The sequence below is a fragment of the Acinetobacter sp. ANC 4805 genome (genome assembly GCF_022549495.1).
In the GTDB taxonomy this organism is placed as follows: Bacteria; Pseudomonadota; Gammaproteobacteria; order Pseudomonadales; family Moraxellaceae; genus Acinetobacter.
In genome coordinates, this window is sequence record NZ_JAKZGD010000006.1 from 115,344 (window position 1) to 230,686 (window position 115,343).

A 115,343-nucleotide genomic window follows, 5' to 3' on the forward strand; every position below is an offset into this window, starting at 1 on the left:
GTGCGATGTTCAATCACACATGTATTCGCTTTCATTTGCACCAAAAACAGATTGGTCTAAACGCTACGCTGAAGCAGATGAAATTTTCGAATATATTCAAGATATTACTGAACAGTATAAATTAAAAGATTATTGCAAATTCAATCATGAAGTTAGCCATGCTGAATTTGATGAAAATCGTAATGTTTGGACTTTAGAATTTAAAGATCAACCAACGATTGAAGCACAATTCGTGATCTTTGCCTCGGGCCCTTTACACGTTCCACAAATTCCTCATTTAAAAGGCATTGAGAAATTTAAAGGCAAAGTTTTCCATTCTTCACAATGGGATCACAAATACAGCTTAGAAGGCAAAGCCGTTGCTTCTATTGGTACGGGTGGTAGTGCGATTCAATATATTCCAGAAATCGCACAAGAAGTGAAACAGCTTTATGTATTCCAACGTACTGCTGCATGGGTAATTCCACGTGATGAGCGTAAATATTCTCAATTAAGCAAGTCTTTGTTTAAAGCATCTAATATTTATCGTCAAATCCATCGTACTCGTTTGTACTGGACCAATGAATCACGTGTTGTGCCAATCGTACAACCACAGATCATGAAATATGGTCAAAAACTTGCTGAAGCTTTCATTCGTTTCCAAGTCAAAGACAAAGCATTAGCTAAAAAGCTGACTCCTGATTTTGTCATGGGTTGTAAGCGTATTTTGATTTCAAATAAGTACTTCCCTACATTCAACCGTAAAAATGTTGAATTAATTACCGATGGTGTTCAAGAAATCACAGCAAACGGCATTATTACCAAAGATGGTAAAGAGCGTCAGATTGACTGTTTGATTTATGGTACAGGTTTTATTACCGATCCACGCATTTACTTAAAACATTTCGATTGTGTTGGACGTAATGGAATTGAGCTTAAACAAGCTTGGAAAGATGGTGCAGAAAGCTACTATGGCATGAGCACTAAAAACTTTCCTAACCTGTTCCAACTCTTAGGCCCAAATACAATTTTAGGTCATAACTCTGTTATTTTCATGATTGAATCTCAAGTAAACTATATCTTGCAGTTGATTCAAACAGTGGACAAAACAGGATCTCAAGCTGTTGAAATTAAGCAGGAAGTTCAAGATCAGTTCAATGAACGTGTACAAGAACAGCTTAAAGGCACAGTTTGGCAAGCAGGCGGATGTAGCAGTTGGTATCAAGCTGCTGACGGTAAAAACTTCTCATTATGGCCAACGTATACTTGGAAATATTGGTTAGAAACTCGCAAAGTAAATGTCGCTGATTATAATTTTATCAATACGACAGCAAATGCAAAAAACAATGCAGCCTAATCAATAATTATTCATAATAAGCAGGTTATTCGTAGCCTGCTTTTTTTATGCAATCTTTTGTACTTATTTTCCAAATTTTTCTCGCAATAAGCTTAGGCTATTTTGTAGCACCTCAACTATCTCAGCAGATTAAACAATTTGTATTTAAAATTCTTCCCTACTTTTCTTATCTATTATTGATCAGTGTTGCATTTGAACTCACCCAAGCCTTAAATCATATTTCAAATCCAATTGCAATTTTACCCCCTGCATTGCTAATTGCATTTACAACCTCAATCGGCTCATTCTTTATCTGTTTAATTACCTACACACTTATAGACCGCCAAAGCGTACAAGGAAAAATTTCATTACATCTATTTATGAATGCATTAAAGAATATTGCTAAAGCATTCTTCGCTTTAGGTATTGGAATTTTGCTTGGAATACTAATAAATACATCAAATATACAAATTGTATTTAACAGTTGGTATTTATTACTCGTGTTTATCTTTCTAATCGGTGTTGAACTTGCTTTTACACAATTTGATCGTAGTTGGTTAGGTTGGAGAGTACTACTTGTTCCTGCCGCAGCCTTTGTCGGTTCTTGTCTGGCTGCAATCATCAATTATCTCATTCTATCTCATGATTATACCCTGAATGAAATGATGGCTTTAGCTCAAGGTTATGGTTGGTATTCCATGTCTGGAATTTTGTTTACTGAATTACATTCAGCCAAGCTCGGTGGCATTGCATTATTAACAGATTTATTTAGAGAAATTTTCGCCATTTTACTTATGTATTGTTTAGGTTGGCGATTTCCACGGTCGGCAATTTCAAGCGCAGGTGCGACTTCAATGGATGTTACGCTTGCAATGGTCAAACAGTCATGTGGCACACATTACATACCACATGCAATGATGAGCGGATTAATTCTGTCATTACTTGCACCACTCTTAATCAGCTTATTTTTAAATTTGAAATTCTAGTGATACATCTCATCACTTAGAAATGGACTCATTATCTCTATTATCTTGGCGGCACACACGTCGCCCATCGCTATTTTGCACTGATTCAAAAACAATACTTTGGAATAGCTCAGATATATCATCAGCTAAATAAAAGACTTTTATTACTTTTCATCCATGAAAAGTAAAGCATTGTCTATACAAAAAGTACTCGACAATTCTAGCTGATGAGATTGTATTCAGATTGATAAAAATCTGTGGCTTAGATCGAGGCGAGAATCGACTTCAGCATTTCAGTTGGATTTTCCGCCTTGGTAATTGGACGACCAATCACCAAATGCGTAGAACCATCGAGCATTGCTTGTTTAGGTGTCACAATACGTTTTTGATCATCTGCATTTGAGCCTTCAGGGCGAATACCTGGCGTCACCAATCCAAAATCAGCGTTCAATATCTCACGAAGAATTTTTGCTTCTTGTGCAGAACAAACCACGCCATCTAAGCCGCTTTCTTGCGTCAGTTTAGCTAAGCGTTTTACATGTTCTACAGGTTCAATATCCAAACCGATATCACGTAAATCTTCACGCCCCATTGACGTCAACACAGTAACAGCAATCAGCTGAGTCTGATAGTTCCCTGCTTTGAGTCTTTCAACACAAGTTTCCATCATTTTACGACCGCCTGAAGCATGAACATTCACCATCCATACACCAAGATCTGCCGCAGCACAGACAGCTTGCGCTGTTGTATTCGGAATATCATGAAATTTTAAATCAAGAAAAACTTCAAAACCTTTATCTTGTAAGGTTTTAACAACACTTGGACCTTCATGAGTAAAAAGCTCTTTGCCCACTTTGACACGACATAAAGCAGGATCAAGCTGATCCACAATCGTTAAAGCGTCGTACTCGCTTTTTGCATCTAGCGCAACAATGATACTCAAGAGCTTGCCTTCCTGATAAAAATAAAGCCCATATTATAATGGGCTTTTATTTTCATTGGTAATATCCAATACAGTTTTTTCGTGTCTTACACTTGCAGCAGCTTCTGCGGCTGCTTGCTGAGCAAGCTGAATTTGCTCTTTTCTAAGGTGATCTATATCTTTGCGTAATCGCTTAATTTCCCAATTTGTTTGGAAAACTCGAAAAACCTGTACACCTAGTAGCAAACCAACCAAAATACCCAATGCTAAAGTAAGTAAAAGTAATAAACCTAAGCGCATTGCTGGAACTTGGGTAAATAATAAATTTACAGCTAACTCTGTTGGGTTTTGAAGCACTAGAGCAAGTGAATAACCAAAAATGGCGATGAGTAATGCTATAAGGATATAACGCATGAACACCTCAGTTTTTAGTCAGAAAACTCATTTACTGCATCACGAAGTGCTTTACCAGGTTTAAAATGCGGTACAGCTTTTGCTGCTACATCTACAGATTTACCTGTCTTAGGATTTCGTCCTAAACGTGGTTCACGATGGTGTAAAGCAAAACTGCCAAAACCACGAATCTCAATACGATCGCCGTTCGAAAGCGCTTCGATCATTTGATCAATCATAATTTTGACCGCATCTTCAACCAATGGTTCTGCTAGATGTGGGTTTTTAAGAGCAATCCGTTCAATCAAATCAGATTTGTTAAGTGCTTCAGTAGTCATCGATGACCTCTTTAATTATTGCGACTTTTCAATATTTTAATAATAACCTGTTTAAATACAAAACGGTAGCGCAGTACATCGATACTACGCTACCGTTTGCAGTATTTTTGTATAAAAAAGTACATCTCTGTTACAAGAAATGTACCATTTAACAAATTACTTCATTTGAGCTTTGATCAAATCACCAATAGTCTTAGGACCATTTGCTTCAGAAACTTGTGCCGCTGCTGCTTGACGCGCATTGTTCACAGCTTCTTTCTCTTCAGCTTCGTCTTTCGCTTTGATAGACAAGTTGATAGAGCGAGATTTACGATCAACATTGATGATCTTCGCTTCAACTTCTTGACCAACTTCTAAGAATTTAGTCGCATCTTCAACGCGGTCACGATTGATTTCAGAAGCTTTAAGCGTTGCTTCGATATCATCAGCTAATTTAACTGTAGCACCTTTAGCATCAACAGCAGTTACAGTACCTTTAACTAAAGCACCACGTTCATTCGCTGCTAAGAAGTCATTGAATGGATCGCTGTTTAATTGCTTGATACCAAGGCTGATACGGTTGCCTTCAGCGTCAACAGATAAGATAACTGCTTCAACTGTGTCGCCTTTCTTGTAACGACGAATCGCTTCTTCGCCTTGTTCGTTCCAAGAAATATCAGACAAGTGTACTAAACCGTCGATACCACCAGATAAACCGATGAAGATACCGAAGTCAGTGATTGACTTGATTGTACCAGCAACTTTTTCGCCTTTTTCATTCGCTTTAGCAAACTCTTCCCATGGGTTAGCACGAGTTTGTTTGATACCCAATGAAATACGACGACGTTCTTCATCAACTTCAAGAACCATAACATCAACTTCATCACCAATCTGAACAACTTTAGATGGGTGGATGTTTTTGTTTGTGTGATCCATTTCTGAAACGTGTACTAAGCCTTCAACGCCTTCAGCGATCTCAGCAAAACAACCGTAGTCAGTTAAGTTAGTTACACGTGCTTTAACGATAGAACCTTTAGGGTAACGGCTCATGATCGCTAACCATGGATCTTCGCCTAATTGCTTAAGACCTAAAGATACACGATTACGCTCGCGGTCAAACTTAAGTACTTTAACTGTAACTTCTTGACCAACTTCAACAACTTCTGAAGGGTGCTTGATGCGCTTCCAAGCCATATCTGTGATATGTAGAAGACCATCAATACCGCCAAGATCAACGAACGCGCCGTAATCAGTAAGGTTCTTGATTGTACCTGTAACTGTTTGACCTTCTTCAAGTTGAGCAAGTAATGCTTCACGGTCAGCTGAAGATTCAGCTTCCATAACTGCACGACGAGATACAACAACGTTGTTACGTTTAGCATCAAGTTTGATTACTTTGAACTCTAACTCTTTACCTTCAAGGTGAGTTGTGTCACGAATAGGACGAGTATCAACTAAAGAACCTGGTAAGAATGCACGTACAGGACCGATGTCAACAGTGAAACCGCCTTTAACCTTACCAGAGATAACACCAGTAACGATTTCGCCGTCTTCAAAGATTTTCTCAAGTTTAGTCCAAGTTTCAGCACGTTTTGCTTTTTCACGTGATAAAACTGTTTGACCCATACCGTTGTCAAGCGCTTCAACAACTACGTCAACAGTATCGCCAACTTGAACTTCAAGTTCACGTTGTTCATTTAAAAATTCAGCACGGTCAACAACACCTTCAGATTTAAGGCCAGTGTCAACAGTAACCCAGTCAGAATCGATACTAACAACAGTACCTTGGATGACTGCACCCTTTTCAACGTTGAGGTTTAATTCACTTTCTTCAAAGAGGGCTGCAAAAGATTCGGTCATGATATACCTGATAAAGTCCGCGGTCTTGGATCAGACAAGGCCGGTTTAGTTAAGTTGTTACATTGTCCAAAAGATCTGATCAAGCAATGCTTCAACTGATAAAAAAATTGTGTATCTAGTTTATACGGCTATTAGTATAGTCAACCATCAACTGAAACACTTCATTGATGCCTATTGTAGAACTATCAATGATATACGCATCTTCAGCGGGCTTGAGCGGAGCAACTGTTCGCTCCATATCTCTTTTATCTCTAGCCTGTATGTTAGATAAAATGTCGCTTATTTTAGCATCAAGACCTATGCCCTGCAACTGTTTTACACGTCGCTCTGCACGAGATTCAGCCGATGCTGTTAAGTAGATTTTCGCTTGAGCCTCTGGAAAAATCGCTGTCGCCATGTCACGGCCATCTGCAACCAATCCAGGTGCTTGAATAAATGCACGCTGACGCTCAAATAATGCTTGTCTTAATTCAGGAACAGTCGCAACTTTAGAGGCATACTCACCAACTTGCTCAGTACGAATAGTGTTGGTCACGTCCTCGCCCTCAAGAAAAATAAGCGTGCCTGCATCTGTTGATTTAAACTCAATATCTAAATGAGTTGCAAAATCAACACATTGCACTAACTGTTCTTGAATTTTATTCAGTAGATCTCGCTGAAATAGCGACAGTCCAAGTAAACGATATAAAGCACCTGAGTCTAATAAATTAAAACCATAATGCGCAGCAATTTTAGCTGCCAATGTCCCTTTACCAGAGCCACTTGGACCATCAATCGTAATAATATGAACTGTCATTCCCATCTCTTATGAAGCAACTGACTTCGCTAATTTTGAAAAACCTAGTGTAATCGCTGCTTTGAGTTGTGCAAGAACTAATTTACTTACAAAAGGTGCTTTTGCCGTAAATTCAATCTTATAAGTCACTAAAGTAATAAACGGTGTGATTTCTTTAAAATCAATTTGTCCGAGATGGTTTTTTACCAAAGGATTATTAATCAATTTATATTCAATACGTTTATTCTCTTCTAGTAATGTGATTTCTTCTTGAAGAGGCTTGATTGGTCCAAAGCCCATACGGCGAATTGAACCGATTCCATCTGGACGCTGAGGATCAGCAGAATCTTTTACACGTACAACTTGTAAAGGAGCAAATGCTTTATTATAAGTTGCATGTTTTGACAATAAGTCAAAAACTTCAGAAATTGGTGCATTAAACTCTTTTTTTATGGTGATTGCATTACGCATAGCTTTGCCTTTTTGATCTAGCCAAAATCATTGGAGGCTTAGTTTGCCACAACTACAGTGACATTTTTAATCATTTAAGGACGTTTTTGATAAACGAATTTTCTTTTTTTCATCTCGTCTTTGTTTGAAAAACGCACTGAGTTGCAATGAACACTGAGTTTGCATACAACCTTGATCAAAAACAAATTTGTGATTGTAATAACCATTTTCCAATAACTGCCGAGCACTGACCAATGAACCAGCTTTAGGTTCGGTGGTTGCAAATACCACTTTTTTAATGCGTGCATGAATCAATGCACCGACACACATCGTACAAGGCTCTAGTGTCACATACAGTACAGCATCGTCTGGTAAGCGATAGTTATTCAATGATTGACATGCTGCACGTAAAGCTTGAATCTCAGCATGGGCAGTCGGATCGGATTGTTTAATTGGTGCATTATAACCTGAACCAATCACTTTACCCTGACTCACGATCACCGCACCCACAGGGATCTCCCCCTGCGCAGCAGCGAATGCAGCTTGTTCGTAAGCAAGCTGCATCCAACATTCATCATCCAAATTCTCTGAATCCACAACACCAAGACTCATATAGTTTAAACAACAACACCATATTGTCTTAACAGGGCATTCCAGCTATCAATTGTTGTCACTGGAGGGCAATCAGATAAAATATCTTTTAATGTGATCTTCTCAGCTGATTTCCATTCTGGTGATAAATCTTTGTCAACTAAACGCGCACGTACACCCTCAACAAAGTCTGGGTGACGAATTTTCCAGTCAGAAATCTGCGACTCAAGCGCAAAAACTTCATCCCAAGCATGCCCTTGTTTACCCCATTGCCACAACAACCATGTAATCGCAGCCGTACTTGGAGAGCCTTTTTGTAAGTTTTCACTCGCTTGACGCAGCCAATCGCTGCTTGCATCACTCAAACCAATAATCGCTTGATAATCATATTCAAAATTTTGACCACGACAAACACTGTGAATAACGTCAATCGAGTTTTGTAACGGACCTGATGCGACAGGACGATGTAAACTATTCAACGTATCATCAATCGCACGGAAAGCACCTGCTGGATAATGATTCCAGTCAACACTTAAAACTTTTTGCAGAACATTATCTCGCTGAGCCTCACAGATATGGGTTGCCCAACCAATACTAAATGCACCAGCAGACGTCATAATTGACCCTGTCAAACCAGTAAACAGCCCGATTTGACCACGATCTGCAAGGAAGCGGCTGCCACCCACATCAGGATACAAGCCTATATTAATTTCAGGCATTGCGAGACGCGAGTAAGGTGTTACCAAACGGAATGGCGCAGCCATGAATAAGCCCAAACCACCACCCATCACATAGCCTTCACCCCAAACCACGATCGGCTTAGCGTAATTATGGAGTAGTAAATCAAGTGCATATTCTTGTTCAAAGAATTTATTTGCTGTATCAACTTCGTTATTGATCACAAGTTGGCGAAGTTTACGTACATCACCGCCTGCACAGAATGCTTTCGGTGTGGTTGAATCAAACCAAATCGCTTTGACACTATCATCTTCATGAAAATGTTCAAACACTTTCAACAAAGCACTCACAATTGATTCATCCAATGCGTGCAAAGATTTTGGTCGGTTCAAGCGAACAATGCGCCAGCCATTTTTAGCTTGTTCAATAATTAAATCTGGGTGATAACTATTTAAATCGGGAGAAGTCATTATGCGTCCAGTTGCCAGTCTATTGGCTCAATGCCATGTTGTTTCAAATAATGATTTGTTTTAGAAAATACTTTACAGCCGAAAAAACCACCTCGGTTTGCAGCAAGTGGGGATGGATGAGCTGCGGTTAGCACAAGATGTTTATTACGATCAATTCGCTGCCCCTTACGTTGTGCATATGCACCCCATAAAATAAACACAACATGCTCTCGCTGCTCATTCAGTACATCAATCACGGCATCAGTGAATTCTTCCCATCCTTGTTTTTGATGAGAAGTTGGTTGTCCTGCTTCAACAGTCAATACACTATTTAACAGCAAAACCCCTTGTGCAGCCCATTTACTCAAATCCCCATGACGAGAAATAGGTACCGTGAGATCGGTATGTAATTCATGAAAAATATTACGCAAAGATGGTGGTAATGCAACCCCTCTTTGTACAGAAAAACTTAGACCATTGGCTTGATTTGGGCCATGATATGGGTCTTGCCCTAAGATCACGACCTTCACACCATTTAATGGCGTTGTATTCAATGCATTAAAAATTTGCTTACTCGGTGGATAAATCGTTTTCTGTGCAAGAATTTGTTGTTGCAAAAACTCACGTAAACCATCCATCTTTTGGCTGAGCAGAAAATCTGACAAAGAGATTTTCCATGACTCATCCAACTGAACTTTATTGAGTTTTTCCTGCTGTTGTTCAGTAAATTGCATCAACATTCCTTGAAATAACGATTCCAACATTTAAATCCGTATGACTTAAATATTGACTTGTAACTCTACATTTGGGTTTTGGAATTTAATTCCATTTTTCAGATTTTCATACATTTGAGGATCACTCCACTCAGCTTGCACTTGCTCTGAGAAAATAATTTGTTCTAAGCTGAGTAATCCCATCTGCTCATTTTCAATATCTTCTAAGAAACTTTGTGCATAACCAGTATCGGTTTCATGCACGATAACGGAATAAACCTCAACATCACCTTCACCATTTTGTGTCATGGTTGAAGCAAGTACCTGTTGTGCCAAATAAAAGAAGATTCTTGAAAACTGTTCAGCCGATGGCGAAACAGGCAAAGCCACCCACCGCGCACTAAACGTTTCACATGCTTGAATATATTCGGGATCATCTTTTTGCCAATAACAAATTGCATGATCAAAACTATCAAAGAGCTCCTTGATGACACCTTTCAACAAGCCAAAATCATAAACCATTTGCCCATGATCTAACCTTGACGCTTTTAATAGTAATTCAACTTTATAACTATGCCCATGAATCGAACGCTTACAGCGATCCGATGTACAATTCCGTACGATATGAGCATTTTCAAACTTAAATAATTTACGAATTAACATGCACCAAGCTGATCTATATCTGCAAACAAATTTTATTATAAAGCAAAAAATTCATCGATGGGATTGATTTTAAACCTTGTGACGATTCAATAATCCAATCTGTAAGTCGTTAGAATAGTGCAAGACTTCTTGAATAAACAATCACTTGTTTATCTTTCCGCATCATTAGGCTAGTAAACTGGCGCTTTCGTTCGCTTAAAACAACTTCAATTTGGGCAGTAAAATAATTCGACTTGCTATCTAACAATGATGCGGCATCAGTTTTACTTTGTTCATCAATCCCAGAAAAAGCGCTTAATTTCCATAAATCATCAACATTATTAAAATGAGTTAACTCTGTTTCCTTGACTTTCAATTGTTGTTCAACAGCCTTTATATCAACTTTAGGATCAATACTTGCTAACAGCAATGCAGGTGCTGTATTCATATTGACCTTCGTTTGCTCAGGTAATGCCGTGACATACTGCTTGATTAAATCGTAGTTTTTGCCTTCAAAACCGCGTACCAGCTTTAACTCTTCAACACTATGAAACTTGGTATTCGGTGTTAAATATGCGGGATCTAATCCTTGATAATAATTACTTTCTGCACCCATAGCACCAATCGTTTCATCATCAGCATCTTGCCAATCAATCACCGCTTGACTGAGTTCAGCTGGTAGACCTACACGTTGCAACAACTTTTCAAACCAACGTCGTGCAGAATCATCGACCTTACCATCTGCTTTAACCAAGTTATTCAGATTAAACTTACCAGACTCATCTAATAATTTTCCCGACACAGAACCATCCTCAACAGGAAATGGTGGCATCGGTTTCGCCCAATTTTCCTGTAAGTGATCTATACTGCTGCTATTATCATTATCTTGAATGAGTAACTCAGAAAAAAAAGCTTCCGCACTTTTTGCGTACAATAACGATTGATCCTGACGCATCAAATAACCTGTATTTTCAGCAGTATTCGTTTGTCGTTTAGCGATCGTTGCAGCCAAAATCGTTGCCAAAGCAACCATGACTAAAATCGTTAATAAAGCTACGCCACGCTGAGATGAATAATTTTTCATGGTGGTGACTGATTACCCAACAATTGATTTGCATTCAATAGACTATAAATCCACTCATAATCCGTACCCGCAACCGTAAGCTGTATTTTTAAGCCTAGTGGTAATTTTTTTAACTCAGCAGCATTATTAGGATCACCAACATTTTCAGGCCATTGCGTCAGTTCCTGTGGGTTTAGAACCAGTACTTTAAACTGATCAACATTTTCCAGCAAAGTACTTGAAATAGGCTGCACACGATTTGGAATATTTAAGTTCGAATACTTGAGACGATATACTTTCTTTTGCGCTGAGTCATAACGATATTCAATACGTTCATATGGCGATAAACCTTGTTTCAGCGGATCAGACACCCCTGCTTTACTAAACATGAAACCACGGTCATTTAACACCAAAGCTGCTTGTAATTGTCGACCATCATTTGCCGTTAATGGAATGATTTGCAAACTATCTCTTAAAATCTGCTGATAAGCATCTTGTAGTGCAAATAAATGTGTTTCGTGTTCCGCATTACGATCTTTTACTTTTAATAAATAATCAAAGACTTTCCATCCAAGCATTGAAAGTACTGCAAAAATAGCAATCGCAACCAATAATTCAACGAGGGTAAAGCCATTTTTAATTTTCATCATGTCTTAGCTTTTGCAGGATAATTAAAGAATACGAGATTGGTAATACCTGCTTCAACCTTACCTTGCTCAGTATTAAATAAACTCACTTGTAATTCGATACGTTGTATTTTTGGACTAATCGTTGATTGTGCTTTTTTATCAATCTGCCAAGTCTCACCTTGTGAAGTCACTTGTTTCGACTGCGTTCCATCTAACCATTCTTGATTCATCTCCATCATTGCAACCTCATTCATTGCAACAAATTGTGCTTTCGTCCGCAGAATTGCACTCGATGTAGATTGGGTATATTGCATCGCAATTTTCGTTAATGCAATTGCTGTAACAGCAAATATTGCTAATGCAACCATCACTTCAAGCAAGGTAAAGCCTTTAGTCTTCTTCATTTACTTTACCCAAGTGATCCATTTTCAACTCATGTCCAATAGGTTGCTGTTCATAATAAAATTGGATGCGAACAGGCTTCACCTCACCATTGCCGAACCATATGAGTTGTGGTGCCTTGCCCCCCAATAGGTCTTCATTTCTCGCCTTTCGATGCTCTTCAGCGTCTAAAGCTTGAATACTAAAAGAAACATTATTGGGCAGTTCACGGACTTTAAACTCTTTATAAAGTTGCCAAGTACGATCAGCTTGCTGGATTTGTTCATGACTCTGATCATGATATTCAAATAAATTATAGCGAAATGGTGCAACATCACTGGCATTTTGAGTATTTAAAGCAAAGACTTTGGCTTGATCTGTGGATTCTTTATTAATCTTCTTAAGATCAAGAATAAACATTTCTCTCGCTTGCATTGCGCGACGCTGGTCCACACCACCAATATTCAAAACCACCAAGGATGTCATAATCGTCATGATTACAATCACCACCATGATCTCAATGAGGGTAAAACCTTGTTGTAATCTATGTGGTGATTTCATTTTATTTATCAGCCATTCGCTAAATATTCAATTTGTTTTGGCAAACCTAAAGCTTGTTCAATGTAAGCAACACGTAAAGTGTCTCTAGAACCTAGATAACGCTGATAGAAACTCGAATTTAGAATGACTGCCGCACCATAGGTCAACGACCAAATCGAAGCTAAATAATCACGTGTTGTCATCGTACTATGAATATCCAGTAAATAACTTTCTGTCATTCTAATAATAATACGCAGACGTTGACGGCGAACTTTGTAAAGTTCGCTGAATAATAATTGAATTCCTTGACCTGTCGTTGATAAACGCTCTTCAATCTGATGAAACAAAGCGGTGCGCTCAGGATGATGTAAATGATGCAGCATGAAAAAAGCTAAATGCTCAGGAAAAGCTTTCTCTGTATCCTGAATCATTTCGAGCAGCATTCGTTCATTACGAATAATCAGCAACATATACAATTCATCTTTACTTTGAAAGTGTTTATATAATGTGCCTTTTGCAAGATCCAATTCCGCCGCTAAAGCGTCTAAGGTCATGCCTGCTTCACCATTTTCTAATAGGAGTTGCTCAGCGATCTGAAAAATTAAGGCTTCTCGTGCTCTAAACTGAGCTTGGCGATCCATTTTCACGTGATAACTCTCTTTCCTAATACAACAAAACCGTTTACTTCAAATGAAGAAGATTCTCAAAATTCTGCGTGGTAATCATACCAATTTCTTCAACTGACTTTTGATATACATCACCCAATGCTTTTGCGACATAAGGTACATATTTAGGCTCATTGGTTTTACCACGATATGGCATAGGGGCTAAATATGGACTATCTGTTTCAATCAATACACGATCAAGCGGAACTTGCTTCGCAACATCACGTAAAGCTTGTGCATTTTTAAATGAGACAATCCCAGAAAAAGAAATATAGTAACCACAATCTAAAACTGCCTTTGCTGTTTCCCAATCTTCAGTGAAACAATGCAAAATACCATGTGTCGACTGCTCTGCTCTTATAATATCGACTGTATCGTGTTTGGCTGATCGTGTATGTACAACAACTGGTTTTTTTACAATTTTTGATGCTTGAATATGACGCGCAAAACATTGTTTTTGCTCTGCAATAAAATCTGTGCTGTGATAATAATCTAAGCCTGTTTCACCTAATGCCCAAACTTTTTCAGATTGGGCCAGTTCCACCAAATAGTCTGTTGTCGCCCGCGCCATAATATGATCATCTTCACATGGATGAACACCTACAGAATATCCCACGTCATCATGTCGAGAAGCAATTTCAGCCAATTTAATATGATCATCCAAATCAACTGAGATGCCCATAAATCTTGAAACACCTGCAAGGCGAGCTTGGGCAAGCGCTTGATCTAAACTCCCATCGTAAGGACTTAGATCTAACATGGTTAAATGGCAATGGGTATCAACAAACACGCTTATTTCCTATCAACTTACATCGTAAAACTTGGACGATCCATCGCTTTTGAACCAGCCAACAATCTCTCAGCCTCATTTTTGTAATACACACCTTTCTCACCAGCCAACTGAATCGCAAAACCTTGTGGTTTAAAATGTGTTTGCTTATGTGAAATCCAAATCACCTTACCCGTCAATGGAATCTTTTGCGCTTGCTCAGGCAAAGTCGCCAACACAAAAACCTCTTGCCCCATTTTGACAACTTGTTTGGTCGAAACAAATAAACCGCCACCCTGAACAAAAGGCATATAACTCGATTGCAAAGTTGCTTTATCAGGGATATTGACCTGTATAATTCCGCCCATCATTTGTGGTTGCATAACATTCCCCTGTCAAATACGAATAATTTGAAACACCAATATTTTTACACCGTTGATAAATCTATAAACATATCAATCACATTTATATGTTTCTCAAACCAATCATTGGCTACCGTCAACTTTTAAAAATTTATAACAACTACTCTTTTGATTATAGGAAACAATCCGACAAACAACAAATAATGTTTAAGGAAAACTGTTCGAAAACAAACAAAAATGGCTTTTATTTATACAAATATAGCGCTCTACGAGTCACTATTTGAGAAGTGATCATAATAACGAAAACCTTAGGCTTTGCGTTAATGCACAATGACCGAGAATCCACTTTGCACTAAAGTTTTTGATTTATTTACTAAACCACATGCATCAATTGAATAAACAACTGATCGAGTACCAATTGTGTTTGTACATTTTGCTCAACCATCAATTTCTTCTGTTGCAAGTCAGAATAAATTTGAAATAACGATTCTAAATCATAACACTGCGCAAGCTGTGTCAAATCTAAATCATCATTTCTCAAAGACTGATTTAATTTTAGAGCAACCAAATCAGCTAATAAATATTCAAACATGGTCATGAATTCTGAAAAATTCAATTCTTTAGACCACTTACTTGAATAGTTTAAAGGCATATTCTTTTCAGTAACCAGTTTAAACCAATCACTCAAAAATACAGCTCGCTTTTGCAACCAATCACTCTGATGAAGCTCGATTGCAGTCAATGGCATGCCATTCGCTAGGTTAAGCAATAAAGTCGTTTGTTCAGCCGAAATATTTGGAATTTGCTGTTGAATAAAATTCTGCGCATCCTCAACATCTAAACGGTCTAAAGCAAAATGCTGCAATCGACTACGAATGGTTGCGGGTAATTTCAAATAATGATCAGCCAACAAAATTAAAATCACCCGTTCCCCAGGTTCTTCTAAAGTCTTTAACAATGCATTTGCGGACGCTGTATTTAAAGCCTCTGCTGGCTCAATAACAATAACTCGCCACCCATCACCTGTTTGCTGAACAAATGGCAATAAATCACGGATTTTCTCGATCTTTATTTTGGCATTCTGCTTTTTATTTTCATCATCTGTAGTGATATGTACATAACGTGGATGAGTATTAGATTTCAACCAAAGGCAACTACTACACTCACCGCAAGCTTGTTCAACTTGTTTATTTAAACATAAGACCCAAGCCACAAACCGTTCAGTGAATTGATGCTTCGCACAGCCCTGCTTACCATAAAAAAGCAAACCATGTCCTAGATCAGGAAATCGCGTTGTCAATAACGCCCATGTTTGCTTATGCCAAGAATAAACGGTTGTTGACTGCATACTCACCATAATTATTCAAACAAACTTACAGGTAATGCATTTAAACGCTCTAAATCAGCTTGGGTATCCACGCCTGGCGGCAGATTGGCTTCGGCAATATCAATTGCGATACGATGACCATTTTCTAATACACGTAACTGTTCAAGGCTTTCTAATTTTTCAAGATTACCTTGTTCCCATGTTACATATTCTTGCAATAATTTCACACGATATGCGTACAAGCCTAGATGACGAAAGGCTTGATTATGCAGCTTTGGCTCTAGTAATTTTGCCCCATCACGATCATAAGGAATGGTTGCTCGACTGAAATACAGCGCTTCTTTACGATTGCTCATCACGACTTTGACAATACTATCGCGTTGAAATTCATCTACAGCATGTATAGGTTCACATAAAGTAGACATCGAGCAATGTGGATAATCAACTAATAACTGTGTGACTTGTTGAACCAATTGAGCAGGAAGTAAGGGTTCATCACCTTGCACATTTACAATAATATCGTCTTGTGCCCAACCTTTGAGACGAGCGACTTCACTTAAACGATCTGTGCCTGATGGGTGATCAGCACTGGTTAAAACAACATCAATGCCTTCAGCACGACAAACCTCAGCAATACGCTGATCATCTGTTGCAACACACAAATCATCAAATCCTTCGACTTTTTTCGCTTGATCTACCACACGCAAAATCATTGGACGACCATGAATAAGTAATAATGGTTTTGCAGGTAAACGCGAACTCGCAAAACGAGCAGGAATGACAATATGTTTCATGGTAGATCTCTAAGAAAATTGAATACCAACGTGTTGCAATTGCTGTTTCAACAAAGCATAACAATCAGAAGACAAAACCGCTTCAACAGGCACAACCCAAATTGGAATACTAAATTCAGGATGCTGTTTCAACAATACTTTAAACTTTACCGCATCTTTTTCGGTGGTAATAATCGCATTTTGATTATTAAAAGTAAGATCACTGATTTGATAATCATGATGATCGGGGAACTCATGTGCCTGATACTGATTCACTTTTAACTGATTCAACGTTTGATAAAACCGCTGTGGAAAGCCAATACCAACAACTGCATTAAAACACTGACTTGAATCAAATCTATTTAGGTCTAGACTCGCATTTAACAGATACGGCTGCCCAATCTCTAAATGCATATTTCTTTGTGTTTGTGCAACTTTGGTATGCTCAATCACGGTGCTGCCATTTAATCTTGACTTTGGCTCACGTAGATACCCTTCAGGTAGCAGTTTTTCATTCCCTAAACCACGATTTTGATCCAATACAATCCACTCGATTTGACGTGCTAACGCCCAGTGCTGCAAACCATCATCACTGATAATCAAATCAAGCTTTTCAGATTGCAATAATAATTCAACGGATGCTTGACGGTTCGGTCCAACAGCCATCGGCACATGAGTCGATTGAACAATCAGACAAGGTTCATCGCCTGCAACATCTGGCTCAGAAAGAGCATTGACCAACAGTGGAAAAGGACCTTTCCCGCCATAGCCACGACTGATCACACCAACATGAATACCTTGTTGCTGTAAATACTTGACCAGTTCAATTAACAGAGGCGTCTTTCCACTACCACCCACTGTAATATTCCCAATGATCATGACTGGAATCGGTGCTGTATAGCTTTTCTTAAAACCAACAGCATACAAGGTCTTATTTAACGAAAAAATTAAACGATACAATAATGACAAAGGGCGCAATACGATCAGCCAAGGCGCTTTTTTATTCCAAGCATCTTGCACATATTGTGCGATTGACATCGTTAATTTTCCTCAAAATTACGTTGGTGCAGTTGATAATACATTCCATGTTTTGCAAGTAATTCAGTATGCGTACCCTGCTCGATAATTAGCCCTTTATCCATCACCACAATCAGATCAGCATTTTCCACCGTAGATAAACGGTGTGCAATCACAATCGTCGTACGACCTTGCATCGCGTCATCAAAAGCTTGCTGGATAAAGTATTCAGATTCATTATCTAGCGCACTGGTTGCTTCATCTAAGATTAAGATTGGAGAATCTTTTAAAATCGCTCTCGCAATTGCAATACGTTGACGTTGACCACCTGAAAGGTTTAAACCTTGCGCACCAAGTATTGTGTCGTAGCCTTGTGGTAAATTCATAATAAAGTCATGGGCAAAAGCAGCTTTGGCTGCTGCAATCACTTTGTCATCACTCGAATCTTGTAACTGACCATAAGCAATATTATCGCGTACTGAACGATTAAAGAGCACAACCTGTTGATTGACTGTCGCAATTTGTGAACGCAGATAAGAAAGTTCTATTTCTTTTACCGCAATATCATCAAAATAAATTTGACCTTCACTCAACTCTTGGAAACGTGGCAGCATATTAACCAATGAGGTTTTTCCTGCGCCAGATCGCCCCACCAATGCAACAGTTTGACCAGCCTTAATATCTAAAGAAAAATCTTTGATCGCATGTGTACCATCGGTATAACGCAGATTGGCATGATCAAAGCGAATATTTCCTTTTAGCACTGGTTTGAGTTGCCCATTATTTTCTTCTTCAGGTAAATCCAGCAATTCAAATACTGAATGTGCTGCTGCCAAACCACGTTGAAGCTTTTCATTAATATCAGTCAAGTTCTTCACTGGTTTTGAAATCAAACCTGCAGCCGTGATGAATGAGATAAACTCACCTGCTGAGGTATCACCTAAAACTTGTGGGCGCAATGCCAACCAAAGAATAGTCGCCATCGCAATGGATAATAACAGTTGAATAATTGGGCTGTTAATATTCTGCACTACAACCATTTTCAGTCCACGACGAAGATTTTCCTCAGAGGACTTATAAAACCGTTGTTGCTCAAAGACTTCTCCCGTAAAGCTCTTAACAACAGAATTTCCATTAATCGTCTCTTGCACAACATGGTTCACATCACCCATGGTATTTTGCACTTGAATCGATAATTTGCGCATTTTCTTAGACGCGATACGGACTAACAAGCCAATAAATGGCATAAAAACCACGATACATAAGGTTAAGCGCCAATTGGTATAGAGCAAATAACTCAGTAAACCAATAACAATCAAACCGTCTTTAATCAAAGTCTGTAAAGATTCTGATGATGCCGCCGTTAACTGCTCAACGTTATACATCAACTTTGCGCTGATATGACCCGCACTATTATCCAGATAATATTGCGCAGGTAATCGTAGTAATTTAGCGTAGACTTCCTGACGGATACTAAAAACTAAACTACGTGAAATAACCGCTGAAAAATATCCACCCAAGAACAAACCAAGACCACGGAAGAACATTAGCAAGACAATTAAGGCAGGAAACCAATCAAGATTTTCACGGCTACCATTTTGAATCGCATCAATAATATACTTGAGCAACTTGGCAACAGAGACTTCTGTCGCCGCATTGATTCCGAAACCAAGTAATACAAATAAGGCAACACCCCAATAAGATTTTAAATAACCTAATAGACGTACATAAACCTTAAAATCCTGACTCACTCAGTAAAACCTCTAGTTGGAACTTTGGTGCTAATATTTACGTTAACAAAGCCAAGTTGACCTGCCACATCCATTACACGAATCACATCTTCATGTTTTGCTTTTGCATCAGCAGCAATAATAAACATAAAATCACGACGATCTTGCGCAGCTTGCTTAATTGCTGTACTCAAATCTGCACTATCTTTTGTTGATAATGCTTGACCATTCACAGAATAATGCCCTGTCGAGTCTACCATGATTTCAATTTTATGATCGAATTGTTTAGGCGGAACACCTTGGGCATCAGGTAAAGTTAGATTTATACGGCTTTGCTGACTAAAAGTCGTAGAAAGTAATAAAAACACCAAAATAAATAACATACAGTCAATCATTGGTGTCAAATTGATATGAATATCTTCGACTTGAGAACGTTTAAATTTCATGATGTCACCTATGCTCAGCTTGCACGGCGATGTTCTTGCACATGAGGTGCTTTTTTGTAGAAAAGTGCAGCATGAAATAATGTTGATTGCTGTTCTAATTCAGCAATATATTCATGCACAACACGTTGAAAATAACGATAAGCAATCATGGCAGGAATCGCAATCAGCATCCCAACAGCCGTGGTAATCAAAGCTTTAGAAATACCCGGCATCATCATGCTCGCATTTCCTGCCGAGCCGATATCAATGACCAAAAATGATTCAATAATACCCAATACCGTTCCTAACAAACCAAGCAATGGTGCAATTGCACTCAACGTACCTAAAAAGTTAATGTTTTTCTCTAGATAGCTGATTTCTTGCGAAGCAGTTGCTTCCATTTGCGCACGCGCAAACTGCTCACCTTGATCTTGGTGGTCATAACCTGCTTTTAGAATACGTCCTAACGGGCTTTTTCTCACTTCATCTTGTTCTAGAGATGAAATTACAGATTCAACATTTGAACCATGAACAAGTAACGCTTGAGGTAAAACTTGTGACCGTTTTAAACGAATATATCGTTCAATTGTAATAGCAACCGTAAAAATTGATGAGAGAATAAGGGGTAGCATTAACCAACCACCCGCTTTCACAAGTTCCCACATATTATTCCCCAATAATATTTAAAATATAAAAGGACGCACCTTAAATATTAGCTAGGTAAACAAATATTTAAGATTCCATCCAATTCATCCAATGAGTGGTAGTGAATGACCATTTTCCCTTTACCTTTTTGGTTATGGTCAATTTTTACATTTGCTCCAAAACGTTCCGATAGTTTCTGAGTCAATTGTTCAATATCAGGAGAAACCTGTACCTTTTCCTTTTCAGGTTTTGGCTCACTCCACTCACGCACCAATTGCTCAGTCTGACGCACTGACAAGGCTTTTTCAATTACGATTTTAGCAACATCGATTTGGTCTTTTGCTTTTAAGGTCAAAATGGCGCGAGCATGCCCCATATCCAATTGACCTTGTTGCATTAAGTCTTTAATCGGATCAGCCAAACTCAACAAGCGTAGTAAATTACTGACTGTAGTACGTGCTTTACCTACAGTATCCGCAATTTCTTGATGGCTCAAACCGAACTCATCATGAAACCGTTGCAAAGCAACTGCTTGATCAATTGGATTGAGATCTTGACGCTGAATGTTTTCAATTAATGCCAATGCAATCGCAACTTGATCATTTAAATCTCGCACGATTGCAGGAATTTCCGTTAATCCTGCTAATTGTGCAGCACGCCAACGGCGTTCACCTGCAATAATTTCATAAGAATATTGTTCATCTTCGATAGGACGAATCACAATTGGTTGCATCACCCCGTGTTTCTCAATCGACGATGCAAGCTCTTGTAAGTCTTGTTCTTGGATAAAGCGACGTGGTTGATATTCACCACGTTTTAATAAATTGACATCAATTTGCTTGAGTTGACCATGATCTAAGGCTTGTGCTTCAAGTTGCAATTTTTCTTTTTGAATTGAACCCAATAGCGCATCTAAACCACGACCTTTAGCCAATCCGCGTTTTTTGATGCTCATACAGAACTTCCTTTTTTCACTTTACTTTTCTTCAACATTTCTGCGGCTAAATTCAAATATGCAACCGCACCTTTTGAACTTTTCTCAAAATAGATCACAGGCAAACCATGGGCTGGCGCTTCTGCTAAACGAATATTTCGAGGAATCACCGTTTCATATAACTTTTTACCAAAATACTGCTCTAACTCAGCCGACACATCACGCGTCAACGCATTTCGAGCATCATACATGGTACGTAATACCCCGACAATTTCCAAGCTTGGATTGAGCGCTTTTTGTATACGATCAATCGTCTGAGTCAAATCAGCCAAACCTTCCAAAGCATAATATTCACACTGCATTGGGATAATTACACCATTGACTGCAGCCAAAGCATTCACTGTAATCAAACTCAAACTTGGTGCGCAGTCCACAATAATATAATCAAAAGCTGAATCAACTTCTTGCAAGGCATTTTTAAGAATAAACTCACGCCCTTCTTGTTCAGCAATTGCAAGTTCCACACCCGCGAGCTCTCGGTTTGCACCTAGAACTTTATAACCAACTTCAGCTTTTTGAATCGCAGTTTCAATTGGTACTTCACCCAACAACACATCGGTAATCGAGTAAAGTAAGTCATTCTTTTGAACGCCAGACCCCATAGTGGCATTACCTTGAGAATCCATATCAACCAATAAGACACGTTTCTTCAAAATCGCCAAAGAAGCAGCAAGATTAACGGCTGTTGTGGTTTTTCCCACGCCACCTTTTTGGTTTGCAATCGCAATAATTTGAGCCATGATTACCCTTAATATTTTTTATTGAATTCGTTGAAGTAAAAGTAAATGACGTTGTTCATCTAATCGTGGCACACGCAGCTCTATTACTTTGCATGAATACTGGTCTTTCATCTGTTCCATTTCATCAACTGGAATCAAGCCCTTCATTGCAGCAATAATACTTTGCTCATGCATATAAGGTTGCGCCGCATCAACAAAATCAGTTAATGAAGCAAATGCTCGACTTGTAATGACATCAAACTGACCAAGTTCACCAATCGTGTCTTCATTTTCTACACGTGTTTGAACTGCAACAACATTATTCAATTTTAAATCGGCAATAAATTGCTTAAGAAAACGAATTTTTTTTCCATTTGAATCTAACAATACACACGAACGTTCTGGTTGGCATAATGCAATGATCATGCCGGGCATTCCACCGCCCGTACCAACATCCAATAATCGCCCTTGTGGTAAATCATTTAAGATACTTAAACTATCTAACAAATGTTTAACCAACATTTCTTTTGGATCGCGAATTGCGGTCAAGTTGTATGCTTTGTTCCACAGCACTAGAGCATCTTGATATTTCAATAGTAGTGTTAGTGCTTCTTCATTCAGGTTTAAACCTAAAGCCTGACTACCTTGCTTTAATTCTTGAAAAAAAGGATGCATAACAGTGCAACATCTCGATAAACTTGCCGTGCAGTATACCGATTTCTGATACAAGGCACAGTAGGACTTGTTGAACGATTATGCAGTTAAACATTTACAAACATGATAAACTGCATAATCCATTAGGTTTTTCGTCTTTTCTTATACAAATCAAAGATAGACAAAACATTTTTATAAAAACAGACCTTGCATAATTTGTTGATCAAGCTGCTCCAAACGCTCTGGAGTGCCGACATCCACCCAGACCCCTTGTAATTTTTCAGCAGAAACTTGCTGTTGTTGCATCGCTTGTTTAAGCAAAGGCGCTAAAGGTCGCTTACCATTTTCTAAACCAGAAAACATTTTGGGTGCTAAAACTGCAACCCCACTATAGGTCAAAGCTTCACCTAACTGTGCTTGCTCAAAAGTATAAGCCAGATCATTCGCAAGGATAAAGTCACCTTTCAAATGTTGTGGTGGGTTATCAACCAACACCAAATGTGCTTGCTTGTCACCCAACTCGACATTCAACAAGGGAGCGAAATCCATTGTGCTCCAAACATCACCATTCACCAAAATAAAGGGCTCATCACCCAATAATGGTAGTGCATTGATAATACCACCTGCGGTTTCAAGTCCTTCACCTTCATGCGACCATAAAATCGTCACACCAAATTGAGAACCATCACCCAAAGCAGTTGCCAGTTTCTCACCCAACCAAGCGGTATTGATGACAATCTCGGTAACACCTATCTTTTGCAGCTTTTCAATATGCCAAACAATCAGAGGCTTTCCACCCACTTCAAGTAAAGGCTTAGGCGTATGCAACGTTAAAGGTCGCATACGATTTCCTAGACCTGCTGCAAGAATCATGGCTTTCATTATGCAACGACCTCATATTCACCATATTTAGCGATGAACTTTGGCATCACAACATCACGCACAAATTGCATAAAATCATTAAGCTCATCATACGCTTGACTTTCTTCAAGTAAGTACCACATCACACGTGGTAAATCTTTTAAATAACCCGATTTACCATCACGCTCAAACAGACGCACAAAAATACCGAGAATCTTGAGGTGACGTTGAATTGCCATAAAATCAGCATCACGTTTGAATTGCTCAAAGCTACGGTTTTCTTTTGCAGTCGCAGGTAATAAGTTATAAAACACCTCAAACCACCCATAGACTTGTACAGCATTCCATTGCACATAGGCATCACGTGTAATCGAAATCAGATCATAAGTATCAGCACCAATCACTGCATCTTGAAAATCAATCACGCCAAGAACCTGTTCATTCTCGATTTTCATCAAATTACGACTATGATAATCACGATGCACAATGACTTGTGGCTGATTGATTGCCTCAATCGCAAGGAAATCAAAAGCCTGTTCAATCGTTTCCAACTGCTGCTCTGTTGGCTGAATCTCTAATGATGGCAACATCCATTCGGTTAGCAGACGCATTTCTGTCATCAACTTTTCATAGGAATATGCTGGCAACTGTTGATGTGCATCAATCTGCTGTAAGTCAATCAATTGTTTAAAGCTTTGTGCATAATATTGATCAACCGTGTCATCATTTAATAAGGTTGATAATACGACATCACCAAAGTCTTCTAACAACAACAAACCAAGTGATAGATCTTTGGCAACAATATGCGGTACACGCACACCATTTTTATCAAAGAACTCATCAATCTCTACAAATGGGACGCAATCTTCTTTTTCAGGTGGCGCATCCATGAGCATATATGTTTTGTTTTGTAACTTAATTCGGGCATAGCGACGAAAGCTTGCATCTCCAGCCAAAAAATTGATCTCAAATTGATCGGTTTGGAGAGTAGCTTGAAGCCAAGTTTGTATCAATTGTTCGCGTTGTGTATTCATTTGCAATAAAATCTAAAACTAGCTGAGATTTTGAAAGCTTAAGTGTAGCCACTTATCAACTTTTTCTCTATGATGCGACAATAATTAATTGTGAATTAGCGTACTGGTTAATGAGACAATGAAACATCAGTTTAAATTTAATCCTTTAGCAACAGCTATTTTAACACTCTTGTGTGGCGGCTCGATTCAATCTAGTTTCGCAGCGCAGGCTGATGTTGTCTCTACGCTTGACAATCAACAGCTCAAAGCAGCCATTCAAAAAGATCAAGTGCAAGAAAACTATCCTGGTGAGAAGTTTTTTCAGCAATATTATGTTGATAAATCTGCACCAGAAGCACAATTACGCGACAATCGCTATTTGAGCTCCTCTTTTTGTCAGGGAACATGGGTCACACCGATCAATCCGGAAACGAAGGCAAATCCATCAAATACAGCGACTTCTGTGATTACTGCTGATTATGGGCATTACAACCCTACTGGTGATTCTGTTCTACAAGGTAATGTTATCATTGACCAAGAAGGTCGAACGATTCGTGCAGATCAAGTCACGATTGATCCAACACAAACACATGCCAAAGCTCAAGGACGTGTGCAACTCGCTCAATCAGGATTACTTACCCAAAGTGATCATATTGACTACAATTTAAAAACCCAAACGGGCGATTTAAATAATAGCTTTTATATTTCTGAACAAGAACACGCGCATGGACATGCAAGTCAGATTAAACGTCAGAATGAAAATCTTATTGTACTAAAAGATGCAAGTTATACCGCTTGCCCGCCTGATCAAAAACCTGCTTGGAAGATTCAAGCAAAGCAAATTGAACTGGATCAAGCTTCTGGGCGTGGCGTAACTCGTGGCACTAAGCTTTATGTCAAAGATGTTCCCGTATTAGCAGTACCTTATTTCAACTTTCCAATTGATGACCGTCGTACAACGGGTTTATTAAGCCCCAATTTTGGCTATAGCAACGATGGTGGTGTCCAGCTTACAACACCCGTTTATCTCAATCTTGCACCAAATTATGACCTTATACTCACGCCAAGCTATATGAGCAAACGTGGCGCAAAATTAGATGGCGAATTTCGCTATATGACTGAGGATTTTGGTTCTGGTCGTATTTGGGGTGGCTATTTACCAAATGATGATTACTATGACGATAAAAATCGAAGCGATCTACACTTTATTCACAATTGGAAAATCAACAATCAATGGTCAACCAATTTAGAATATAACTACGCATCGGATAAAGATTACTTTACAGACTTTAATAACAATCCAAATACGCGAACAGATCTCAACTTACGTCGTGCTTGGGAACTCAATTACCGCAATGGTATTCCTGGGCTTAAGGCTCAATTAAAAGTTGAAGACTTCCAAACCTTGGATAAAACCATTGACGACAAAGACAAACCTTATGCTCGTCTTCCACAATTTTTATTAAACTATGTTGGTGGCGATCCTCAAGGTCTACAATATGAATTTAATAATGATACTGCTTACTTTAAAAAATCAATTAGCGATCAATCTGCTTTAGAGTCTAGTGGTACACGTATTTACAACCAATTCGCTGTCCGCTACAACTACCTAACACCGTCTTGGTTCTATGCCGTTCCTGAAATATCGATCAGAAGCATTAACACCTTTTATGACCAAGATTCGAAAGAAGGACGTGGACTCTCTGCATCTGATGATTTAGAGAAATCTGTTGCTGTCCCTCAATTCACCTTTGCAACAGGTGTAACTTTCGAAAAAGAAGGTAAATACCTACAAAGTATTTCACCACGTGCTTTTTATGCTTATTCTCCCTACAAAAAACAAGATGATCATCCAAACTTTGATTCAACAACCGCATCAATCAATTATGATCAACTCTTTAACCCATATCGCTTCTACGGACATGACCGTCTAGATGATAATAATTTCTTATCACTCGGTGTAACCTACAGTCTATTAGATACCGAAGGTTTAGAACGGATAAAAGCGAGTATCGGGCAAAGTTATTATTTTAGCGATCGACGTGTAACACTCAATCAACAACCTGACGAATTTGACACCCAAAATCGTACAGGACCGATTGTGAACATATCTAGTCAGCTCAATCAAAACTTCACCATTGCAGCCAACTCAGCATGGATGTCAAATGGTGACAATGCTCAACGAGACTTCCAAGCTTACTATGTCGGCAATAAGGGAAATCTCTACAATGTTGGTTACTTCTATCGTAACAATATCCCAGATCGACAAAGTTCTTACGATCAAGCGGTTGCATCCTTTATACAACCAGTAAAAGATAATTGGCGTATTATGGGCCATGCGCAATATGACCTAGACAATAGCTTGATGCGTGAATATTTACTTGGCGTAAATTATGAATCTTGCTGTTGGGCTGTCTCAGTATATGGTCGTTCTTACTATAACGATTTGGATGACCCAAATGCACCAGATGTTCATAGAAAACGTGCTGTCATGGCTGAACTTACACTTAAAGGTCTAGGTGCGTTCAATAACAAGCTCGCCTCTCTTCTTGAAAATAGAGTTTTAGGTTTCAACAAAATTAATCAATCTTGGACACAACGTTAATGAAGATAAAACCTTTTCAACATATCTTTAGAGCGACTGTTCTCGCTACCCTAATTTCTTCATCAATGCAAAGCTTTGCTCAACCTACGGATGAGGTTGTTGCAATTGTAGATAGTAGTGTCATTCTTAAAAGTGATTTAGAACAAGGGATTGCTGAAACAGAACACCAGTTAAAAGCACAAAATAAAACGGTTCCGCCACAGCAATATTTACAAATGCAAGTGCTCGATCAACTGATTGTTCGCCAAGCTCAGTTAGAACAAGTCAAACGTTTTGGTATCAAAGCTGATGAGAAAAGCTTAAATGCGGCTGTATTAAAAATTGCAAATCAATCAGGTGCAAATACATTAGAAGCATTTCAACAAAAATTAGATGCGATTGCGCCAAGTACTTATGAAAATCTACGCAACCGTATTGCTGAAGATCTCGCGATTGGACGCTTACGTCAACAGCAAGTGATGTCTCGTATTAAAATCAGCGATCATGATGTTGAAAACTTCCTAAATTCTCCTGAAGGTCAAGCTGCACTTGGAACACAAGTCCATGTGATTCACATGCGTATCTCTGGTGAAAATAGTGATGAAGTTAAAAAAGTTGCACAGGAAGTTAAACAATCTCTTGCAACAAGCGATGACCCTAAGGGGATCAGCTCTAAACTCGCAACAGCGACCATTAAAGTCGATGGCGCAGATATGGGATTCCGAGCATTATCTGACATTCCAACCGAACTTGCAGCACGTATTACCCCATTACAAGTTGGACAAACAACTGAGTTAATTAATGTTCGTGATGGTGTTCATGTATTAAAATTACTTGAACGTAAGCAGAATGATCAAAAGGCCTTAGTTTCTCAATACCAAACTCGTCATATCTTGATTCAACCATCTGAAGTTGTTAGCCTCGATCGCGCAAAACAAATGATTGATAGCCTGTATAATCGTGCTAAGGCAGGCGATGATTTTGCAACTTTAGCTGCAACCTATTCAAATGACACAGGTTCAGCACGTGATGGTGGTAGTCTCGGTTGGGTTAGTCCAGGCGTAATGGTGCCTGAATTTGAACAAGTCATGAAAGAAACACCAGTTGGGCAAATCAGCAAACCTTTCCAGAGCCAATTTGGTTGGCACATCTTACAAGTGACTGATACTCGCCAACAAGATATGACCAAAGAAGTTCAAGAGCGTATGGCTCGCCAAATTTTAGGTGAACGTTTGTTCGATACCGAAGTAGACAGTTGGATGCGTGAGCTGCGTGCTAATGCTTATGTTGAAATTAAAGATACAAGCTTAGATTCAAAAGCACAGCAAAAATAAGCCCAGTACATTAAAATGCCAGCGAAATCGCTGGCATTTTTTATTCAAAAAATAAAAATTGGAAATATTTATCGTAAATTTTTAACATCCGCAACCACACAAATTACAAAAGCAGCGCGCCCTACTGTATCACCATCACCATCCTCAAAAGCAGCATGAATTTCTTTTAGTTTTCTATCCACAAACTCCATTGCTTCGATATCTTCTTTAATCTCCTTTCTAATGACACTCCATAACTCTTCTACTTCACCAATATCAGATAAGCTAAAAGCATCTAAAGATGGTTTAGTTGTTTTTGTACCAACTGATGATATTAATCGCTCTACTTTTACAAAAAATATTTCTAAGTTTCTTTTTAACGACATAAAATCCTCTTCAACGGTTCTCACACATCTAAAAAATACAATCCACATAAGTAATTCGAGTTATTTCAAAATCTTAACATCCATCAGATAAATATCTAAAGCAATATCCCGCCCCTTTTCATTTTCCCCATTACTAAATGCAGTAAACATTTCATTTAATTTTTGATTAATTAACTCAGATTTTTCTATATCAATTTTAATTTTAATTTTCTCCCATAACTCTTTTATTTCAAGAGAATCTTGATCAAAAATTTCCTCTTGACTTTTACCATATTCCAACATCCAGCTAGGGTATTTATCTGGAGAATTAATACCAACTGCTATTATGCACTCAGCAAATAATTGTAAATCTTGTTTAAAAGGCATGTGAGAATTCCTCAAGCACTTTAATTCAAATTATAATTTGTCAGAGGATTCGCCCAACATCAAAGCCTCCATATATATTTCAATAAGAACTATCTCATTTTCTCTATATCTAAATCAAAAATCTCATAAGCAATATCACAACCTTCTTCATTATCACCCTGTTTAAATGCAATAAACATTGCATTTATTTTTTGATCAACCAATTCAGCATCCTCTAAATTCTTTTTAATTTTTGGTTTAATTTTCTTCCATAAATCTACAACCTCACTCATATCCTCATCAAAAATTTCTTTGGCATTATTATAATATTCCAATCTCCAACTTGGATATTGATCAGGACTATATGTATGTATTGCAAGCAACCTATCAGCTAAAAACTATAAATTTTCTTTGAAAGACATTAAGAACTCCTAAAGCACTTTAATTTATCCGAAAACCTAAGAAATAAAAAACAGCACCAAAAGATGCTGTTTTTTTATTCATCACAAATTAATTATTTGTAACGATCAACCATTTTCTCTAACGAAATTGGGCGAAGTTTATCCGCATTACCTGATGTACCAAATGAATTATAACGATCTACACAAATTTGCTTCATTGCTTCAACTGTTTCACCAAAGAATTTACGTGGATCAAATTCACTTGGTTTTTCAGCCATCATACGGCGCATTGCACCCGTAGATGCCAAACGTAAATCAGTATCAATATTAATCTTACGCACACCATGCTTGATTGCTTCTACAAGCTGCTCAACAGGCACACCGTAAGTTTCCTTAATATCGCCACCATATTGGTTAATCACTGCCAACCACTCTTGTGGTACAGAGCTTGAACCATGCATAACCAGATGGGTATTTGGCAATGCAGCATGAATTTCTTTAATACGATCAATCGCCAAGATATCGCCTGTAGGTGGACGAGTAAACTTGTACGCACCGTGTGAAGTACCTACAGCAATCGCCAAAGCATCTACATTAGTATCTGCAACGAATTGAGTCGCTTCTTCAACAGAAGTAAGCAGTTGAGAATGATCGAGTACGCCTTCTGCACCCACACCATCTTCTTCACCAGCCATACCAGTTTCAAGGCTACCCAAGCAACCAATCTCACCTTCAACCGAAACACCACACGCATGTGCCATAGCTACAACGCGACGAGTTACATCAACGTTGTAATCGTATGTCGTTGGTGTCTTACCATCCGCACCCAATGAACCATCCATCATCACTGAGCTAAAGCCCAATTGAATCGAACGCTGGCAAACATCAGGACTCGTCCCATGATCTTGGTGCATTACCACTGGAATATGTGGCCACTCTTCGATCGCAGCTAAAATAAGGTGACGCAAGAAAGGTGCACCTGCATATTTACGCGCACCCGCCGAAGCTTGTACGATAACAGGTGAATTTGTTGCATCTGCTGCAAGCATAATTGCGCGCATTTGTTCTAAGTTGTTTACGTTAAACGCTGGTACGCCGTAGTTATGTTCAGCGGCGTGATCCAAGAGCTGGCGCATTGAGATTAGAGCCATAATATCCTCCCAGGTAATGCGCCATATTCTACATGTTGATTTATTTCAATTCAGCAACTAATCACCGGATTTCCCAAAAAATTATGAATCTTTTGTGTAATTTAACCAGCAGATTGCTCTTAAAATAAGAAAAGACCAAATCAAAAAGTGATTTAGTCTTTTCAAATGAAATTTAGTCATATCAAATACGATACACCAAATTTAACTTAAACTTAGCAATAACCTTCTAAACGCGTTAAAGGAAGCTTTTTACCAATTGCTTTTTCAATTTCTGGCAAATAGAAAGCATCGTCCTCAGATAAGAAACTAATGCTCACACCTTGACTCCCTGCACGCCCCGTACGACCAATACGGTGAACATAGTCATCCGACTGCTCTGGCAAGGTAAAGTTAATCACATGAGAAACACCGTCTACATGAATACCACGACCCGCAACATCCGTTGCAATCATAATATTATTTTTACCCTGCTTAAACTGATCTAGCATTTTCAAACGTTTATCTTGTGCGATCTCACCAGACAACATTCCAACTCGATAACCATCACGTTTTAAATGATCATACAAACGACGTACTTGATCTCGACGATTCGCAAAAATCATGACTTTATCGATAGGCTCATCACGAAGAATGTCTTGTAGAAGCTTATATTTATCTTCTTTGGCAACCATGTAAACACGTTGTTCAACATCATTATTGGTTTTCTGTTCCGGTTCAATTTCAACAGTTACAGGCTCAAACAACCATTGACGCGCAAGATTAAGCACATCATAACTAAAGGTTGCAGAAAACATGAGCGTTTGACGTTGTTCTTTATATGGGGAAAAACGAACAATTCTTTTTACTGATGGAATAAAGCCCATATCAAGTAAACGATCAGCTTCATCAATCACCAAAAATTCGATTTTATCCAACCAAACTTCTTTTTGCTCAACAAAATCAATCAATCGACCAGGTGTTGCAACAATAATATCGACAAAATTACTATCCAACATTTTCTTTTGTTTATCAAAATCCACACCACCCAACAACGTCACAAGGTGTAAATTTGAAAACTTAGTTAATGCTTGCGCATCACTTTCAATTTGTAAAGCCAACTCGCGCGTAGGTGCTAAAATCAAAGCACGCGGTTCACCACGAAATCGCTGCTCTTGAATTGGATTATTCAACAAATCATTGATTACACTAACCAAAAATGCTGCTGTTTTTCCTGTACCTGTCTGAGCCCGACCAATGGCATCGTGACCTACTAGTGTATATTTCAAAACCTTTTGTTGAATTGGGGTCATTTGTGTGAAGCCCAAAGCATCAATTGCTTTTTTCAACTGCGGATGTAAATTTAAGGTATCAAAACCAGATGTCATATAGGTATGCACTCGGACCAGCAATGATCAAAAAAAGAAGTATTATAAACAAAAACGCCCCAAATTACATTGGAGCGTTTTTATATTGCGTTAAAGCAACAAATTAGTCTAAAGGCTGAACGTTTTCAGCTTGGAAACCTTTTTGTCCTTGAACTACGCTGAATTCAACACGTTGGCCGTCACGTAAAGAACGGTGACCGTCACCCATAATTGCACGGAAATGAACAAATACGTCATCACCGCCATTACGTTGAATAAAACCAAAGCCTTTAGTGTCATTAAACCACTTTACTACGCCTTGTTCACGAGCTGTCATAAGTCAATCCTCAGATATTGAAAGATAAGGACCTTCCGGTGTTGCAAACAGCAGAGCCAACAAGGTTTTAAAATTTTTTATAATCTTAAAGCTTGTAATCATTCTGTAAAACTATCAACAATTTCCGGTTACATCCATTTGTTATAGGTTTTTAACGATAATATCGTATAACATATATCCTAAAACGCATCGAGCTTAACATGGGTTTATGATAATTAATAGGTTTATTTTCAGTTATTTCAAATAACTTCATCCGTTTTTTTCAATAATTTAGCCGTTTTTTAATGATTTTTTTTACTATAAAAATAAGAGATTCTGCAGCTAAAAAATAAACAGAAATTTTAATAAAAACCAGCCAAAACGTGCGCAAAAAACAAACAATATTAGCAACTACCTTCCCCTCGAATGCCACCTAAAACCATTTCAACAACGAACTGGATAGTAATGATTATCGGTTATAATGCTCTACCTAAAACGCTCTTGAACAACCAGAATTAACAAATACTTAGATTACTTACATTTAACTCACTGATCCCTCAAAGCAAACCATCTCTAATAACGCTCAAGCTAAAATAATTCATAATAGTCAGCCTTCCTTCTACAGAATTTGTTAAAATAATTCTGAATTTAGCAGCTTAAATCACTATGACTCAGATACCGAATTCTCCTGAAATTATTAATGCGCTAGGCCAGCCTTGTCCTATGCCACTGCTCATGCTAAAGCGTGCTTTAAAGAAAGCCGAAAGTTCAAAACAATATTTATTAAAATCATCAGATCCTCATAGTGAAATTGATGTAACACGATATTGCCAAATTCAGCAACTTCAATGCCAGACTCAAAAAATTTCAGACAATGAATTTCACTATTTAATTGAATCTATATGATTCTTTGCTAAACTCTTGGTAAAGATAAAATCGTTAAATTTACATTTTTATACTCAAATTTCCTTAGTGATGAAGCACATTCGCATTAAGATGAAATTGTTGACTCAAATATCATCCTATAAGGAGACTCCATGACTACTGACAGCAGCAATCAATTGATGCCCCTGTCATTGTCTGCACCAGGCGTAAACCTTGGTGCATATATCAGTACTGTCAATCAAATTCCAATTTTAACGGCAGAGCAAGAAAAAGAACTTGCTGAACGTTATTATTATGACCAAGACCTTGATGCTGCCAAATTATTGGTGATGTCACATCTACGCTTTGTCGTACATATTGCACGTAGCTATGCAGGTTACGGATTGCCACAAGGTGATCTCATTCAAGAAGGTAACCTCGGATTAATGAAAGCGGTAAAACGCTTCGATCCGAATATGGGTGTTCGCTTAGTTTCTTTTGCTGTGCACTGGATCAAAGCTGAAATTCATGAATATGTAATTCGCAACTGGCGTATTGTCAAAATTGCGACGACCAAGGCACAACGTAAATTATTCTTTAATCTACGTAGTCTGAAAAAATCAAGCAAAAAACTAACGCTTGCTGAGGCACAATCGATTGCAAATGACTTAAATGTCACGCCAGAACAAGTGTTGGAAATGGAAGGTCGTTTAACTGCTTATGATGCAGCATTTGAAGCTCAGGGCGATGATGACGATGATACACCTCACACCGCTCCTGCACTTTATTTAGAGGATAGTCGTTACGACCCTGCTCGATTGGTAGAAGAAGAAGACTACGAAGAACAAAGTACTACTGCTTTGCATGAAGCAATGGATCAATTAGATGATCGTTCACGTAATATTCTACAACGCCGATGGTTAGATGATGACAAATCGACGCTACATGAATTGGCTGCTGAATATAATGTTTCTGCTGAACGTATTCGTCAGCTTGAAAAGAATGCCATGGAAAAAATCAAAACCGCAATGTCTGCGAGTTAAAATTAGATCAAACACAAGGGCTTTATGCCCTTTTGTTTGATCTGGCTTTGATTAGCCTCTCGAATATGTTAACTTTGCTACTATAAGTTTCTAGTTACATTGTAATTATGTGGATTGCAATCTCTGCGCTAAATCTTGCGCTTGCTGTAATATTCGGTGCCTTTGGCGCTCATGGGCTAAAATCTTTTGCGACACCAGAACAACTTGCTTGGTGGAGTACAGCGACCCAATATTTCTTTTACCATGCAATTGGCTTACTTATTTTAGCAGTCTTAAATAAAACTACACCAACATTCCCAATCAAATATCCTTTTATTTTGATTCAAATTGGTATCATCTTTTTCTGTGCTTCGCTATATATTATGGCGCTTGGCTTACCAAGAATATTAGGTGCAATCACGCCAATTGGTGGTGCATTTATGATTGCTGGCTGGCTGTTATTGGCATGGCAAGCAATGAAGCATGCGAAATAAGGGTTTATCATGCACATCTATTTAAATGGCGAGTTAACGGACACGCCTTGTGAAAATCTACAGCAACTCATTCAAATACTCGCCTTAGAAGGCAAACGCTTCGCTGTAGAAAAAAATCAACAGATTATTCCGAAGAGTAAGCTTGAGCAAACGACGATTGCTCCTGAAGATCGTATTGAAATTATTCAAGCTGTTGGTGGCGGCTAATTGGCTAAAAATGGAGTAAGCCCATGCAAGATTCCCCTTTAATTATTGGTTCACGTACGTTTCAATCTCGCTTATTGGTCGGAACTGGCAAATATAAAGATTTAAATGAAACTGATTTAGCCATTCACGCTAGTGGTGCTGAGATTGTCACAGTTGCAATTCGTCGTGTAAATATTGGTCAGCACCCCGACCAACCCAATTTACTTTCAGTGATTCCACCTGAAAAATATACTATTTTGCCAAATACAGCAGGTTGCTTTGATGCTGATAGCGCAATTCGCACCTGTATGTTGGCACGTGAGCTGCTTGATGGTCACAATCTAGTAAAATTAGAAGTTCTAGGTGATGAAAAAACCTTATATCCAAATGTGACCGCAACACTTAAAGCTGCTCAAACCTTGATTGATGATGGTTTTGAAATCATGGTCTATACCTCTGATGATCCTATTGTTGCTCAAGAACTCGAAAGCATGGGTTGTGTTGCGATCATGCCTTTGGGTAGCTTAATTGGTTCTGGTCTCGGTATTCTGAATCCACACACTATTTCCATCATCAAAGAAAATGCCAAAGTTCCTGTATTGGTTGATGCTGGTGTTGGTACTGCCAGTGATGCTGCGATTGCAATGGAATTGGGCTGTGACGGAGTTCTAATGAATACAGCGATTGCCGCTGCTCAAAATCCGATTTTAATGGCTTCTGCGATGAAGAAAGCAGTTGAAGCAGGCCGTGAAGCATTTTTAGCGGGTCGTATGCCTCGTATGCGTATGGCGAATGCGAGTTCACCTGAAACAGGTTATTTCTTTAAGTAAGAAAAGAAAGATTAGAGGGAGCTTTTTGACTCCCTTTCAATCTCCCAAACTCTCACTTATCTCTAACATTTTAATGAAATCGATAATGAATTCTTTATGTCTGCCACAATATATTTTGGTGCAAGAATAAATAGGAGCATTTCCATCCAATAGGGTTCTTTCTTACCATAAACCTCTATTGATAATATTTTCATTAATTGACAATAATCATGATAAGCAATGCAATGTGATTTATAAACCACATTATCATCTACTAAATTAAAAATTGTATTGAGTTCATATTGAATTATATCGGCATTTCTTCCGATCGGCTGAGGATAAAACTCTCTTAACGTTGTATATTTAAATAACAACCAGTTCAAAGAATAAATGACTCTAGAATCATAAATTGCATATGTTTGGTGATCTACGAAAGAAGCTACTTTTGATAGAGATGAGATAACCGAAAAAGTTGATCTAGTTAAAGCACCCTTTTTAAGCTCGCTTTCAAATTTATGTAATAATAGGTCATTTTTATCATTTTGCTTAAAGGAGCGAATACCACCCCACTCTTGAATCAACCAATATCGACCAGCTAAATCATCAGAACTCAACAAATCATAGAAGTTGTGTTTTAAATAAATATTTCGCTCAAATATAGAGACCAGATTCAAAGGGACTGGTAATGGATTACTTTCTGGCAACTCCCATCTAAAATATTTTTCTAACGGATGTTGTTTCGCTAGCTCTTTCAATGTTTGAATTAGCTGATCCATGATTCTCTCAATTCTAACTGTTTAATATTCGCTTTAAATTTTGCTTCGCCCTTTGCTCAAAACTCTGTTGAAAATATTCAGTTTGATAAAGCAGTTCTGTCTGATAAAAATGCGCTAACACTTCTTTTCTTTTAATGGAGTATATCTCAGGATCAACCCAAGCATATTCCCGCTGAATCTGCTGTTCATATTCTGCAAAACGTTCTGGTGAAGCTGCTAAAATAGCCAAATCCATATCTAGCAAAAATTGTAAATCATGATCATCACTGCGTTCATGCTTTTGCGTCGCAATAATCCATCGCTTTATCTTTTCAACGATATCAATTGATAAATCTTGAGCCAAATACTGCTCGAACAGCTCCGCACTCTTCAATTCATTATCTTTTGCTTGCTGCTCATAAACTGCATCATGAAACCAGAGTGCCAACGCAACAGCATTTGCATCATTCAAATCAACTCGAATCGATTCAAGTAGTACCAAACACTCATACAAATGTTGAATCGTATGATAGGCTCGTTGCTTTTCACTATAGGCAGCAATCAATTTATTAAAAACTTTCTGTGGTTCAGAAAAATGATAATGCTGATGCAGCTCAAACCATGATTTTTCTAATATTGATAAATATTGCTGCATCACCAACCATCACTGAATTTCTTTATTAAGCCACTTTGCCAACTTTTCAGCATCTTTACGTTCAAGAAAGAGCTGATACAAGGTACAGGAACCAAACTCATGTTTCAGCTCCTGTTGTCGAACAGGATGATTACCAAAACGAAATCGCTTTGTACCATCTGTATCTAAAGGCAGTGCATATACGCCATAGCTACGAGGTTCGGTCAAATGCCCTTTGATACTTACTTGATCAGATGATATTGCATGTTTTAATAAATGTTCTTTGGTTAACATCACTCTGCCTATTGCAAATTTAAGATGCGTGCTGTTCATCTCGCTTGAATACAAGTTCGTTATTCGATGAACTTTCTGCATCAAAGTAATAGCCTTCACTATTAAATGCTTTTAATTGTTCTACTTGGCTTAATTGGTTTTCAATCAAGTATTTTGCCATTAGACCACGCGCTTTTTTCGCATAGAAACTGATGACTTTATATTTTCCGTTCTTCTGATCCAAGAATACAGGCTTGATAATCTCTGCCTGAATTTTCTTTTCATTTACCGATTTATAATATTCGTCAGAAGCTAAATTTACCAATACTTTTGCATCAATTTCAGCTAAATCTTGATTAATTTGATCTGTAATAATAGTGCCCCAAAATTCATACAGATTATGTCCACGACTATTTTTGAGTTTAGTCCCCATTTCCAAACGATATGGCATCATCAAATCTAAAGGACGTAACAAACCATACAACCCAGATAACATACGTAAATGCTGCTGTGCAAAAGCAATATTTTGATCGTTTAAATGATAAGCATCCAAACCTGTGTACACATCGCCTTTAAATGCAAACATGGCTTGGCGTGCATTGGAAAAATCAAAATCTGCATTCCAGTCACGAAAGCGTTCTACATTTAAGTTGGCGATTTTTTCACTCACGGTCATTAATGATGCAATCTCAGTTGCAGAAAGCTGACGGCAAACCTCAATCAACTGTTGTGATTGTGCTAATAAACGTGGTTGGGTATGGGTATCCGTTGGTAAAGCTGTTGTGTAATCAAGTGTTTTAGCAGGAGAAATTAAAGCAAGCATAATCAATCAAAATAAATTTATCTTAGTGAGACTATAACAGTTGGTAATTTTTAATTCCAATTCGTGTTCTCGTTCAGTTTTATCGGTAAAATAGTGAATTCTCCCATTATCTATTGCGTATCTTATGTCTGAGCAAATCTTCATCCAAGGTCCTGTTGGTCAAATTGAAATGTTTGTCGATCAACCCAAAGGTGAACTCACAGGCTTTGCTGTTGTCTGCCATCCACACCCCTTACAAGGTGGTACACCTCATCATAAAGTCCCTGTTTTACTGGCTCAGATTTTTAATGAAATGGGCTGTATTGTCTATCGTCCAAGCTTCCGTGGTTTAGAGGGTAGTGAAGGTACACATGATCAAGGTCATGGTGAAACGGATGACATTATGGCAGTGATTGAACATGCTCGCGCAAAACATGCAGGTTTAACATTCTACGCAGGCGGTTTCAGTTTCGGTTCGCATGTTTTAGCAAAATGCCAAGCACAACTCAGCAATGAATTACGTCCGAAGCAATTAGTGTTATGTGGCTTGCCAACAGGTTCAGTGGTTGATTTACGCCATTACACAACCCCGGCAATTGATGGCGATATCTTATTTGTGCATGGCGAACAAGATGATATTACTTTGCTCTCAGACATGGTCGCTTGGGCAAAACCACAAAAACACCCGATTACCATTTTGCCAGGCGCAAACCATTTCTTTACAGGTTATCTAAAACAGTTAAGACAAGTGATTACTCGCTTTTTAAAATTGTAGACTTAAACAGCGAAAAAGATTTTTATATCATTAATCTTAAAAAACACTTTATATTGCACATGAATTACATAAACGAACCGTACCGAGTTTATCGGAGAGTGTTTATTTAAGTTAATGCCAAACTCATTTAATTTGCTCAGCATGAAGTTAATTGCATAAGAAGCATTTGAGCACTTTTCAGAATGTTCATCAAGATGCTTTGTTGGTACTATGTTGATGATGCAATCGGTAGAATTGCACCAATCGCTTCAGCACCATAAAGCACTTTATGGGTCAGATAGATCCTAGATTTTATTAAGTTTTGTTGATCTAAATACTTCTGATACCATACTCGAAGTACTTCAGGTGTACAACCAATTTTAGCTGCAATTGCTGTCACTGTCGCCCAAGTCGAGGGGGCTTTTTCGACTTCAAGCAATAAATGTACTAATTGTTTTGCCTTCATCGGGACATTTTTTCAAGAAATTAGATTTCTAACAATCTCGATATGGTTCAGTCTCTACTCGACTTTGTTTCTATCGGTTTTATAATTGCAATTCACTCATTTATTTTAGTTCATTAACTTTGAGATTTGTCGATTATGCCGTTTTGATAACAATACCAAGGCAGCAATCGCCCCGATTAAAGCAAAAAACATATCGGATTGTGTATCCCACTCATATCCTTGAGTACCTAGAAACTCTTCTGCGCCTTGTCCTAGTACGAGAGCTGCTGCCCACTCTATCAATTCATAAGTCGCACTAATTGCCAGTACAATACAAATCACAATAAAACTTAACATTTTACCTTTGGCTAGAATACGATTCCTGATCAAAATTTCACGAGCAGCAATGGCTGGGACGAAGCCTTGCATAAAATGTCCAATTTTGTCATAAGGATTACGATCTAAGCCAAACCATTGCGCCATTTCAAAACCAAAAGGTACACGTGCATAGGTATATGCACCCCCTACCATTAAAACAATTGCATGGAAAAAAATAAGAGTATACAAAAGGTTGGTTAATGGAAATTTTTGATAGGTCACTAATAATATAGGCAAAATAATCAGAACAGGTAAAACTTCCATTAACCATGTTGCTCGATCAAACGGATCAAGACCAGATAAAATTAACAACAGTATTAAAATAATGGCTGCAAACCATAGAATCTGTCTTTGATTCATATAAAATTCTCAAATGATTTTTATTTTCTTCACTATATCAAAACCTATTCTTAGAGAAAAACCTTCTTAAAATAAAGCCAAAGTTCGAGTTTAATGGCTAAACCTGATGCAATTGAATAAGTGAAAAAGCAAGTACATTCATAGATACTCCCTATCTTTCAGCAATCACAATGAAGAAAACTGACTTACTTGATTGGTCACAATAGTAATATCGCAACTTATTCAGAAAGCTTTTCTCCACAATGTGGGCAGAACCGATATCTCCTTTTTTCTTGTTCTTGCTCTTCTAATAATTTTTCTCGAAACAATTGCATAATAATTTCATGGGTCTGTTCTTTCGGCAATCCAACCTTCTTACGTATTCGTTCAATTTCATCTTGATCATGTAATAAATCCAAACCTCTAGCTTGTAAGACTTCCCGAAATTCCTGTTCCAATCTTTGATTACGTTGATTTAATTCATTAGCCAAACCTGAGGCCAAAATACCTGCTGGCAAAGCTGCAATACCAACACCTAAAATAGTAATAAATGCACCTAGCAACCGTCCCAAATTGGTCACAGGTGTAACATCACCATAACCGACTGTGGTTAAAGTCACTACGGCCCACCACATTGCTTGTGGAATTGAACTAAAAGCTTCAGGCTGAGCTTTATTTTCAACCACATAAATTGCTGATGCTGACATTACAATCATAATCACTAAAATGAAAATAACGGCTTGGAATGAACCTTTCTCTCGTTGGATAACACGTAAAAGTATCTGCAATGATACAAAATAACGTGTTAGCTTCAGCAATCTAACTAACCGTAGAACGCGCAAGAAACGTAAATCGATATGAACAAAAAAATTAAGATAAGCAGGTAAAATCGCCATCAAATCAATAATTGCACCACCGCTTTTTATCCAACGTATACGCTGTTTCCATGCAGCTTCTTCTCGATCTTCTTCAATAACACTCCAAAGTCTTAATAAATATTCACCACTAAAAATCACGATAGATATATTTTCAAAAAGATCAAAATAAGGTTTGTAAAGCTTATAAATTTCGTTAATGGACTCTAACAAGACCGCTGCAACATTACCAACAATCAGTGCAATCAATAAATAGTTAACACAAGTACTAACCTTACTTTTATAGTCATCATTGTGAAGGTTATCATAAACAAAACGTCTTAATTGCTGCCATGAAAATCGAGTCATACCGTACATATCATGATGTTAACCACAAACTAAAATGTAGCACGTTGCTTTACCATTTGATAAGTGCTTTTGATCTGTGTGGCTCATTTTATAAGATGATTGGGAATATACTAAATAGCTACCAACATTCGATCACGCAGATGATGGCTTGCTCGCAGTCAACATGCTAAATATCCTCTAAGCAGCACAAAATCTATAGAGTATTTTCAATTTTGTAGATCATTCACTAATATTTTATAGCTTTTATTATTTTTGAATAACACCAGCATGGCTTTTAAGTTCAGAACCTCTAAAACTTTTTACATCTAAGCAAAAAATAGATGAATGACATTCATAATAAAAGAAAAACTAGAAATTTCCATTTAAATAATCTGTGAAGCACTTATAGATATTTTGTTAAAACGATATACAAACACTCCACAACCTAGATGGATGATGTCTAAAAACCCACAAAGAAAAATATTGTAGGTTTCTAACATCAGTACTATTTTTATTGGTATGTTGACTTACACAATAAGCCTAGGAATCACAGATTCATAAATGATTAAATTAACTATTTTAAAAGTCATATTTAAGACCAAGTCGATAAGTAACACCATCCATATCTAAGATATCTGAAGCAGTTGAACTACAAAAATAGCCTGTGCAAACATCTTTAAGATGTTCTACATATAATTTCTTATAGCCTATCCCAACATAGGTAGCTAAATCCTTCTGGAAATAATGACCCACTTCCAACTCAACAGGTAAAGTGATATAGCGCAATCTGACATCATAATCATCTACGTCTATCCAAGCATAGCCCACACCAATACTTGCATTCGCATAGGTATTATCGTAATTATAAAATTTATAACCACCTTTGATATTAATTTCAGTATTCTGAAAACTAGAGTTTTTTTGGAAATTCATTCCTATCGTGGTATTTAAAGCACTTACAGCTGTGAAAGTTATACCAGCACCAATACCATTCAGTTTTTCATCACCAGTAAACTTATCAGATCCAATTTTTGAGCCATAATATTCTGCAAAAATAGAGGTTTGAACCCCACTACTTGTTTCATCACGAAGCTCTTGAATTGTTGGCTGCGATACTGGCTCACCTAGTTCTTGTGGCATACCATAATTGACTTGTAAAGGAGTACTACCCCAGCCATTTATAGCCACCATGCCTAATACCAATCCTATAACCCCAGCAAATGCCTTTTCCATGTAATAGCCTATTTTTATTTAGATTTAGGATGTTAGAGCATAGTTTATTTTCTTGTAAAAAAATATAATACAGTATCTTTCTTTTTATAAAATCACATGTTTGATCCATGCAACAATAAAAACACTAGCATAGATCAAATATAATTATAAGGTTATTAAGGAACCAACAAATATAAATAGCCAAAAATACCATGTACCTATTACTGTTATCGACTAGCGCCTGTACAACCACAAAGGGTAAAGCTTGATCATGTTCAGGTTGCTTTAGCCTTAAATCCCAATAGAGAACCAGAATCAGGTCAAAATAATATTGAACGTAAAATTATCTTAAAAGGTGAATTTACCGAAGATCAGCACAAATGCCTGTTAAAAGTAGCAGAAAGCTGCCCTGTTCATAAATTATTAACGTCAAATATTTCGACTTAGAGTGAATTAAATATTGGATGAGTGATATAAACATGGTTTTTATTTTAAAGACCATGTTTATAAAAAATTAATACTGAACTGGTAAGATAAGTCCTGACATTTAAATTCCTCCAACATATTCTGAGGAATGATCTGTTTTGCTTCTGGGCTTATAATCATATAAATTAAGTCATACCAATTCACTTCACTTTTGTCATCAGGACAGTAGAAAAGCCCCTGTTTTAAGTCCAGTTTAATGTATTTTTCATCAACACTTCTTAACTCATAACCATAGTTATTGGTTAAAAGGATATTAACCAGCTCTATAATTTTAATCTCATACTGTGGGAAAAATTCTGGTTTTTCAAAATTATGAACCATATCTAAGCTTGCCATCTTCAAAAACTGTGTTTCATATTCATCGATACAATTGACTCCAAACACTCTCCAAGTAGATAAATTTTCGACTTCTTTCAAATTCTGAATCAAACAGTCTGTATATTTAAATAACTGATATTTAACTAGATTCTGTTTTGGATCTTCTGTGAAAAGAATTTCTGTATCAAAACCTATATCGAGTTCAGCCATAGCACTTTGCTCAAATAAAGCATTCCTAAGTTTTAAACGCCAGTCATCAAACTCAAAATAATAAGCACGGTTAGCAGCGATTCTACAAATCATTGAGAATAAATGTGGTGGTATATAAGTCATAATCGTTGTTATTTAGCCTATTGAGTAAGAAAATCTTTAATAATTTTTTTAATTATATATCAACATTGATTGGAGATTCTCAGTTTGCATATGTAAAAAAGCACCCTAATTAGGGCGCTTCTTCACAACAACTTAATAATTAAGCAGTCAATTCTTTAACCGCAGCAACAACCGCTTCAGTCGTGATACCAAAGAATTGGTACAAGTCTTTCGCTGGTGCAGACTCACCATAAGTGGTCATACCGATCACTTTGCCATCTAAACCAACAAACTTCCACCAGTAGTCAACATGAGTCGCTTCAACCGCTACACGCGCACGAATTTGTGCAGGTAATACCGCTTCACGATACGCAGCATCTTGCTTCATGAATTCTTCAGCACATGGCATAGACACAACACGCACACCGTCAAGTTGTGCATATGCTTCCATTGCCAATGAAACTTCAGAACCAGTCGCGATGATGATCGCTTTCAATTCACCTTTTTCTTCAGCAAGTACATAACCACCTTTTGCAGCGTTCTGAATCTGAGCTTCTGTACGTGCTTGGAATGGCAAGTTTTGACGTGAGAAGATTAACGCAGTTGGACCTTCTTTACGTTCAAGCGCAGATTTCCAAGAAATCGCAGCTTCAACAGTGTCACATGGACGCCAAGTATTTAAGTTTGGTGTACCACGTAAAGATGCAATTTGCTCAACAGGTTGATGTGTAGGACCATCTTCACCTAAACCAATCGAGTCATGTGTATATACATGAATGACTCGTTGCTTCATCAATGCAGACATACGTACCGCATTACGTGCATATTCCATAAACATCAAGAATGTTGCAACATAAGGAACAAAACCACCGTGTAAAGCCACACCATTCGCAATTGCAGTCATACCGAATTCACGAACGCCGTAATATACATAGTTGCCCGCAGGATTTTCTTGTACGCCTTGGCAACCTTTCCAAAGTGTTAAGTTAGAACCTGCTAAGTCAGCAGAACCACCTAATAATTCAGGAAGTAATGGACCGAATGCCTGTAAGGTATTTTGGCTTGCTTTACGTGTTGCAATCGTTTCAGCTTTAGCATTCGTTTCAGCAATAAATGCATCGGCTTGTGCTGCAAATTCAGCAGGTAAATCACCGTTGATACGACGTAATAATTCAGCCGCTTCAGTTGGATATTTTGCTTGGTATTGAGCAAACAATTCATTCCAAGCTGCTTCAGAGGTTTGGCCTTTTGCTTTTGCATCCCAAGCTGCATAAACATCTTCTGGAATCGCAAATGCGGTTTGATCTGTCCAGCCTAATGCTTCACGTGTTAAAACGATTTCGTCTTTACCCAGTGGCGCACCGTGGCAGTCTTCTTTACCTTGTTTGTTTGGTGAACCTAAACCAATAATCGTTTTGCACATAATGATTGTTGGCTTATTGGTTTCAGCTTTCGCTTCAACTGTTGCTTGGCGAATTGCAGCAGCATCATGACCATCAACACGAATGACTTGCCAACCGTAAGCATTGAAACGTTGTTCAGTATCATCACTAAACCAACCTTCAACTTCACCATCAATTGAAATACCGTTGTCATCGTAATACACAACAAGCTTACCAAGACCTAAAGTACCTGCAAGAGAACATACTTCGTGAGAAATACCTTCCATTAGGCAACCATCACCTAAGAAACAGTAAGTGAAGTGATCAACAACATTTAAGTCATCTTTGTTGAATTGTGCAGCTAAGGTTTTTTCAGCTAAAGCGAAACCAACTGCATTGGCAATACCTTGACCCAATGGACCTGTTGTTGTTTCGATACCAGGTGCATAACCATATTCAGGATGCCCTGGTGTTTTAGAATGTAATTGACGGAATTGTTTTAAATCTTCAATAGATAATTCATAACCTGTTAAATGCAATAATGCATATTGCAACATAGAGCCATGACCATTTGACAATACAAAACGGTCGCGGTTCGCCCATTGTGGGTTGGTCGGGTTATGATTTAAAAATTCACGCCAAACTACGTCAGCGATATCTGCCATCCCCATTGGAGCACCAGGATGCCCTGAGTTTGCTTGTTGCACAGCATCCATAGCCAAGACACGAATTGCATTTGCAATACGACGTTCATTTAAAGGGGTTGTCATAAGTCAGAATCCGATTAAATCAATAAGATGAGAGAAGATGAGGAATCATCTTTCAAAAGATGCGACTATTGTCTTAAAAAAAACACATGGGGTAAAGCCTAATACACGATATTTCTTATTTTTCACTCATTCATCTGTAATTCTGTGAACAAATGTTCACGCGATAAACAGAATATAAAATATGCCAATAAATAATTAGACAGAAAATGACAGATTTACTCATACAATTTAGGATAAATATCAGTTTTTCTAATACATATATCAATAAAAACACAATGAAAATGAAATAAATTCATGTATTTTAGTCAGCTTATGCTAGTCCTATCAGTCAAGTCGATGTAACATACTCTGTCTTTTTGAAAATAACCATGATAGGACGTTCATGCGCGAGTATGCTGTTTTTACTTCAGAATCTGTAAGCGAAGGTCACCCAGACAAAATGGCTGACCAAATTAGTGATGCTATTTTAGATGCGATCCTAAAAGAGGATCCATACGCGCGTGTCGCTTGTGAAACCTTAGTAAAAACAGGTGCGGTTGTTCTTGCTGGTGAAATCACAACAACAGCAAATGTTGACTTTGAAGCGATTGTACGTCAAACCGTCAATGGTATTGGCTATCATCATTCAGACTTAGGTTTCGATGGTTCGACTTGTGCCGTGATCAATATGATCGGTAAACAATCTCCAGAGATTGCTCAAGGTGTTGATCGCCAAAAGCCAGAAGATCAAGGTGCTGGTGACCAAGGTTTAATGTTTGGTTACGCTAGCCGTGAAACCGATGTACTTATGCCTGCGCCAATCTCTTATGCACATCGTTTAATGGAACGTCAAGCAGAGTTACGCCGTTCAGGCGCTTTGCCTTGGTTACGCCCAGATGCAAAAAGCCAAGTAACTTTTGCTTATGAAAATGGCATGCCTGTGCGCTTAGATGCAGTTGTACTTTCAACACAGCATGATCCTGAAATTAGCCAAGCTAATTTAAGAGAAGCGATCATTGAAGAAATTGTGAAACCAATCATTCCTGCCAATATGTTCCATGCAGGTACAAAATTCCATATCAATCCAACAGGTATGTTTGTGATTGGTGGTCCAGTTGGTGACTGTGGTTTAACAGGTCGTAAGATTATTGTAGATACTTACGGCGGTATGGCTCGTCACGGTGGTGGCGCTTTCTCTGGTAAAGATCCATCGAAAGTTGACCGCTCTGCTGCTTATGCTGGTCGTTATGTGGCAAAAAATATTGTTGCTGCTGGTTTAGCAGACAAATGTGAAATCCAAGTGAGTTATGCGATTGGTGTTGCTGAACCAACTTCGATTTCAATCAATACTTTCAATACGGGTAAGGTATCAGACGAGTTGATCATTCAACTTGTTCGTGAACACTTTGACTTACGCCCATACGGCATCACACGTATGTTGAACTTAATCCAACCAATGTATAAACAAACGGCTGCTTATGGTCACTTTGGTCGTGAAGGTTCAGATTCTGCATTTACTTGGGAAAAAACAGATAAAGTCGATGTTCTTAAAGATGCGGCTGGGCTGTAATTTTCTGATTTACTCATTCATAAATAAAAAAGTTCGCAAATTGCGAACTTTTTTATTTGTTGTTATTTATTTGGCTCGGTACTATCTTGCTTAAATATTTCAAATATTGAGCTACTTTGAACAGGCTGCTCCTCTTCATAGTGCTGTGAATATAAATGTACGAATTTGATCACAACGACAACAACGAAACACGCTGCCACACAGAACATCCACAACCCAAAAGGACTTCTGATATGTTGAGAACCACAATAAGGGCACTCTTTATCTGTTGATGCGACCACCTTGTCACAACATGCACAATGATATTGATATAACATCATTCCTCCTTGCATTTACTCTTTTTTATTTTCTTTTTACAACAATTTTTACCGTCATACTTTTATCCTAAGAGAAAAAAAATGAGAATTCAATCTAGTTTTAAGGGCAATTCATTCAAATTAACAATTCTCTTGGATACATTGTAAACAGAGGATGCACTATGAGATGCCACTCGCTCGTAGTATTATTTTGATCTTTCACATCATTTGTTAAAATATAATTTTTAAATCACAGATGACATCATCATGACTCAGTTGATTAATAAAGGTGGCTTTCGTGAACGCGCCAATCGAAGTCGTAAATACAAACAATCAGAAAATGAGATAACCAGCCTCCCTCCCAGCCAATATCAACCTCAACACAAAGATGAACCACCACCAACTAAAGATGAACCAAAACAGGATCATCCACCTAAAAATGAAGCATAAAAAAGCACATCAAGATGATGTGCTTTAACAAGATTTATGAATACTTAATTCACATCTTTAAATTCAATTTTCTTCTGATCAGGTTTTACTTCACGCGCTTCGCCATCAATAATGGTTGAGTCACGATATTGACCACCACCTTGTTGGTTTTGCATATCTTGCATTTGACGCATAAGATCAGCAAATGGATTCTGACCTGTGGCATCACCACCCATACCGCCCATCATTTGATTCATCATCGCTTGCTGACGTTTTGCCATCGCTTTCATCAACATATTTCTAAACGCTGTTTGGACAGCAGGAATCAGAACAAAGATAGCCAATACATCCGAGATTAATCCAGGAATCATCAATAAGAAACCCGACATCGCAATCGCTAATTTCTTGGTAACAGCAGGATCACCACCTAATTGCCCTGTCATTTGCATCTGTTGTAATTGCGGCATAATACTAGATGTACTTGAACGAACAAGGTTGAGACCTATAAAAAACGTGACAACAAACCAAAAGAATACGTACCACATACTCCCTACAAGGTCACCCACGCCGATCCATACCAGAATCTCAGCAATTGCACCAAACACTACGATAAGAAGTAGATTCATGTCAAAATTTCGTCTATCTCAAAAATTAGAAAAATAAATACAGCCATTATTTTACAGGCGAAGCCAAAACAATAAATAAAACTGTAATATCTTAGTTGATGGGTACTAATGAAGATTTATCAAGGTCTTTGTTTCAATAAGATAAGAAAAGCTTGCAAATAAAAGCTCCCCTAATTGAAAGTAAAGACCGGACTTATACGTTAACCGCAGTTTGCACTAATGATCTTTTTAGACTGTGGATCAATCGTCACCGTGATCCGATTTTCACGGTAATCCATTGTGACAGGTTGATTTGGACCAACACGACGTACAATCTCAGATTTGGTTTTTTGCTTGATTTGATCGTCACTCAACTCTGACTGGCCGACTAACTTCTGCGCTTCATCAGCAATACACTTCGCTTGATTCGCATGGAAAAACGCCCATTCCTCAACGACCTGACCGTTTGCTAACTTACAATAGCCAACTTGACCATTTGCCTCATTACGGATCTCAAGCTGCCCTCCCTGCTCAGCACAATATTGGCTGGCAGGGTTTGCCATACCAATCTTGGGTGGTGACATATCCTTATTTGGGGTTGCTGAACACGCTGCTAGGGAAGTGAGAACAGCACTTAGAAGTAAAATATTTTTCATAAATTTGAATTCTAATAAAGTAAAAATAAAGATAACAAATAAATCTAAATATTATGTCTATTATTTGAAACAAGAACATCTGGTAAACACGAGTTATAAATCAAAAATTAGCCTGAACTATCTATTTTTTGTCATCTGATAAGCTTCTTGAGCAATTGCTAATCCAGCTTTTTTAGCAGCATCAGACTCTTGTACAGTATTTGCTTCAACCTGAGTATTTTTCTTTGAAGCATTTGAGTTGTGGTTACCTTTTGGATTATACACTTGAGGAATGTCTAGCTTATTCCCCACACCCTTACAAGGTTTTGCCTGATACACTACAGCACCGTTTATCGTACATTTATAGATATCTCCAGCAAACACCACATTTGTCATAGTAATTAAAAAAATTAAGACTAAGTTTTGTTTCATTTATAAGCTCTCTTAACTTTAAAAATTACTGAATAATGATGTATTCAACCCGAATCGCTTCATCAACCAAATAGTGATCTTTTATGAGATAGAAGTCAGGCTTATGTTCCAGCCATTCATCCATTGCTAAAATTGCTTTCGTATATCCAGCAATTGCAGGAAAATCTTTTATTTCGATAGCATCCATAGGCTTACCCTTTTTTCTTAAGCCTAGCATACAGTGAAGATTTACATACAGCCTAAAATTCAATCTTATGAGTCATTTTACAATTTAAACAATGAAAATTAAAAAAGCACCCGAAGGTGCTTTTTTCACTAGAAGCTTGTTGCGATCAAAACCACAAAACTGAACAACAACGTACCTATAGATCTTTTACAATGTACATGAACTTCTTGCTCAAACCCTTGAGTCAACTGCTCTAAGTTTTCCATAACCTTACGCTCATTTAATGTACGACGACTATTAATTTGCCTAAATAGCTCACTAACTAAAATTAGCAAAAAGTCTAATAACATGCTAGAGCAATTTTTTCAGTAACAGGTTAAATTATGACAAAAATAAGTACATTACAAAAAATAATAATTATAGAATCTGTAGATCTAGTGTCAAAATAAAAAAGCCCACTATCGTGAGCTTTTCTTTTCAGAACAATCAGTTCTGAGCAATTACTGTAATACCAGTTGCTTGTGGTCCTTTTTTACCATCAGCAATTGTAAATGATACACGTTGCCCTTCGTGCAGAACCTTGAAACCACTGCTTTGGATTTCACTAAAATGAGCAAAAACATCTTGCCCAGAATCCGCATGAATAAAACCAAAACCCTTAGTTTCATTGAACCATTTAACCGTACCAGTCACAGTGTTAGACATATACTTAACCTATTAGAAATATTTGGAATGCTGAGTAGCAAGTAACTTGGAATCATAAACTCTGATAAAATGAAAGGTTTGTCTAAACTACGAAATGAAAGATTTACCGAATCAACAGTGTTATTCTTCTAGTTGTTATTAACTATACACCACTTTTATTTTCGCACGCAATCAATTATTCAAAAGCCAAGTTGTAATCCGTCGGGCTCTTGTAACAGTTATTCTTACAATCCCCTCCAAAGCTAGGCTTAGAAAGAGTCAGCTCTATTTAGGATAGGGCAAAAATTTAAAAAAGCCCACATAAGTGAGCTTTTTTTCTACTGGTCTAAAAATTAGATAACAGTGATGAGGGTTGCTTGTGGTCCTTTCTTACCTTGACCAAGTACGAAAGAAACGCGTTGGCCTTCTTGTAATACTTTAAAACCTTTGCTTTGGATTTCGCTGAAATGAGCAAAAACATCTTGACCAGAGTCAGCTTGAATGAAACCAAAACCTTTAGTTTCGTTAAACCACTTAACAGTACCAGTAACTGTATCAGACATACTTTTAAACCTTTTAAAATTTGTTCATTTATAAATTAAATCATAATTTCTCATTATGATTTAACTTAATCTATCTTGATTTGATAGATACTGCAAGCATATCAAATTTTACGTCAAACGATATAGCTGATTGACGGAAGTATAAAAACTTTTACCATCTAAGTTGAAATCAACTTCTTGACCTGACTGTAAAAGCACTTTCTTTCCTACTTCTACCCATTTAAAACCATTCAACGTATTCTGTTGACGCTTTAACGGGATAATTTGTACACAAATCTCGTTACCATTGCTGGCTTTGGCTACATGCCATTCATTAATAATTTTCAACACAAAATCACTCATTACTGAGCTCAAGTGATCGATTTTGATTTACTACAATACTAGATAGATGAAAGAGAACAACTACATTTCTAGAATCTAATAATTTTTAGCTTTATTTAGGGTTCTTTAAGCTAAGTTAATTGCTGCTTACTTTTCCAAACAACAACCTTAAATACATCACAGAGCAAATATTAAACTTTAAATTGGTAGCGGGGGCTGGATTTGAACCAACGACCTTCGGGTTATGAGCCCGACGAGCTACCAGACTGCTCCACCCCGCATCAATGGAGTGACTTTATACGCCTATCTAACCAATAATGCAAACTTTATTTAGAAAAATCACGTAATCTATTAAATAATGCTGAAATTAAGTACAAACCTAGCTTCTCTTACGATTTTAACTTTTCCAATATGACTTATTCGGATCAATCTGAATTCTTTAAATATCTAAGAAATATTATAAAGATTACTCAATAAAACAGATGTTTATTCGATTTAAAAGACTACAAAAAAATTATGCAGCTAACAGGTCATTATGTAACAATAGTAACAATCTCTTATTTTAATCGCATTACATGTCATTGATTATTGGTATTGATCCTGGTTCACGCTTAACTGGTTACGGAATTATCGAAAAAGATGGCAGCAAATTGCGCTTTGTTGATGCAGGAACTATTCGCACTGAAACACAAGAAATGCCTGAACGTTTAAAACGTATTTTTGCAGGTGTAGAACGTATTGTTAAATTTCACGGCCCTACAGAGGCTGCCGTTGAACAAGTCTTCATGGCTCAGAACCCTGACTCTGCCCTGAAACTTGGTCAAGCGCGTGGCGCTGCGATTGCAGCATTAGTAAATTTAGATTTACAAGTTGCAGAATATACAGCTCGTCAGATTAAACAGTCTGTTGTTGGCTATGGTGCTGCTGATAAAGAGCAGGTACAGATGATGGTCATGCGATTACTCAACTTGAGTATCAAACCACAAGCTGATGCTGCTGATGCCCTTGCCGCAGCCATCTGCCATGCGCACGCTTCGGGCAGTATGAGTAAAATGGCTGTACTCAATGCTTTAGGTGGAATGGCACGTGGACGAAGTCGCTTAAGTAGTAGACGACGTTAAAATGATGAATAAACTCAATACCTGTCTTATCGAGTCATAAAATTGGTTTACTCACTAATTTTATGTAGAACAAGTAACACAGGTCTGAATATCAAGACAACTAACTTTTCCAAACAAATTGAGAAAAGCTATGTTCTGCTTTTAAGCTATTTTCAACTGCCTGTGCAAGCTGACGAATGATACTTTGAGTCTCAATCTTTTCAAACCAAGCTTGTTCTTGTTGTGGATTTGCAGAGATTTCACACAAAATATGACCGTCTGTATCTTGTTGAGAACATAAGATTGAAAGAGGCAATTGATGATTATCAATTCTAACTTCAATTTTTTCATGTTCATGACGAATATGTTCAGCATCAAAACCATAGTGTTCTAATTGTTTATACAATAGTGCAGCCACGTATTCTTGCGTGATATAGCATTCATTGGGTGGATGATCAACTACCCCATGCTTAGGGCAATCTGCTATAAATTGCAACGTTCTCATGGTATTCCCTCTATTTTTTATGTTTTTTAGCTTTGGATCACAAAACTAAGTCTACTTATTCGGTAAGAATTATTATATATACAATTGTCTTTAATTGATTAGCTAATTGTCCTACTCTTTATGCTAAATTGATAAATTTAGACCCAATTAGATATGTACATCGAGAAAGGTATTATTTTTATGATGATATGTTTACTAAGATATTGAGCTTATTCTTTTTATGAATTTATTCATAAAAAATGCAGCATTTAGATCGACTAAATACTGCATTTTAGGAATCAAATTATTAATTCACAACCTGTAAATCTAAACCTGCTGTATTTGCAAGCTCAGTAAAGGTTGGAAAACTTGTCGCAACAGTTTCAGTACCATGAATGGTAATCTCACCTGAAGTACGCAAACCTGCGATACTAAAGCTCATTGCAATACGATGGTCATGGTGAGATTCAATTTCGCCGCCTGTGAAAACTGCTGACCAATCACCAGACTTGCCTTTGCCTTCAATGATGATGCCATCTTCTGTTGGTGTGCAATCAATGCCCATGATTTTCAAACCATCTGCCATGACTTGAATACGGTCAGACTCTTTCACACGAAGTTCAGCCGCACCCGTTAGAACAGTTTGACCTTCTGCACAAGCTGCTGCAATGAACAATGCAGGGAATTCATCAATTGCTAAAGGCACTTGGTCTTCAGGCATATGAATACCCCTCAACGTTTTAGAACCTTTGATATGAATATCTGCAATTGGCTCGCCACCTGCAATACGTTCATTCTCAACCGTCAGATCCGCACCCATTTGCTTCAGAATCTCGATTACGCCAGTACGTGTTGGGTTGATACCCACTGCTTCTAGCACAACGTCCGAACCTTCAGTAATTGCCGCACCCACCATAAAGAATGCAGCAGATGAAATATCCGAAGGCACTTGAATATCGGTACCAACCAATTTACCACCACCGATCAATGATATTTTATTGCCTTCAGTTTTTACATCATAACCAAAGGCACGTAACATACGTTCGGTATGATCACGCGTTGGTTCTGGTTCAGTTACAGACGTTTCACCCGCAGCCCATAGACCTGCCAATAGAATACCTGATTTGACTTGGGCAGAAGCCATCGGTAAGTCGTACTGAATACCCTTTAACGCTTGGCTGCCAGTAATGCTAACAGGCGGTGTACCTTTCTCACCTGTGGTTTGAATTTGCGCACCCATTTCACGCAATGGCTTCGCAATACGCTCCATCGGACGTTTAGACAATGATGCATCGCCCGTCATGACAGAATCAAACTTCTGCGCAGACAACATGCCAGATAACAAACGCATACTTGTACCTGAGTTACCCATATACAAAGCGCTTGCAGGTGCTTTTAAGCCTTGCATGCCCACACCATGGATCGTGACTTCACCATTCTTAGGGCCTTCAATGCTGACCCCCATATCACGGAATGCTTGTAAGGTTGCCAAGGCATCCTCACCTTCTAAGAAACCTGTTACATGAGTTGTACCTTCCGCAATCGCACCAAACATAATCGAGCGATGTGACACAGATTTGTCACCTGGTACAGTGAATTTACCTGCGAATGTTTTCTTGCCTGGTAAAATGGTAAATTGCTGTGTCACCTTATTTTTCTCCATCAAAGGTTTGTTGGCTAACATATGGTTAAAGTGCTGACGTGCCGCTTGCGCGTGTCCAAGTAAGCCCATCAACGCTTGAGAATCTTCCTGTTCAATCAATTTCTTCAAAACCGACAATTGCTGTTCAAAACCATTCACAGCATTCAAAATTGCAGTTTTATTGGCAAAGAAAATATCATGCCACATCTGTGGATCACTGGCGGCAATCCGAGAAAAGTCACGAAAACCGCCCGCAGCATAGCGAAAAATATCGAGATTATCTTCACGATTTGCCAATTGCTCGACTAAATTAAATGCCATCAAATGTGGTAAATGACTCGTATGGGCAAGCACTTCATCATGCTTGGTAACATCCATACAAATCACTTCTGCTTTAGCCGCTGACCAAAGCTGAATCAACTTTGCAACCGCCCAATCCGCACTACTTGGAAGTGGTGTCAAAATCACTTTATGATTGGCAAATAAATCAACTTTACCTGCATGAACACCAGTATGTTCTGCACCTGCAATCGGATGTCCTGGTACAAAGCCTATTGGTAAATTTTCACCAAAAACAGCTTTTGCAGCATCCACCACATTGCCCTTGGTACTGCCCACATCTGTGATGATCACATTCTCTGCGAGATATGGCTTAATCTGTTCCAATACCTTCTGCGTAGCACGAACAGGTAAAGCTAAGACAATTAAATCTGCGCCCTGAACAGCTTCTTCTGGGCTTGCATAACCGTGTTGAATCAGCCCCAACGCCTTTGCATCGTCTAGTGTCTTTTTTGAGCGTGTTGCAGCCACAATTTGAGAGGCAAGTTGTTCTGCCACAATCACACGCGCTAGACTCGACCCAATCAGTCCAAGCCCAATAAACGCAACTTTTTTAAATAATGGTTGAGACATAAAACATATTTGCCTATGTAAAAATATCTCCTGAAAAACACCTCGCTTCACAAGCTCTTTTAAAAGAGAGGGAGTTCCTTCCTTTTTATCAAGGGACTTGCGCAGTTACGCTGCTCAGGAGGGATTTAAAATACAATAAATAGACCTATAAAACAGCGATTGGGTAAGAACCCAATACACGTAGCTCTTTGACTATTGGACGGATTTCATCCAAAGCGGCAGCAACATTTTCTTGACCAATATGCCCTTCTAAATCAATAAAGAATACATATGCCCATTTCTCAGGTAATGCAGGACGGGTTTCAATACTGGTCAAACTGATTTTATGTTTTGCAAACGGCGCAAGAATTTCTAACAAAGCCCCTGCACGATCATGTGCTGAAATTAATAATGACGTCTTATCATTGCCACTTTGAGGGATTTTCTCGCGACCAATCACAAGGAAACGTGTAGTATTTTCAGGGTTATCTTCAATATTGCTATGTAAAACTTCAAGGTTATACATGCTTGCAGCAATATCAGAGGCAATCGCAGCAGAATGCCATTCATTACGAATACGGCGAGCAGCTTCTGCATTTGAATTCAGTGCAACACGCTCCACCCCTGGATAATGTGCATCTAACCATTTACGACATTGTGCCAAAGTTTGTTGATGTGCATAAATCTGCTTAATACTGTCTTTACGAGTATTTTCAGAAACCAAGAATTGGTGATGGATACGCAGCTCAACTTCACCAATCACATTGACTGTTGATGATTTAAAGCAATCCAAGGTGTGATTGACAATCCCTTCTGATGAATTCTCGACTGGAACAACACCATAATGTGCGCTCCCTGCTTCAACTTCACGGAATACTTCATCAATCGTTGGTAATGGACGCACAACCGCATCTTTACCAAAATGCTTTAGAACTGCTGAATGCGTATATGTCCCTTCTGGTCCTAAGAACGCAATGCTTTGCGGCGCTTCAAGTGCCAAACATGCTGACATGATTTCACGGAATAAACGTGCCATCGTTGCATCAGATAAAGGACCTTGATTCCGCTCCATGACTTTACGCAATACTTGAGCTTCACGTTCAGGGCGATAAAACAACGGATTCTCTTCGGATGCAAATTTCGCTTTAGCTACGGCTTCTGCCAACGTAGCACGACGATTGAGTAACTCTTGGATTTGTTGATCAACACTATCAATATCGTTACGAATCTGTTCTAAATTAAGTGAATTCGATGTGTTTTGTCCATCGTTTACCATTGAATGCAGCCTCAGCAAAATCATCTATAAGAATGGATTACAATTCATCTGTGAATTGATTATCCGAGCTAGTATAACAACACTTTAAGCTATTAAACACGCTGAGTTTTAACTCTTTTCACGACCCAACTTTATTGATAATGATTTTCATTATATATTACAAAGCAAAATTTTCAGCACTTGTGACTAAGTTATGTTTAAACAGCTCAGTATTTTGACTTTTTCTTTACTTATTGCGACACACTTAACGGCAGCTCAGCCGACATCAACAAATACAAATGATGTTATCCCAAAGGGAAATACCCAAATACAACAAAGTTTTAGCTTGAAGTCAAAATATACAAATCATGAATATTTAATTCAGATCTCACTCCCTACTGGCGAAGTACCGACACAGGGTTTTCCCGTACTTTACCTGCTTGATGGCAATGCTACTTTTGAAAGTGCCGCTAATATTGCGAAATCTGTCGGAACTGGTGCAAACCGACTGGGCTTAAGCCCTGTTGCAATTATTGCGATTGGCTATCCTGAGCAAAGCACTTTTGATGTACAAAAGCGTGCTCTAGATTACACATCAAAAGCTTCTAATGAATTTCAAAAACAAGCGAAATATCAATATGGTGGTGCTGATCAATTCATTCAGTTCATTGAAAAAGAACTTAAACCAATCATCAATTCACGATTTAAAGTCAATCCACAACAACAAAGTTTGTTTGGACACTCATTTGGTGGACTTTTTGTTTTGCATAGTCTGTTTACCCAACCTGAAAATTTTCAGCGTTATATTGCTGCTAGCCCTTCACTTTGGTTTGATAACTACACTTTGTTAAATAAACAAACAGATTGGTTAAAGAACAAAAATGATGAAACACAAAATATCATGCTCATGACAACGGTTGGAACACATGAACAACGTAAAAATACTACTCCAAATGATGAGTCGGTACAGAAACAAAATGATTTTTATCAAAAGTTTAACAAGCACCGTTCAGCGCAATTTTTATTTTGGAATTATAAACACCCCGCAGAACAGCATATCACCAACCTATATGCCAGCTTACCAAAAGCAGTGATGTTAGCTGGATGCCAAACGCCGAATTGTTCAAACTTATTTGACGAGCCAACAATACCAACATTTTAAAAATCTATTTTTCACAAACACTTATAAACAAAAAAGCTGAATCAAACAATTTGATTCAGCTTTTTTGTTTTTCACATAAGTATTGGGTATAGCTTAAGCTTTACCAATCAATCCACGTGCAACGATTTCTTTCATAATTTCATTCGTTCCACCATAGATACGTTGGATACGAGCATCAACGAAGAAACGTGAAATTGGATATTCAGTCATATAACCATAACCACCGAATAATTGAAGCAAATTATCTGCTACTTTCATTTGCATGTCCGTACTGAAACTCTTCAATGCCGCCGCAGTTTCAACATCTAACTTGCCTTCATTATATAAAGCCACGTTTTGGTTATAGAAAGCTGCTGTTGCGAGTTCATCAATCTTCGCTTGAGCCAATACGAAACGGGTATTTTGGAATTGCGCAATCGCTTGACCAAATGCTTGACGCTCTTTGACATATTGCGTTGCAATATCAATTGCACCACGAATCGCACCTAAAGCCGTAGATGCAATCGCAGTACGCTCACGCGGTAATTCTTGCATTAAATATGCAAAACCTGAACCAGCATTACCAAGTAATTGGTCTTTAGGTACTTTAACATTATCAAAGAATAATTCTGAGGTATCTTGTGAGTGCAAACCAATTTTATCTAAGTTTGTACCTTTTTTAAAGCCGTCTAAATGCGTGTCAACGAGTAATAAAGACACACCTTTTGCACGTGCTTGAGGATCAGTTTTAACCGCTAGAACGACAACATCCGCATGTTGACCATTTGAGATAAAGGTCTTAGAACCATTCAATAAATAATGATCATCTTGCAAAATTGCACTAGTACGCATTGCTTGTAGGTCAGAACCTGCGCCTGGCTCAGTCATCCCAATTGCACCAACGGCTTCACCAGAAACCATCTTCGGTAACCAGTATTGTTTTTGTTCTTCAGTTCCAATATGTTGGATATAAGGTGCAGCAATTTCTGAATGACATGAAATACCTGTCGATAATGCGCAATAACCAGCACGAGCAGATTCTTCAACCAACATTAATGAGTAATGTGTTGGAACACCATAACCGCCGTATTCCTCTGGTACATCTACACACAGGAAGCCATTTTCACCCAATAATGTCCAAACAGAACGCGGCATAAGCCCTTCACGTTCCCACTGTTCATAATGAGGCGCAATGTGTTCGCTCATAAAACGTTTAAAGTTATCACGGAAGAGTTCCAAATCTGCATCGTAAGCTAACATCTTTAATTTCCTTTCGCTTTCATTTTTCTTAAAAATTTGTATCGCAGCCATGCTAATGATTTTTAGACAAGATGTCATGTTCCGTTTGCATCAAATTACTAGACTGATTCGGTCAATAATTTTATTTATAGCGATTCATCTGACAAAACAATTGCTTAATCATTACACAGCCTTCCTCATTTTTTTACGCTCAACACGCTGCTTTTATGTCATATTAATTCTATTCTTCGCGATGATTTTTACACGACAATGAATACAAAACGAAATATCTATCAAACAGCAGAACATCCCTTTGCTCAATATGTTCGTATTTTAGGTAAAGGCAAAACAGGCTCTCGCTCGCTAAGCTACGAAGAAGCCTACCAAGCGTTTAGTATGATTCTGAAAAATGAAGTACTTGATGTTCAGCTTGGTGCTTTTTTAATGTTGTTACGTGTAAAAGAAGAATCTGTAGATGAACTTGCAGGATTTGTACAAGCAACTCGTGATCATCTCAATTTTGAAGCACTAGATGTTGACTTAGATTGGTCGTCATATGCAGGAAAACGTAAACATTATCCGTGGTTTTTGTTGGCAGCACTCACCTTAGCTCATCACGGTTATAAGGTTGCGATGCATGGTGCATCGGGGCATACGATTAATCGTGTTTATACCGAACAAGTGCTTCAATACTTAGGCTATTCTATTTGTAAAAATGAGCAAGAGGTTCGTGAACAACTTGATCAACATAATTTTGCATTTCTTCCACTTGAAGCCATTTCCCCTGTTCTAAGTGATTTGATTTCACTCCGCAATGTGATGGGTTTACGTTCTCCAATTCATACGCTTGCTCGTTTGATTAATCCATTTAATGCCAAAGCGACCTTACAAGCAATTTTCCACCCTGCTTATCGTACTTCACATCAGCAAACGGCTTTTCGATTGGGCTATCAAAATAGTGCTGTCATTAAAGGTGAAGGTGGTGAGTTTGAACGTAATCCTGATGCTAAGACATTAATTTGCGGTATTAAAAATGGTGAATTGTACGAATACGAACTACCAAAATTGACCCCAGATCGTAGCCCGATTGAAGAAGAGCTTGATCTTGCTGTATTTAAAGCAGTTTGGCTTGGTGAGCAAACGCATGAATATGGAGAAATGGCAGTGATTGAAACGATGGGAATTGCTTTATATACGATGGGTGCTGTAGAAAGTTACGAGGAAGCGATGAATAAAGCGAAAGCGCTTTGGGAAAGTCGATTCTAATCGATATTTTCTGTTTTTCGCTGCATTCTATTAAGAGTGCAGCGAAATAATATCCAGTTATAAATCATCAAAATTTAATCATTTGAGCAGATAAATCAATCAATTCTGAAAATAGATTAATTTAGCTTAAAGAGTTGCTACAGAACTATGAGGCTGGTCTTTATCTTGAGGGCGAAGTTATCTCGATTTGTTTTGAGTTACTCAATTGCCAACTTACTAGAACTCAAATTTGGTCTGTTACACCTGATTGGGTTAAATCTCAAACTATTACACAAATAAAAAATTTTTCAGATGAAGATGAAATTATAAGCTTTGATAGAAAGGACATCCAAACAATTAAAACTGAAATGTTAGAAATCAAGAATTGGTTATCTATACAACGTTTATTGGATGAAATCCAAACAAATACACTTTACACAGGCTCCAAACTACTACAAAAAACATTCAAATAACATTACAGCGAAATATATCAAAAACCAACCGCCTAGCAATACAAATGTCTTGTTAAGCTATTTTTGTTAAAAACCGACTGATAAAAAATTGATATTCATTGTAATCAATCACAAAACCCAGCTATAAATTTCAAAATCGTCGATATGATTCAACTGGCATAAACGGCATTGGTTAAATGCAGTTAGCAATTTTATTTATCCATCATTAAAATTTTGTATGCTTATTAGAGTTAATTTTAGGCGGAAAAATATTATAATGGCTATAGTTAGTGCTTCATCAATCAATATTTTTTCACGGGTTAGAGTAATATAGTTGTTTATCTAACTGCAATAATAATGGCAGTGATGATGTATACAACTTTTAAGAATCAGCAACAAGAGGAAGTACACAGTGAGTAAGAGCGTTCAAGTTGCTATTGTTTACCCATTAATTAAAAGAAATACGTTTTTGGTTTTTACATTCATTATTATGCTATTACTATTTTTTATTGGGTTAATTCTTCCTGAAAAAATTGATTACGATCATGAGGTAAAATATTTTCTCCAAGTTTTTCTTAATCATATTCCTGATCTTAAATATAACGCTTTACATTCAGATTTTCCATCGGTTACCACTATTATTTATTTACTCGTATTAATACTATCGCCAATTTTCGCAATTATATTTTGTTTTACAGAAGGCAATATTGAGGAGGCTAAAAAACAATTACCACCTTCGACATTGAGTAAAGTACTCTTTGTTATAATGGCACTAATCATGTGTCTTTCACCTTATTTTCTTGAGTTGCATTCTTCGAGCAGGAAATATATTTTTATTTCCAAGATAATACAAAAAGAAAGGCTCGCTTTTTTAGTTTATGCAGAAATCATGTTTTTAACATATATAAGTTTTTGGGCTTTTCTCTTGGGTTCTGTAATAATTTTCTTTAAATCAGTACTGAGGAGAAAATAAAGGATAAGAATAACTACTACAAATAGCACTATTGACTATATTCACGCAAACTTATCAGTTTCTTCAGGGTTAACTCCCCCATATCATAATATTATAAGCGTATTGCAAGTTACTATAAAAAATATTCAAATAACATTAAAGCGAAATATATAAAAAACTAACCACCTAGCAATACAAATGTCTTGTTAGGCTATTTTTGTTAAAAACCGACTGATAAAAAAATTTATATTCATTGTAATCAACCACAAGACCCAGCTATAAATTTTCAAATCGTCGATAGGATTGAACTGAGCATAAAAGGCACAACAGAAATTGATCAAAGTGAGTATGTACATCATCCACTCTGAAACCAAGATTGTGCTCTGATTCCGCTTAAATAACAGTAACAATAGAACAGGACAAATAAGAACAACATTTAAGTAAGTTAAATATTCTCCATACATTTGTTATTTTTCTCATTTTATTGATTTAATTATAAAAAAGATGACTTCACAATATAAAGCCACCTTATTCAGGAAAAAATTTAATGATCAAACAAAACGAATCGGCTTAAACTCAGGCTCATTTTTGTGATGATCATCATCACATTCCTCACCTTCTTCTTTCGTACCACGGTCGATATAACCACTACGCTGTTCTTTCGGTAAATTTTCCATTTCCCATGCATATACAGCTTGCATACAAATTTCACGTTGCTCTTTGGTCAATGCAATACCGTTTGGCCATTTCCCAATTTCAACAGCCGTTTTCAGGCGCTCAACAATTTCAGGATTTAAAATAGCGAGCATTTGTTCAATATTCATGAGTCATCCTGTTGAAAAGATTCAAAATCTTGATTCCACCCCAATTTGGTACGACATGCCATATAAAAGTCATAACCAGGTGGATGTAATAAGCTTAGTTTAAACGGATGTTTACGAATATGCACCGTGTCACCAACATTTAATGCAACACTATGTTGTCCATCCGCACTCACCATCGGTAAGACACGATTTTCACGGATGGTAATTTTAACTTCACTTTGTCCACCTACAACAATTGGACGAGATGACAAAGTATGGGGATGCATTGGTACGAGTGCAATCGCATCCATACTTGGATGTAAGATTGGCCCACCACCTGATAGTGAATAAGCTGTCGAGCCTGTTGGCGTCGATACAATTAAACCATCACTGTGCTGACGATAAACGTATTGCCCATCAATACTCAGCTCAAAATCGATCATATGAACCGATTTACCTGAGTGTAACACCACATCATTTAAGGCAATTGCATCATAAATGGTTTCATTATTGGTACGAACTTCCATTTCTAGCAAGAAACGTCGATCGAGTTGAAATTGACCTTGTAGTACCTGATCCAGTTTAAAAATGGCTTCAGCAGGCTTAATGTCGGTTAAAAAACCAAGTCGACCACGGTTAATTCCGATCACTGGCGTGTTATATCTCACCAAAGCACGGGCAGCATGGAGTAATGAGCCATCACCACCAACAACGATCACTAAATCGACTACTTCACCGAGTAAATTGCGGCTCACAGTCTGCCCATAGCTATAAGGTACGAGTTTTGCTGTTTCCTGATCAAAAACGGGATTTAGGCCTAAAGTGATCAAATGATCATGAATTAAACATAACGTTTCTACTACAGAATATTTATCTGGTCGTCCGATTAGACCAATATTTCGAAAGGATTTATGTGAAATTTGCACGAATAACTCAGCTACGTCGCGATTGCTGATATCATATCACTAACAATCAAATTTTCGTTGATGATTGATTAAAAAGTATAAAAATGTCTATTTGTTGTTTTTTTACACGTTTAATGTCAACACATGCTTAATTTTTTTATTGCATGTTGCTATTTATTCACAGTTTTATGATTGCAAATTGCTAATAAGCTATCGCATCATTACCCACATTGTTTCGGTTTAACTCAAATCTATGAAGTGTGAACGTGGTATTGGTTTTCTAGCACTAATTTTTTCAATTTTAGTGATTGGGGTTTTTATTGCCTTTAGTATCTATCTGATCCGTTTAGATAATATTATTCGTAATAAATTTGAGGGTCAGCGTTGGGATATTCCTGCCAAGGTATTTGCTCGTCCATTAGAAATCTATGCAAATGCACCAATTACCCAAGATAATTTTATTCAAGAACTAAAACTATTGGGTTATAAAAATACAACAAACTATGAAAAGTCAGGAAGCTACATCGTTCAAGGTAACCAAATGTATGTACATACACGTGGTTTTGACTACGGCGATAGTAATGAGCCTGAACAAGTACTTGAACTCGCTTTTGTCGAGGGTCAAGTGGGTGAAATACGTTCAACCAAACCGTCTAGCACAGGGATTGCACGTTTAGAACCCTTATTAATTGGTGGTATCTATCCACAGCATAATGAAGACCGTGTACTCATTAAACTGAATAAAGTACCGAAAACACTAATTGAAGCACTTATTTCTACCGAAGATCGTAACTTTTACCGCCACCACGGTATTTCAATTCGTGGTACAGCGCGCGCTTTGGTCAGTAACGCGACAGGCGGTCGCCGCCAAGGCGGTTCAACATTAACGCAACAGTTGGTTAAAAACTTCTATCTCTCACCAGAAAAAACGCTTAAACGTAAAGTCAATGAAGCACTTATGGCTTTATTAATTGAATTGCATTACAGCAAAGATGAAATTTTAGAAGCCTACTTAAATGAAGTAAACTTGGGTCAAAATGGCAGTTACTCGATTAATGGCTATGGTCTCGCTTCACAATTTTATTTTGGCTTGCCTTTAAGTGAATTGAATATTTCGCAACAAGCATTTTTAGTTGGTTTAGTGCAAGGTCCATCGTTATATAACCCTTGGCGTAACCCTGAAGCTGCAAAAAAACGCCGCGATGTCGTATTAAATAATATGATGGTGATGGGCTATTTAAGCGAAGCGGAATACCAAGATGAGATTGCACGTCCTTTAAATATTATCAGTAAACCAACTTTAGGGCCTGCGAAGTTCCCTGATTTCCTTGATGTCGTACGCCGTCAATTACGCACAGAATATCAAGAAAGTGATATTACCAATCAAGGTTTAAAAATCTTTACGACACTTGACCCGATTGCACAAACTCAAGTTCAAAATGCTTTTAAAGATTCTGTTGAACGTTTGGCAAAAGCAAATCCAGCGCGCCTGAAAAATTTACAAGGTGCTGTACTGGTTGCCCACCCTGAAAATGGCGAGCTTGTTGCTGCTGTGGGTTCAACCCAAGACTTTACAGGTTTCAACCGTGCTTTAGATGCTAAACGCCAAGTAGGTTCATTATTGAAACCTATCATTTATTTAAATGCAATTGAGTCTGGGCGTTATACTTGGGCAAGCCCGATTGAAGATAGTGCGGTGAATATTCCTGTTGAGGGTGATAAAAGCTGGACACCAAAAAATTATAGTGGTGGCGAACACGGTGTTGTTCCAATGCAACAAGCCTTGGCAAACTCATACAACCTTTCCGCTGTTCGTCTAGGCAATGAGTTTGGTTTATCTGCATTTACTAATAAATTAAAACAATTTGGCGTCAGTTCCAGTATTCCTGCTTATCCATCTATTTATTTGGGTGCAGTGAATATGTCCCCAATGGAAGTGCTTGGCATATATGGTAACTTTGCAACAGGTGGTTTCAAGTATCCTCCTCGTTCTATTCGTACTGTCGTTGATGCACAAGGACATTTACTCGAACGTTACAGTTTAAACGTTCAACAAACCATTGACCCTGCTGCTGCCTATATTTTGAATTATGGTCTACAGCAAGTTATGCGTTCTGGTACAGGTCGATCGGCTTATAGCAGCTTGCCTGAAACTTTGAATTTAGCAGGTAAATCAGGCACAACCAACGATACACGTGACTCATGGTTTGCTGGTTACTCAGGCAATCATGTGGCTGTTGTGTGGTTAGGTCTCGATGACAACAAAGTGACTGGGCTAACAGGTTCTTCGGGTGCATTACCTGTATGGACCAATGTTATGAAACAACTACGCCAACAACCTGTTAATCTGCGTCAAACAGACAATGTGGAATGGCAATGGATTGACAGTGCAACTGGTGATCTATCTGCTCAAGGTTGTGATGGCGCGATGTACATCCCTCTACTTCGACAAACTGTACCTCGTCGTGTGACAACATGTGGTCAATCACATTATGGGGTTGAGCCTACCAATATCCCATCAGCGGAAGATATGCCAAACGACAGCAACAATGATGGTAACACCAATTATATTAGAGAAAGTGAAAACCAAATGGATGCAGATTTATCTAATCATAACCCAACACGCGTAATTTCCAGCGGTAGTTATAGCGGTGAAAATTAAGTTACAAGGATGATTGGACATGATTAAGAAAGTAACGATGGTAGTTGGGGTATTGCTGCTCGTAGGTTGTACTTCTGCTCCTCCGCCAAAAAATAAAAAAGTGGTCATCAAATTAGGTGAGCCACCAACTACGACGAACACGCAGAAAAAGAAAACTGCACCACCAGCGTCGAATGTAAAAATTACGCCATATGAGCAAAAGGAAATAAAGCGACAAAATGTACCAGTAGTTGTACCTGAACAGAAAGTTCAGCAAAAGTTCAATGATGGCAGCCAACTTCCTGCTTTTCGAACATTGATGCAAAAAACCCAAGTAGCTTATAAACAGCAGCAACTTGCTGAAGCAGAACGTTATGCGCTTCAAGCACAACGTATTGCTCCACAAGCCACAGAAACTTACTTGTATTTAGCATTAATTGCAGACCAACGTAAGCAATATGCAAATGCGGAAGCGTTAGCACGCCGTGGTTTAAGCTATGCACAAAGCAACTCGATGAAAAAACAGCTTTGGTTAATTGTAATGCGTGCAAGCGAAGCTCGTAATCATCCAGTAAAAGCCCAAGAAGCTAAAAAAGCCATTCAGGCACTGTAAAACTAAATCAATCAATTGAACTAAATTGACGGATTCCTGCAAGCCCATAAGCATGATGTTTTTGGGCTTGTTCTAAATTTTCAGGTGCAACACCACCTAAAGCAAAGACTGGAATATCACTATGCTTTGCTAACTCAGCAAAATCATCCCATCCTAAAACTTTTGCATTAGGATGCGTTTCAGTCGCATTGACAGGGCTTAAAAATACCGCATCACAGCCAATATGATGTGCATGTTGTAGTGAAACTGCATCATGGCATGCTGCAATAAAACGTTTCCCGATGACTAACTCACCTTTGTTCAACCCCATCAATTGGGACTGTTTAAGATGAATCGTATCAATTTTGGCTTGTAATGCTGTATTCAGCTCTCGCCAAAGATCAATATTGAGTATCAATTTTTGTCGCTGAGCATCATTTAAAGTGCTCAACTGCTGTTCAATTTTTTCGATTTCACCTGTTTGCACACGCCAATACAATTGGGCATTACTTTGAGGTAAAGCATCAATTTGATCATTAATCTTGATCAAATGAGACCAGATTAAACGTTGCAAAATCACAGCATTCGCCTTAGGAAAATTTAAGCTAGCGAGTTGATCACGATGATACCAAGCCCAAGGTTGGTGAATTTGATTAAGCAATTCATCAGGCACATAGGCATGAAATAAATGTAAATTGACAATGATGTCATCATATTCATGCTGAATCATGTCAAACATGTGCCAATCTTTTAGACCAATACCAACTTCTTCATAAATTTCTCTACGGCAGGCTTGTTCAGGTGTTTCACCCTGCTCAACTTTCCCCCCTGGAAATTCATGTTTATTGCCTTGATGTTGATTTGCTTGTCGCCACCCCACCAATACTTTGGACTTATGTAATAAAATTGCGATTGCAACATCAACTATAGCTTTTGCCATAACAGTCTAAAATCCCACATCTTTTCATAACAATTCTAAGTAATTTGCAAACTAATTCACATGACAAAAAACAAAATTAATAAATGATTTTGTAAATTCTTAAAATTTACGTTGACAGGTCTATTCGATAATGATTATCATTTAAAACATTAAAAAACACACCACGGAGCATAACAAATGAACGCACCATTTAACTTATTTACTCGTAGTACAGACGCAGCTCAATCGTTACCAATGCTGCATTCCAACAACCTTTTTGCTTTAGGTCGTGAAATCCGCATTATGCATGCTGGCGAAGAATATCGCCTACGCCTAACTCGTAATAATCGCCTGATTTTAACGAAGTAATATAATAACAACCGCATAATAATAAACGTGGGAATAGCAGTATGTCAGCGCATACTGCTTTTTTTATTTTCTCAAATTAAGTCAATGCCAGTCGAATCCTCACACTTAGACCACCATGCTGAGATTGTAAAAACGTGATTTTCCCATGATGCAATTCGATGATTTTTGTACAAATTGACAACCCTAAACCTGAACCTTGTGTCTTTGTACCTAAAGCACGATAAAAACGTTCACCCAGCCGTTCAAACACTGCTTCATTTAACCCACGCCCTTCATTTTCAATGATAAGCTCCAAGTCCTGTTGCTGCCTTAGGATGATATAGACATGTCCATGTTCTGGCGTATATCGAATCGCATTGTCCATAATATTGCGGATACAGGTAAAGATTAACTGTTGATTGGCAATAATCGTGTGATTTTCATCTGTCATAGACTGTAGATGGAATTGAATCGACTTTTGATTTGCAAATAAATGCAAAGCCTGTACAGCTTCATCAAGCACAACATGCAAATTAACCTGTGTTTTGGGTAAATTTTCAGCATGCTCTGGGTCTAAACGTGCCAATAAAAGTAAGTTTTCTAGTATCTGAATCCCTCGACTCACATCATGCTGCATTTGCGTAAAATCTACTGCATGCTCAGGATATTTACGCTGTAAAAGCTGTAAGCGCATTTGAATCGCAGACAAAGGAGAACGTAGCTCATGTGAAGCATCAGCAGTAAAGCGTTGCTCCGCTTGTAAAGATTGATCTAAACGATGTAATAAATGATTGAGCTGCCCTAGCATCGGTTGTAACTCTTTCAGTTCAACCTCACTCGATTGAATGGGGCTCAGATCATCTGCACTTTTTGCTGATATTTCTGCTGCTAATTGGTGAATTACTTTAAATTGACGCTTAATCAAGAAATGTACAATGATCCATTGTAATAGCCAAACCATTAATAGGATAAATAAATAGCTCAGAAAACTATGCATTAACTCATCAAATCGCTCATCAAATGGTTGCAATAGCATGACTTGCAATTGTGAATCTGCCTCATCGGTTGTATAACTTCGCCATAATCTATGATCCTGCCAAATCAAGCCATAATAATCAGTAGTTTTAAAGATGAGCTTGTAATACGATTGATCAAGCTGAAAATTTTCTGACTGCGTTAATATCTGTTGTTGGTTACTTAAACGGTATCGAATATCAAATTGATCACTTAATTCATCTATTTGGTGCCCAGATGTTTTGCTTAAGTCAGCGATCAGCAACATATCAGAAATCTCATCCATGATTTCATCTTGTACTTGCATGGTTTGATATATTGAAATCAGCACGAATAAAAGTAATGCAATACAACCTGCAACGATTGAACTCAGCAACGAGGTCTTTACCAATTTGGTCTGTAATGACACGACTTTCATGCTGTTATTCCTGATGCATTCGATAACCTAAACCACGAATCGTTTTGATGTATTGTCCACCAATTTTTTTGCGAATTTGATAGATAAAAACTTCAATCGCATTGCTTTCAATTTCCTCGCCCCATGCATACAGCGACTCTTCAAGTTGCTCTCTTGTCAAAACATGATCGGGCTTTTGCATCAGTTTATGTAAAATCTGAAACTCTTTGGCAGTGAGGTTGATCAACTGCCCTGCTTTGGTCAGGGTTTTCGCTTGTGGATCGAGTTGTAAATCTGAAAAACTCAAATACTGCCCAGCTTGTGCTTGATGCTGACGTAACTGTGAACGAACTCGTGCCGATAATTCTTCTAAGTTAAATGGCTTCACCAAATAATCATTTGCACCTAAGTCCAAACCTTCAACTCGGTCATAGATATGATCTTTAGCCGTAATAAAAATGACGGGAGTTTGGGTATTCTGACGACGAACTATTTTAAGGATTTCATCACCAGAGGCATGGGGTAAACCACGATCTAACAAGATACAATCATACTGGTGCTGTTCTACTGCTAAAATCGCATGATCGCCACGCTCAACCCAATCAACACTATAACCATCCATTTCTAGCCAGTCTTTAAGACTTTCTGCCTGAGAAACATCATCTTCCGCCAATAATATCCGCATAAAATAATCCTCTCATTTGAGCATTCAAATTTACCTTTAAATACCCTACACGTAAAAAACCACATGTTGTTCATGTGGTTTTGTAAAAAATTACGACTTAGAACTGTACTTGATCGACATCAACTTCGACACGTTTGGTTGGTTTATAGTCAATATCAATTTCACCGATAATCGTCACGGGTGTTTTCGCTGATACAGGTTTACCTTGCCATAAATCATCATCAATATCGACCGTGATCATGCCTGTTTGATCACTAAACTGATATTTTTCATCACCAACTGCTTTTACGACATAGCCTTTAAGTTTAACGGGCGTATCATCTCTTAAAGTCAAAGCTTGTTTTACTGTCGTCATGGACGGTGCTAAGGCTTGTTGATTTACTGCACCAGTATTAGCCACAGCAAAAGTGGTTGCACCAATCAAACTCGCAATTACTGCAACTTTAGAAAAAGTATTCATATTCATGCCCTCATCATTATTTCGATATAGTCATTAAAACAAATGAAGATGAGGTGAATCTGAAGATCTATCATTTTAACTTAACGGCACTACACGGAGTACCTCTTCTAACGTCGTCGCACCTTCAATGACTTTACGCGCACCCGCAATACGCAATGGCTCAACACCTTCTTTCTTTGCTTGAGCCTTTAAATCATTTAACGTGCCATGCGCACTAATAATAGATTTTAACTCTAGGCTGACAGGCATAAATTCATAGATACCCACACGACCTTTATAGCCCGTATGACGGCATGCTTCGCATCCTACAGCCTTATACATCGTGGTTGGCATATCCATCATATAATCAAAAGTAAGATGTCCCCATTCTTGTTCGTTAATTGCTGTTTCTTGCTTACAAAGTGGACAAAGTCGACGCACCAACCGTTGTGCTAAAACACCTAAAATCGTCGCCGCAGTTAAAAATGGCTGTACCCCCAAATCATGTAATCGAGTAAGACTCGAAGGTGCATCATTGGTATGTAAAGTCGAGAGAACCAAATGCCCCGTTAAAGCAGCCTGAATTGCCATATTTGCGGTGTCGTGATCACGAATCTCACCCACCATAATAATGTCAGGGTCTTGACGCATCAGCGCGCGTACACCATCAGCAAAACCAAGTTCAATATTTGGATTGACCTGCATCTGGTTAAAGCTCGGCTCCAACATTTCAATCGGATCTTCAATGGTACAAACATTGACTTGTTCAGTTGCCAATTGCTTTAAAGACGAATATAACGTTGTGGTTTTACCTGAACCTGTTGGCCCCGTCACCAAAATAATACCGTGGCTATGCTGTGTCAGTTGCTGCCAACTTTGTAATAAATGCCCTTCAAATCCTAATTGCTGAAAACTACGCACTAATACTTCAGGATCAAAAATACGCATGACCAACTTTTCACCAAAGGCGGTTGGCAGCGTAGAAAGACGTAATTCCGTTTCTTGACCTTTAGGTGTACGTGTTTTTAAACGTCCATCTTGAGGCTTGCGCTTTTCCGCAACATTCATACGACCTAAGATTTTAATACGGGAAATCACCGCCATAAGTGTATTGGCTGGCATGTTATAAATGGTATGTAACACACCATCAATACGGAAACGAACCTTACCCTTATCTTTACGAGGCTCTAAATGAATATCACTTGCCCCTTGTTCAAAGGCAAATTGCAACACCCAATCCACCAGTTTCACAATATGCTGATCATTCGCATCAGGGTTTTGTGTATCACCTAATTGTAATAAGGCTTCAACGCCCTTATTTTCACGATCATATACACTCGCATTTTGCGATGAGCTTACTGCACGGCTGACTTGATAATATTCGACTAAATAGCGTTGTAATTGCTCAGGATTTAATAAAACTCTTTCAATCTTTTTAGGTGCTAAACTACGTTCTAAGTTATTTTGCCACTCTGTGATAAATGGCTGATCCGTACCAATCAAAATACGGTCAACACTAACTTCAACAGCCAATATACGGTTTCTGACCGCAAATTCCTGCGACATCACACTGGTCAATGCCGTCACATCTGCTTTTAAAGGGTCGATGACAAATAATGGGACTTCAGCTTTCTCAGCCAACCACTGGCATAAACGATTTACAGTTAAGGTCGAAGCAACATTCAATTGATCTTTTAAATTGAAATGACCGACCCACTGCAACGGATGCCATTTCAACTGATCTTTTTGACGATGTGTTGTTTGAATTAACAACTTATCTCTTTCTGTAATACGACCATCTTTTAATAATTGTTCTAAGCACCAAGTTACATCAACCGTAAAAGAAAAGTTTGCAAATTTTGTCTGAGCTTGCATAACCGTCAGTTCCCCCAATTCATTGCGAATTTATATTTCTTAGATTATTGATTCGACTCTACAGCAATAACTGTGACGTTGTTTTCATCCACTGTAAACCGAATATTTAATTCCGCAAAACACATTCCATAGACTCGCTCAATATCATTTTGATAAGCAGGTCGAGGGTCTAAAGATAACACTTGTTCAAGTTCATCTAATATCTTTTTATTCAAAATCCCAAGCTTTAGAAGATGTTGTTGCTGTAATTGTGCAGTTTCCATCCAGATCACCATTTTGCGTATGGGTTCATCTTGAGCATAGCCACTCACAGAATCCGCAATTGCATCTGAATATTGGATGTAGGGTTTAATATCTAAAATTGGTGTCCCATTTAATAAGTCACTGCCCGTGACATATAAACGAACCGATTTCCCATGCTTTTCAACTCGAACAAAGCGAACCACGGATAAACCGATTGGAGATGGGCGATACATGCTTCTTGTTGCAAAAACACCGACTTTTTGGTTTCCGCCCAAGCGTGGTGGACGCACCTGTGAACGAAATTTAGGCTCTTGATTCAATGTGTTGGTATTATTTTTATTATCATGAAACTGCCACAACAACCATAAATGACTAAAATCCTCAATTCCCTCAAATGCTAAAACATCGTTATAAGGTTCGACCATCTCTATATAAGACTCGATTTGCACTAAATTTGGCTGCCTTGGGATACCAAATTTTTCACGATAAGGAGAATACATATAACCGATGATCGGCATGACTACAGAGCTATTCATCACTTTTTCTTATAAACACAATTAAATATATTCAGTTTATAGGGAATGATTTTAGATTAGAATAGCAACCTGTTTCTTTTAACTGTGATCGAGACCTTTAATGGCTGCTTTTAACGTTGAACGCATTACTCATGTTCACCACTGGAATGACACACTTTTCAGTTTTAAAACGACACGCGATACAAGCTTACGTTTTAAAAATGGTCAGTTTGTTATGATCGGGCTTGAAGTGAATGGTAAGCCTTTAATGCGTGCTTATTCGATTGCGAGTGCGAATTATGAAGAAGAACTCGAATTCTTCTCGATTAAAGTACAAGATGGTCCACTAACTTCTATCTTACAAAAAGTACAAGTGGGCGACGAAATCCTTATTTCTAAAAAACCTACGGGTACTCTCGTACACGATGATTTATTACCAGGTAAAAACTTATATCTTTTATCTTCTGGTACAGGATTAGCACCATTCCTTTCTTTACTTCGTGACCCAGAAACTTACGAAAAGTTTGAAAAGGTCATTATGGTTCACGGTACACGTTATGTATCTGAACTTGCTTATCAAGACCTGATTCTGAATGAACTTCCGAGCAATGAGTTTTTCGAAGAGTTAGGAATTAAAGACAAGCTTGTTTATTATCCAACCGTAACACGTGAACCTTTCCACACTCAAGGTCGTGTAACAACGGCAATCGAATCAGGCGAACTGTTTGAAAAGATAGGTTTACCTCGTTTCAACCGTGAAACTGACCGCGCAATGCTTTGTGGTAGCCCTGCTTTCCTAAAAGATGTTGCTGCTTTACTTGACCAACATGGTTTAGTTGAATCCCCTCGTATGGGCGTAATGGGTGATTATGTTATTGAACGTGCATTTGTTGAAAAATAAACGTAAATAACTATAAAAGAAACCGAGGTGATCCCTCGGTTTCTTTTTATCTGTTTAAAATCGTTATTTAATTTCAAATATTTTTATTCTAAATAAATTATTTAGAAAATCTAAAAATAAGAATTATGCAGCATCTAAATTAATCAACCTCTCAATATAATACCAACACTCTTCTATCTGTGTATGATCTTTGTTTACTTTTGCATAAGCAGTCATACCATCTAAAATATTAATGTACATTGCTGTCAGTACATGTGGTTGAAATACTTTTGCTTTCTCAAACAATCCTTCAAGTAATTGCATCAACCATTCTCTATATTCCATGATTGGTCGAATAATGGACGGATATTGCTGTAATACTTCAAGTGATGCTTTCTGAAACATACAACCATGAAAATCATCAGAGTTAAACCAAGCTAAGTGCCAAAAATATACTGCTTTAATTTTTCCTAAATAATCCTCTTCTTTCTGTAGACTAATTTCTTGTTGAATTGCAGCTTGAATACTTTGATTACGACGAGACAAACACTCCTCTATCAGGTTCTCTTTTGAAGGAAAGTACTTATAAAAGGTCATCTTGGCAACACCAGACTCGCTAATGATTCGATCCACTCCGACTGAACTATAGTTATAGCGGTTAAAGAGATTTAGAGCCGTTATAATAATATCTTCTTTTTTTGACATTTTATTATCCTTTTAGAATTTTATCAAAGAACTTAATTAATTATTTAGACATAGTTAAATGCTGGATAATTTCTGGCACCCATGCTTATTTATATAAAGCGTATTATAAAAAATTAAAATCTTTTCTTATATGCCCTCCCTTATAAATTAAGCAAAAACCATTTCAGAAACAAGTTTATTTGTAAAAAAAAATTTCTATTTTAAAAAAATTAAAATATATCGTGAAGTATATCACTTTTTCATTCAAGTTAAGTTAATTAATAATCTCTATCATGATTTTTTAGCCTGTTTAATAAATTGATTTCACAAAAAATTCATTTTATATTTATGCAATCCAATAAAAAGATATTTGGTTGAACTAATAGTTATTCAAAAGCAGCCAAAGAAATTCGAAATTATATAATTGGAAAAGCTATAATATTAATTCATTGAGTAGAAGACTATGCCAAAAAAATTCGAATGTTTTAACAGCCCTAGACAGAAAGCTATAGACGGAATGAAGAATAGTATTTCTGAAGAATTATGGAACAAGAACCTGAACTTTCTGAAAGAGTTGCGAGCAGAAATTTCAAACCATCCTGTTTCGACCCATCCAGCCATTCAACTTCTAAATGATGGTGTGATTGACAAAGAAACCTTGAAGCACATTCATCTAGAATACCGCCATGCAATTGTTCAGGTATTTACGGATGCATTGCTCATGGCACAGTTTCAGACCAAACAACTAGAACCTCGCCTACTATCAGGTTCTAAGATGTATCCTCGCTTTTTACTTAATCTCAATATATTAGATGAGTTTGGTTTCCGTCCAGGACTTGATCAAGACGGCTATTATTCTGGAAATCCAGAGTATGCACATTATCCACTCTTTGAAGATGTACTTGATGATTTTGAGTTGAGCCAATCTGAACGTAATGACTATCAACCTTCGATCATTGCTCAGCAAGTACGTAATTATTTAGAAGAATCTTTCGATCGTTATCAAGTCGTTTCTGCTTTACTTGCGGTTGCGGAAGAAGAAGTCATTTTATTTAGCCCAGCACTTCGTCAAGCAACCAATGCGGTCGGTTTTGATGTTGATAGTGGCTATTACTATGTTCACGGTGTATCACATGATGAAACTGCAGAAGCTGCAGATGACGATCATGAAGATGATTTATGGTTTGTGCTCGCTCAAGCATGTGTTGAATCAGATTACAGTGCAATTCGCAAAATCTGCTTAGAATACTGTGATCTATGGCAGCAATTTTGGGATGAACAAATTGCTTACCAATATGAAACGTATAAAAAACGGGCTTAATTTCTCAAAAAAAGCCATCTCGAAGTTTCAACTGGAGATGGCTTTTTTATTTACAGATTAAAAGGTTGCTTATATTTTTAATTGCCCGAATGCCCTAAACTAAAGAATCTCTTTCCCAAAGCTATTTACGATATAATTCAACTTTATTTTCCTACATATCCCACTTCATGTTTTCTCAGTTTGATCTCAACTTATTGGTTCTTCTCATTTTATTAAGCTGTGGTATTTTTAGTCAAAACACAGCTATCACAATTGCGGCTGCAAGTTTGATACTGGTAAAACTCACACCATTAAATCAGTTTTTCCCTTATATTCAGGACTATGGACTAAATATTGGTATTATTATTTTAACCATTGGCGTATTGGCACCGATTGCAAGCGGTAAAATTAGCGGTCACAGTATTCTCAAGTCTTTTATCAGTATTAAATCATTGCTTGCGATTGCCGTTGGCTTAGCCGTGGCATGGTTAGGTGGTCGCGGTGTAAAACTAATGAGTAATCAACCTGATATTGTAGCAGGATTATTAATTGGGACGGTCGCTGGTGTTGCACTCTTACGTGGTGTTCCTGTTGGCCCACTGATTGCTGCTGGTATTTTATCGCTTTTGATTGGAAAATCTTAATAGGTTCAAGCCAATGCTTATGGATTGGCATCTTGGTTAATCATTCTGTATATGCAAATAAGAGTATATAAGCCGTTCAGGGAGAATGTGTATCTCCCTTTACGACCTAGATAACAAAGTTAATCAATCTTCATAATACATCGCACGCTTCTTTGAAAATTTCTCAAGTTGCTTCAGAAAACCTTCAAAATAATTTTTGTCTTTATCTTCAACTCTATAACCTGCATACAGTGTACGTCTCAGACCTTCTGGAGCTACGCATCCTAAACGACGGCTCACAACCCAACCTTTTTGCTCATACTCATTGACTACCCAATCAGGTAAAGCAGCAATGCCTCGTCCACTGGCAACCAATTGAATCAACATCTGGGTCAAATCAGTTGTCCGAATGTGCTTCGGATGAATATTCGCTGGAATAAACAAATGCGCCATAATGTCTAAACGGTGCTTATCGACAGGATAAGTAATTAGCGTTTCATCAGCTAAATCTTGTATTGAAATTTGTTCAGCACGAGCCAAAGGATGTGTATTGGACAAAACCAAACGTGATTCATATTCAAAGATTGGGAAGTATTCAATCCCTTTTAAAGCAATTGGGTCAGCCGTGATCAATAAATCAAATTCAGCATTCTGCAATAGATCATGTGGATTTGCCTCAAAACCTGCTGCAAAGTCCAAATCTACATCTGGATATTGCTGGCGATATTGATTTAATAACGGCATGAGCCAATCAAAGCAACTATGACATTCCGATGAGAAAATAATTCGTCCCGTTTGTCCATGTACGATACGGGTAATATCGGTTTGTGCGATTTGCACCTGTGGCAACACATCATCTGCTAACTTAAGTAAGCGTTCACCAACATTCGAAAAGCTAACAGGACGGCTACGACGATTCACAACCTCAACCCCATACCAATGATCGAGTTCTTTTAATTGATGTGAAATTGCAGATGGGGTAAGACATAAATCGGTTGCAGCTGCAACCAATGAACCATGCTCTCTTAAGGCAATTAAAGTTTTTAAATGACGAAGTTCTAACACAATAAAAACCAATGTTGAATTTAATTCATCTTATCACAAAATTAATTATTTTGTCTCAGCATCAATATACTGAAACCAATTTGTATCAGAATTGCGTAATGCTGTATATTTTACAAACAAAAATAATCAGCAGCTGTGAGCCACAATATGAGTCAGAATAAAGAAATAGAAACTCAACTTAGGATTATTCATGCTTGTGAAAAAGGTGCAACAGGGGTTTATTATGGACATCGCATCATTGCTAAACTATTTTTCCGAGATATGATTACAACCTTGGATGAAATGCATAGACATGAAACTGAACATTTTTATTTATTTGGAAATTTTCTTGCTCAATATAAAAATTCAGTTGCATTACCCTCTCTGCTTTGGTGTGTTGGTGGCATTCTCTATGGATTACTTATTGGATTATTTGGCAGAAATGCCATTTGGGTAAGTACTGCCAGTATTGAAAATATTGTCAATAAAGAACTAGAAGAAGCTGCCTTTTTCTTTAAAGAAAAAAATATTAAGATTTATCAAGCTGTTTTAGATATCCAAGAAGATGAAATAAGTCATCAACATATCGCTTTAGAACATGCAGACTTTAACTTTCCCTTAGCAAAAATGATTGCTAAATTTGCCCAACAATGTGCCTACCTTGCAAAATTTCTCGCCATACACCTTAAAATATCTTTGCCATCAAAAAAGAATTTGCCTCTTACAGATTAAAACCCTCAAAATCTAGAAGGCTAATCTTGTCTCGATCAGCCTTCGTATTGCTTAATTTACTGACAAACTAATAAGGCTGTAAAACTGATTTGTTGGCTTGTGCTGCGTATCTATCGTTTCACTGACTTCTACTAAATATTCAGCCGCTTTAGGAAATACTAGATCAGCGCTTCCATCCATCGCTGCTTTTAAGACAACACCCTGTTCATCAGTCGCACCTTTCACACGAATCACAATATTTGCATTTGCTAATGCTTGATTGGCTTTAGATACTTTAATTTTTACTGCTTGATTAGCTTGTAGCTCATTTGGGTGAGTTAAAAACTCAACTTGAATCGGTGCTGTGCTTGAGTGGACTGGTGTGTTCTTGTCTTTTGACACATAGGTCAATAGTGTCCATTCGCGAATGATCTCAACTGGTGTAAATTTCTTAGCCTTTAAATCAGCAGGAATAATATATTTTCGGTCAGCTTTCGCAGATGCTTTATCTGCTGGGATATCGAAAAACATCTTCCATTCTTTTTGATCTTGAACGTATTTCAACGGATAAGTCGCACTGGTTTTCACGCTATAAGTACCTGATTCAGGGAGCTTCAAATCAAATACTGTTGCAGAACTCAATTTGGAATCTGGCTCAATTGTCGTGCTGATATTATTTGGATTCGTGATTTCAAACTTTGCATCTTTTAATGCATATTCACTGTGTAATGCTTCTTCTGCATAACCTGAGATAATCGCCACTTGTGTTTGTTCAGTCTTATAAGCAATCGGTGCAACATACGGTTCATGGGCGAAACTATAGGTAGAAACCAATACCAATGAACTGATTAATAAGTTTTTCATCATTTCTTACCATTCTTTAGAATATTCGATGACACGATTCATCGAATTAAATCATTTGACTAAGGGATCAATGGTTAGAATTATACACAAATGAAAATAATTATCATTACTATTTTATGTTTCTTTAAAGCCTGTCACAAAAACTGCACTAGAATAAATAGGAATACTAGCAAATAAGGTGCGTCCTAAATGTTCAAAGATATATGAATAGTTTGGGCTAAAACTCCTAAAAGTAAACGCGATTTTAATTTAATCCACGCTCAGCTTTGAAACGCTCTAAATTTCGCACCGCATCCTGATAACGAGATTGCACTCTGCTGCTATTGATACGCAAATCGTATAAACGCTTTTTATAATCATCTCGATCTTTAACTGCGAGATCCTTGCGCTCTAGTTCTTTCAAATAATAGTTAATATCACTTTGTGAACGATTGAACTCTGAATTTGCCTGATAATAATTATTGGCAACTTGATAGTAACTTCTTAAAGACTCTCGTTTATCCAAAGGGCAAACACGAAAGTCTCCACGACCTTCTAAAGCTTCATTAAAAATATTCTCTGGACGACAGTAATAGTCTAAACCTTGTTGATAGCCTTTTTCATATAGGCTTTGATTTGGGACTACGTTCGCTTTTTGACACGATGCATAATATTTATCTAAACGAGACTCATGTCCAGCAGCACCATCTTTTTCACCCACATTCAACCAATTTGCAGTTTTACATTGCTCGACATTCATTGCCGCACAACCAGAAAGTACAGCAGATAAAGTCGATAAAAGTAAAATAGCTTTCATAAAATTCTTCCTATTATTATCGTATTAACTACAAACACATTACATTGTAATGACAGGATACTGAGTGCTTTGCTCATCATTTAAGTCAGGTTGCTGCCATACATCGTATAAGGGAATTTTTACATCCAAAGCCAATGGTAACTTTTTAGGATTAAATTGCATATGCTCTAAAGACATTCCCCAAGCAATCACATCAATATCTAAACTAATATGGTGTGATGGGCGAATACGCCCCGACTGCTGTTCCAACTGTTTTAATATTGCAAAAATTTCATCAACAGTATGATGGCTTCTTAACAAACATGCAGAATTCCAATAATCAGCACCAATCCCATCTCGACATGGAATTTGATAAATTGGTGAAAACTCCACTGTCCCTAAAGCTAAAATTTGTGCATAAGCAAACGTGAAATTTTGTTGCTGCTGAGTATTACTCGCCAGTGCGAGCGCAAAAATTGTTTCTGTTGCGTTCAAGGCGAATTCCTACTGCATTAGCTTGTGCAATGATGGCTGGTTTTCGAATCGTGATACTAATCGACTCAATTGAAGGAAAAGTGGTAAATAGACTCTCAAGAACGAGTTGGGCAGCATGTTCAATCAATTTTGGTTGTGCTGCTTGAATGACTTGGGCTGCAAGTTCGCAGATTTGCGCATAGTTGAGCGTATCATCTAGCTCATCTGAATTTGCAGCCTGTGTCAGATCATTATGAATGGTAAGATCTAGCATTAAAGGTTGAATAATTTGACGTTCCCAGTTGAAACAACCAATTACCGTATCAACTTTTAACCCTTCAATAATGATGGCATCCATAATGACCTAATATACCAATAAATAAATTAATGCTTTAAGAATGAAGCAGGTTCAATATTGTGAACCATTTTCAAACGTTGGTCAGCATAAATATCAGTATATGGTGCAAGAACACGCATGAAACGATCAAAATATAACATTTGCTTAAATAATAATGCGAAGTCACGTGGGAATTTAATGCCATGACGTTCACCCACGCCAATCATATCCATCATGATATCATTTAGATCAGCAGGATTAGAACTCAGAATTTCTTGAGGATCTGCCAATAGAACACCACTAAACAAACGCTCTAAATCATCAGCAAGCACTTGAGTATCAATTTTTTGATGGGTCATCCCCATTTTGAGCATGTTCTCAGCCATTGCGGTGTAATTGGTGTGCTGTAATGCATCCATAAATGCCATACATGCTGTCCAAACCTCAGGATTCAGTTGTCCAACAATCCCAAAATCAATAAAACCAATACGACCATCTTCAAGTAGCATTAGATTTCCAGCGTGTAAATCAGCATGGAAACTCTTACATAACATGAGGCTACCAAACCAAGTATTCATTGCAGTAATGAGAACTTGTGTTGGATCTTTTGCATATTTTTTAACAACATCAAAGTCAGTTAATGACACACCATACAAACGTTGCATGGTCAACACACGACGCGTAGAAAATTGGTGATAAACTTTTGGTGCAGTTGCTGCCTGATTGCCAGAAACATTCAAATATTGAATAAAATCATCCAAATTTTGTGCTTCTTCAATGAAATCAACCTCACGTACCATTCGTGTTTTGATTTCATCAACAATATCAGAAAGTGATGCAAATTTGATTTTAGGAACAGCTTTTTCTAAAATCTTGGTTGCCCAATGCACCACATTTAAGTCGGTATATAAAATGGTTTCAACACCAGGCTTCTGTACTTTTAACACCACATCTTCGCCAGTCACCAATCGAGCAGCATGTACTTGTGCAATTGAAGCTGAACCTAGTGGTTTTTCATCAATAAAACTAAAAATTTCATTGAGATTTTTCCCTTCAAACTCATCAGCCAAAACCTGCTGAATATAGCTAAATGGTAAACTCGGTGTTTGATCCAAACAGCCTTGGAATTCTTGAACATATTCACGCGGAAATAAAGACGGCGTACTCGCGATGAATTGCCCTAATTTAATATAAGTAGAACCCAGTGACTCAAATGTCTCACGCATTAGTTTTGCATTACTTGGTTTCTCAGTTGCATATTTTACACCCGCTTGTGCTGCAACAATAACTGTTTCACCAATACGTGCAACAGAACGTAATCCATCGAATAAAATATTTCTTTTCATAATCTTTCATTGCCATCACAGATGGCAGTAGTGTAGCAAATTTTGTTCATTTTACCGATTAAGTTGCCTGACAAACTGGACAATTTGCATCTTTTTCAAATTGCAGAATACGCTGAGACAGATTTAAACCATTCCAAACTAAGAGTTTTTGTTTAAGTGGCGTTAAACCTAGCCCTAAGAATAGTAATGTGTGATGTGCTTGTAATGACGCCATAATGACAGGTGTGGTTGCAAGTACACCAGACTCAGCACAACGTAACCCTTCGTTTGCATGCTCTTCCTTAGGGAATAGACATTCGTAACATGCAGAATCTGTATCAGCCATGAATAATTGTCCTTCAAAGCCAATTGCTGATGCACTGATCAAAGGAACTTGATGTTTTTTACAGACCATATTGACTAAATAGCGTGTTGTAAAATTATCACAACCATCTAAAACAACATCTTGATGCTGCACTAAATCATCAGCATTAGTCTCGTCAAAACGACTGTTTTGATAACTAACATGTATATGAGGGTTAATCTCTTGTAAATGTTTGGCTAATATTTCAGCCTTATACCGCCCAAGATCATTCCCAGTAAACGCAATTTGTCTTTGCAGATTACTCATTTCAATCGTGTCTGTATCAATAATTGTAATTTTACCCACACCTGCTCGCGCAAGTAGCTCGGCGCTAGTACAACCTATTCCCCCTGCACCAATAATTAAAACATTCGCGAGTTTTAATCGTTCTTGTGCGTCTATGTCCCAACCATCTAATAAAATCTGACGACTATAGAGATGCATTTCCTCATTACTTAGTTCAAATTCGTTTTCTGAATGATTTGACACATTGATTCTCTAAATTGTTTTTAACAGTATTAGATTTTATGTATGTGGATGTAATTAGGAAAGGAAATTCTATTATTTGAGTTGATTTAGCTTTGACAATCCCCTTTTTTTACCCCAATATTTTATACACTCATTAACAGCTTAATAAAATCAATAAGTTACAACTTAGGTCAAAAACTTTGGGTATTTACTCAATTTTCTTGATAAACCTATGTTTTAGCTTATTTTATTGATTCTATTTTACTGTTCACTGCCGTATAGGCAGCTTAGAAAAACTGAGCAAGCATAGCCAAAGCTTGAATGTCGTTCACTGCCGTATAGGCAGCTTAGAAAGTATCAGGTAATATTTCAAATTTAGCAACAGCGTTCACTGCCGTATAGGCAGCTTAGAAAATCTGGTGGTACTGAAGTAAAACCATACTCTGGTTCACTGCCGTATAGGCAGCTTAGAAATTTCAGGCACTGACTATCTTATCTATTTAGATGTTCACTGCCGTATAGGCAGCTTAGAAAAATGTCTCCATGTGCTGAAGAACTTTAACAAGGTTCACTGCCGTATAGGCAGCTTAGAAACATGTGAATGGCAGCAAGTCGGTTTTTACGGCGTTCACTGCCGTATAGGCAGCTTAGAAAACCTTTTGAATACCCATTGAAGAACTTGAAATGTTCACTGCCGTATAGGCAGCTTAGAAAAAACTGTTTGAATATCTGCCATTGAATTTCATGTTCACTGCCGTATAGGCAGCTTAGAAAATTATCTAGCAAAAGAACAGATCCTTTCGCATGTTCACTGCCGTATAGGCAGCTTAGAAAAAAAACTGTTGCTAACCGTAGCAAAATGGGTGGTTCACTGCCGTATAGGCAGCTTAGAAAAAAGCGTTATAAGCTTTGGTATAGCTTGGATTGTTCACTGCCGTATAGGCAGCTTAGAAAATAAAGATGCGGGCGTTGGTCGAACGTCCCTCGTTCACTGCCGTATAGGCAGCTTAGAAAACTCGTATTGCCGCTGATCGAGAGGTAAATACGTTCACTGCCGTATAGGCAGCTTAGAAATCCCTTTCTCTCGCTTCGAAATTCGATTACGCGTTCACTGCCGTATAGGCAGCTTAGAAAGCAGTAAGGCGAGCTTTAAGTCTCGTGCTGGTGTTCACTGCCGTATAGGCAGCTTAGAAATAAGTGATGTGAACCGCACGCCGTTTCATCGCGTTCACTGCCGTATAGGCAGCTTAGAAATGAACAAATTAAAACGGCGCTGCAGGATCTTCGTTCACTGCCGTATAGGCAGCTTAGAAAAACACGATCAGGAAACATTGCCTCGGCAATATGTTCACTGCCGTATAGGCAGCTTAGAAAATCCAAAGAACATAACGCCATAATTTTGGCTTTGTTCACTGCCGTATAGGCAGCTTAGAAAATACAAAGGAACGGCAAAAGTTCTAGTTGTAGGTTCACTGCCGTATAGGCAGCTTAGAAAATTGGATACATCAACGTCGTAAACCTGAAGATGTTCACTGCCGTATAGGCAGCTTAGAAAAATAATCTCAACATCACCAAGCATTTTTATGCGTTCACTGCCGTATAGGCAGCTTAGAAACTGAGTTACAAGCTTTTGCTCGTGGTCTTTTAGTTCACTGCCGTATAGGCAGCTTAGAAACGCTAATTTTTGTTCCCTGTTGATCATATGCAGGTTCACTGCCGTATAGGCAGCTTAGAAATGTTATTGTCGTGCCATCGTCCAACTTGCTGAGTTCACTGCCGTATAGGCAGCTTAGAAAGTCGTTTGTAGTCCACGCTGTCGTAAATACGTGTTCACTGCCGTATAGGCAGCTTAGAAATCTACGCACAGCTATGACTGACGCAATGATAGGTTCACTGCCGTATAAGCAGCCTGAGTCAGTCACAATCACATCATTCTGTTGAGATATTCTCAAGAATTAGATTTGCCACACCATGTGGATCTTTCCACATCGGTACATGCCCCCAACCTTTCGGCTCCACCCATTTCAGTTTCGTTGGTAACTCATTTTTCATTTGGCAATTGTTCCGAGTTAATAACCAATCGTTTGTACCAAAAGCGATCGTCAATGGAATTTTTATATTCTGCCCATCAATGAACCGACCTGCATTTGAAAATGTTCGTTCGAAATCAGATGCGTTATTAAAATCATTCAAAGAACTTACAGCATCTAATTCAGGAATGTTTCGACCACCAATACCAATTGGAATAGCTAACAGCAATTCCCGACACACAGCAAATTTCATTAATCGTCTAGAGAACGTTGGCATACGCTTTATTGCATGTCTCATACTAAAGAAAATTGTTTTTACATGTGTTGGGGACTCATGCCATAACCCTGCTGGAGAAATTGCAACGACAGAACTCGCCAGACCTGTACGGGCTGCTTCTAAAGCCATCCACCCACCCATTGAATTTCCAACAATATCTACAGGTTCATGGATACCCATTTCCCGAAGTTGTTCTGCCAATGCCTCAACTAGATTTTGAATAGTAGGCTCTTTATTTGAATCAAATTTTGGACTATCTCCAAACCCTGCAACATCAAAGGCAATCACTCGACGCGATTGACTCAGTATTGGAACAATAGGATTCCATGCTTTATGTGACATCCCAATACCATGTAGCAATACCAATGGTCGTCCTGACCCAACATCCAACCTATTCCACATCATTTCCAACCTTATTTTATTGTTAACTGATTTAATCCATTAAACGTTTAGAAATTAGAGCATTCATCAACTTAAGTCAGTGACTCAAAACAAGCATTAACTATTTTATATGTCACTGAACTGACATTCATCAATATCTATTGAGTGACCATTTTACTGGTCATGTATAATTTCATACGCTTGTGCTCGCAATAAATCTTCTTTTGTCGCAAATGTACTATTACGAAGTTGATCAATTGATTGCTGTTTATTGGAATCACTCGCATTGCTTTTAAGAATCTGTTCGCGCGCAGATAAATAGCTATTTACCTGCATTTGCCATCCAGCTTCTTCTTGATCAACTTTTTCTAATCTGTCTGCCGCCTCAGCACCTAACAAGCTTTCTCGCATATTACGAAGCTCTTGTGCTGAACCTCCTTTTTCTTGAATTTCCTGTGTAAGCTGCTGTAGTTCAGCAAATTGCATTGACACTCGAACCCCATCAGCCAATGTTGATGGAAGTTTGTCAATCAGTGTTGCTAACTCACTCGCTTTTTGCTGAGCATTTAATGTTTTATTGGCGTGAATACGCATTTGATCAATATTAAATTGATTCAAGTTCCGTTCATTTCCGAATAACGCATTAATTTCTGCTGAATTAAAGAACTGCTGCTGAACTTTGTACATTTGATTAAGTACTTTTTGAAAACCTTCAGCATCTCCCGTTTTAAAATCACTGGTAGCTTTTAAATTTTTTAAGGCATGGGTATATGCAACATACTGATCTAGTAAATAACTCGCATAACTTGAAGCAGTGTCAGGTAAAGTCGCTTTAAGATATTGTCGAATATCAGAGATAAGTGCGGTTTCTGTTTTTTCACCTAAACTAGAAAAGAAATAATCAAAACAGCTACGAATACCTACGGTTAAAACTAACTTTCCCTTTGCATCGACTTCAATTGGACAGTCAATTTCAGTGCCTTGTAAAGACGGCGCAAGTGTTGGCATTTTTGCTTGATGATTCCCTCCAATTATATTTTTTGTATGATTATTTTCGGAAAGAGTTTGATTTTGTTGATTGAGGTCATTCTGATGCTTTTGCGCTTCTGGTTTAAATATAAAATAGATTAAAACCAATGAGAGCAGTAAACATGCCATCAAACCTAAGAAAATGAGTCGATTATTCAAAAGTTTAGTGTTCATAATTCCTTGATCTATTTATAATTCCATTTTAAGCCACTTTGAAAATTAAGGGAGTAAATCACACTCCCTTAATATCTAAATTAAAGCCCCTGATTTTTCAAACGATTTGCTTGTGTGCGGTAAGGTGTAACTGGATTTTGCAAGAAACCAACTAAACCCAAAACTTGATTTACCTCATCCAAATGGTTGAATGCATAGTTATCACGAATAACTGTACCTAAATGACTTGAACAACGTGGAACTAGACCATCATTTTCACTAGAAATCAGTAAAGACGTTGCAGCTAATGCATAATCTAATGGATCGAGTGCATTAGTAAATGGGCTCGTTCCACTCCATGAATAGTAACGGACACCATTGACCGATTCTGTACCTGAGCCACAAGCTGTCGTTGGAACAGCGGCTGGAAAACGTTGATTAAAGTTCGCCGAGCCACGTGTCGTCAATGAGTTTAATCCTGCTAGCGCATTTTGGTCATAATAATGACCAGAACCAATTCCAACTAAAGAAAAGAATGCATTTACACCTGCCGCAATGAGCGGAGTAACCGCAGGTCCTACTGGAGATTGCGTGATTGAATAGATAACATCCGCAACATCTGAACCTTTAGTTGGGCCACCTACTGCGGTAACGGAAGCAACTTTATTTGGCAATAAACTGGCAACGTAACGAACCGATTGCGAGCCATGACTGTGACCAATCAGATTAACTTTTTGAGCCCCCGTAATTGCGAGTACTTGTTTAGTTTGTAGCAATAATTGTTCACCCCGTACTTCTGATGAATTAAAAGAAGCCTGTTGTGCTACAAATACATTTGCCCCATTTCCAACCAAGTCCTCCGTAATTCCATTCCAATATTGCAATGGACCTACCGCAGAAAAACCTGCCATTCCATGAGCCAATAAAATTGGATATTTGGTTTTTGCATAACTCGATGTAACATTTGTACTACCGCCAACTGAACAAGTGCTCACGTTACAATTTTGCCATGATGCTTTTGGCGCTAGAAAGTCAAACAAACCTGCATGTACCACAGATCCGCTAGTTGCTAACATACCCACCATCAACGCCATAGCATTTAAATATTTTTTCTTCACATTCTGCTCCTAGCATTTTTCATTTTTATTACAAAAGCTTAGTCTTCAAATTTGTATGCGGACTCATTCCAAGCATACAAATGACTTACAAAATGATGCTCCTGAGAAATATTGTACGTTTTTTAGACTAAAACAAAGTGCGCCAAAATTTTGATTGATTCAGAGAATTCCGATGAATGTACATTTTAAAATTACAAAGATTAGATTTTTGATGAAACAGTTTAAGCAGCTTTAAAATGGAATTTTCTTAAAATTATGCTTATATCTAATTGTAATTATCAGTATTTTATTAGTCATTTTTATTTATATATATTGAGTAAATCTCAGATTTTTAGAATTAATTTATAAAATACTCAATCATAAAAAAAGCCCATTTTTAATGGGCTTTTTTAGCAAAAAATTAATGAAGCGCAAGTTCATCATCTTTGGCAAGTACTACCGAGGCAAGTATTGGAATACCAAGAATAATTGGCATTGCAATAATCCATAGATCTGTTGTTAATTTACTGGAGAAGAAAAATTGAATGACTATAGCAGCCAAGATTAGTACAGAAAGTAGGACAGCCGTGAAGCGAATTGCAAATTTAAGAAGCATTTCTAATCCTATGTGATTGTAATGGTTAGTTTGAGTATACGCCTTGTATTACATTTCATGTATCGATTTTTTATTATAAAAACAGTTGTTCAAATGATTTTTTAAATCGTTCAGTCATCTTAATCGCAAAAAATAGTGGTTCTTATTCAGCCTAGACATAAATCTTAGCTTATAAGAACCTCAAACAAACCCTATAAATGCTTAATCATTACATTGTATGGTTTTGTTGAAAGTTTTATAGCTACTCGTCGTCACGATGCCTGATACATAAATCGGTTGATTATATGCTTGGATCTTTTCTCCAAGATCAGTAAAGCCCTTTCCCTGACAAATGTTTTCTGCCTTTTTGTCTACTTTATTTTTCATTGATTCATTTGAAGCAAAAAGATTGCCTGTAGACTGTATCATGTAAGCTCCAGAATCAAGCTTGGTCACATGTGCTGGAAACATTTGTGCGCACCCTTATAAAAAAAGGAAGTAACCAGATCGAATATTTCATGTGGTCTCTCAGTTGTATTTTTCAAATATATAAATCAAGAAATCTTTCTCAATTTCGGAAAAAATATAGCGTAAATATTTAACTTTCCAATATTATTAAATACATTTCATATTATTTAAATATATCCACTTCATAATTACTATTTTTCGCCATAATATTGATGAAGTAGGCATATACTTATCAAAAATAAATCTAAGTTAATAAAATTAATAAAGAAAAATTCATTAATTTTTAATATCTAATAAAACAATATGTAGTATTATTGTTATCTAATGTAATAATGAGTTAAGAAATGCCCCATTCAGCAATAAAATTCAAAAATGAAACAGACTATTCATTTTTTTCAAAAATGGCTAATTGGGGCAATAAATCTGGATTTATTGACCTGCATTTAGAGCCAACTAGAAATAAGTCATCGCTTTGGATGGATGCCGCTGTAATTACAATGTTTTCTTTTGGTTTTTTTATTAGCACCGACAATGAGTTCGTAACTGAAATGATGCATTCATTTATGTTAATTAAAGCCAATCAAAGTGAACCTATTCTTTTTCAAAACTCAAATATATTTGATGATAAAGGTTTTTCACTACATCATACTTTTATGTATGAACTCAACAATTCAACATCTATAAAGTTTCTATTCAATAAGGATTGGAATATTCATGAATTTAATACAGCCTGTGAAATAATAATTAGGGAACTCACAGCTTTTGAAAACAATCGAATAAACCAAATTTCAAAGTTATTATTAAATAGCCATATAGACTCACTCGTTATTGTTTCTGTTGACGTAAATTTTGATACTATTTATATGGTTCGTTAGTTACTAAATTTTAAAATAAACATAATCCAAATAGTGACACTATTTCACACTGCCTACAACTCTTGCTATGCCCATGCTTCACTGCAAGCAGTATGAGTAAAAAAGTTAATGCTATTTGCAACTGATGATCAGCATTTATGAAAGTAAATCTTTTATGAGAGTTTTACTCATGATTCACTACCCTATAAATCATGTGTCCCATCTCATGTGCTTGTAAGCCTCTCATACCATTCTCGGCAAGTAAATCACCTGCTTGTGCATGTAGGCTGACGATTTCATGCAATGCGATTTGCTGATGAAATTGAGCTTTTAAACTGGCAATCATGCCTGCCAAGACATCCCCCATTCCACCTGTACCCATACCCGCATTACCTTGAGTGCAGATAAATAATTCATCTTCTAAAATTAAACTGCCCGCACCTTTTAACACCCATTGTCCTGCATATTTTTGTTGTAATTGCTGAATCGCAGCAACGCGATCTTGCTCAATATCAGCGGCAGTACAAGCTAACAACGTAGCAGCTTCACCAGAGTGTGGGGTTGCGTAAATATGGGCATTTAAGTGTTGCGGATATTTCCCTAGAAACCAAAGTCCATCAGCATCCAATACCACTTCTAAATGCGAGTTTTTGTTCAATAAAGCAAACCATTGTTGATAAATATATTCTGCCCATTCATCTCGCCCCAAACCCATCCCAAAACAGACAGCATCGACATGATTTAATAAGTTTTGAATGGCTTCTTGGTCTAAAGCATTAATGTCTCGCACCATAATATTCGGCGAACGAGACAAAATCGCTTGGTGATGCTTAGCATGGCAAACCACACTCACTTTTCCCGCACCAGCATGAAAAGCAGCTTCAGCAGACATAATCACCGCTCCGCCCATATCTTCATGCCCACCAACCACAAGCACATGCCCATAACTGCCTTTATGCCCAAAAGCTTGGCGTTTCGGCAAGATAATTTTGTTAGGGGAAAGATAGGCTATCGGCTTTAATTCTGCATCAGTTGGGATCAGGCTAATTAAGTGTAATTGCCCCACATACGCTTTAGCTTGCCCTGTAAATAGCCCTGCTTTGTATCCCAAAATGGTAAAGGTCTGATCTGCTTGTACAGCACATGGTAAAGCTTGCCCAGTATTGGCATGTACACCACTTGGAATATCAATCGAAATTTTTAAACCTGTTTGCATATTAAACAAGTGAATAATATCTTGCCATTTTTGATCAAGCACCCGATTTAGACCTATGCCAAACAAGGCATCAATATGACAGTCTACAGAGAGTTCCCCTTTATCAAAGGAATGAGGAACAGTTGTAGTTCCACAAGATGGATTTAAAAGCTGTACATTAACCTGCTGAGATTGAGCATATTGATAAGCTCGTTTTAAATCGGCAGAGTCTCCCATTTCAGATGAAAAAACCGTGACTTTAAAACCTGCTTGTTTTAGAAATGCTGCAATATAATAACCATCACCTGCATTATTGCCATACCCGCACCAAACTGCGATATTTCGAATTTTCTTTTGCTGAAATTGTGCAACCAACTGCTGCGTGATTGTCCAAGCTGCTTGCTGCATAAGCCCTAAAGATGAGTTTTGCTGAGCAAACCAACGTTGCTCCCATGCTTGAATACTTTGGCTATGATAAACAGGGCTATGGTAAACTGAGCGTTGCATATTTTCTCCTCTTATTGGTTTATGGCTTCATCCACTTCATCTCAGAAATTGTCTCAAAAAATCGAGCTACAACAGTTCGATCCACAAGCGCTTAAAGCATGGATAAAGGCACAAGCCTTGGACTTAGGCTTTTCTGATTGTGTCATTGCCAAACCAGATGCTCAAGATCAAATGCCTCGTTTTAAAGAATATTTAAAACGCGGTTATCATGCAGATATGCACTATTTAGAAGAAAATCTAGAAAAACGTACTGATCCAACACTGCTTGTACCTGGCACAAAAAGTATTATTTGTGTGCGCATGAACTATCTTGTGGCGTCACCTAAAGCACGTTATGTTCCCTTTGAACCGAATTCAGCCATTATTGCGCGTTATGCACGTGGGCGTGATTATCATAAAGTCATGCGTGGACGACTCAAAACTTTAGCCACACGTATTCGGGAAAAGGTTGGTGATTTTGAGTCACGTCCATTTGCCGACTCAGCACCTATTTTTGAGAAGTCCCTCGCCGAAAGCGCTGGTATGGGATGGACAGGAAAACATACGCTACTGATCCATAAAAAATCAGGTTCTTTTTTTGTTTTAGGTGAATTATTTACTTCGCTTGAGCTACCTTTCGATGAACCAACGACTGCACATTGTGGTTCTTGTACCGCTTGTATTGATATTTGTCCAACACAAGCGATTGTTGAACCTTATATGTTAGATGCTCGAAAATGTATCGCCTATTTAACCATTGAATACAAAGGTATCATTGCTGAAGAATTACGATCAGGGATTGGCAATCGTATTTTTGGTTGTGATGACTGTCAGCTAATTTGCCCATGGAACAGCTTTGCTAAAACAGCGTCTATTCCTGATTTTGACCCTCGACATGGTTTAGATCACATCAGTTTGCTCGATATTTGGCAATGGGATGAAGCAACGTTTTTAACGAATACCGAAGGCAGTCCTATCCGCCGTACAGGTTATCAATCCTTTAAGCGTAATATTGCAATCGGTCTAGGAAATGCGCCATACTCGGCTGAAATTGTCACACATTTGCAAGAAGCAAAAGCGTTGCACGATGAGATCGTCAATGTACATATTGATTGGGCAATTCAACAGCAATTGCAGCAAATAAACGTACACTGAACAGAAAAATGGTGTTTTTTGCCCTTTGGCTTTAGCACGATTTCTGTATGATGAATCTCAATGTCTGTAATCAATCATCATGGATATAACAATGACTTTACGTAATGACTGGACTCGTGATGAAATCCAAGCTTTATATGACCAACCTTTTTTAGACTTAGTATTTGAAGCACAAGGCGTTCATCGTCAACATTTCCAAGCAAATTCGATTCAAGTCAGTACACTACTGTCAATTAAAACGGGGAAATGTCCAGAAGACTGTAAATATTGCTCGCAATCCGCTCGTTACGATTCTAAATTAGAAGCAGAAAAACGTATTGCAGTCGATAAAGTCATTCGTGAAGCACAAGCAGCCAAAGATTCTGGCTCGTCTCGCTTCTGTATGGGAGCAGCTTGGCGTAATCCACATGAACGTGACATGCCTTATGTTCTTGAAATGGTACGTGAAGTTAAATCATTAGGTCTAGAAACCTGTATGACTTTGGGCATGTTGAACCAATCTCAAGCTGAACGTTTAAAAGATGCAGGCTTGGATTATTACAACCATAACCTAGATACTTCTCGTGAATATTATTCACATATTATTAGCACCCGTACCTTTGATGATCGTTTAAATACACTTGATCATGTCCGTCAGGCCGGCATGAAAGTATGTAGTGGCGGTATCGTTGGTTTAGGGGAAAGCCGTAATGACCGTATTGGTTTATTACATGAGCTTGCAACGATGCCTGTTCATCCTGAATCTGTGCCGATTAACATGTTGGTTCCCATTGAAGGTACACCACTTGCTGAAGTTGAAAAACTAGATGTAACTGAGTGGATTCGTACGATTGCGGTTGCGCGTATCATCATGCCTCATAGCTATGTGCGCCTATCAGCTGGTCGTGAATCATTAAGTGATGCTGATCAAGCACTTGCATTTATGGCAGGTGCAAATTCACTCTTTTCTGGTGACAAGTTATTAACAACGCCAAATGCAGGTGAAGGAAGAGACCAAATCTTATTTGCTAAACTTGGCTTAACAGCAGAAAAGCCGAAGCCAACAGTTGCAGAACTCTCAATTGATGCCATGAGTGCATAAACATTCAAAGCCTTGTCATCGAACAAGGCTTTTTTTCTTTCTATACAACTAAATTGAAGTCACTAAAATTCCATATTTAGCGTTTAGAAACATTCCTACTCGAATGATATCCACACCAGCCGCATGTGTGACTGAAAGTTCTTGTGTATGGACATCAAAATGGAATGAATCAAACGTTTCTTGATGCTGCATTAACCATACAATAGTGTCAGCAATACTTTCATCTGCTGTATATGTTTCTGACTTAAAATCCTTATTCATAATGCTATTCTGATCATCTCAATATATATCTGTATCATAACCAATAGAAAACTTTAAATCAGCTTGATAAAAAAACACTTAGCCAAAGGAGATTCATGGCTAAGTGTATAAACAAGGAATTGATAATTTCTATAATCTAAGCCGCTAATGGGCTTACAATCATTTGACCTGCTTTTAAACTTTCAACGGCTTTAGGATTAAACTCTAGCACCAACACATGGTTATCCATATGTACATGATAAGCACGAATCAATGGCTGCTCGCCCTCATCTGTTGCAAGCATATATTCATCTGCAATATTTAAAATGCCTTCTAGATTGGTTGTACTCGAAGCACGATCATGACTAAATAAATCATAAATTGTTTGTAAATTAAAACTCGTCTGTTCCTCTGTAGGATGATTTTTTAGGTAACTTTCTAAAAACAAAACAAATTTATGTGCAAAGAAATAGTAATTCGGTTTATGAGTATAAAGCATGTTCATGAGCCACTCCTTTCAATGTATTTTTCATCTAATCATGACTAAAAACTAAAAATTTAACCTTAAAAAATTCTTAAGTGAAGTTTGGTGTTTTTGTTAACAGTGTAACTTTATGACTCTATTTTTTTATTTTGAAAGAAACTGTCATAAAAAATTCATAAAAAAACGATTAATTTAGAATAAAAAATAAACAAATAATGCATTAAAACTTACAAGATAAGACATCAAAACCCACCGAATCTATTGAAAATTCTGATGATAGAAAAAATTTTTCGTGAAAATTCTACAATAAAACAATAAATTATAAACAACACCACAAATAATGTGATGTAATTTGCATTTTAAATAAAAAATGATATATTTCGCACATTACTTATTCAGCACACAAACCACCTGAAAAGTAACCTAATCCAAACCTTAAGCTGATGTATTAGAGAAACTATTATGAAAAAACTTGCTTTGATCACTACTCTTTCAGTTGTTGGTATTGCTAACGCTCAAGCTGCTGATGGTACGATTACAATTAATGGTTTAGTAACCGACCAGACTTGTCAAATTGTTACTCCTGCAGGCAAAGACTTTACTGTTACGCTTCCAACTGTGTCTAAACAAACACTCGCTGCTACAGGTGATGTTGCTGGTCGTACTCCTTTCCAAATCAAACTTGACCAATGTTCAAAAGGTAAAGTTGCAACTTATTTTGAACCAGGCGCAACTGTAGACTTCTCTACAGGTCGTTTAAATAACCAAACTGTTGGTGGTGCTAATAACGTTAAAGTTCAATTATTGGGTAGCAACAACCAGTTTATTCCTGTACTTGCAGTAGGCTCAAATGGCGCTCAAGCCAACTCTCAATGGGTTGATGTTGTCGATAATGGTAGCGCTGACCTAAACTATTATGCTGAATATTATGCAACTGGCGCTTCTACTGCAGGTAGAGTCAGTACTTCTGTTCAGTACACCATTATTTACCAATAATTCATTGATGACCTCTGCGAGTTTCTAAAAAGTTGGAAATTCGCAGTTTTTTATAAAAATATCTTGTTGCAGTCGAGTACATATCAATGGCATTGAACAGTTACAAATTTTTGCTTGGTTTAGCAATGTCTTCAGTTTTTGTTGCAAACCTTACTCATGCAGAAATTATCTTACATGGTACTCGCGTGATCTACCCTTCAGATGCCCGTGAAGTTACCTTGCAAGTCAGTAACAATGGTTCAAAACCATCGCTTGTTCAAGCATGGATTGACGATGGCGATCCTAAAAGCACCCCAGATCAATCCAAAGTGCCATTTATGATTACGCCCCCCATCTCTCGTGTTGATCCAACGAAGAGTCAATCTCTCCGTATTTCCGCACTACCGAATGCTGCACAATTAGATCAAAAAAAAGAAACTGTTTATTGGCTTAATGTTTTAGATATTCCACCTAAACCAACTGCGAATAGCAAAGATGCTATTCCAGACAACTTCTTACAACTTGCAATCCGTTCACGTATCAAATTTTTCTATCGCCCAGCAAGCATTAAAGATGATGCAAATCTAGCGGCTGAAAAACTACAATGGATGAAAAATGGTCAGACTTTAATGGTAAAAAATCCAACGCCATTTCACATCACGATGACTGCCGTATATCAACACAACGGCACACAATCTGAAGATTTATTACCTAAAGGTCTCATGCTATCGCCTTTTAGTGAAGACAAAATCCAATTAAAAACGGCGAATACAGAAAAATTGAGCTTTATTAATATTAACGATTATGGTGGTCGTATTGAATACCAAATCAAACTTCAATAATAAAAGAGCTTCCAACTGATTAAATAAATTACGCATACCTATCACTGAATAGGCGAACCAATTATGTCAAAGAAAAAAGCATCAGCGAAGTTCTTGAAACGTCATCTCTGTTATTACCTTAGCTCTGGGGTAATTACGATGACGATGCCTATAACTGTTCATGCCGTAGAAAAAACAGCGGAACAAGCACCTATGGAAGCAGAATTTGACTCTGTTTTCTTAATCGGTGATGCTCAAAAACTTGATATTTCACGCTTTAAATATGGTAATCCAGTTTTAGCAGGTGAATATAATGTTGATGTTTATATTAATGGCAACTGGTTTGGCAAAAAAAGAATGCTTTTTCGTTCAACTGAACAAAATCAAAATGCCTTTACCTGTTTTACATCAAACTCCTTATTAGAGTATGGCGTAAAACAAGAGATTCTTATCAATCGTACTGAATCAACAACAGCAAATGCTTGCTACAAAATCGAAGAATGGGTTGAAAATGCCTATTATGATTTTGATACCTCTCGATTACGCATTGATATTTCAATCCCACAAATTGCATTACAAAAAAATGCGCAAGGCTTTGTTGATCCGAGTGTTTGGGATCGAGGTATTAATGCAGCTTTCTTATCTTATAACGGAAGTGCTTACAAAACCTTTAACAAATCTTCAGATCAATCAGAAACAACCAATGCGTTTATTGGTTTAACAACAGGTGCAAATATTGCGGGTTGGCAATTTAGACATAATGGTCAATGGCAGTGGCAAGATAATAATGAATCAGAAAAAAAAGGCTCAAATTATGAAGCTGTAAGTAGCTATGCCCAACGTGCTTTTCCAAATTATCGTGGTGTCCTCACCCTAGGTGATAGTTTTACCAATGGTGAAATCTTTGATTCTTTCGGGTATCGCGGTGTCGACTTTTCAAGTGATGATCGTATGTTACCCAATAGTATGATCGGTTATGCACCTCAAATCCGTGGTAATGCAAAAACCAATGCGAAAGTTGAAATTCGCCAACAAGGTCAATTGATTTATCAAACCACAGTCGCACCTGGTCGTTTTGAAATTAATGACTTATATCCCACAGGATTTGGCGGTGAACTTGAAGTTACAGTGATTGAATCAAATGGAGAAATTCAAAAATTTGCCGTTCCTTATGCATCTGTCGTGCAAATGCTACGTCCAGGTTTAAGTCGTTACTCTCTTACTGTGGCTGAATTTCGAGATCGGGATATTGATTTAATGCCTTGGACCGCCCAAGGTAAATATCAACGGGGTATTAACAATTATCTTACTGCCTATACAGGCTTTCAATTAACAGAAGACTATCGTTCTGCGCTATTAGGTGCTGCTGTTGCAACGCCGATTGGTGCAATCTCGCTAGATGCCACCCACTCTCAAGCAGATTTTAAACAACAAGAATCTCAATCTGGTCAAAGTTTCCGCTTAAGTTATAGTAAATTAATCGCTCCAACCGATACGAATTTAACACTCGCAGCCTACCGCTATTCAACTGAAAACTATTACAACCTTCGTGATGCAATTTTAATTCGAGACCTTGAAGAAAAAGGTGAAAATACGTACGCGGTTGGCAAACAACGTAGTGAATTCCAAGTCACGCTAAATCAGGGTTTACCTGAAGGTTGGGGTAATGTTTATGTTGTGGGTTCATGGATTGATTACTGGAATCGTAGTGAATCAACCAAACAATACCAGATTGGTTATAGTAATAACTATAAAGGCATGACTTATGGTATATCAGCCATAAACCGCCAAATTGAATATGGTTCAAATCGAAGCGATCAAGACACAGAATACTTAGCCACAATCTCCTTCCCGCTGAGCTTTAAGAAAAATTCTGCGAACGTCAATACAACCATTTCAGACAATAACCGTACTGTTGGAGTCAGTGGCGTTGTCGGAGATCGTTTTAACTACGGCGCAAGCATGTCACATCAAGATAGACGAGATCCTAGCTTTAACGTCAATAGTCGTTATAGAACTAATTTTGCAACAGTGGGTGGTTCTTATAGTTATGCAGAAGACTACCAACAAGCAATGCTTAGTTTAAGCGGCAATGTCGTAGCACACTCTCAAGGTGTCTTATTTGGACCAGATCAAGGGCAAACGATGGTTCTCGTGTATGCACCAGATGCAACAGGTGCAAAAGTCGGCAATACGGTGGGACTGAGCATTAATAAATCGGGTTATGCGGTTATCCCTTACATTACGCCTTATCGTTTAAATGATATTACCCTTGACCCTCAAAATATGTCAACCAATGTTGAATTAGAAGAAACCAGTCAACGTATTGCCCCATTTGCAGGTGCAATAGCAAAAGTGGATTTCTCAACTAAAACAGGTCATGCAATCTATATCCAAAGCAAACGAGCCAATGGAGAAAGTTTACCTTTTGCTGCTCAAGTCTATAACAAAGATAAAGAAGCTGTGGGCATGGTTGCACAAGGAAGCCTCATTTATGTTCGAACAAAATTACCTCAAGATACGCTTTACGTTAACTGGGGTGATGAAGCATCTGAGCAATGTAAGGTGAGCTATGATATCCACTCACAATTAGATAAAGATCAACAAAATATGATCATGACTGAGGCAATTTGTAAATGAAGAAAATTCTAATTACTGGTGCTTTATTTACGGCAGCTTTTGGTTTGAATACGGCGGCCAATGCATTTTGTACACTCAGCTCAGGCTTCAGTACAGTTGATATTTCTATGGCTGTAGGTCGCGTCGTTGTACGCCCAAGTGATCCTGTTGGGACTATTTTGCGTAAAGCAACGTTTCCAATCAATCCCAATGGCTCAACACTAAGATGTAATTCAAGTGCTGATCGTATTTACGCAGATTTATCGCAAAGTTACCCTATCAGCCCTTTAGGTAATAGTATTTATTCAACTAATATTCAGGGAATTGGTATTCGACTATATCGTGAAGCTGAAAATGCAACCAACTTCTCTGGATATTATCCATATTCACGCAGTCTATCACCTGGGACACTTTATAATTTAGCACAAGGCTACTTTGTCGTTGAAATCGTTAAAATTGCATCGCAAACAGGATCTGGTGCTCTTGTTCCAGGTAGATATAGTACCTATTACGTAACAGGACAAAATAGTCGCCCATTTTTAACCAGTACCGTATATGGTAATGCGATTACAATTGCATCATCTTCATGTGAATTACTCAGTGATATCAATAAAACGGTTCAACTTCCAACCGTAATGAAGTCTGGTTTCCGAGGCGTTGGCTCTATTCAAGGCGAACAAGCATTTGATCTGAATATTTTGTGTAATGGTGGTATCAATCCAACGGGTTACGAAGAAAAAACTCAGGTGAGTTTGAGCTTTGATTACACTCAAGATGGTAGTAATAATCAGGTATTGACGAATACTGCACCGACCGCAACAAAAGCAAATGGGGTTGGCGTACAACTCATCTCAAATTATCAAAATATCAATAAAGTCATCGCTAGAGGTGACAAAATTGCTTTAGGTGCGGTGAAATCGAATGAAGTCATTCAGTATAACCTTCCTCTAAAGGCTCGTTACTATCAAACTGCCGCTAACGTTACAGCAGGAACAGTGCGTGCAATGGCAACAGTCACCATTCAATACGATTAACAATCGTTAAGTTCAAATTTACTTAAACCTCAAATCTAATCATAGAATTGAGGTTTTTCTTTATTTGAAATGAATCACACTATATAAAATTTAATTGATGTAAATTTCAAAACCAATAATTTCATTACAATTATCAATATTAAAGCAAAACAATAATTACATCACACTTTAAATGTAAATTTATTCAATATTTAATTTCAATATTGCCTTAATAATAACTTCCATGTTAATTAATAATAAATACATTATAGAAAGGGAATAAACATGTATAAAAATATTTATAAACTTGTACTCATTTCAACATTAATGGCATTTTCTTCGATTAGTTACTCAGCAAACACCATTCAAATGAATGGAAGTATTGTTGAAGATACCTGTTCTGTAAATCAAAATAGCCGTGATTGTGAAATACTGAATCATTTACGTCAAAAAATTGAGACTCAATCAATCTCACGCAGTGACTTAAGAACGAAATCACAGAAAAACAACACCACTGAAATAACGATCGAACAATTATCTGATCAGAAAAGTGCTGTTATTTTAGCTACCTATTACTAGCAAAAGGTCTCAAAATAAAAAAATAACTGTGAAATAAATAACATTTTATTATTTTAAAGTTTAGGTGTTATTAAGTTAAAATTGAATGAAAATTATCTTAATAACACATCGGATCAAAAGTAATAAGTTTAATTATTCTTAATAATTTCAACTCATTTTTATTTCTGCATTTATTTATCTCTAAATAAATGCGATATTTCATCCATAAAAATTAGAATAACAATTATCATTATCAACTGTTTGTTTAATACAACTTATCAAGCTAAAAAATAATAATCTGATCACCCAATCAGCGGAAAAATTAAAATAAAACCAATACAAACAGCAGTTTAAAAATATACAGAACTGTTTTTATATAATAGATATTGACCACCCAAATCCTTTTCTGTAACGTCATATCGGCAATACACATTATAAATAATTTAGAATAATAAGGGATAAAACATGGATCATTTAAGTTCAACAACGTCTGAAAAAACAGCTTGTGTAGACTGTTCTACTGACCCGATAGAATCATTAAAAGCGATGTTTGTAGATATGGTACAGGCTGGGCGTATTGCGAAAGGTCAATGCCCTGCTATGCGTCCTGTATTCCTGAAACCTCATGGTGTTGCTGCGGCTGAATTTATCATCCGTAATGATCTGCCTGAGAATCTACGTGTCGGGATATTTGCAAATTTAGGCAAAAGCTATCCCACTTGGATTCGTTTTTCATCAGATACCACACCGACACGAACAGATTATAAATCTACACTCGGTATTGGAATTAAATTATTTGATGTTGAGGGCGAGAAACTACTGGGTAATCCTGATTCAGATACCTTCGATTTTATCCTACAGAACTTTGATGCATTCTTTGTCGACACAGCAAAAGACATGTGTGAATTCACCAAAGCTGGTGTTGTTGATGGCGATTATGACCCATATCTAAAAGCCCATCCAAAGACTTCTGAACTGCTTGATGCGATGGCAAAACCTGTCGCAAGTGTATTAGTTTCTCCTTATTGGAGTGGTTTACCTTTCCACTTTGGTGATCACCAATATGTCAAATATAAACTCGAACCAACGTTCTATCTTGACCCGCCTACTCACTCCCCCAATGATCCGTCCTACCTTGCAACTGATCTCAGCTCAAGATTAAAAAATGCTGAAGCACGTTTTCGATTTATGATTCAGCTGAGAACTGATCCTGAGCGAATGCCTTTAGATGAAGCAACTGTGGTTTGGCCAGAAGATCTCAGTCCACCTATTCACGTTGCCGATATTGTCATCCCTATTCAAGATATTGTTGCCCGTGGTCAAGCAGAATATGGCGAAAACTTATCAATGAATATCTGGCGTGTAACAGCAGCACATGCACCTGTTGGTTCTATCGCTGATGCACGTCGTGTTGTTTATGCTGCTTCCGCAGAATTACGTCGCAACGTAAATGGCGTGCCATTAGGAGAACCCGATACCCCTCGTCCATTAATCTCGACGGCGAATGCTGTCGATACACAAATTGTTCGTGCTGCAATTCATCCCGCAATCGGAATCGCTCGTGTGGGTGATAGTCTTGATGAATTCTTTATAGGTCCAGAAGTTGTCGATGCTCCAGCAGATCCGACTCAACAACCGAATTTTTATCGTGACGCAACGGGTGCGATTAAAAGACAAGCCGCTCGCTTCCGTCTATATGGTTACAATGCCGCGGGTGAAGTTGTTCGAGAACTAAACCCCGATAATGCCGACATTGTTTGGACAGTACATGTTGCTAACCGCAAAGCCGAATGGTATCAGTTCCAATATGCACTCGATATTCCTGAAGCCGTGAATGCACCTGACAATGCTTTTACCTTACGTAATCCTAGAGTTAAAAATCGTAAAACATTGGCAATTGACCCAGGTCCACGGAGTATTTTTGGTCGTAGTGTCGCTGGCGGTGCTGAACATCGTTTTGATACAGGTACATTTCAAGCCGCTGCTGCTCAAGCAGTCACTGTACCGCTAGGAGAAATTCAAACCGATGAAAATGGTCGCTTATTATTTCTCGGAGGACATGGTAAAGCAGCCTCACCAACAGGCGCGCCTGTGTATGATCCAGAGAACCCACCCAGTTTTAACAATGCAAATGATTGGTATGATGACACTTCCGATGGCCCAGTAACCGCAAGCGTTGCTATTGACGGTATTGCGATTCCTGTGGAGTCGGCTTGGGTCGTTGTTGCTCCACCCAATTATGCACCTGACGTTGTAAGTTGGAGGACAATGTATGACTTGATGTGCAATGTGTATGTGAATGCTGGTTGGATGAGCATGCCTGAATCTCCTTCTTTCACTCAAGATATTTTACCTCTGCTTCAACGTCTTGGTGGTTTGCAATGGGTGAACAAAGGTTTCTCAGCTTATTTTGGCAAAGGCTGCCCAATGGATTTCACCAATCCATCTCTGCTTGCGAAATTATCGTATAAACCTGAGCAACCAACTGATTTAGACCCTTATGGCGAATTACGTCGCGCGATTTTCCATAGCTTCCGACCATCAAAACCTGCTGTTGCTGAACCAGTCACATGGCCTCATATTTGGCCTTGGATCTATGGTGATGCGTTTGGTAGCTTCTCTGAAAATGGCACGGGTAACATGCTCACCATGACAGGTTTACAAGAAGCTTTATTACAACACTGGGTCAATGGTCAATTTATCAATGATTGGTCAACTGAAATCACTACACCACCTGCATCAATTGATCAAGTCCCATTAGAACAACAACCGAGTATGCTTGATCAAGCTGCTCTACATTATTGTTTAGCTGATACTTTCCACCCTGGTTGTGAAATGACTTGGCCAATGCGTCATGCCAGTATGTATAGCTCGCCTTTCCGTATTCGCTTACGCCCAAGCTCCGAACCTGAGCCAAATTACGGCTCAACAATGACACCAATTAAAGTACAACAAGTGGATGGTCCATTGTATGCACAAAGTGCAGGAAGTATTACCCGATGGATGGCAATTCCATGGCAAGGTGATACCGCGTTCTGTCGTTCGGGCTATGATCCTGACTTTGACCCATACTTACCAACATTTTGGGCAGCACGTGTTCCTAACCATGTACTGACAGAGCAAGACTATCAAAAGGTCATTAATCTTGATTTACCGAGAGAAGAACGTATCGCAGCATTTAATCAACGTTTGAACTGGCTTCGTGCCATTAAAGACGCAAATACCGCAGAAGTCATGATGCGGATGATTGCTCATTTTAATGAACTCGGCATTGTAGAAGTACGCCCTGGTATCAAAGATGACCCAGATATTCCTGAATACATCTATGTTGAAACGTTGATTGCAGGACAACTCAAAACCGCAGCGGAAAATGCAACGAACTTATTACAAAATATAGCTCGCCCACTCACAGAACTTGAGAAAGCTGGATGGGCAGATCAAGAACAGTTGTTGGCTTTCCGTTCTGTTCGTGTACAGAAACGCTAAAATGGGAACGCTCAATATTGATGTGTGCATAGCAGGTAGTGGCCCTGCTGGCACCATTGCAGCAAGGCAACTTGCACAAGCGGGTCTATCAGTGATGCTGATTGATAGACCTGCACATAAAACACATAAATTTGGTGAGACATTGCCTAGTGCGGCAATTCGTCTACTCAATAAACTAAGGCTTTCTTCTCTGACAGAACAATTACAAACTGCGAGTCATAGCAATGTAACCCACTCAGAGCGTGTCGGTGGCAATATGACTTTTTGGGGAAGTAATATTCTATCGGCAACAGATTCTATACATGATCCTTATGGCTTCGGATTAAGGATTGATCGAAAACATTTTGATGAATTATTAAGAAAAGAAGCCTTATCACAAGGGACTATACTATATCCCTCAGATGTCATCGCTTTAGAAAAAAATAACGAATCTTGGCTGATTGAACTTGAAGATGGGAAAATGATCCAAGCAAAATGGGTCGTGGATGCAACGGGTCGTAGTGCAAAATTAATTCGTCTACTTGGCATTCAGCGTCATCGAGGTGTTCCATTGGTTGCATTGTATCGAACCTGCACACCTGAGAAAAATCTAAAACTCAATCGAACAATTATCTCTGCAAGCCAACATGGTTGGATCTATGCAGGTAAAATTAATGATCATCAATGGGTTGTTGGTTATCACACCACCCCTAAAACGGCCACTCAGTTTCATCATGATGCGAAACAATGGCAACAAATCATTCGTAATAATGTAGGGTTATACAACTTATTGGGCAATTTTGAATTTGGTAAAGATGTTTTCTCACATGATGTTCGTAGTAGTTGGTTAGAACAACCTATCGGTCAAGGTTGGGTTGCTTGTGGAGATGCATTACTTGCATTTGACCCTATTGCTGGACAAGGCTTATTTAATGCAATTTACACAGGGATGAAAGCAGCCGAGACCATATTGTCATCAACGGAATATACACATCATCGCGCTGACTATTTAACAGAGATTAATCAGATTATAAAGACATATGAAAATCGTCGCTATTTGCTCTATAAACAGGAGCAAAGATGGTCAGAGAATCCTTTTTGGCAAGCACATCAAACGATTACAAAAACAACTTAATCAATAGAATTTGCTATCAATAGGTCAGTTTTAGCGACCTAAGATCTAAGGTAGGCTTTTATTAACTATTCATCACATATAAATCACTTTTATATCAATTTCACACAAAACAAGCTTGGATGATTGCATTATTTTCAAGATTTTTTGTTAAGTAGTTGGTCAATCAATTCATTAATTTTTGTCTCCGTACTTCGCCATTTATTCAATGCTAAACCGCCATTGCCCTTTAATCGAAAAGAAGCTTCTGAAACTTGACGTCCATTTTGTAGTAAATTGAATTGGGCTGAAACCATATAAGGAGCAAAGTCCCATGAACGCAGAGCTGTATAATGTAGCGTCGTTTGACATAAACTTAAATTATCATTTTCTTGATATGTTTTAGCTTCAATCCCATAACGAGAAAAACTACGCTCAACAATTCCATTAAAATCTTTGATGATTACTTTCGGATTATTCACGATACATACTTGCCGAATAGACTCGGGATGAAATTCAGAAGTATTATTAATCTGAATTGATGTACAACCTGTAATCGCAATAATAGCAAATCCCTGTAATACGATATTTTTCATTTTTATTTTAACCAATAAAGCAGCTGATCTCTGTAGATAAGAATATTTCACTTTGTGAAGAAAAGCGACTTAAAAAACAAACATCTAAGTACAACTTGTATTATCACCCTGATTTTGATGTACTAATAGCTGAAGAATAGTCGAACGATGAACATGAGCAGATCGATAAAGTGCATCATTGATCTGAGCGTTGTCTTTGCAGCAAGGAGTTAACACATGTCATATCTTACGCAATCGCTACGCTATAGTCTGTTGTTCGTACTTTCCCCAATTTTTATCAGTATAAATGGCTGCTCTAATAATCTTCAACAAACTAAAATAGTGACTCAGGCACATCAACTGCCCTATCCCAAAATTGATCATGAATTAGGTGAAAAACTACAACCCAATGAAGAAATTCTAGCGAAACAGATAGCTGATCATATTGGACAAACGATTCGTACACAATATGCATCAGGCAATGTTCTACGAGATGCCCACCCTAAAGCGCACGGCTGCGTTCGTGCCGAATTTCATGTATCAAAATCATTACCTAAAAACTTAGCCAAAGGGATTTTTGTTCCTGATAAAACCTATTCCGCATGGATTCGTTTCTCTAATGCTTCAGGAGATGCAACCCAAGCTGATGACAAAAAAGATGCGCGTGGTATGGCGATCAAAATTTTAGGTATATCGGGTAAAAAGATTTTGGAAAATGATGATCAAGCAATGACCCAAGATTTTATTATGATCAACCACCCTGTATTTTTTGTGGATGAACCTCATCGCTATTTAGCTTTTATCGAAGATATGAATAGTAAAAGTACACTTAAAAAATTGCATGTTCCTTTTGCATTAGGTTTTCAAGGAACAATAAATGCATTGAGAGCAAGTAACTCAAAAATTTCTAATCCACTACACGCACGATATTGGTCAATGGTTCCTTATCAATTAGGACTAGGTGTCGATCGTCAAGCTGTAAAATATTCTGCAAAACCTTGCTCCCCGCATTTAGATCAAATACCGAATAAACCAAGTCCAAATTTCTTAAGAGAAGCCCTACAAAACACGCTACATAAAAATGATGCATGTATGGAATTTCTGATACAACCGAGAACATCAAATAAAATGCTCATTGAAGACTCTATGACCGAATGGGAAGAAACCCAAGCTCCATTTTATCAAGTTGCAACTATTCATATACCTCAGCAGATTTTTGACACACCTGAGCAAAATCAAGTTTGTGAAAATCTTTCATTTACCCCTTGGCATTCTCTTCCTGAACATAGACCTCTCGGTGCGATAAACAGGTTGCGTAAGGTGATTTACGAAAACATTAGTCTGATCAGACATGAAATGAATTCTGCTCCAAGGAAAGAACCTCAATAGTGGAAGTCTCTTACTATTTCAGCACACATCACCCTTATCTAGTAAGACTTTTGATCCTAGACAGTATTTTGGACTGCGTATTCTTCTCTAAATGGACACCCAGTGGCGTAAACAACTGGACACTTATTCTTCCTTTACTTGGACAACGAAAAATAAAAAACCAATTACTCACGGATGAATAATTGGTTTAAGTTTCTACTAACTAAAGATGCAAACTGTTTAGCATTCCACCTGAGAAGTGTGCTTCTCAAGGGGTGGAACGAGGCAATTGATCTGATTGAGCAAAAACACTAATCTTTATACATATAAATATCCAGCATTATTAAACACTTTCTTTTCTCATCTTTATCAAACTCTACAGCAATAGGATTAGTATATTTACTAGAATATCCTTTTAAAAATCCATTTGGCATGCCTTCTACTCTTAAATAGCGATTATTATCTTTAACAATCTCAAACTTCCTTTGCCTCTTAATCTCATCAAGACCATACTCTTTTGAAGTTAAGTATTTAACTATATTAATTATATCGCTAGATGACTTGTATTTAAAACAATTACCATTAACAATATTAATTTTTTCAGCTCTATTGTTTTCAACAAAAATACTTTGCCATAAATAATTATAGCAAAGTATTAAAATTAAAAAGGACACTATAGTAGAAAATATTTTTTTACTTAAAACCATTGATCCACCCTTCCTTTCGTTAGATTATATTGGTAATTCCAGTTCTCATACATATACTTAATATCACCATCAGGCGTTCCTAGAAAACGCAGTGGGAAAAGATTTAAGGTTTTAATCCTATCAGGTGGTGAGAATATAAAATTATCACTTTTAAGTTTAGGGTCATAAGCCGCATGAGTATGATAAGAACCTATAACAGACCATCCAGGCATTGAGCTGAAGGTGGCTATGCAAAAATAAGACTATGGGGTCAACCTTGGAATGATGCGTATGCATTTTTTAAAGGTTCAATCTATGTTGAAGATCGGGCTAAGAGCTTTATGCCTGTTGGCTATACATCGAGAGTTGATGCAGCGAACTTTACTGAAAATTCGACTCAGTCAAATAATAACGATTATTCACCGTTCCCCGCATTCGAATGGTTCTATTACAATGCTGATACTGATCAATATTTACAGTTAAGCTCGATTAGCACACTTGAAGCACCTGTTAACAAAGTACCTCATTTCCACAGAAAATCACTGGCTTTGATTAATACGGATTTATGGGTAGTTGTAGAAGTAGGAACACAAACACTTTCTGACAACTATACCGCTGTTTCACAGCAAATTTTACGAGCTAGTACAGATGGTAATGGCATCGCTATTACACAAATACCATTATCGATGCGTAACGTTAATACACCGAACAATGAAACAGTAGTATATAAAGTTGCTTATTATTCTTCAGAGCAAACCCAAAGCTTAGGTACAATGCCAGTTGGGTCATTAGGTGGTATCAATACTATTTATTGTAGAAGTTAATCTGATTAAAGCCATGCAATGCATGGCTTATTTAAGTTGTAAGTGCAAAATAATATATAAAATTCTAGTGCAAAATTAAAAATGAATTAGTGCAAAATTGCGCGGAAACTTACAGATAGACCACATTACGGTCTATAAAAGGCAGTTGAAAACACAATCAATAGGCAATAAAAAACCTCATAACTCAAATAGTTACGAGGTTCGATATATGGTGGGCCCAGACAGACTTGAACTGTCGACCAACGGATTATGAGTCCGCTGCTCTAACCAACTGAGCTATAGGCCCTAAAAATTTTAATCATATTTCAATGATTAATTGCTGCCTGATATTAGTTAAATTTAACTTAAATTACAAGCAGATGATTTTATCAAATCACTAAAATAGTGTTTAAAATCATAAACTGCGCTGATTCTATCTGATCTTTACATAACGAGTAAAGAAAATCTTGTAATCTTTTGATCATTTAAAAGACATCTAAATTTCTTTTCATCTGGTGTTTTAGGATATGTATTTTCCTAAAAACTCGTATTAAACTGCTGTCATTCATTTGTAATGATTATTGTCATGAGAAAAATTTTAGGAAAATCTATTTTTAAAGCAACAGGTTGGGAATATAAAGTTGATCCCCAAATTTTAGAAAATAAACAAGTGATTATTGGATTCGAGCATACCTCTAATTTAGACACAATCCTGTCTCTCGCTTTATTCGAAATTTTAGAACTCAAAATTCACACCCTTATCAAAAAAGAGCTATTCAAAGGCCCTCTAAAACCCCTTTTAGAACGTTTAGGTGGTATTCCTGTCGATCGTAAAGCAAATAAAGATATCGTCACTCAAATGGTTGATCTTTTTAATCAAAATGACCATTTTAATCTGGTGATTGCACCCGAAGCCACACGCGCTAAAGATGGTGAAACACGTAAACCGATTCGTACAGGCTTCTGGCATATCGCAAAAGCAGCGAATGTTCCCATCATTTTGATGTATGCCAATGCCCGTACGAAGAAAGGTGGTATTTTAGGAAAAATTTACCCAACGGATTTGCAACAAGACTTAGAAAAAATCAAAACGCTTTATGCTGAATACGGGATTGATGTAAAAATTCAGTAATCCCCCTTCTAATTGATCAATATTTGATAATTGATCAAGATTTTAAATTTTGAATATAGGCTATGAGAGTTTTCAAGAAAACCATCGCTATGCTAATATTCATGCACTTTTTGAGTTTAATTTTTTGGAGTTATTTCCGTGGCAGGTCATTCTAAATGGGCGAACACAAAGCATCGTAAAGCAAAACAAGATGCCAGCCGTGCCAAAGTCTTTACTAAATATATCCGTGAAATTGTTACTGCTGCAAAGTTAGGTGGTGGCGATGCAGCGAGCAACCCTCGTTTGCGTGCAGTTGTTGAAAAAGCACTGTCTGTAAATATGACCCGTGACGCAATTAACCGTGCGGTGCAACGTGGCGCTGGTGGTGAAGACAATGAAGATTTGAACGAAGTAACCTACGAAGGTTATGGTGTGGGTGGTGTTGCAGTTCTCATTGAAACCATGACTGATAACTTAAACCGTACTGTACCAGACGTTCGCCATTGTTTCTCAAAAACCAATGGTAATTTGGGGACTTCTGGTTCTGTAGCGTATTTATTTACGAAACGCGGTGAGATTACTTTTGAAGATGTTTCTTTAGAAGATAAGATCATGGATATCGCTTTAGAAGCAGGCGCAGAAGATATTGAGGTTTCTGAAGATGAAATCTTAGTCATCACTACCCCAGAAAGCTTTGGTGATGTACAAGATGCTTTGAATGCCGCAGGTTTAAAATCTGACAATGCTGAAGTTGTGATGAGCCCATCGACTAAAGCAGAGATTAATGACATCGATCAAGCCAAACAGATCATGAAAATGATTGAAATGTTTGAAGATCTAGATGATGTTCAAAACGTTTATACCAATGTTGAATTTTCTGAAGAAGTTCTAGCTCAACTTGATGCTTAACTAAATCCTCTACTGCCCCCATAAATACTACAAGCAGAGCCTCAATAATAGAGGCTCTTTTTGTTTTGCAAAACGCATGAGTTGATATATAACATATAATTAACGCAATCCGCCTTTACGCCTTTATCATATTGTGACTTCAATCTAGAAATGATTTTAGTGTTGCTTAGGGGCAGATGACGTATTTTGCTCTATGAAAGGCAGCGATATAAATAATATAAGCCAAAACAACGACACCCTGATTATTTCTCTTCTTATCTTGTTGCATTATACGAGACATAGCGAGTCGCCAATTGGATTTGAGTATTTCTTTATACATTAAATGTCAATAAACCCCACATTTCATAGTAACAAAATACTACATTCCCATCACTAAGCAGTAATAATTTCCATCACCTTCTCCATATTTTCTTTCTTAAACTTTGTTACATTTGCAGCCATTACAAAGAGGTCCTATCACTAGGAACATGGAGTTAAAAATGAAAGTAAATATTCTCTTATTGAGCGCAATTTTAGTAAGCTCAACGTTAGCAACAAGTGTTTATGCTGATAATGCGACACGTGTTGCCGCAACTTCTGCTCTAGGTAGTGTGGTTGGTACTGCGATTGGTAAAGAAATTGGTGGTAATAGCGGTGCCATGATTGGTTCTGCTGTTGGTGGTGCAGGTGGTGCAGCGGCTGCAAGTAGCAAACGTACTCGTACTGAAGCTGCAATTGGCGGTGGTTTAGGCGGTGTAGGTGGTTACACTGTCGGTAAAAATATAGGTGGAACGACAGGTGGTTATATTGGTGCAGCTACAGGTGCAGCAGGTGGAGCCGCTTTAGGTCGCAAAGTCGGTCAAGACCGTGATTATGACAATTACCAATCGAAAAAATACAAGAAAAAAAGAAAGCATCGTCATCACTAATTCAAAAAAGCACCTACAGGCGCATGCCAGTCAGTCAAGGAAATTTAGTGTATTTCTTAGTCTAAATTTCCTTATATTTGAATTTAAATTGGTCTAAATTTATGTCTCATTGACAACAATTTCAGCTTTTAAATTCTGAATTGATCAGCATTACACTTACGGGTGCTTTTTTATGTTGAATAGAAATAGCTACAATCCCGAGCAAAATACTAGGTTGAATCCTGATTATTATATTTCTAGAATAATTCCTTATTTTTTATATGCCTTTTATTTGCATTATGAATACTGAATTACTCTCTCCTGCTGGCTCACTTAAAAATATGCGTTATGCCTTTGCTTATGGTGCTGATGCCGTCTATGCAGGGCAACCTCGTTACAGTCTACGTGTCCGCAATAATGAGTTTGATCATGAAAACTTAAAAATAGGAATTGATGAAGCACATGCTTTAGGTAAAAAATTTTATGTCGTTGCCAATATTCAACCACATAACAGCAAACTTAAAAATTTTATTCGTGACATCGAGCCAATTATTGCAATGCAACCTGATGCATTAATTATGTCTGACCCTGGCTTAATTATGATGGTTCGTGAGTATTTTCCACAGATGCAGATCCATCTTTCTGTACAAGCAAATGCGATTAATTGGGCAACTGTGAAATTCTGGAAAGATTATGGTTTAAGCAGAGTCATTCTTTCTCGGGAACTTGCATTAGAAGAAATTGAAGAAATACAGAAGAATGTACCAGAAATTGAACTCGAAGTTTTTGTACACGGTGCATTATGCATGGCATATTCAGGTCGATGCCTACTTTCTGGATATATGAATAAACGTGATGCCAATCAAGGTGCATGTACCAATGCCTGTCGTTGGGAATATAAAATTCACGAAGCACAAGAAGATACCAATGGTGATGTCATTCCTGTTCAGCAATTAGAAGAATCAAATCAATGCTGTTCTAACAGCGATAAAATGGATGCCGTACAAAGTGTTTTAGTGCAGCGCAATGATGAGGAAATGTTCGCAGCAGAAGAAGATGAACATGGTACTTATTTCATGAACTCAAAAGACTTACGTGCCATTCAACATGTTGATCGACTCACCAATATAGGCATTGCCTCACTTAAAATTGAGGGCCGCACAAAATCCTACTTTTATTGTGCAAGAACAGCGCAAATTTATCGCAAGGCAATCGATGATGCCTTATCTGGTCAACCGTTTGACCCGAGTTTAATGCATCAGCTAGAAGGTTTAGCAAATCGTGGTTATACCGAAGGCTTCTTACGCCGACATGTACATAGCGATTATCAAACTTATGAAGATGGCTCATCACATTTTGACTATCAGCAATTTTGTGGCGAAGTCATTGGGCGAAATGGAGATTACGTACGTATCGAAGTTAAAAACCGCTTTTTGATCGGTGACTCACTCGAACTTATGACACCCAAAGGTAATCTAACTTTCACTTTAACTGAAATGCGTGATCTAAAAGGTCACCCAATCGAGAATGCAAAAGGCTCAGGGCATATTGTAGAAATTCCACTGTCACAAGAGATCGACATTGAGTATGCACTTTTAATTCGTAATCTTCCGCACGCCAAAGTACAGTTACAAACTGGTACTCTCGCATATTCGGCAGATTAATATGGCGCTCTTGATTACAATGGCCTGTATCAATTGTGATATGTGCTTACCTGAATGTCCAAATCAAGCCATTTATGAAGGTGCAAAGGTTTACGAAATTGACCCTTTACGTTGTACCGAATGTATTGGGTTTTACGATGCCCCAACCTGTTTAGCCGTTTGCCCAATTGACTGTATTCAGCTTGATCCTCAACATACCGAAACTCAAATAGAGCTCTTAGCAAAGTTTAATAACTTAAAAATTATTTAGAAATAAAATTATAAGTATAAAAAAAGCGCCTTACGGCGCTTTTTTTATATATACAAATTAGTTTGCATATACTGGGAATTTTGCACAAACAGTTGCAACTTTAGCTTTCACATCAGCGATAACTTGTTCATTACCTTTGCTATCAATAATGTCAGCAATCCAACCTGCTAGCTCACGTACTTCAGCTTCACCGAAACCACGAGTTGTCACAGCAGGCGTACCAATACGGATACCAGAAGTCACAAATGGCGAACGTGGATCATTAGGAACAGCATTTTTGTTTACTGTAATATGAGCAGCGCCTAACCATGCATCAGCATCTTTACCAGTAACATCTTCTTGCTTAATTAAAGACAATAAGAATAAATGGTTGTCTGTACCACCAGAAACAACGTCGTAACCACGAGCAATAAACACTTCTGCCATTGCTTGTGCATTTTTAACAACTTGTTGTTGGTATTCTTTATATTCAGGAGCCATTGCTTCTTTAAAACAAATTGCTTTAGCAGCAATCGCATGCATTAAAGGACCGCCTTGGTTACCAGGGAAAACAGCTGATTGCAGCTTTTTCTCGATTTCTTCATTTGCTTTCGCAAGAATTAAACCAGAACGTGGACCACGAAGTGTCTTATGAGTCGTTGTTGTTGTTACGTCAGCAATTTGAACTGGGTTTGGATAAACACCAGCAGCAACTAAACCAGCAACATGCGCCATATCAACAAATAAGTAAGCACCTACTTGATCAGCAATATCACGGAAACGTTGCCAATCAACAACACGGCTGTACGCAGAGAAACCAGCAACGATCATGCGTGGCTTATGTTCTAAAGCTAAACGTTCAACTTCTTCGTAATCAATTTCGCCTGTTTCAGGGTTTAAACCGTACTGAACTGCGTTATAAGTTTTACCAGAGAAGCTAACTTTAGCACCGTGAGTCAAATGACCACCGTGAGCCAAACTCATACCTAGTACAGTATCGCCTGGGTTAAGAAGCGCTAGATAAACAGCAGAGTTTGCTTGTGAACCCGCATGTGGTTGTACGTTTGCATAGTCTGCACCAAACAACTCTTTTGCACGGTCAATTGCAAGTTGCTCAACAACATCAACATATTCACAACCGCCATAATAGCGTTTGCCAGGATAGCCTTCTGCATATTTGTTTGTAAGTTTTGAGCCTTGTGCTTCCATTACAGCTGGTGAACAATAGTTTTCAGAAGCGATTAACTCAATGTGTGCTTCTTGGCGATCGCCTTCTGAAACAATCGCTTGAGCTAATTCTGGATCAAATTCAGCAATAGAAATATTGGCAAACATTAGCGGGGGTCCTATAAATTAGGGCTTTTAAGCCGTGCTAAAGATTGGTGCGAATTATAGCATGAAGTTTACTGTTACAGAGATTGATATTTATTTAATTATTCGTGAATTTTGTTCATCTGATATATCCGTTGCGCTTTTATCCAAAAGCAGTCCCTTCTTTTTATATAACACCAAAAGCTTTGCACTGAGACTTAAGCCCAATCTCCAAAATATAGAAATTGGGCTACATCTCACTGCTTATTGTTTAACGATTTGGTTTGATGGCATAAGTACATTGACATCTTGAACAATATTGCCAATATTTGAAGAATAAGCAGTTGTGTGATCCCACTCTCCTACTCTGTAATTAGAACTTGGGATTGCAGTTCCAACAGATTGAGCTGAACTGACTAGAAAATCTGTAATTTGTTTAGGTACAGTTTGATCTAGAATACCTTGATAAATAATAATCGGTGTTGTTACCTTTT

The 115,343-nt window shown here is 37.7% G+C and carries 124 protein-coding genes, 2 tRNA genes, 2 pseudogenes and 1 CRISPR repeat array (2 of these 129 cut by a window edge); of the genes and pseudogenes, 42 read left to right on the forward strand and 86 right to left on the reverse strand.

Annotation, left to right across the window (positions count from 1 at the left end; translation table 11 throughout):
* Both MMP60_RS09750 and MMP60_RS09755 read left to right on the forward strand, forming a co-directional pair.
* Nucleotides 1-1,336: the 3' portion of an NAD(P)/FAD-dependent oxidoreductase gene (locus tag MMP60_RS09750; RefSeq protein ID WP_241336082.1), read on the forward strand. It extends 179 nt beyond the left edge of the window; 1,336 of the gene's 1,515 nt are visible here — the last part of the coding sequence; its start codon lies beyond the left edge, outside the window; the stop codon is at nucleotides 1,334-1,336.
* Between the two features lie 47 nt (nucleotides 1,337-1,383).
* Nucleotides 1,384-2,301 carry a lysine exporter LysO family protein gene (locus MMP60_RS09755; RefSeq protein WP_241336083.1) on the forward strand — a complete coding sequence of 306 codons (918 nt, stop codon included), beginning with the start codon at nucleotides 1,384-1,386 and terminating at the stop codon, nucleotides 2,299-2,301.
* Between the two features lie 241 nt (nucleotides 2,302-2,542).
* On the opposite strand, the gene pyrF is transcribed toward MMP60_RS09755, so the two are convergent.
* The 28 genes from pyrF to MMP60_RS09895 form a co-directional block, all read right to left on the reverse strand.
* Nucleotides 2,543-3,223 (reverse strand): orotidine-5'-phosphate decarboxylase, encoded by a 681-nt coding sequence (pyrF, locus tag MMP60_RS09760; RefSeq protein WP_018679204.1) that lies wholly within the window; start codon nucleotides 3,221-3,223, stop codon nucleotides 2,543-2,545.
* A gap of 33 nt (nucleotides 3,224-3,256) precedes the next feature.
* A complete protein-coding gene (locus tag MMP60_RS09765) occupies nucleotides 3,257-3,616 on the reverse strand; it encodes a lipopolysaccharide assembly protein LapA domain-containing protein (protein WP_241336084.1) in 360 nt (119 codons plus the stop codon).
* 14 nt (nucleotides 3,617-3,630) lie between these two features.
* Entirely contained in the window at nucleotides 3,631-3,933 is a 303-nt protein-coding gene (locus MMP60_RS09770; RefSeq protein ID WP_018679202.1) for an integration host factor subunit beta, read from the reverse strand.
* Between the two features lie 156 nt (nucleotides 3,934-4,089).
* A complete protein-coding gene (gene rpsA, locus MMP60_RS09775; protein WP_004662360.1) occupies nucleotides 4,090-5,772 on the reverse strand; it encodes a 30S ribosomal protein S1 in 1,683 nt (560 codons plus the stop codon).
* 115 nt (nucleotides 5,773-5,887) lie between these two features.
* Nucleotides 5,888-6,568, reverse strand: a complete 681-nt coding sequence (cmk, locus tag MMP60_RS09780; RefSeq protein ID WP_241336085.1) for a (d)CMP kinase — start codon at nucleotides 6,566-6,568, stop codon at nucleotides 5,888-5,890.
* A 9-nt stretch (nucleotides 6,569-6,577) separates the two neighbouring features.
* Entirely contained in the window at nucleotides 6,578-7,018 is a 441-nt protein-coding gene (locus MMP60_RS09785; RefSeq protein ID WP_241336086.1) for an SRPBCC family protein, read from the reverse strand.
* A 66-nt stretch (nucleotides 7,019-7,084) separates the two neighbouring features.
* On the reverse strand, nucleotides 7,085-7,609 hold the full coding sequence (gene tadA / locus MMP60_RS09790) for a tRNA adenosine(34) deaminase TadA (protein ID WP_241336087.1): 525 nt from the start codon (nucleotides 7,607-7,609) through the stop codon (nucleotides 7,085-7,087).
* Nucleotides 7,610-7,614: 5 nt separating this feature from the next.
* Nucleotides 7,615-8,739, reverse strand: coding sequence for an enoyl-CoA hydratase/isomerase family protein (locus MMP60_RS09795; RefSeq protein WP_241336215.1), 1,125 nt, complete (start codon nucleotides 8,737-8,739; stop codon nucleotides 7,615-7,617).
* The gene (gene ung / locus MMP60_RS09800; RefSeq protein ID WP_018679196.1) at nucleotides 8,736-9,449 is read right to left on the reverse strand and encodes a uracil-DNA glycosylase; all 714 of its coding nucleotides are present in this window, start codon (nucleotides 9,447-9,449) and stop codon (nucleotides 8,736-8,738) included. Before ung ends, MMP60_RS09795 begins: the two co-directional genes overlap by 4 nt.
* A 45-nt stretch (nucleotides 9,450-9,494) precedes the next feature.
* A complete protein-coding gene (locus MMP60_RS09805; protein ID WP_241336088.1) occupies nucleotides 9,495-10,091 on the reverse strand; it encodes a 6-carboxytetrahydropterin synthase in 597 nt (198 codons plus the stop codon).
* Between the two features lie 109 nt (nucleotides 10,092-10,200).
* Nucleotides 10,201-11,154 carry a type II secretion system minor pseudopilin GspK gene (gene gspK / locus MMP60_RS09810; RefSeq protein WP_241336089.1) on the reverse strand — a complete coding sequence of 318 codons (954 nt, stop codon included), beginning with the start codon at nucleotides 11,152-11,154 and terminating at the stop codon, nucleotides 10,201-10,203.
* Nucleotides 11,151-11,780, reverse strand: coding sequence for a type II secretion system minor pseudopilin GspJ (gene gspJ, locus MMP60_RS09815; protein ID WP_241336216.1), 630 nt, complete (start codon nucleotides 11,778-11,780; stop codon nucleotides 11,151-11,153). The genes gspK and gspJ overlap by 4 nt, the downstream gene beginning before the upstream one ends.
* A complete protein-coding gene (gene gspI, locus MMP60_RS09820) occupies nucleotides 11,780-12,166 on the reverse strand; it encodes a type II secretion system minor pseudopilin GspI (RefSeq protein ID WP_241336090.1) in 387 nt (128 codons plus the stop codon). The genes gspJ and gspI overlap by 1 nt, the downstream gene beginning before the upstream one ends.
* Nucleotides 12,153-12,704, reverse strand: coding sequence for a prepilin-type N-terminal cleavage/methylation domain-containing protein (locus MMP60_RS09825; protein ID WP_018679191.1), 552 nt, complete (start codon nucleotides 12,702-12,704; stop codon nucleotides 12,153-12,155). Before MMP60_RS09825 ends, gspI begins: the two co-directional genes overlap by 14 nt.
* 8 nt (nucleotides 12,705-12,712) lie before the next feature.
* On the reverse strand, nucleotides 12,713-13,324 hold the full coding sequence (locus MMP60_RS09830) for a TetR/AcrR family transcriptional regulator (protein ID WP_018679190.1): 612 nt from the start codon (nucleotides 13,322-13,324) through the stop codon (nucleotides 12,713-12,715).
* A gap of 40 nt (nucleotides 13,325-13,364) precedes the next feature.
* Nucleotides 13,365-14,138, reverse strand: coding sequence for a TatD family hydrolase (locus MMP60_RS09835; protein WP_241336091.1), 774 nt, complete (start codon nucleotides 14,136-14,138; stop codon nucleotides 13,365-13,367).
* A 17-nt stretch (nucleotides 14,139-14,155) separates the two neighbouring features.
* Entirely contained in the window at nucleotides 14,156-14,500 is a 345-nt protein-coding gene (locus MMP60_RS09840) for a PilZ domain-containing protein (RefSeq protein ID WP_241336092.1), read from the reverse strand.
* Between the two features lie 352 nt (nucleotides 14,501-14,852).
* Nucleotides 14,853-15,836 (reverse strand): DNA polymerase III subunit delta', encoded by a 984-nt coding sequence (locus tag MMP60_RS09845; RefSeq protein WP_241336093.1) that lies wholly within the window; start codon nucleotides 15,834-15,836, stop codon nucleotides 14,853-14,855.
* A 2-nt stretch (nucleotides 15,837-15,838) separates the two neighbouring features.
* A complete protein-coding gene (kdsB, locus tag MMP60_RS09850; RefSeq protein WP_241336094.1) occupies nucleotides 15,839-16,600 on the reverse strand; it encodes a 3-deoxy-manno-octulosonate cytidylyltransferase in 762 nt (253 codons plus the stop codon).
* Between the two features lie 9 nt (nucleotides 16,601-16,609).
* Entirely contained in the window at nucleotides 16,610-17,617 is a 1,008-nt protein-coding gene (lpxK, locus tag MMP60_RS09855; RefSeq protein WP_241336095.1) for a tetraacyldisaccharide 4'-kinase, read from the reverse strand.
* A gap of 2 nt (nucleotides 17,618-17,619) precedes the next feature.
* The gene (msbA, locus tag MMP60_RS09860) at nucleotides 17,620-19,347 is read right to left on the reverse strand and encodes a lipid A export permease/ATP-binding protein MsbA (RefSeq protein ID WP_241336096.1); all 1,728 of its coding nucleotides are present in this window, start codon (nucleotides 19,345-19,347) and stop codon (nucleotides 17,620-17,622) included.
* Nucleotides 19,344-19,772 (reverse strand): biopolymer transporter ExbD, encoded by a 429-nt coding sequence (locus MMP60_RS09865; protein WP_005159883.1) that lies wholly within the window; start codon nucleotides 19,770-19,772, stop codon nucleotides 19,344-19,346. Before MMP60_RS09865 ends, msbA begins: the two co-directional genes overlap by 4 nt.
* Before the next feature lie 14 nt (nucleotides 19,773-19,786).
* Nucleotides 19,787-20,416, reverse strand: coding sequence for a MotA/TolQ/ExbB proton channel family protein (locus MMP60_RS09870; protein WP_241336097.1), 630 nt, complete (start codon nucleotides 20,414-20,416; stop codon nucleotides 19,787-19,789).
* A gap of 47 nt (nucleotides 20,417-20,463) precedes the next feature.
* A complete protein-coding gene (locus MMP60_RS09875) occupies nucleotides 20,464-21,351 on the reverse strand; it encodes a ParB/RepB/Spo0J family partition protein (RefSeq protein ID WP_241336098.1) in 888 nt (295 codons plus the stop codon).
* Nucleotides 21,348-22,130, reverse strand: coding sequence for a ParA family protein (locus MMP60_RS09880; protein ID WP_241336099.1), 783 nt, complete (start codon nucleotides 22,128-22,130; stop codon nucleotides 21,348-21,350). The genes MMP60_RS09875 and MMP60_RS09880 overlap by 4 nt, the downstream gene beginning before the upstream one ends.
* 18 nt (nucleotides 22,131-22,148) lie before the next feature.
* Nucleotides 22,149-22,784, reverse strand: a complete 636-nt coding sequence (gene rsmG, locus MMP60_RS09885) for a 16S rRNA (guanine(527)-N(7))-methyltransferase RsmG (RefSeq protein WP_241336100.1) — start codon at nucleotides 22,782-22,784, stop codon at nucleotides 22,149-22,151.
* A gap of 171 nt (nucleotides 22,785-22,955) precedes the next feature.
* The gene (murU, locus tag MMP60_RS09890) at nucleotides 22,956-23,645 is read right to left on the reverse strand and encodes an N-acetylmuramate alpha-1-phosphate uridylyltransferase MurU (RefSeq protein ID WP_241336101.1); all 690 of its coding nucleotides are present in this window, start codon (nucleotides 23,643-23,645) and stop codon (nucleotides 22,956-22,958) included.
* Nucleotides 23,645-24,658: a phosphotransferase gene (locus MMP60_RS09895; protein ID WP_241336102.1), complete on the reverse strand. Its 1,014-nt coding sequence runs from the start codon at nucleotides 24,656-24,658 to the stop codon at nucleotides 23,645-23,647. The genes murU and MMP60_RS09895 overlap by 1 nt, the downstream gene beginning before the upstream one ends.
* Before the next feature lie 118 nt (nucleotides 24,659-24,776).
* Here MMP60_RS09895 and lptD point away from each other — a divergent pair, with 118 nt between their 5' ends.
* Both lptD and MMP60_RS09905 read left to right on the forward strand, forming a co-directional pair.
* On the forward strand, nucleotides 24,777-27,242 hold the full coding sequence (gene lptD / locus MMP60_RS09900; RefSeq protein ID WP_241336103.1) for an LPS assembly protein LptD: 2,466 nt from the start codon (nucleotides 24,777-24,779) through the stop codon (nucleotides 27,240-27,242).
* Nucleotides 27,242-28,555 (forward strand): peptidylprolyl isomerase, encoded by a 1,314-nt coding sequence (locus MMP60_RS09905; RefSeq protein ID WP_241336104.1) that lies wholly within the window; start codon nucleotides 27,242-27,244, stop codon nucleotides 28,553-28,555. Before lptD ends, MMP60_RS09905 begins: the two co-directional genes overlap by 1 nt.
* Nucleotides 28,556-28,623: 68 nt before the next feature.
* Here the strand turns inward: MMP60_RS09905 and MMP60_RS09910 are convergent, their stop codons facing one another.
* The 6 genes from MMP60_RS09910 to MMP60_RS09935 form a co-directional block, all read right to left on the reverse strand.
* On the reverse strand, nucleotides 28,624-28,920 hold the full coding sequence (locus MMP60_RS09910) for a hypothetical protein (RefSeq protein ID WP_241336105.1): 297 nt from the start codon (nucleotides 28,918-28,920) through the stop codon (nucleotides 28,624-28,626).
* 60 nt (nucleotides 28,921-28,980) lie between these two features.
* Entirely contained in the window at nucleotides 28,981-29,286 is a 306-nt protein-coding gene (locus MMP60_RS09915) for a hypothetical protein (protein ID WP_241336106.1), read from the reverse strand.
* 89 nt (nucleotides 29,287-29,375) lie between these two features.
* Entirely contained in the window at nucleotides 29,376-29,648 is a 273-nt protein-coding gene (locus tag MMP60_RS09920) for a hypothetical protein (protein ID WP_241336107.1), read from the reverse strand.
* Nucleotides 29,649-29,779: 131 nt separating this feature from the next.
* Nucleotides 29,780-30,817: a class II fructose-bisphosphate aldolase gene (gene fba / locus MMP60_RS09925; protein WP_241336108.1), complete on the reverse strand. Its 1,038-nt coding sequence runs from the start codon at nucleotides 30,815-30,817 to the stop codon at nucleotides 29,780-29,782.
* Nucleotides 30,818-31,029: 212 nt separating this feature from the next.
* Nucleotides 31,030-32,181, reverse strand: coding sequence for an ATP-dependent RNA helicase RhlB (gene rhlB / locus MMP60_RS09930; RefSeq protein WP_241336109.1), 1,152 nt, complete (start codon nucleotides 32,179-32,181; stop codon nucleotides 31,030-31,032).
* A gap of 103 nt (nucleotides 32,182-32,284) precedes the next feature.
* The gene (locus MMP60_RS09935; RefSeq protein ID WP_004653893.1) at nucleotides 32,285-32,497 is read right to left on the reverse strand and encodes a cold-shock protein; all 213 of its coding nucleotides are present in this window, start codon (nucleotides 32,495-32,497) and stop codon (nucleotides 32,285-32,287) included.
* 645 nt (nucleotides 32,498-33,142) lie between these two features.
* On the opposite strand from MMP60_RS09935, the gene MMP60_RS09940 reads away from it, so the two are divergent.
* The 5 genes from MMP60_RS09940 (at nucleotide 33,143) to MMP60_RS09960 (ending at nucleotide 35,872) form a co-directional block, all read left to right on the forward strand.
* Nucleotides 33,143-33,382, forward strand: coding sequence for a sulfurtransferase TusA family protein (locus tag MMP60_RS09940; protein ID WP_241336110.1), 240 nt, complete (start codon nucleotides 33,143-33,145; stop codon nucleotides 33,380-33,382).
* A 131-nt stretch (nucleotides 33,383-33,513) separates the two neighbouring features.
* Nucleotides 33,514-34,383 carry an RNA polymerase sigma factor RpoH gene (gene rpoH, locus MMP60_RS09945; protein WP_241336111.1) on the forward strand — a complete coding sequence of 290 codons (870 nt, stop codon included), beginning with the start codon at nucleotides 33,514-33,516 and terminating at the stop codon, nucleotides 34,381-34,383.
* Nucleotides 34,384-34,490: 107 nt separating this feature from the next.
* On the forward strand, nucleotides 34,491-34,856 hold the full coding sequence (locus tag MMP60_RS09950) for a DUF423 domain-containing protein (RefSeq protein WP_241336112.1): 366 nt from the start codon (nucleotides 34,491-34,493) through the stop codon (nucleotides 34,854-34,856).
* A gap of 9 nt (nucleotides 34,857-34,865) precedes the next feature.
* Nucleotides 34,866-35,063: a sulfur carrier protein ThiS gene (gene thiS / locus MMP60_RS09955; RefSeq protein ID WP_018679822.1), complete on the forward strand. Its 198-nt coding sequence runs from the start codon at nucleotides 34,866-34,868 to the stop codon at nucleotides 35,061-35,063.
* A gap of 23 nt (nucleotides 35,064-35,086) precedes the next feature.
* On the forward strand, nucleotides 35,087-35,872 hold the full coding sequence (locus MMP60_RS09960; RefSeq protein ID WP_241336113.1) for a thiazole synthase: 786 nt from the start codon (nucleotides 35,087-35,089) through the stop codon (nucleotides 35,870-35,872).
* Between the two features lie 62 nt (nucleotides 35,873-35,934).
* Here the strand turns inward: MMP60_RS09960 and MMP60_RS09965 are convergent, their stop codons facing one another.
* The 4 genes from MMP60_RS09965 to yaaA are packed head-to-tail and all read right to left on the reverse strand — an operon-like array spanning nucleotide 35,935 to nucleotide 38,336.
* Nucleotides 35,935-36,627, reverse strand: coding sequence for a hypothetical protein (locus MMP60_RS09965; RefSeq protein ID WP_241336114.1), 693 nt, complete (start codon nucleotides 36,625-36,627; stop codon nucleotides 35,935-35,937).
* A 13-nt stretch (nucleotides 36,628-36,640) separates the two neighbouring features.
* Entirely contained in the window at nucleotides 36,641-37,261 is a 621-nt protein-coding gene (locus MMP60_RS09970) for a metal-dependent hydrolase (RefSeq protein WP_241336115.1), read from the reverse strand.
* Nucleotides 37,262-37,270: 9 nt separating this feature from the next.
* Entirely contained in the window at nucleotides 37,271-37,534 is a 264-nt protein-coding gene (locus tag MMP60_RS09975; RefSeq protein WP_241336116.1) for a hypothetical protein, read from the reverse strand.
* A gap of 19 nt (nucleotides 37,535-37,553) precedes the next feature.
* Nucleotides 37,554-38,336 carry a peroxide stress protein YaaA gene (gene yaaA, locus MMP60_RS09980; RefSeq protein ID WP_241336117.1) on the reverse strand — a complete coding sequence of 261 codons (783 nt, stop codon included), beginning with the start codon at nucleotides 38,334-38,336 and terminating at the stop codon, nucleotides 37,554-37,556.
* A 124-nt stretch (nucleotides 38,337-38,460) separates the two neighbouring features.
* Here yaaA and MMP60_RS09985 point away from each other — a divergent pair, with 124 nt between their 5' ends.
* Nucleotides 38,461-39,090, forward strand: a complete 630-nt coding sequence (locus MMP60_RS09985; protein WP_241336118.1) for a hydrolase — start codon at nucleotides 38,461-38,463, stop codon at nucleotides 39,088-39,090.
* A gap of 211 nt (nucleotides 39,091-39,301) precedes the next feature.
* Here the strand turns inward: MMP60_RS09985 and MMP60_RS09990 are convergent.
* The 4 genes and pseudogenes from MMP60_RS09990 to MMP60_RS10005 form a co-directional block, all read right to left on the reverse strand.
* Nucleotides 39,302-39,535 (reverse strand): annotated as a pseudogene (locus MMP60_RS09990) (hypothetical protein); the annotation flags it as partial.
* Between the two features lie 105 nt (nucleotides 39,536-39,640).
* The gene (locus tag MMP60_RS09995) at nucleotides 39,641-40,252 is read right to left on the reverse strand and encodes a DUF2238 domain-containing protein (RefSeq protein WP_241336119.1); all 612 of its coding nucleotides are present in this window, start codon (nucleotides 40,250-40,252) and stop codon (nucleotides 39,641-39,643) included.
* A gap of 218 nt (nucleotides 40,253-40,470) precedes the next feature.
* A complete protein-coding gene (locus tag MMP60_RS10000; protein WP_241336120.1) occupies nucleotides 40,471-41,454 on the reverse strand; it encodes an ion transporter in 984 nt (327 codons plus the stop codon).
* 558 nt (nucleotides 41,455-42,012) lie between these two features.
* Nucleotides 42,013-42,666 carry a hypothetical protein gene (locus MMP60_RS10005; RefSeq protein WP_241336121.1) on the reverse strand — a complete coding sequence of 218 codons (654 nt, stop codon included), beginning with the start codon at nucleotides 42,664-42,666 and terminating at the stop codon, nucleotides 42,013-42,015.
* A gap of 179 nt (nucleotides 42,667-42,845) precedes the next feature.
* On the opposite strand from MMP60_RS10005, the pseudogene MMP60_RS10010 reads away from it, so the two are divergent.
* A pseudogene (locus tag MMP60_RS10010) lies at nucleotides 42,846-43,092 on the forward strand (OsmC family peroxiredoxin); the annotation flags it as partial.
* A gap of 57 nt (nucleotides 43,093-43,149) precedes the next feature.
* Here the strand turns inward: MMP60_RS10010 and MMP60_RS10015 are convergent.
* Both MMP60_RS10015 and tkt read right to left on the reverse strand, forming a co-directional pair.
* Entirely contained in the window at nucleotides 43,150-43,782 is a 633-nt protein-coding gene (locus tag MMP60_RS10015; protein WP_241336122.1) for a hypothetical protein, read from the reverse strand.
* Nucleotides 43,783-43,921: 139 nt separating this feature from the next.
* Complete coding sequence (tkt, locus tag MMP60_RS10020) at nucleotides 43,922-45,913, reverse strand: transketolase (protein WP_241336123.1); 1,992 nt, start codon at nucleotides 45,911-45,913, stop codon at nucleotides 43,922-43,924.
* Between the two features lie 382 nt (nucleotides 45,914-46,295).
* On the opposite strand from tkt, the gene metK reads away from it, so the two are divergent.
* Nucleotides 46,296-47,462 carry a methionine adenosyltransferase gene (metK, locus tag MMP60_RS10025; RefSeq protein ID WP_241336124.1) on the forward strand — a complete coding sequence of 389 codons (1,167 nt, stop codon included), beginning with the start codon at nucleotides 46,296-46,298 and terminating at the stop codon, nucleotides 47,460-47,462.
* Nucleotides 47,463-47,524: 62 nt separating this feature from the next.
* On the opposite strand, the gene MMP60_RS10030 is transcribed toward metK, so the two are convergent.
* The gene (locus MMP60_RS10030; RefSeq protein ID WP_241336125.1) at nucleotides 47,525-47,782 is read right to left on the reverse strand and encodes a hypothetical protein; all 258 of its coding nucleotides are present in this window, start codon (nucleotides 47,780-47,782) and stop codon (nucleotides 47,525-47,527) included.
* Nucleotides 47,783-48,025: 243 nt separating this feature from the next.
* On the opposite strand from MMP60_RS10030, the gene MMP60_RS10035 reads away from it, so the two are divergent.
* The gene (locus tag MMP60_RS10035; protein WP_241336126.1) at nucleotides 48,026-48,208 is read left to right on the forward strand and encodes a hypothetical protein; all 183 of its coding nucleotides are present in this window, start codon (nucleotides 48,026-48,028) and stop codon (nucleotides 48,206-48,208) included.
* A gap of 44 nt (nucleotides 48,209-48,252) precedes the next feature.
* On the opposite strand, the gene MMP60_RS10040 is transcribed toward MMP60_RS10035, so the two are convergent.
* The 8 genes from MMP60_RS10040 to MMP60_RS10075 form a co-directional block, all read right to left on the reverse strand.
* Nucleotides 48,253-48,813, reverse strand: a complete 561-nt coding sequence (locus MMP60_RS10040) for an FxsA family protein (RefSeq protein WP_241336127.1) — start codon at nucleotides 48,811-48,813, stop codon at nucleotides 48,253-48,255.
* Nucleotides 48,814-49,013: 200 nt separating this feature from the next.
* A complete protein-coding gene (locus MMP60_RS10045; RefSeq protein WP_241336128.1) occupies nucleotides 49,014-49,448 on the reverse strand; it encodes a DUF333 domain-containing protein in 435 nt (144 codons plus the stop codon).
* A gap of 117 nt (nucleotides 49,449-49,565) precedes the next feature.
* Complete coding sequence (locus MMP60_RS10050) at nucleotides 49,566-49,859, reverse strand: hypothetical protein (protein WP_241336129.1); 294 nt, start codon at nucleotides 49,857-49,859, stop codon at nucleotides 49,566-49,568.
* A 25-nt stretch (nucleotides 49,860-49,884) separates the two neighbouring features.
* A complete protein-coding gene (locus MMP60_RS10055; protein ID WP_241336130.1) occupies nucleotides 49,885-50,046 on the reverse strand; it encodes a hypothetical protein in 162 nt (53 codons plus the stop codon).
* A gap of 465 nt (nucleotides 50,047-50,511) precedes the next feature.
* On the reverse strand, nucleotides 50,512-50,730 hold the full coding sequence (locus tag MMP60_RS10060) for a cold-shock protein (protein ID WP_241336131.1): 219 nt from the start codon (nucleotides 50,728-50,730) through the stop codon (nucleotides 50,512-50,514).
* Nucleotides 50,731-51,062: 332 nt separating this feature from the next.
* Complete coding sequence (locus MMP60_RS10065; protein WP_004661817.1) at nucleotides 51,063-51,272, reverse strand: cold-shock protein; 210 nt, start codon at nucleotides 51,270-51,272, stop codon at nucleotides 51,063-51,065.
* Between the two features lie 108 nt (nucleotides 51,273-51,380).
* Complete coding sequence (locus MMP60_RS10070; protein ID WP_241336132.1) at nucleotides 51,381-51,614, reverse strand: transposase; 234 nt, start codon at nucleotides 51,612-51,614, stop codon at nucleotides 51,381-51,383.
* Nucleotides 51,615-51,797: 183 nt separating this feature from the next.
* A tRNA-Met gene (locus MMP60_RS10075) sits at nucleotides 51,798-51,874 on the reverse strand.
* Between the two features lie 294 nt (nucleotides 51,875-52,168).
* On the opposite strand from MMP60_RS10075, the gene ruvC reads away from it, so the two are divergent.
* On the forward strand, nucleotides 52,169-52,714 hold the full coding sequence (gene ruvC, locus MMP60_RS10080; RefSeq protein WP_241336133.1) for a crossover junction endodeoxyribonuclease RuvC: 546 nt from the start codon (nucleotides 52,169-52,171) through the stop codon (nucleotides 52,712-52,714).
* A gap of 100 nt (nucleotides 52,715-52,814) precedes the next feature.
* Here ruvC and MMP60_RS10085 read toward each other — a convergent pair whose 3' ends face one another.
* The 3 genes from MMP60_RS10085 to pheA form a co-directional block, all read right to left on the reverse strand.
* The gene (locus MMP60_RS10085) at nucleotides 52,815-53,198 is read right to left on the reverse strand and encodes a hypothetical protein (protein WP_241336134.1); all 384 of its coding nucleotides are present in this window, start codon (nucleotides 53,196-53,198) and stop codon (nucleotides 52,815-52,817) included.
* A gap of 286 nt (nucleotides 53,199-53,484) precedes the next feature.
* The gene (locus MMP60_RS10090) at nucleotides 53,485-55,731 is read right to left on the reverse strand and encodes a bifunctional prephenate dehydrogenase/3-phosphoshikimate 1-carboxyvinyltransferase (RefSeq protein ID WP_241336135.1); all 2,247 of its coding nucleotides are present in this window, start codon (nucleotides 55,729-55,731) and stop codon (nucleotides 53,485-53,487) included.
* Between the two features lie 145 nt (nucleotides 55,732-55,876).
* Complete coding sequence (pheA, locus tag MMP60_RS10095; protein ID WP_018679798.1) at nucleotides 55,877-56,986, reverse strand: prephenate dehydratase; 1,110 nt, start codon at nucleotides 56,984-56,986, stop codon at nucleotides 55,877-55,879.
* Nucleotides 56,987-57,179: 193 nt separating this feature from the next.
* Between pheA and MMP60_RS10100 the strand changes: the two genes are divergently transcribed.
* Nucleotides 57,180-58,127 carry an alpha/beta hydrolase-fold protein gene (locus MMP60_RS10100; RefSeq protein ID WP_241336136.1) on the forward strand — a complete coding sequence of 316 codons (948 nt, stop codon included), beginning with the start codon at nucleotides 57,180-57,182 and terminating at the stop codon, nucleotides 58,125-58,127.
* A 93-nt stretch (nucleotides 58,128-58,220) separates the two neighbouring features.
* On the opposite strand, the gene MMP60_RS10105 is transcribed toward MMP60_RS10100, so the two are convergent.
* A complete protein-coding gene (locus MMP60_RS10105; RefSeq protein ID WP_241336137.1) occupies nucleotides 58,221-59,366 on the reverse strand; it encodes an acyl-CoA dehydrogenase family protein in 1,146 nt (381 codons plus the stop codon).
* A 249-nt stretch (nucleotides 59,367-59,615) separates the two neighbouring features.
* Between MMP60_RS10105 and MMP60_RS10110 the strand changes: the two genes are divergently transcribed.
* The 3 genes from MMP60_RS10110 to MMP60_RS10120 all read left to right on the forward strand — a co-directional run bounded on the left by MMP60_RS10110 (nucleotide 59,616) and on the right by MMP60_RS10120 (nucleotide 62,015).
* Complete coding sequence (locus MMP60_RS10110; RefSeq protein ID WP_241336138.1) at nucleotides 59,616-60,611, forward strand: glycosyl transferase family protein; 996 nt, start codon at nucleotides 59,616-59,618, stop codon at nucleotides 60,609-60,611.
* A gap of 134 nt (nucleotides 60,612-60,745) precedes the next feature.
* Complete coding sequence (locus tag MMP60_RS10115; RefSeq protein ID WP_241336139.1) at nucleotides 60,746-61,063, forward strand: hypothetical protein; 318 nt, start codon at nucleotides 60,746-60,748, stop codon at nucleotides 61,061-61,063.
* Between the two features lie 391 nt (nucleotides 61,064-61,454).
* Complete coding sequence (locus MMP60_RS10120) at nucleotides 61,455-62,015, forward strand: hypothetical protein (protein ID WP_241336140.1); 561 nt, start codon at nucleotides 61,455-61,457, stop codon at nucleotides 62,013-62,015.
* 530 nt (nucleotides 62,016-62,545) lie between these two features.
* Here MMP60_RS10120 and MMP60_RS10125 read toward each other — a convergent pair.
* Together MMP60_RS10125 and MMP60_RS10130 are read right to left on the reverse strand one after the other, a co-directional pair.
* Nucleotides 62,546-62,818: a DUF1315 family protein gene (locus tag MMP60_RS10125; protein ID WP_005159772.1), complete on the reverse strand. Its 273-nt coding sequence runs from the start codon at nucleotides 62,816-62,818 to the stop codon at nucleotides 62,546-62,548.
* A complete protein-coding gene (locus tag MMP60_RS10130; RefSeq protein ID WP_241336141.1) occupies nucleotides 62,815-63,723 on the reverse strand; it encodes an NAD(+) kinase in 909 nt (302 codons plus the stop codon). Before MMP60_RS10130 ends, MMP60_RS10125 begins: the two co-directional genes overlap by 4 nt.
* A gap of 232 nt (nucleotides 63,724-63,955) precedes the next feature.
* Between MMP60_RS10130 and mrcB the strand changes: the two genes are divergently transcribed.
* The gene (gene mrcB / locus MMP60_RS10135; RefSeq protein WP_241336142.1) at nucleotides 63,956-66,364 is read left to right on the forward strand and encodes a penicillin-binding protein 1B; all 2,409 of its coding nucleotides are present in this window, start codon (nucleotides 63,956-63,958) and stop codon (nucleotides 66,362-66,364) included.
* A 19-nt stretch (nucleotides 66,365-66,383) separates the two neighbouring features.
* Entirely contained in the window at nucleotides 66,384-66,956 is a 573-nt protein-coding gene (locus MMP60_RS10140) for a tetratricopeptide repeat protein (RefSeq protein WP_241336143.1), read from the forward strand.
* A gap of 7 nt (nucleotides 66,957-66,963) precedes the next feature.
* Here the strand turns inward: MMP60_RS10140 and MMP60_RS10145 are convergent, their stop codons facing one another.
* Nucleotides 66,964-67,875, reverse strand: a complete 912-nt coding sequence (locus tag MMP60_RS10145) for a thiamine phosphate synthase (protein WP_241336144.1) — start codon at nucleotides 67,873-67,875, stop codon at nucleotides 66,964-66,966.
* A 177-nt stretch (nucleotides 67,876-68,052) separates the two neighbouring features.
* Between MMP60_RS10145 and MMP60_RS10150 the strand changes: the two genes are divergently transcribed.
* Nucleotides 68,053-68,223 (forward strand): hemin uptake protein HemP, encoded by a 171-nt coding sequence (locus MMP60_RS10150; RefSeq protein ID WP_004661888.1) that lies wholly within the window; start codon nucleotides 68,053-68,055, stop codon nucleotides 68,221-68,223.
* 76 nt (nucleotides 68,224-68,299) lie between these two features.
* Here the strand turns inward: MMP60_RS10150 and MMP60_RS10155 are convergent, their stop codons facing one another.
* The 5 genes from MMP60_RS10155 to tsaA form a co-directional block, all read right to left on the reverse strand.
* Entirely contained in the window at nucleotides 68,300-69,634 is a 1,335-nt protein-coding gene (locus tag MMP60_RS10155) for an ATP-binding protein (RefSeq protein WP_241336145.1), read from the reverse strand.
* A gap of 4 nt (nucleotides 69,635-69,638) precedes the next feature.
* The gene (locus MMP60_RS10160; RefSeq protein WP_241336146.1) at nucleotides 69,639-70,298 is read right to left on the reverse strand and encodes a response regulator transcription factor; all 660 of its coding nucleotides are present in this window, start codon (nucleotides 70,296-70,298) and stop codon (nucleotides 69,639-69,641) included.
* A gap of 97 nt (nucleotides 70,299-70,395) precedes the next feature.
* Nucleotides 70,396-70,758, reverse strand: a complete 363-nt coding sequence (locus MMP60_RS10165; RefSeq protein ID WP_241336147.1) for a NirD/YgiW/YdeI family stress tolerance protein — start codon at nucleotides 70,756-70,758, stop codon at nucleotides 70,396-70,398.
* A 75-nt stretch (nucleotides 70,759-70,833) separates the two neighbouring features.
* The gene (locus MMP60_RS10170; RefSeq protein ID WP_241336148.1) at nucleotides 70,834-72,612 is read right to left on the reverse strand and encodes a GspE/PulE family protein; all 1,779 of its coding nucleotides are present in this window, start codon (nucleotides 72,610-72,612) and stop codon (nucleotides 70,834-70,836) included.
* Between the two features lie 44 nt (nucleotides 72,613-72,656).
* A complete protein-coding gene (gene tsaA / locus MMP60_RS10175) occupies nucleotides 72,657-73,391 on the reverse strand; it encodes a tRNA (N6-threonylcarbamoyladenosine(37)-N6)-methyltransferase TrmO (RefSeq protein ID WP_241336149.1) in 735 nt (244 codons plus the stop codon).
* Between the two features lie 100 nt (nucleotides 73,392-73,491).
* On the opposite strand from tsaA, the gene MMP60_RS10180 reads away from it, so the two are divergent.
* Entirely contained in the window at nucleotides 73,492-74,271 is a 780-nt protein-coding gene (locus MMP60_RS10180; RefSeq protein WP_241336150.1) for a ferredoxin--NADP reductase, read from the forward strand.
* A gap of 123 nt (nucleotides 74,272-74,394) precedes the next feature.
* Here the strand turns inward: MMP60_RS10180 and MMP60_RS10185 are convergent, their stop codons facing one another.
* The gene (locus tag MMP60_RS10185) at nucleotides 74,395-74,955 is read right to left on the reverse strand and encodes a TetR/AcrR family transcriptional regulator (protein ID WP_241336151.1); all 561 of its coding nucleotides are present in this window, start codon (nucleotides 74,953-74,955) and stop codon (nucleotides 74,395-74,397) included.
* A gap of 442 nt (nucleotides 74,956-75,397) precedes the next feature.
* On the opposite strand from MMP60_RS10185, the gene MMP60_RS10190 reads away from it, so the two are divergent.
* Nucleotides 75,398-76,255 carry a hypothetical protein gene (locus MMP60_RS10190; RefSeq protein WP_241336152.1) on the forward strand — a complete coding sequence of 286 codons (858 nt, stop codon included), beginning with the start codon at nucleotides 75,398-75,400 and terminating at the stop codon, nucleotides 76,253-76,255.
* A 167-nt stretch (nucleotides 76,256-76,422) separates the two neighbouring features.
* On the forward strand, nucleotides 76,423-76,878 hold the full coding sequence (locus tag MMP60_RS10195; protein WP_241336153.1) for a DUF441 domain-containing protein: 456 nt from the start codon (nucleotides 76,423-76,425) through the stop codon (nucleotides 76,876-76,878).
* 123 nt (nucleotides 76,879-77,001) lie between these two features.
* Here the strand turns inward: MMP60_RS10195 and MMP60_RS10200 are convergent, their stop codons facing one another.
* The gene (locus MMP60_RS10200) at nucleotides 77,002-77,922 is read right to left on the reverse strand and encodes a LysR family transcriptional regulator (protein WP_241336154.1); all 921 of its coding nucleotides are present in this window, start codon (nucleotides 77,920-77,922) and stop codon (nucleotides 77,002-77,004) included.
* A 147-nt stretch (nucleotides 77,923-78,069) separates the two neighbouring features.
* On the opposite strand from MMP60_RS10200, the gene MMP60_RS10205 reads away from it, so the two are divergent.
* The gene (locus MMP60_RS10205) at nucleotides 78,070-78,633 is read left to right on the forward strand and encodes a demethoxyubiquinone hydroxylase family protein (RefSeq protein WP_241336155.1); all 564 of its coding nucleotides are present in this window, start codon (nucleotides 78,070-78,072) and stop codon (nucleotides 78,631-78,633) included.
* Nucleotides 78,634-78,684: 51 nt separating this feature from the next.
* Here the strand turns inward: MMP60_RS10205 and MMP60_RS10210 are convergent, their stop codons facing one another.
* The 11 genes from MMP60_RS10210 to MMP60_RS10260 all read right to left on the reverse strand — a co-directional run bounded on the left by MMP60_RS10210 (nucleotide 78,685) and on the right by MMP60_RS10260 (nucleotide 89,252).
* On the reverse strand, nucleotides 78,685-79,476 hold the full coding sequence (locus MMP60_RS10210; protein ID WP_241336156.1) for a DUF4198 domain-containing protein: 792 nt from the start codon (nucleotides 79,474-79,476) through the stop codon (nucleotides 78,685-78,687).
* A 244-nt stretch (nucleotides 79,477-79,720) separates the two neighbouring features.
* On the reverse strand, nucleotides 79,721-80,272 hold the full coding sequence (locus MMP60_RS10215) for a DUF2799 domain-containing protein (protein ID WP_241336157.1): 552 nt from the start codon (nucleotides 80,270-80,272) through the stop codon (nucleotides 79,721-79,723).
* A gap of 39 nt (nucleotides 80,273-80,311) precedes the next feature.
* The gene (locus MMP60_RS10220; RefSeq protein WP_241336158.1) at nucleotides 80,312-80,746 is read right to left on the reverse strand and encodes a 2-amino-4-hydroxy-6-hydroxymethyldihydropteridine diphosphokinase; all 435 of its coding nucleotides are present in this window, start codon (nucleotides 80,744-80,746) and stop codon (nucleotides 80,312-80,314) included.
* On the reverse strand, nucleotides 80,703-81,083 hold the full coding sequence (gene folB, locus MMP60_RS10225) for a dihydroneopterin aldolase (protein ID WP_241336159.1): 381 nt from the start codon (nucleotides 81,081-81,083) through the stop codon (nucleotides 80,703-80,705). Before folB ends, MMP60_RS10220 begins: the two co-directional genes overlap by 44 nt.
* 26 nt (nucleotides 81,084-81,109) lie before the next feature.
* Nucleotides 81,110-82,408, reverse strand: a complete 1,299-nt coding sequence (locus MMP60_RS10230; RefSeq protein ID WP_241336160.1) for an AarF/UbiB family protein — start codon at nucleotides 82,406-82,408, stop codon at nucleotides 81,110-81,112.
* Between the two features lie 58 nt (nucleotides 82,409-82,466).
* Nucleotides 82,467-83,195: a HesA/MoeB/ThiF family protein gene (locus MMP60_RS10235; RefSeq protein ID WP_241336217.1), complete on the reverse strand. Its 729-nt coding sequence runs from the start codon at nucleotides 83,193-83,195 to the stop codon at nucleotides 82,467-82,469.
* Nucleotides 83,196-83,485: 290 nt separating this feature from the next.
* Nucleotides 83,486-85,135: direct repeats of the CRISPR family, unit length 28 nt; unit sequence GTTCACTGCCGTATAGGCAGCTTAGAAA.
* 13 nt (nucleotides 85,136-85,148) lie between these two features.
* Complete coding sequence (locus MMP60_RS10240) at nucleotides 85,149-85,931, reverse strand: alpha/beta hydrolase (protein WP_241336161.1); 783 nt, start codon at nucleotides 85,929-85,931, stop codon at nucleotides 85,149-85,151.
* Between the two features lie 150 nt (nucleotides 85,932-86,081).
* Nucleotides 86,082-87,110, reverse strand: a complete 1,029-nt coding sequence (locus MMP60_RS10245) for a lipase secretion chaperone (protein ID WP_241336162.1) — start codon at nucleotides 87,108-87,110, stop codon at nucleotides 86,082-86,084.
* An 80-nt stretch (nucleotides 87,111-87,190) separates the two neighbouring features.
* Entirely contained in the window at nucleotides 87,191-88,207 is a 1,017-nt protein-coding gene (locus tag MMP60_RS10250) for a triacylglycerol lipase (RefSeq protein ID WP_241336163.1), read from the reverse strand.
* Between the two features lie 400 nt (nucleotides 88,208-88,607).
* A complete protein-coding gene (locus MMP60_RS10255) occupies nucleotides 88,608-88,802 on the reverse strand; it encodes a hypothetical protein (RefSeq protein ID WP_241336164.1) in 195 nt (64 codons plus the stop codon).
* A gap of 201 nt (nucleotides 88,803-89,003) precedes the next feature.
* A complete protein-coding gene (locus MMP60_RS10260; RefSeq protein WP_241336165.1) occupies nucleotides 89,004-89,252 on the reverse strand; it encodes a hypothetical protein in 249 nt (82 codons plus the stop codon).
* 341 nt (nucleotides 89,253-89,593) lie between these two features.
* Here MMP60_RS10260 and MMP60_RS10265 point away from each other — a divergent pair, with 341 nt between their 5' ends.
* A complete protein-coding gene (locus MMP60_RS10265) occupies nucleotides 89,594-90,124 on the forward strand; it encodes a hypothetical protein (RefSeq protein WP_241336166.1) in 531 nt (176 codons plus the stop codon).
* A 163-nt stretch (nucleotides 90,125-90,287) separates the two neighbouring features.
* Here the strand turns inward: MMP60_RS10265 and MMP60_RS10270 are convergent, their stop codons facing one another.
* Entirely contained in the window at nucleotides 90,288-91,805 is a 1,518-nt protein-coding gene (locus MMP60_RS10270) for an NAD(P)H-hydrate dehydratase (RefSeq protein WP_241336167.1), read from the reverse strand.
* A 21-nt stretch (nucleotides 91,806-91,826) separates the two neighbouring features.
* Here MMP60_RS10270 and queG point away from each other — a divergent pair, with 21 nt between their 5' ends.
* On the forward strand, nucleotides 91,827-92,939 hold the full coding sequence (gene queG, locus MMP60_RS10275) for a tRNA epoxyqueuosine(34) reductase QueG (RefSeq protein ID WP_241336168.1): 1,113 nt from the start codon (nucleotides 91,827-91,829) through the stop codon (nucleotides 92,937-92,939).
* Between the two features lie 91 nt (nucleotides 92,940-93,030).
* Complete coding sequence (bioB, locus tag MMP60_RS10280) at nucleotides 93,031-94,020, forward strand: biotin synthase BioB (protein WP_241336169.1); 990 nt, start codon at nucleotides 93,031-93,033, stop codon at nucleotides 94,018-94,020.
* A 48-nt stretch (nucleotides 94,021-94,068) separates the two neighbouring features.
* Here bioB and MMP60_RS10285 read toward each other — a convergent pair whose 3' ends face one another.
* Together MMP60_RS10285 and MMP60_RS10290 are read right to left on the reverse strand one after the other, a co-directional pair.
* A complete protein-coding gene (locus MMP60_RS10285) occupies nucleotides 94,069-94,281 on the reverse strand; it encodes a hypothetical protein (protein WP_241336170.1) in 213 nt (70 codons plus the stop codon).
* A gap of 136 nt (nucleotides 94,282-94,417) precedes the next feature.
* Nucleotides 94,418-94,765: a hypothetical protein gene (locus MMP60_RS10290; protein WP_241336171.1), complete on the reverse strand. Its 348-nt coding sequence runs from the start codon at nucleotides 94,763-94,765 to the stop codon at nucleotides 94,418-94,420.
* 441 nt (nucleotides 94,766-95,206) lie between these two features.
* On the opposite strand from MMP60_RS10290, the gene MMP60_RS10295 reads away from it, so the two are divergent.
* From MMP60_RS10295 to MMP60_RS10325, 7 genes are all read left to right on the forward strand, one after another.
* Nucleotides 95,207-95,740, forward strand: a complete 534-nt coding sequence (locus MMP60_RS10295; protein WP_241336172.1) for a fimbrial protein — start codon at nucleotides 95,207-95,209, stop codon at nucleotides 95,738-95,740.
* Nucleotides 95,741-95,826: 86 nt separating this feature from the next.
* Entirely contained in the window at nucleotides 95,827-96,561 is a 735-nt protein-coding gene (locus tag MMP60_RS10300; RefSeq protein ID WP_241336173.1) for a fimbria/pilus periplasmic chaperone, read from the forward strand.
* A gap of 60 nt (nucleotides 96,562-96,621) precedes the next feature.
* Nucleotides 96,622-99,180 (forward strand): fimbria/pilus outer membrane usher protein, encoded by a 2,559-nt coding sequence (locus tag MMP60_RS10305; RefSeq protein ID WP_241336218.1) that lies wholly within the window; start codon nucleotides 96,622-96,624, stop codon nucleotides 99,178-99,180.
* Nucleotides 99,177-100,193, forward strand: a complete 1,017-nt coding sequence (locus MMP60_RS10310) for a fimbrial protein (protein ID WP_241336174.1) — start codon at nucleotides 99,177-99,179, stop codon at nucleotides 100,191-100,193. Before MMP60_RS10305 ends, MMP60_RS10310 begins: the two co-directional genes overlap by 4 nt.
* Nucleotides 100,194-100,457: 264 nt before the next feature.
* On the forward strand, nucleotides 100,458-100,751 hold the full coding sequence (locus MMP60_RS10315; protein WP_241336175.1) for a type 1 fimbrial protein: 294 nt from the start codon (nucleotides 100,458-100,460) through the stop codon (nucleotides 100,749-100,751).
* Nucleotides 100,752-101,195: 444 nt separating this feature from the next.
* A complete protein-coding gene (locus tag MMP60_RS10320; protein ID WP_241336176.1) occupies nucleotides 101,196-104,216 on the forward strand; it encodes a LodA/GoxA family CTQ-dependent oxidase in 3,021 nt (1,006 codons plus the stop codon).
* 1 nt (nucleotide 104,217) lies between these two features.
* A complete protein-coding gene (locus tag MMP60_RS10325; RefSeq protein ID WP_241336177.1) occupies nucleotides 104,218-105,330 on the forward strand; it encodes a tryptophan 7-halogenase in 1,113 nt (370 codons plus the stop codon).
* 134 nt (nucleotides 105,331-105,464) lie between these two features.
* On the opposite strand, the gene MMP60_RS10330 is transcribed toward MMP60_RS10325, so the two are convergent.
* Nucleotides 105,465-105,902, reverse strand: coding sequence for an Sbal_3080 family lipoprotein (locus MMP60_RS10330; RefSeq protein WP_241336178.1), 438 nt, complete (start codon nucleotides 105,900-105,902; stop codon nucleotides 105,465-105,467).
* 216 nt (nucleotides 105,903-106,118) lie between these two features.
* Between MMP60_RS10330 and MMP60_RS10335 the strand changes: the two genes are divergently transcribed.
* Complete coding sequence (locus MMP60_RS10335) at nucleotides 106,119-107,270, forward strand: catalase family protein (protein WP_241336179.1); 1,152 nt, start codon at nucleotides 106,119-106,121, stop codon at nucleotides 107,268-107,270.
* A 290-nt stretch (nucleotides 107,271-107,560) separates the two neighbouring features.
* Here the strand turns inward: MMP60_RS10335 and MMP60_RS10340 are convergent, their stop codons facing one another.
* Entirely contained in the window at nucleotides 107,561-107,956 is a 396-nt protein-coding gene (locus tag MMP60_RS10340; protein WP_241336180.1) for a hypothetical protein, read from the reverse strand.
* 320 nt (nucleotides 107,957-108,276) lie between these two features.
* Between MMP60_RS10340 and MMP60_RS10345 the strand changes: the two genes are divergently transcribed.
* Nucleotides 108,277-108,759, forward strand: a complete 483-nt coding sequence (locus MMP60_RS10345) for a hypothetical protein (protein WP_241336181.1) — start codon at nucleotides 108,277-108,279, stop codon at nucleotides 108,757-108,759.
* Between the two features lie 209 nt (nucleotides 108,760-108,968).
* On the opposite strand, the gene MMP60_RS10350 is transcribed toward MMP60_RS10345, so the two are convergent.
* Nucleotides 108,969-109,045, reverse strand: a tRNA-Ile gene (locus MMP60_RS10350).
* A gap of 279 nt (nucleotides 109,046-109,324) precedes the next feature.
* Between MMP60_RS10350 and MMP60_RS10355 the strand changes: the two genes are divergently transcribed.
* The 5 genes from MMP60_RS10355 (at nucleotide 109,325) to MMP60_RS10375 (ending at nucleotide 113,559) form a co-directional block, all read left to right on the forward strand.
* Nucleotides 109,325-109,870, forward strand: coding sequence for a 1-acyl-sn-glycerol-3-phosphate acyltransferase (locus MMP60_RS10355; protein WP_241336182.1), 546 nt, complete (start codon nucleotides 109,325-109,327; stop codon nucleotides 109,868-109,870).
* Between the two features lie 138 nt (nucleotides 109,871-110,008).
* Nucleotides 110,009-110,758, forward strand: a complete 750-nt coding sequence (locus MMP60_RS10360; RefSeq protein ID WP_018679915.1) for a YebC/PmpR family DNA-binding transcriptional regulator — start codon at nucleotides 110,009-110,011, stop codon at nucleotides 110,756-110,758.
* 479 nt (nucleotides 110,759-111,237) lie between these two features.
* The gene (locus tag MMP60_RS10365) at nucleotides 111,238-111,666 is read left to right on the forward strand and encodes a hypothetical protein (RefSeq protein WP_241336183.1); all 429 of its coding nucleotides are present in this window, start codon (nucleotides 111,238-111,240) and stop codon (nucleotides 111,664-111,666) included.
* A gap of 278 nt (nucleotides 111,667-111,944) precedes the next feature.
* On the forward strand, nucleotides 111,945-113,309 hold the full coding sequence (yegQ, locus tag MMP60_RS10370; protein WP_241336184.1) for a tRNA 5-hydroxyuridine modification protein YegQ: 1,365 nt from the start codon (nucleotides 111,945-111,947) through the stop codon (nucleotides 113,307-113,309).
* Nucleotide 113,310: 1 nt separating this feature from the next.
* On the forward strand, nucleotides 113,311-113,559 hold the full coding sequence (locus tag MMP60_RS10375) for a YfhL family 4Fe-4S dicluster ferredoxin (RefSeq protein ID WP_241336185.1): 249 nt from the start codon (nucleotides 113,311-113,313) through the stop codon (nucleotides 113,557-113,559).
* Between the two features lie 57 nt (nucleotides 113,560-113,616).
* On the opposite strand, the gene glyA is transcribed toward MMP60_RS10375, so the two are convergent.
* Both glyA and MMP60_RS10385 read right to left on the reverse strand, forming a co-directional pair.
* The gene (glyA, locus tag MMP60_RS10380; protein WP_241336186.1) at nucleotides 113,617-114,873 is read right to left on the reverse strand and encodes a serine hydroxymethyltransferase; all 1,257 of its coding nucleotides are present in this window, start codon (nucleotides 114,871-114,873) and stop codon (nucleotides 113,617-113,619) included.
* 240 nt (nucleotides 114,874-115,113) lie between these two features.
* Nucleotides 115,114-115,343, reverse strand: the final stretch of a protein-coding gene (locus MMP60_RS10385; protein WP_241336187.1) for an alpha/beta fold hydrolase. Its footprint extends 1,051 nt past the window's final position; only the last 230 of its 1,281 coding nucleotides appear in the window; its start codon lies off the right edge, out of view — the gene reads right to left on this strand; the stop codon is at nucleotides 115,114-115,116.

Coding starts and splice junctions, on each gene's coding strand:
- bioB (WP_241336169.1), top strand. CDS start 93,031: ATGACTTTACGTAATGACTGGACTCGTGATGAAATCCAAGCTTTATAT.
- MMP60_RS09915 (WP_241336106.1), bottom strand. CDS start 29,286: ATGCCTTTTAAACAAGATTTACAATTATTTGCTGAGTGCATAATAGCA.
- MMP60_RS09805 (WP_241336088.1), bottom strand. CDS start 10,091: ATGTTAATTCGTAAATTATTTAAGTTTGAAAATGCTCATATCGTACGG.
- MMP60_RS10140 (WP_241336143.1), top strand. CDS start 66,384: ATGATTAAGAAAGTAACGATGGTAGTTGGGGTATTGCTGCTCGTAGGT.
- MMP60_RS10145 (WP_241336144.1), bottom strand. CDS start 67,875: ATGGCAAAAGCTATAGTTGATGTTGCAATCGCAATTTTATTACATAAG.
- MMP60_RS10055 (WP_241336130.1), bottom strand. CDS start 50,046: ATGGATGCTATCGAAATAAAAGATTTTCCTGCAATTGCTGGATATACG.
- MMP60_RS10180 (WP_241336150.1), top strand. CDS start 73,492: ATGGCTGCTTTTAACGTTGAACGCATTACTCATGTTCACCACTGGAAT.
- MMP60_RS10335 (WP_241336179.1), top strand. CDS start 106,119: ATGTCATATCTTACGCAATCGCTACGCTATAGTCTGTTGTTCGTACTT.
- folB (WP_241336159.1), bottom strand. CDS start 81,083: ATGGATGCCATCATTATTGAAGGGTTAAAAGTTGATACGGTAATTGGT.
- MMP60_RS10345 (WP_241336181.1), top strand. CDS start 108,277: ATGCCTGTTGGCTATACATCGAGAGTTGATGCAGCGAACTTTACTGAA.
- ung (WP_018679196.1), bottom strand. CDS start 9,449: ATGCAATTTACTGAACAACAGCAGGAAAAACTCAATAAAGTTCAGTTG.
- gspK (WP_241336089.1), bottom strand. CDS start 11,154: ATGAAAAATTATTCATCTCAGCGTGGCGTAGCTTTATTAACGATTTTA.
- MMP60_RS09845 (WP_241336093.1), bottom strand. CDS start 15,836: ATGGTGAGTATGCAGTCAACAACCGTTTATTCTTGGCATAAGCAAACA.
- MMP60_RS09755 (WP_241336083.1), top strand. CDS start 1,384: ATGCAATCTTTTGTACTTATTTTCCAAATTTTTCTCGCAATAAGCTTA.
- MMP60_RS09965 (WP_241336114.1), bottom strand. CDS start 36,627: ATGGATCAGCTAATTCAAACATTGAAAGAGCTAGCGAAACAACATCCG.
- MMP60_RS10320 (WP_241336176.1), top strand. CDS start 101,196: ATGGATCATTTAAGTTCAACAACGTCTGAAAAAACAGCTTGTGTAGAC.
- MMP60_RS09970 (WP_241336115.1), bottom strand. CDS start 37,261: ATGCAGCAATATTTATCAATATTAGAAAAATCATGGTTTGAGCTGCAT.
- MMP60_RS10270 (WP_241336167.1), bottom strand. CDS start 91,805: ATGCAACGCTCAGTTTACCATAGCCCTGTTTATCATAGCCAAAGTATT.
- tsaA (WP_241336149.1), bottom strand. CDS start 73,391: ATGAATAGCTCTGTAGTCATGCCGATCATCGGTTATATGTATTCTCCT.
- MMP60_RS09975 (WP_241336116.1), bottom strand. CDS start 37,534: ATGTTAACCAAAGAACATTTATTAAAACATGCAATATCATCTGATCAA.
- MMP60_RS10150 (WP_004661888.1), top strand. CDS start 68,053: ATGAACGCACCATTTAACTTATTTACTCGTAGTACAGACGCAGCTCAA.
- MMP60_RS10325 (WP_241336177.1), top strand. CDS start 104,218: ATGGGAACGCTCAATATTGATGTGTGCATAGCAGGTAGTGGCCCTGCT.
- rpoH (WP_241336111.1), top strand. CDS start 33,514: ATGACTACTGACAGCAGCAATCAATTGATGCCCCTGTCATTGTCTGCA.
- MMP60_RS09905 (WP_241336104.1), top strand. CDS start 27,242: ATGAAGATAAAACCTTTTCAACATATCTTTAGAGCGACTGTTCTCGCT.
- MMP60_RS09785 (WP_241336086.1), bottom strand. CDS start 7,018: ATGCGTAATGCAATCACCATAAAAAAAGAGTTTAATGCACCAATTTCT.
- MMP60_RS10015 (WP_241336122.1), bottom strand. CDS start 43,782: ATGACTTATATACCACCACATTTATTCTCAATGATTTGTAGAATCGCT.
- MMP60_RS09770 (WP_018679202.1), bottom strand. CDS start 3,933: ATGACTACTGAAGCACTTAACAAATCTGATTTGATTGAACGGATTGCT.
- MMP60_RS10235 (WP_241336217.1), bottom strand. CDS start 83,195: ATGCATCTCTATAGTCGTCAGATTTTATTAGATGGTTGGGACATAGAC.
- ruvC (WP_241336133.1), top strand. CDS start 52,169: ATGTCATTGATTATTGGTATTGATCCTGGTTCACGCTTAACTGGTTAC.
- tadA (WP_241336087.1), bottom strand. CDS start 7,609: ATGAGTCTTGGTGTTGTGGATTCAGAGAATTTGGATGATGAATGTTGG.
- MMP60_RS09765 (WP_241336084.1), bottom strand. CDS start 3,616: ATGCGTTATATCCTTATAGCATTACTCATCGCCATTTTTGGTTATTCA.
- MMP60_RS09880 (WP_241336099.1), bottom strand. CDS start 22,130: ATGGCTCAAATTATTGCGATTGCAAACCAAAAAGGTGGCGTGGGAAAA.
- thiS (WP_018679822.1), top strand. CDS start 34,866: ATGCACATCTATTTAAATGGCGAGTTAACGGACACGCCTTGTGAAAAT.
- MMP60_RS09870 (WP_241336097.1), bottom strand. CDS start 20,416: ATGTGGGAACTTGTGAAAGCGGGTGGTTGGTTAATGCTACCCCTTATT.
- MMP60_RS10255 (WP_241336164.1), bottom strand. CDS start 88,802: ATGCTTCTTAAATTTGCAATTCGCTTCACGGCTGTCCTACTTTCTGTA.
- MMP60_RS10285 (WP_241336170.1), bottom strand. CDS start 94,281: ATGAATAAGGATTTTAAGTCAGAAACATATACAGCAGATGAAAGTATT.
- MMP60_RS10260 (WP_241336165.1), bottom strand. CDS start 89,252: ATGTTTCCAGCACATGTGACCAAGCTTGATTCTGGAGCTTACATGATA.
- MMP60_RS10300 (WP_241336173.1), top strand. CDS start 95,827: ATGGCATTGAACAGTTACAAATTTTTGCTTGGTTTAGCAATGTCTTCA.
- MMP60_RS09825 (WP_018679191.1), bottom strand. CDS start 12,704: ATGAAATCACCACATAGATTACAACAAGGTTTTACCCTCATTGAGATC.
- rsmG (WP_241336100.1), bottom strand. CDS start 22,784: ATGCATCCTTTTTTTCAAGAATTAAAGCAAGGTAGTCAGGCTTTAGGT.
- MMP60_RS10100 (WP_241336136.1), top strand. CDS start 57,180: ATGTTTAAACAGCTCAGTATTTTGACTTTTTCTTTACTTATTGCGACA.
- MMP60_RS10160 (WP_241336146.1), bottom strand. CDS start 70,298: ATGCGGATATTATTGGCGGAAGATGATGTTTCTCAGGCAGAAAGTCTT.
- MMP60_RS10215 (WP_241336157.1), bottom strand. CDS start 80,272: ATGAAAGCTATTTTACTTTTATCGACTTTATCTGCTGTACTTTCTGGT.
- MMP60_RS10110 (WP_241336138.1), top strand. CDS start 59,616: ATGAATACAAAACGAAATATCTATCAAACAGCAGAACATCCCTTTGCT.
- cmk (WP_241336085.1), bottom strand. CDS start 6,568: ATGACAGTTCATATTATTACGATTGATGGTCCAAGTGGCTCTGGTAAA.
- MMP60_RS10240 (WP_241336161.1), bottom strand. CDS start 85,931: ATGATGTGGAATAGGTTGGATGTTGGGTCAGGACGACCATTGGTATTG.
- MMP60_RS09940 (WP_241336110.1), top strand. CDS start 33,143: ATGACTCAGATACCGAATTCTCCTGAAATTATTAATGCGCTAGGCCAG.
- yaaA (WP_241336117.1), bottom strand. CDS start 38,336: ATGCTTGCTTTAATTTCTCCTGCTAAAACACTTGATTACACAACAGCT.
- MMP60_RS10290 (WP_241336171.1), bottom strand. CDS start 94,765: ATGAACATGCTTTATACTCATAAACCGAATTACTATTTCTTTGCACAT.
- fba (WP_241336108.1), bottom strand. CDS start 30,817: ATGGCTCTAATCTCAATGCGCCAGCTCTTGGATCACGCCGCTGAACAT.
- MMP60_RS10185 (WP_241336151.1), bottom strand. CDS start 74,955: ATGTCAAAAAAAGAAGATATTATTATAACGGCTCTAAATCTCTTTAAC.
- MMP60_RS10355 (WP_241336182.1), top strand. CDS start 109,325: ATGAGAAAAATTTTAGGAAAATCTATTTTTAAAGCAACAGGTTGGGAA.
- MMP60_RS09830 (WP_018679190.1), bottom strand. CDS start 13,324: ATGGATCGCCAAGCTCAGTTTAGAGCACGAGAAGCCTTAATTTTTCAG.
- MMP60_RS10000 (WP_241336120.1), bottom strand. CDS start 41,454: ATGACTCGATTTTCATGGCAGCAATTAAGACGTTTTGTTTATGATAAC.
- MMP60_RS10090 (WP_241336135.1), bottom strand. CDS start 55,731: ATGTCTCAACCATTATTTAAAAAAGTTGCGTTTATTGGGCTTGGACTG.
- queG (WP_241336168.1), top strand. CDS start 91,827: ATGGCTTCATCCACTTCATCTCAGAAATTGTCTCAAAAAATCGAGCTA.
- MMP60_RS10195 (WP_241336153.1), top strand. CDS start 76,423: ATGTTTTCTCAGTTTGATCTCAACTTATTGGTTCTTCTCATTTTATTA.
- kdsB (WP_241336094.1), bottom strand. CDS start 16,600: ATGAAACATATTGTCATTCCTGCTCGTTTTGCGAGTTCGCGTTTACCT.
- MMP60_RS10330 (WP_241336178.1), bottom strand. CDS start 105,902: ATGAAAAATATCGTATTACAGGGATTTGCTATTATTGCGATTACAGGT.
- lptD (WP_241336103.1), top strand. CDS start 24,777: ATGAAACATCAGTTTAAATTTAATCCTTTAGCAACAGCTATTTTAACA.
- MMP60_RS10265 (WP_241336166.1), top strand. CDS start 89,594: ATGCCCCATTCAGCAATAAAATTCAAAAATGAAACAGACTATTCATTT.
- yegQ (WP_241336184.1), top strand. CDS start 111,945: ATGAATACTGAATTACTCTCTCCTGCTGGCTCACTTAAAAATATGCGT.
- MMP60_RS10190 (WP_241336152.1), top strand. CDS start 75,398: ATGCCAAAAAAATTCGAATGTTTTAACAGCCCTAGACAGAAAGCTATA.
- MMP60_RS10295 (WP_241336172.1), top strand. CDS start 95,207: ATGAAAAAACTTGCTTTGATCACTACTCTTTCAGTTGTTGGTATTGCT.
- MMP60_RS10125 (WP_005159772.1), bottom strand. CDS start 62,818: ATGAATATTGAACAAATGCTCGCTATTTTAAATCCTGAAATTGTTGAG.
- metK (WP_241336124.1), top strand. CDS start 46,296: ATGCGCGAGTATGCTGTTTTTACTTCAGAATCTGTAAGCGAAGGTCAC.
- MMP60_RS10005 (WP_241336121.1), bottom strand. CDS start 42,666: ATGGAAAAGGCATTTGCTGGGGTTATAGGATTGGTATTAGGCATGGTG.
- MMP60_RS10155 (WP_241336145.1), bottom strand. CDS start 69,634: ATGAAAGTCGTGTCATTACAGACCAAATTGGTAAAGACCTCGTTGCTG.
- MMP60_RS10045 (WP_241336128.1), bottom strand. CDS start 49,448: ATGAAAAATATTTTACTTCTAAGTGCTGTTCTCACTTCCCTAGCAGCG.
- rhlB (WP_241336109.1), bottom strand. CDS start 32,181: ATGACATCTGGTTTTGATACCTTAAATTTACATCCGCAGTTGAAAAAA.
- gspI (WP_241336090.1), bottom strand. CDS start 12,166: ATGAAGAAGACTAAAGGCTTTACCTTGCTTGAAGTGATGGTTGCATTA.
- MMP60_RS10245 (WP_241336162.1), bottom strand. CDS start 87,110: ATGAACACTAAACTTTTGAATAATCGACTCATTTTCTTAGGTTTGATG.
- MMP60_RS10165 (WP_241336147.1), bottom strand. CDS start 70,758: ATGAATACTTTTTCTAAAGTTGCAGTAATTGCGAGTTTGATTGGTGCA.
- mrcB (WP_241336142.1), top strand. CDS start 63,956: ATGAAGTGTGAACGTGGTATTGGTTTTCTAGCACTAATTTTTTCAATT.
- MMP60_RS10375 (WP_241336185.1), top strand. CDS start 113,311: ATGGCGCTCTTGATTACAATGGCCTGTATCAATTGTGATATGTGCTTA.
- MMP60_RS09985 (WP_241336118.1), top strand. CDS start 38,461: ATGTCTGAGCAAATCTTCATCCAAGGTCCTGTTGGTCAAATTGAAATG.
- MMP60_RS10310 (WP_241336174.1), top strand. CDS start 99,177: ATGAAGAAAATTCTAATTACTGGTGCTTTATTTACGGCAGCTTTTGGT.
- MMP60_RS09840 (WP_241336092.1), bottom strand. CDS start 14,500: ATGCAACCACAAATGATGGGCGGAATTATACAGGTCAATATCCCTGAT.
- MMP60_RS09895 (WP_241336102.1), bottom strand. CDS start 24,658: ATGAATACACAACGCGAACAATTGATACAAACTTGGCTTCAAGCTACT.
- MMP60_RS10365 (WP_241336183.1), top strand. CDS start 111,238: ATGAAAGTAAATATTCTCTTATTGAGCGCAATTTTAGTAAGCTCAACG.
- MMP60_RS10170 (WP_241336148.1), bottom strand. CDS start 72,612: ATGCAAGCTCAGACAAAATTTGCAAACTTTTCTTTTACGGTTGATGTA.
- murU (WP_241336101.1), bottom strand. CDS start 23,645: ATGAAAGCCATGATTCTTGCAGCAGGTCTAGGAAATCGTATGCGACCT.
- MMP60_RS09995 (WP_241336119.1), bottom strand. CDS start 40,252: ATGAATCAAAGACAGATTCTATGGTTTGCAGCCATTATTTTAATACTG.
- MMP60_RS09950 (WP_241336112.1), top strand. CDS start 34,491: ATGTGGATTGCAATCTCTGCGCTAAATCTTGCGCTTGCTGTAATATTC.
- MMP60_RS09865 (WP_005159883.1), bottom strand. CDS start 19,772: ATGAAATTTAAACGTTCTCAAGTCGAAGATATTCATATCAATTTGACA.
- MMP60_RS09935 (WP_004653893.1), bottom strand. CDS start 32,497: ATGACAGCTCGTGAACAAGGCGTAGTAAAGTGGTTTAATGACACTAAA.
- MMP60_RS10230 (WP_241336160.1), bottom strand. CDS start 82,408: ATGAAAAGAAATATTTTATTCGATGGATTACGTTCTGTTGCACGTATT.
- MMP60_RS10105 (WP_241336137.1), bottom strand. CDS start 59,366: ATGTTAGCTTACGATGCAGATTTGGAACTCTTCCGTGATAACTTTAAA.
- MMP60_RS10035 (WP_241336126.1), top strand. CDS start 48,026: ATGACTCAGTTGATTAATAAAGGTGGCTTTCGTGAACGCGCCAATCGA.
- MMP60_RS10315 (WP_241336175.1), top strand. CDS start 100,458: ATGTATAAAAATATTTATAAACTTGTACTCATTTCAACATTAATGGCA.
- MMP60_RS10030 (WP_241336125.1), bottom strand. CDS start 47,782: ATGATGTTATATCAATATCATTGTGCATGTTGTGACAAGGTGGTCGCA.
- MMP60_RS10065 (WP_004661817.1), bottom strand. CDS start 51,272: ATGTCTGATACAGTTACTGGTACTGTTAAGTGGTTTAACGAAACTAAA.
- MMP60_RS10060 (WP_241336131.1), bottom strand. CDS start 50,730: ATGTCTAACACTGTGACTGGTACGGTTAAATGGTTCAATGAAACTAAG.
- lpxK (WP_241336095.1), bottom strand. CDS start 17,617: ATGTCAATCGCACAATATGTGCAAGATGCTTGGAATAAAAAAGCGCCT.
- pheA (WP_018679798.1), bottom strand. CDS start 56,986: ATGGTAAACGATGGACAAAACACATCGAATTCACTTAATTTAGAACAG.
- glyA (WP_241336186.1), bottom strand. CDS start 114,873: ATGTTTGCCAATATTTCTATTGCTGAATTTGATCCAGAATTAGCTCAA.
- rpsA (WP_004662360.1), bottom strand. CDS start 5,772: ATGACCGAATCTTTTGCAGCCCTCTTTGAAGAAAGTGAATTAAACCTC.
- gspJ (WP_241336216.1), bottom strand. CDS start 11,780: ATGAAAATTAAAAATGGCTTTACCCTCGTTGAATTATTGGTTGCGATT.
- MMP60_RS10050 (WP_241336129.1), bottom strand. CDS start 49,859: ATGAAACAAAACTTAGTCTTAATTTTTTTAATTACTATGACAAATGTG.
- MMP60_RS09875 (WP_241336098.1), bottom strand. CDS start 21,351: ATGAGCATCAAAAAACGCGGATTGGCTAAAGGTCGTGGTTTAGATGCG.
- MMP60_RS10085 (WP_241336134.1), bottom strand. CDS start 53,198: ATGAGAACGTTGCAATTTATAGCAGATTGCCCTAAGCATGGGGTAGTT.
- MMP60_RS10040 (WP_241336127.1), bottom strand. CDS start 48,813: ATGAATCTACTTCTTATCGTAGTGTTTGGTGCAATTGCTGAGATTCTG.
- MMP60_RS10210 (WP_241336156.1), bottom strand. CDS start 79,476: ATGAAAAACTTATTAATCAGTTCATTGGTATTGGTTTCTACCTATAGT.
- MMP60_RS10205 (WP_241336155.1), top strand. CDS start 78,070: ATGAGTCAGAATAAAGAAATAGAAACTCAACTTAGGATTATTCATGCT.
- MMP60_RS10340 (WP_241336180.1), bottom strand. CDS start 107,956: ATGGTTTTAAGTAAAAAAATATTTTCTACTATAGTGTCCTTTTTAATT.
- MMP60_RS09910 (WP_241336105.1), bottom strand. CDS start 28,920: ATGTCGTTAAAAAGAAACTTAGAAATATTTTTTGTAAAAGTAGAGCGA.
- MMP60_RS10070 (WP_241336132.1), bottom strand. CDS start 51,614: ATGAGTGATTTTGTGTTGAAAATTATTAATGAATGGCATGTAGCCAAA.
- MMP60_RS09960 (WP_241336113.1), top strand. CDS start 35,087: ATGCAAGATTCCCCTTTAATTATTGGTTCACGTACGTTTCAATCTCGC.
- tkt (WP_241336123.1), bottom strand. CDS start 45,913: ATGACAACCCCTTTAAATGAACGTCGTATTGCAAATGCAATTCGTGTC.